Below are 110,444 nucleotides of genomic sequence, written 5' to 3'. Positions count from 1 at the left end.
TCGCGGCTTTGGGGCATTTGCCGAGGATGATCATGCCGAGGACTTCGTCCTTGGTGACGTCTGCAGTGCGCGCCTGCCCCACGAGCTGGCCGTTCTTCATCACGAAGACGCGGTCGGCGAGGTCGAACACGTCGTGGATGTCGTGGCTGATCAGGAAGATGCCGATGCCCTCGGCCTTGAGCTGCTTGACCAGTTCGCCCACCTGCGCGGTCTCGGCCGGGCCGAGCGCGGCGGTCGGCTCGTCCATGATCAGGATCTTGGCGTCGAAATAGATCGCGCGCGCGATCGCGACCGACTGGCGCTGCCCGCCCGACAGCGCCTTCACCGGCGCCGTGAACTTCGCGAAATTGGGGTTGAGGCGCTTCATGATCTTCCGCGTCTCGGCCTCCATGGCGTCGTCGTCGAGGAAACCCGCGCCGCCGACCAGTTCGCGCCCGAGAAAGAGGTTGGCCTTGGCGTCGAGATTGTCGGCCAGCGCGAGCGTCTGGTAGATCGTCTCGATGTTGCAGCGGCGCGCGTCGCGGGGATTGTCGATCTGCACTTCGGCGCCGTCGATGAAGATCTGCCCCGCGTCGCGCTTGTAGGCGCCCGACAGGGCCTTGATCAGCGTAGACTTGCCGGCGCCGTTATGGCCGAGCAGCCCGACCACTTCGCCACGGTGGAGGTCCACCGTCACCCCGTCCACCGCCTTGACGCCGCCGAAGGCGATGGAGATGTCGCGCATTTCCACAAGCGGCGCGGCCATGGCTCAGTCTCCCACGCGGCGGCGATAGACGATGTCGGCCAGCACCGCGACCACAAGCACCACGCCGACGACGATGGATTGCAGCGGCGCGTCCACCCCCACCATCGCCATGCCCGATTGCAGCGACTGCATGACCAGCGCGCCCAGAATGGCCCCGTAGATCGTCCCGATCCCGCCCGACAGCGCCGTGCCGCCGATGACTGCGGCGGCGATCACCCGCAACTCGTCCAGCGTGCCGAGGTCGTTGGCCGCCGATTGCAGGCGCGCCGAGGCGATCACGGCGGCGATGGCGGTGAGGAACCCCATCAGCGCGAAGACCTTCACCGTCAGCTTGCGCGTGTCGACGCCCGCCAGATCGGCGGCGTCGGGGTTGCCGCCGGCGGCGAAGACGTAGCGCCCGAAGCGGGTGCGCCGGGCGATCACGGTCATCGCCACCGCCACGATCAGCACGATGATGACCGGAACGGCGATGCCGTGCGAGAGGATCATGCCTTCGGGCAGCGTCAGCCCGCGCGACTGGTAGAGCCGCTCGGCGGCGCGCTGCGGCACGTCGTAGGCATTCATGATCGCGGTGAAGCTCACGATCAGCCCGAGCAGGATCGCGCCGACGGTCAGCTCCGCCCAGAGCGGCTTGACCGGGAAGGCGCGCGCGATCTTGCGCCGGCGCGAGGCGGCGATCAACGCCACGGTCGCGGCGCAGGCGAGGGCCGCGAGCATCCAGCTCCACTCCGCGCCGAGCGTGCCGCGCAATCCGCCGCCGAGCACCACGAAATTCGCGTCGAGCGGCGCGACGGTCTGCCCGCTCGTCACCCACCAGGCGGCGCCGCGCCAGATGAGGAGTCCGCCCAACGTCACGATGAAAGCGGGCACGCCGAGATAGCCGACGACATAACCCTGCCCGGCGCCGATCAGCGCGCCCACCGTCGCGCCGAAGAGCACCGTGATCGGCGCGATCGCCCAGGACCCGAAGCCCAGCAGGTCGGGCAGCACCTGCGCCTGCATCCAGCCCATCAGCATGCCGATGACGCCGAGCATCGCGCCGACCGACAGGTCGATGTGGCGCATCACGATGATGAACACCATGCCGGTCGCCATCACCGCGACCGAAGCGGTCTGGACCGAGAGGTTGAACAGGTTGCGCGGGGTCAGGAACAGCCCGCCGGTCAGAACGTCGAAGCCGATCCAGATGATCAGCAGCGCCCCGATCATGCCCAGCAGGCGCGGGTCGATCTGCAGCGCGCGAAAGGCGCCCATCGCCGAGGGCGCCTGCGCGGCGGAGCGTGAGATGTCGGCTTGCGCCATGAGGAGCCTCCGGCGTCAGCGCGGGCGGCGGCGATCCGCCGCCCGGAAATCCGGCGTCAGTCGCAGACCGCGACCGACCCCGCCGGCACGCCCTGGCAGAGGGCGTCCTTGCCGATCCAGCCGGCCTCGACGACCGAGGCGAGGTTGTCGCGGGTGACCGGCACCGGCGCGAGGAACTTCGCGGTCAGCTCCTTGCCCGAGGGGCTGGTCCAGCTCTGCGCGCCCTCGATGTCGGCCATCGCCGTCCCGCCGGCCAGCGCCACGGCGATCTCCGCCGCCGCCCGCCCCAGGTCGCGCGCGTCCTTCCAGACCGAGACGGTCTGCGTGCCGAGGGCCACGCGGTTGAGCGCCGCGTGGTCGCCGTCCTGCCCCGAGACCGGGATGCCCTGCATTCCCTGCGCCGTCAGCGCCGCGACCGCGCCGCCCGCCGTGCCGTCGTTCGAGGCGACGACCGCGTCCACCGCGTTGTTGGTGGCGGTGAGGATCTGCTCCATGTTGCGCTGCGCGTTGGCGGGGAGCCACTGGTCGGTGTAGGCCTCGCCGACAATCGTCACGTCGCCCGCGTCGATCGCCGCCTGCAGCACTTCCTGCTGGCCGCCGCGCAGGAAATCGGCGTTGGGATCGGTCGGCGAGCCCTTAATCATCACGTAATTGCCCTTGGGCGCCTGCGCGAGCACGGCGCGGGCCTGCATGCGCCCGACTTCGACATTGTCGAAGGTCAGGTAGAAGGCGCGCGGGTCGTCGATCAGCCGGTCGTAGCCGACGACGGGGATGCCCTCGTTCGCCGCCGCCTCGACCGCCGGGCCGATGGCGCTGCTGTCCTGCGCGAGGACGATCAGCGCGTCGACGCCGCGCGCGATCAGGCTCTCGACGTCGGAAAGCTGCTTGGCGGTGGAGGATTGCGCGTCCGCTGAGACGTAAGCGGCGCCGGCGGCGTTCAGGGCTGCGACGATGGCGGCCTCGTCGGTCTTCCAGCGCTCTTCCTGGAAGTTCGACCAGGAGACGCCGACGGTCATTGTCTGTGCGAAGGCTGGCGCAACGGACAGGCAAAGCGCGACCGCGGCGGTCGCGCGCAGGAAATTCCGCATCTCATCCTCCCTGTGCCGGCTGTTCGCGCTGGGGCGCGCCGGCCGATCTGCTGCGCTGAACCGCGCCCGTCTAGCGAGTGACACGGCCCCCGCGCCCTGTCAACAATGGCGCGACCGGCGGGTTTCCCGCCCACAAGGTGTTGCTGCATATGCGAAAAGACCTTGCCGCCCTGATCGTCGCCCTCGGCGCGGCCGCGGCCCCGCCGACGCTGGGTCAACCCACCGCGCAGCCCTGGGACGAGCGCGCGCTGGCCGCGCCGCTCGACCATGACGCGCTCGCCGCCGAGATCGCCCGCGACGGCCCGTCGCGGGTTCTGGCGGAAGGCGAACGCCTGTTCCGCGCCCGCTTCACGACGCCCGACGGCGCGGGCCGCCCGCTCGCCACCCAGGCCATCGTGCCGACCAAGCGCCGCCGACCGGCGGAACGTGCGATGCAGCGCCTCAGCGGGCCCGACGCCTCCTCCTGCGTCGCCTGCCACATCGAGCCGCTCCCCGGCGGCGCGGGCGATTTCGCGGCCAACGCCTTCGTCTCCGAAGGCTTCTCCAGCGCCGATTTCGACACGCTCGACCCGCAATTCTCCAACGAGCGCGGGACCAACCATCTGTTCGGCGCGGGCCTCGTCGAACTGCTCGCCCGCGAGATGACCGCCGAGCTTCAGGCGCAGCGGCGCGACGCGCTGCGCCGCGCGCGCGAGACGGGCGCGCCGGCCACGATCCGCCTCACCGCCAAGGGCGTGGAGTTCGGCGCGCTGACGGCGGGGCCGGACGGGCTGCTCGACATCTCGGCGCTCGACGGGGTCGACAGCGACCTCGTGATCCGCCCGTTCAGCCAGAAGGGCGTGATCGTCTCGCTGCGCCAGTTCACCGTGAACGCGCTCAACGCGCATCACGGGATTCAGGCCGAGGAGCGCTTCGGGCCGCGCTGGACCGGAGAGGCGGATTTCGACGGCGACGGGATCGGCGCCGAGATCGGCGCGGGCGACGTGACCGCCCTCACCCTCTGGCAGGCGAGCCTGCCCCCGCCGCTGCGCGCGACGCCCGAGGATCCGCTGTGGCGCGATGCGGCGGCTGCTGGCGAGGCGGCTTTCGCGGCGTTCGGCTGCGCCGCCTGCCACATCCCTGCTTTGCCGCTGGACGGGCTGGTGTTTCACGAGCCGGCCCCCGGCGCGCCCGCCGGCGTGCTGCGGCAGGGCGAGGCCGCGACCGTGGCGCTCGACCTCGGCGCGCTGGACTGGGCGGCGCGCCTGCCGCGCGACGCGCAGGGGCGCGCGCTCGTCCCCCTCTACGGCGATCTCAAGCGGCATGTGATCGCCGACCCGGTGCGTCCGGTCTTTGGCGACGAACTGCTCGGCCAGCGCTTCGTCGCGCGCGACGTGTTCCTGACCGCCGAGCTCTGGGGCGTCGCCGACACCGGCCCCTACGGCCATCGCGGCGACCTCTCGACGCTCGACGAGGCGATCCGCGCCCATGGCGGCGCGGCGGCGGCTGCGGCGAAGGCCTACGAGGCCGCGCCGGAAGATGCGCGCCAGAGCGTGATCGCCTTTCTGCGCACTCTGCGGATCGCGCCATGAGAGCGGCGGCGCTGGCGCTGCTGCTGGCCGGCGCGGCGCAGGCCGGGGAAGCGCCGCGCCCGTTCCACGGCCCCCATTTCGTCGAAGAAGCGCGCGAAGCGGGACTCGAGCACGTCTATGGCGGCGGCTGGGAGTTCTTCGTCGGCGGCGGCGCGGCGGCCTTCGACTGCGACGGCGACCGACGCCCCGACCTGCTGCTCGCCGGCGGCGCGAACCCCGCGCGGCTCTTCGTCAACCGCAGCGCAACCGGCGGCCCCTTGCGCTTCGAGGCGCGCCCGCTCGACGCGCTGGGGGATGAGCTGACCGGCGTTCTCGGCGCCTATCCGCTCGACGTCGACGGCGACGGGCTGATGGACCTCGCAATCCTGCGGCTGGGGCGCAACGCCCTGCTGCGGGGCCTCGGCGACTGCCGCTTCGAGCGCGCCGACCGGGCGTGGCGCTTCGACGGCGGGCGGGAGTGGACCGCCGCCTTCGCCGCGACCTGGGAGGCCGGCGCGCGCTTCCCGACGCTCGCCTTCGGCAACTATGTCGACCGCTCCGCGCCCGGCGCGCCCTGGGGAACCTGCGCGCCGCACGCCCTCCACCGGCCCGGCCCCGGCGAGGCGCCGGACTACTCCACCGCGACCGAACTCGCCCCCGGCCAGTGCGCGCTCTCGCTGCTGTTCACCGACTGGGGGCGGCTGGGCCGCGCCGATCTGCGCGCGGCCAACGACCGCCAATACCATCTCGACGGCGAGGAGCAGCTCTGGCGCGTCGAACCGGAGCGGGCGCCGCGGCTGTTTCGCCGCGCCGAGGGCTGGCGGCGGCTGAAAATCTGGGGGATGGGGATCGCCGAGGCGGATCTGGATGCGGACGGCTATCCCGAATACGCGCTGACCTCGATGGGCGACACGCTGCTGCAACAGCTCGACCCCGAGGCGGAGCCCGGCGCGCCGACCTATCGCGACATCGCCTTCGCCCGCGGCGCGACCGCCCACCGTCCGCATGTCGGCGGCGATCTGCGGCCCTCGACCGGCTGGCACGCCGAATTCGCCGATTTCGACAATGACGGGTTGCTCGATCTGTTCATCGCGAAGGGCAATGTCGAGCAGATGCCCGATTTCGCCGCCTTCGACCCTGACAGTCTGCTGATGGGCCAGTGGGACGGGCGCTTCGCCGAAGCCGGTTCGCAGGCGGGCGTCGCGCTCGACCGGCGGGGGCGGGGGGCCGCCGTCGCCGACTTCAACCTCGACGGCATGCTCGATTTGCTGGTCGTCAACCGCGAAGGCGCGACGAGCCTGTTCCGCAGCCTCGGAGCGGCGCCCGCCGAGCCGCCTTTGCCGATGGGCGGCTGGGCGATGGTCGCGCTTGAGCAACCGGCGCCAAATCGCACCGCCGTCGGGGCGGAGCTGTCGGTGCGGATCGGGGCGCGGACGCTTCGGCGGGTGGTCCAGGTCGGCGGCGGCCACGCCTCGGGCCATGCCGGATGGATCCATCTCGGGCTCGGCGTCAGCGAACGGGCCGAAGTCCGGGTGCGCTGGCCGGACGGGGTGTGGAGCCATCCCTACCGATTGTTCGCCGGCCAGTTCGCGGTGATCCGGCGCGGCGCGGCGGCGCCTGCGATCTGGTCGCCGGAGTGAGCGTTTCGCGGAGGGCGCGGAGGCCGGGCGCATTGGATCGACGGTGGCGAGGGGACGCGCCGTCATGGCCGTCGCCGCCTTGCGGCGAAGGGCCGCGCGCCCTCGGCGACAGTTTCGCGACCGGGCGCGCGGAATTACCCATGGCCCGCTCCGGCGCCCGGCTCGACCTCGACGCCGCGCCGGGGCGCGGGAACGGCTCCGGCCCGCGCTCCGCCTCGACGCGGCGGATTGCGGCGGAGCCTGGCGATATGCGGGGGAGACGGTCATGGGTCGGTACGCGGAACTCTACGACAGCTGGAAACGCGACCCCGAGGGGTTCTGGATGAAGGCCGCAGAGGCGATCGACTGGTTCGACAAGCCCTCGCGCGCGCTCGACGACGGCCGCAAGCCGATCTACCACTGGTTCGCCGACGGCGTCGCCAACACCTGCTGGAACGCCGTCGACCGACATGTTTCCGCCGGCCACGGCGCCCGCGCGGCGATCATCCATGACAGCCCGATCACCGGGACCAAGCGGACGATCACTTACGCCGAACTGCAGGAGGAGGTCGCGCGCCTCGGCGGCGCGCTCGAAGCGCGGGGCGTCGGCAAGGGCGACCGGGTGCTGATCTACATGCCGATGATCCCGGAGGCCGCGATCGCGATGCTGGCCTGCGCGCGGATCGGCGCGATCCATTCGGTTGTGTTCGGCGGCTTCGCGGCGCACGAGCTCGCCGTGCGCATCGACGACGCCAAGCCCAAGGCCGTGCTTACCGCCTCCTGCGGGATCGAGCCGGGCCGGGTGATCGCCTACAAGCCGCTGGTGGACGGCGCGATCGCGCAGGCCGCGCACAAGCCCGATTTCGTGGTGATCCGCCAGCGCCCGCAGGCGCAGGCGCCGCTGATCGAGGGCCGCGACGTCGACTGGGCCGAGTTCGTCGCCGACGCGCCCTTCGCGGAATGCGCGCCGGTTGGCGGGGCCGAGCCGCTCTACATCCTCTACACTTCCGGCACGACCGGGCAGCCCAAGGGGGTGGTGCGCCATTCCGGCGGCCACATGGTCGCGCTCGCCTGGACGATGAAGGCGATCTACGACATCGGCGCGGGCGAGGTGTTCTGGGCGGCCTCCGACGTCGGCTGGGTGGTGGGCCACAGTTACATCGTCTACGCCCCGCTGATCGTCGGCGCGACCACGGTGATCTTCGAGGGCAAGCCGGTCGGCACGCCCGACGCGGGCGTGTTCTGGCGGGTGATCGAGGAGCACAAGGTCAAGGCGCTCTTCACGGCCCCGACCGCGTTGCGCGCCATCAAGCGCGACGATCCCGAGGCGAAGCTGATGGCCGGCTACGATCTTTCGGGCCTGAAGACGCTGTTCCTCGCCGGCGAGCGCGCCGACCCGGACACCATCGTCTGGGCGCAGAAGGCGCTGGGCGTGCCCGTCATCGACCATTGGTGGCAGACCGAGACGGGGTGGGCGATCGCCGCCAATCCGGTCGGGGTCGAGCTGTTGCCGGTCAAGCTGGGCTCGCCGACTGTGGCGATGCCGGGCTACGACGTGGTCATCCTCGACGAGGCGGGCGAGCTGGCGGCGCCGAAGACGCTGGGGGCCATCGCAGTGCGCCTGCCGTTGCCGCCGGGAGCGCTGCCGACGCTGTGGAACGCGGAGGAGCGCTTCAAATCGAGCTATCTCGCGCATTATCCGGGCTTCTACGAGACCGGCGACGCGGGCATGATCGACGAGGACGGGTATCTCTACATCATGGCCCGCACCGACGACGTCATCAACGTCGCCGGCCACCGCCTTTCGACCGGCGCGATGGAGGAGGTGCTCGCCAGCCACCCCGACGTCGCCGAATGCGCCGTGATCGGCGCCGCCGATTCGCTGAAGGGCCAGCAGCCGGTCGGCCTGTTGTGCCTCAACACCGGCTGCGATCGCCCGCATGACGAGATTGTGCGCGAATGCGTGAAGCTCGTGCGCGACCAGATCGGGCCGGTCGCGGCGTTCAAGACGGCGATCGTGGTCGACCGGCTGCCCAAGACGCGCTCGGGCAAGATCCTGCGCGGCGCGATGGTCAAGATGGCGGACGGGCAGGAGGTTAAGGTCCCCGCGACCATCGACGACCCGGCGATCCTCGAGGAGATCCGCGCGGCGATGCAGGGCGTCGGGCTCGCGCGCGCGGTCTCCTGAGCCGCGCGCATCGGGAGCGGGCGGCGGTTTCCTCGCCCGTCCTCCCGCTCCCCGCGCAGCGGTGCTTTCCGCTTCGTTTACAGCTTGGGGTCTAGGATTCGCCGTCGTCGCGATGATGCGGCGCGCCGTTTTCCTTGCTGGAGTTCCGTCGGGATGGCTCGGCTGCTCAGCCCGTCCCCCGCGCAGGCCGCGCAGGCCGGCGCCGCTTGGCGTCGCCCGTCGCGGTCGCGCGAGATGCGCGCGCCATGGGGGCGGCGGCGATGACGCGCCCCTCGAACCGCACTCCGCGCAGCACGGCCGCCTATTCCTGGCTGCTCGGCGCCGCCGCGCTGCTCTCCGCCGCCGGCTTCGTCGCCGCGACGGCGGTCGCGCTGCTCGCGCCCCCGCCCGATCCCGGCCCCGCCGCGGCCGCGCGCGCCGTCGGCCCGGCGCTGCTCGAACTCGACGCGCGGCGTCTGGCCGATTCGCTGGAGCATTTTTCCGAAGGCCGCTTCGGACCTGACCCGGAGGCGATCTCGCAGGCGGCGGCGCAGCTGCGCGCGCAGGCGCTTGCGTTGCTCGGGCGCGAGGCGCTGGAGGGTCTGGTCAGTCCGACAGCGCTCGAGGCGCTCGCGCGGCTGGCCAGCGACCTCGGAGCGGGCGGCCTCGACCTCGACGCGCTCGCGCGCGGCGCTCCCGGCGAGATCGCGCGCCTGTCGGCCGGTCTGCGCGCGAGCCTGCCCGAGCTCGAAGCGCTTGGGCGGGCGGCGGACGAGACGGCGCAGATGCGCGCGATCGAGGCGGCGCGCGCCGCCAGCCCGGCCGCTTCGGTGTTCTCCGCAGTCGGCCTCGCCGGCGCGATCTGCTGCCTGGTGATGCTGGCGGCGGCGACGCGCGCGATCGTGCTGTCGCGGCGCGCCCGCGACGCCAGCCGCTTCCGCCCCGCCGCGCCGGTCGCCGAGACGCCCGAAATCGGACGCGAACGCGCGCATATGCTGTCGATGCTCAGCCACGAGTTGCGCACCCCGCTCAACGGCGTGATGGGCCTCGTGGCGCTGGTGCGCGACATGGGGGTCAGCGACGAGCAGACGCAGCTCATCGAGCAGGCCGAGCGGGCGGGGCGCCAGATATCGGACATGCTCGACGACGTGTTCGACGCCGATCCCGAGGCGGACGCCGAGCCCGGCGCCGGCCAGACCTTCGAGATCGACGCGCTCGCCCAGTCGATGCGCGACCTGTTCGCGCCGGCGGCGGCGCGGTCGGGCGTGGGCTTCACGGTCGCGGCGTCGGGCGACGCGCCGGCGCTGATGACCGGCGACGGTCGGCGCTTCCAGCGCGCGCTGACCCATCTGTGCGGTTTCGTGCTCGAGCGCGCCGGGGCGCGCGACGTGCGGCTCGAACTCGGCCATCAGGACGGCGAATGCCGCGCGGCGCTCTCCTTCGACCTGCCGGACGCAGCGGCCGGCGCCGAGGAACTGCGCCGCCTCGTCGCCGCGGAGCCGGCGGTCGGGCGCGACGCCGGCGAAGTCGGTCTCGGCCCGCTGCTCGCCAAGGGATTGCTCGAGCGCATCGGCGGGCGGCTCGAAGTCTCGACGACGGAATCGGGGCGTGTGCTCGTGCTCGCGGCGACCCCGTCGGCGGCTGCGCATCCGCAGGGGCCGCGGGTGCGCGTGATGGCGCAGACCCGCTCGCTCGGCGCGCTCGGCGCGGCGGCGAGCGCCGCGGCCGGCGTCGAGGTGCTCGACGCCGACGACGCGCCGGCGCCGGAGATCGTGCTGGTCGAGGCCGGCGGCGACGAAGAAGCGACGACGGTCGCGGAAGCGCGCGCGCGCTGGCCCGAGGCCCTGCTGGTCGCTCTCGGCGCGCCCGGCGAGCCCGCCGGCTTCGACGGCGTCGTCGCCGCGCCGCTCGAGCCCGATCGCGTCGCCGACGCCGTTCGGACGGTCTGGGAGGCGCGCGCGAAAGGCGCCGCTTTCCCGGCGCGCCCGACATCGCTAGAGTTGACCCCGCATTAAGCAGTGCGCGCCCAGATTGCGCGACGCCGCGTAAGGAAGTCAGGAACGACCGGACAGATGGACAGCTCCAACGCTTCAGGTCTCGCCTGGCTTCGCGGAAAGCGCGTGCTTCTCGCGGAGGACAACATCACCAACCAGATGGTCGCGACCCAGTTGCTCGACGCTCTGGGCTCGCGGGTCGACGTCGCCAATGACGGCGCCGAGGCGCTGGAGATGATCGAGGCGCATCGCTACGACATCTATCTGATCGACATCGAGATGCCGCGCGTCTCCGGACTCGACGTCATCAAGTCGATCCGCCAGTCGGCGCCGCCGCTGTGCGACGCGCCGGTGATCGCGGTCACGGCCTATGCGCTGCGCGAGCATCGCGAGAAGATCGCCGAGGCCGGCGCCGACGGGCTGATCCCCAAGCCGCTGATCAGCATCGAGCAGTTCGGGCGCGACATCCTCAACCTCACCGAACGCGTGCGTCGGGCCGCTGGAGGCGCGCCCGCCGCAGCCCACGCCCAGAGCGCAGCGCCTGATGTCCCCGCCGCCGCGACGGCGGCGCCGACGGCGCGGCCTGCCACTGGGCGGCCCGTCGAGATGGAGGTGTTCACCGGCCTCGCCGAGGCGATCGGGCCGGAGGCGATGCGCGATCTTCTCGGCAAGATCGACAGCGATCTCGACGCCGCCGTCCAGCAGGTGCGCGAGGGGGTCGCCGCGTCGGACATGAGCGTGCTGAGCAATGCGACGCATGTGATGATCTCGGTCTGCGGGGCCATCGGCGCCGAGCCGCTCAAGACGCTGGCGCAGCGGCTGAACGCGGTGGCCAACGGCAAGGCGTCCGACGACCCCGCGGCGATCGGCTCGGACATTTCGATGCAGTCCACCGTGCTGCGCGCCTTCCTGAGGTCGAAGGCCCAGTAGACTCACGTCCTCCCGCCGATCCAAGGGAGGGGCGCGCCGCCGCCGGCGGCGCGCGAACCGCAAGGGAGGTCGCCGACGCCGTGGCGCAGGCGCGAAAACCGATCCTCCTCGTCGAGGACACCCCGTCGCTGTCCGACCTCTATGCGACGCTGCTGCGCCGCGCGGGGCGCGAGGTGGAGTGCGCCTTCACCCTCGCCGAGGCGCGCGCGCGGTTCGCCGCCGGTGGGCACCGGCTCGTCCTGCTCGATCTGGTGCTGCCCGATGGCGACGGCATCGACGCGCTGCGCGAGATGCGCGCGCGCGACCCCAACGTGCGCGCGATCGTGGCGACGTCGAACGGCTCGATCAACCGCGCCGTCGAGGCGATGCGGGCCGGAGCGTTCGATTTCCTCGTGAAGCCTTTCGACGAGGCGCGGCTGCTGCGCGCGGTCGAGCAGGCCGACGCGGCGCCGGCTTCCCCCCATCTCGTCGCGCCGCCCGAGCCCGATGCGCAGGGCTTCCAGGGCTTCGTCGGGCTGTCGCCGGCGATGCGCGCCGTCTACGAGACGATCCGCGACGTCGGGCGGTCGACCGCGACGGTGTTCATCACGGGCGAGAGCGGCACGGGCAAGGAACTCGCCGCGCAGGCGATCCACGACCTGTCGCCGCGCCGCGACCGGCCCTTCGTGCCGCTCAATTGCGGGGCGATCCCGCGCGATCTGCTCGAATCGGAAGTGTTCGGCCATCTCAAGGGCTCGTTCACCGGCGCGATCTCCGACAAGCCGGGCGCCGCCGCCACCGCGGATGGCGGCACGCTGTTTCTCGACGAAATCTGCGAGATGGACATCGACCTGCAGACCAAGCTGCTGCGATTCCTGCAGACGTCGACGATCCAGCCGGTCGGCGCCGCGTCGGCGCGCAAGGTGGACGTGCGCATCGTCTGCGCCACCAATCGCGACCCGCAGACGGAAGTGGACGCCGGTCGGTTCCGCTCGGACCTGTTCTACCGCCTCTATGTCGTGCCGATCCATCTGCCGCCGCTGCGCGAGCGCGGCGACGACGTGCTGCGGCTGGCCGACAAGCTGCTCGCCGATTACGCCCGCGTCGAGGGCAAGCGCTTCGCGGGGCTGTCGGACACGGTGCGCGCGGCGTTCCGCGCCTATCCGTGGCCGGGCAATGTGCGCGAGGTGCAGAACGTGCTGCGCAATGTCGCCGTGCTGCGCGACGGGCCGCTGGTGACGCCCGAGATGCTGCCGGCGAAGCTCGCCGCCTGCGCAGGCGCGATCCCGCCCGGACCCGCATCCCGCCCGGCGCCCGCAGGGGCTCCCAACTTGCGCGAAGCGCTCGCCCCGCTCGTCGGCGCGACGCTGTCCGAAGTCGAGCGCGAGTTCATCGAGCAGACCATCGACGCCTGCGGCGGCTCGATCCCGCGGGCCGCGCGCATCCTCGACGTCAGCCCCTCGACGCTCTACCGCAAGCGCGAAAGCTGGGAGCGCGCCGACGCGCAGGGCCTGCGGCGGATCGCCGGCTGAGACCCGAGCGCGGGAGGGCGGCTCAGTTCTCGTAGCGCGCGATCACGCGCGGGTCGGCGGCGGCGTCGGCCTCCCAGCGCCGACAGGACGGGTGGGCGAGCAGCGCGTCGAGATAGGCCGCCGACCCCGCATCCACCTCGAGCCCGTAGCCGCGCACGCGCCACGCCACCGGCGCGAAGAACGCGTCGGCCGCGGTGAAGCGCGCGCCGAACAGATACGGCCCGCCCGCGCCCCAGCCCGCCCGCGCCCAGCGCCAAAGCTCGGACAAGCGGTCGAGATCGGCGCGGACCGCCTCGGACGCGGCCAGCGGCGGCCCCTTGCGGCGGGTGTTCATCGGCGCGGCCTGACGGAGCGCGGCGAAGCCGGAATGCATCTGGGCCGCCAGGGACCGCGCCGCAGCCCGCGCCGTCGCCCCTTCCGGCCAGAGCCCGGCCTCGGGTCGCGCCTCGGCGAGCGTCTCGGCGATGGCGAGGCTGTCCCACAGGATCGCCCGCTCCGCGCCGTCGGTCCATTCCAGCGCCGGAACCGAGCGCGCCGGCGCCATCTGCGCGCGGAAGGCGTCGAATTCGGGATCGTAAAGGCGATGCAGCCGCTCCTCGAAGTCGAAGCCGAAGGCGTGCAGCAGCAGCCAGCCCCGCATCGACCAGCTGGAATACGGCTTGTCGGCGATGTGGAGGATGTAGCGCATCCGGCGCCTCGCGAAGGACGGGCGCGCCCCGCATGGGGGCGCGCCGCCGCCTCAGTCCATCCGGTCGGCGATGTTGCCGCCCACCATCGTGCCGAGCACCGCGCCGGCGCCCGTGGCGACGACGCGCCCCGTGCCGCCGCCGATCGTCGAGCCGAGCACAGCGCCGGTCGCGCCGCCGAGGATCTGGCCCTGGGTGCGCTGGTCGATGGGAACGCCCTCGCAGGCCGAGAGCGCAAGAAGGGCCGCGAGCGCGAGGCCTGCGCCGCGCGTTAGCCGTGTGGTCATGGTCATCGCATCCTCCTCAGCGCGCCGCTTCATAGGCGAGCAGTTCGTCGAGCCGGATCACGCCGTCGTCGGAGGCGAGATCGAAGAACACCAGCATCCGCTCCGCCACCGCCTCGCCGAGCGAGATGCGTCCGTCGCCGTCGCGGTCGGCCTCGCCGAAGCGCGCCATGTCCGGGTTCGGGAAATCGGCGGGAACGAGGAACCCGTCGCCGTCCGCGTCGCGCCGGCGGAACGCATCCGCGAAATAGGCGACGTATTCGTCGACGTCCACCACGCCGTCGGCGTTGACGTCCGCCGCCGCGAAGGCCGCGCGCAGCTGCTCCTCGGTCGCGGCGAGAACGGGCGCGGCGAGCGCCGTCCACAGCGCGCCCGCAAGGCAAGCGGCGAGCGCCGCCTTGCCCCCGGCGCGGAAAATCCTCAGTCCGGTCATGCCTCCACCCCTTTGTTCGCATGTCCTGCGGCGATCGCGCGCCGCTGCGGGCAGAGTAGCCGCGCCCCGCTGCGAGCGCCAGCGCCGCCGCAGGCCGCGACGACCGCCGCGCGTTCGGGCGGCGCGCGTCAGACCGGCCCGCCTTCGGGGCGAAGCTCCGAGATCACCTCGCGCACGATGGGCATCGCCTCATGACGCCGCATCCCGCTGCGCAGGCGATCATCATAGAGCACGCGCAGCAGATACTCGTCATGCTCGGTCAGCAGCGCGAATTCGCCGTCGTCGTTGAAGATCGAGGGCCGCGCGCCGAAGAAGTCGTTGCCCGGGCCGAGCGCCTGCGCGAATTCCTCATGCGCGCAGCTCTCGCGCAGCAGGCCGGTGGTCTCGGCCTTGATGAGGATCACGCCCTGCAGGATCACCGGATCGGTCGGGTTCACGCCGACGGTCGCGGCGCAGGGGATCTCCCAGTCGTCGCCCTTCAGACGGTAGATCAGCCCTTCGCTCGCCTCGCCGTCGAGCATCTCCAGAAACTCGGCCGCGCTGCGCCGGGCCGGGCGCGACAGGATCAGGATCAGCAGATTGTCCTGCTCGCCGGGCGCCGCGGCGGCGATGTCGAGCCCGGTCACCCGCGACAGACGCTCGGCGAGGGCGGCGTATGTCGCGACGTCGCGCGCGGTCACCGCGTCGCCGGCCAGCGCGTACCGGATCGGTCCGCGCCATTTCACCAGCGGCGTCTCGCGCTCGCGCGCGACCAGCGCGCCGTCCACCAGCGTGAACTCCGAGAAGAACACGATCCGCTCGAAATTGCGGGCGAGGTCGGCATTGCTGAAGGGCGCGTCCGCGGGCGCGTAATCGGTGCGCATGCCCCCCATCGCCTGCGCGTACTGGGTCAGCTCGGCATAGGCGCGGGTGGCGCGGTCGGGGGCCGCGGCGGCGCAGCCCGCAAGGGCGAGCGCCGCCGCGCAGAGCGGGGCGCGGCCTCTCAGTTGACCGCCCCCCCGAGGTTCTCGCCGACCCCGTCGGCGCGCGCCTTGGCGGAGGCCAGCGTCGCCTTCAGCTCGGCTTCCATCTTCCGGAGCTCCGCTTCGGCGGCGGCGCGCCGGGCCTTGCCCTCGTCGGCGATCTGGAGGCTTTCGTTGATCGTCGCGATCAGCCGGTCGTTGGCCTCCTTGACCGCCTCGATGTCGAACACGCCGCGCTCCATCTGCTCGCGCACTTCGCGGTTGGCGCTCTGGAGGTTTTCGGCGTTCTTGCGCAGAAGCTCGTTGGTCAGGTCGGTCGCGCCTTTCACCGCGCCGGCGGCGTCGCGCGAGCGGGCGATGGTGACGGCCTGCGCCAGCTGCGTCTCCCACAGCGGCACGGTGTTGACGAGCGTGGACTTGATCTTGCCGATCAGGCTCTTGTCGTTCTCCTGCACCAGCCGGATCGAGGGCAACGACTGCATGGTGACCTGGCGGGTCAGCTTCATGTCGTGCACCCGGCGCTCGAGGTCGTCGCGCGCGGCGCGCAGGTCGCGCAGCTCCTGCGCGCGCAGGATCGCCTCGCCTTCGGAGGCGTTCTCGACCTGGCGTTCCTTGGCGGGGATGGTGGTCGCGTCGAGTTCGGCGAGCTTGGCTTCGCCGGCGGCGATGTAGAGCGCGATCTCGTCGTAGAATTGCAGCGTCTTCTCGTAGAGCTTGTCGAGGAACTTCACGTCCTTGAGCAGCACCGTCTCATGCGTCAGCAACTCGTCTGTGATGCGGTCGATGGTTCCGCGCACGCCCTCGTACTGCGCGATGAACTCGGCCACCGGCGTCACCCGCCCCATCAGCCGCTCCCACCAGCTCTGCTTGCGGTTGGGGTCGAGTTCGGCCACGTCGAAGCCGCGGATCGAGGCGACCATGCGCCCCAGCGCGTCTCCGGCGGGACCCGTGTCCTTGTTGCGCACGCCCTCCAGCATCTCGTTGGAGATGGCTGTGAGCCCCGCCTGCGCCTTCGAGCCGAAGGTGATGATCGACTGGGTGTTGGCCATGTCGAGCTCGGCCATGCGCGCCTCGATGGCGGCGCGGTCCTCGGGCGCGGCCTGATCGATGACGATCAGCTCGCCTTTCGGCTCGGGCAGCAGCGCCATCGTCACGGCGTCGGCCTCGGCGAGCGCCGCCTGCGCCTTGTCGCGAAGTCCGTCGGTCATGGGAAATCCTCCTGTCGGGGCTCGGGTCCGGCGCGGGCGCTCAGACGCCTTCCATCTTCAGCCGGTCGCGCAGCACTTCGATCTCGACGTCGAGCGCGGTGCGGTCGTCGAGCAGCAGCTCTTCGCGGTGGCGGGCGAAATGGCCCTCCAGATCGTCGAGCAGCGCGACATAGTCGGCGCGCATCAGGGGGTCCGGGCTCTCCTCCCACGCGCGGGCGAATTTCACCGCGGCGTCGCGCGCGCCGACGAGATAGACCGAGAGGAACCGCCGCGCCCGGCGCAGATCGCGCGGATCGCGCTCGATGCGCGCGAGCACCTCCTGCGCGCTGGCGGCGAGCGCGGCGACGCGGTCTTGAAGCGCGCGGTCGGCGGTGCGCGCGATCGCGCCTGTCATCTCGCCGAGCAGCGCGCGGGCCGTCTCGATCTTGGTGATCGCCTCGTCGAGCGCGGCGCCTTCGAGCCCGTCGACGCCCTTGGCCTTCATCGGATCGATCCCGAACGCCGCCACATGCAGACCGCCCGCGACCGCCGCGAACACGACGGTCCGCACCATGTCGAGCCCGCCGAACCAGGTCGCGACGCCGACGCCGAGCGCGGTGAAGGCGGCGCCGAACAGCTTGCGCGGGAAGGCCGGCGGCTTGGCGACGGCGCGCGCCTCATAGGCCGCCGCCGCCTCGATCCCGGTGCGCGTCAGGCCGGCGGCGAGGATCAGCGCGACCCAGGCGCCGCCCATCCACACCAGCCCCAGCGCGTCGCCCTCGAGCATCGCGGCGAAGGCGCCGAACAGCAGGAAGGTCGGCCAGAGAAACAGCAGCGTCGCGCGCAGCGAGCGCGAGCGCACGGCGCGCCCTGACCATTGCGACGGCGCGGGCTTGCGCGAAGCGGGCTTCGGGCGCGGCAGTTGGGGAGAGGGAGGCGGAGCGCCGGCGACGCGCGCGGCCCGGGCCGCGCGGGCGGCGGGGCCCTCCTCGCCGCGGCCGTCTCCGGGCGAATGGGCGCCGCCCCAGCGGCGGCCCGCGCTCATCGCGGCTGCTCCGCTATGGTCGCCGCCCGACGGTCGTCGTAATCGACCACGCCCTGGCATGAGGCCAGAGCGATCATCGCCGACAGCGCCGCATAGGCCGCGCCTCTGAGGAATTTTCCGCCCATCGCCCTGCGCCCGTCGGGACAACCCGCAATTCAGGCTCATATAGCAAGGCGCGCGCCGCGTCGCTACGGTCGGGCGCCCGCCGCATCAGGGAGGTCTCCGCCATGATCCGTCTCGCTTTCGCAGCGCTCGCCCCGCTGCTCGCCCTCGCCGCGGCGGTCGCCGCGCAGGACGGGCCAGCGATGCCGGCCACTGCAGCCCATCCCCACCCGCTCGCCGGACGGATCGTCGCAACGGCGGATGGCGCGGCGGTGGCGGGGCCGGAGGCGCTGGCCGAGGCGTTGGCCGGGGCGGACGTCGTCGTGCTCGGCGAGACCCATGACAACGCCGACCATCACGCCGCGCAGGCCTGGCTGACGGCGCGCCTCGCCCCCGGCGGCCTCGCCTTCGAAATGATCCCGCGCGACCGCGAAGACGCGGTGGCGCGGTTGCGCGCCGAAGGGGCCGACGCCGCGGCCCTCGCCGCCGCGCTCGACTGGGAGCGCCGGGGCTGGCCGGATTTCGCGATGTACGCGCCGATCTTCGCCGCGGCGCCCGACGCCGAGGTCACCGGCGGCGCCATCGACCGCGAGGCGGCGGGGGCCGCGATGCGCGAGGGCGCGGACGTTGCGGCGCGGCGGTCGATCGGCGCGTCCGGCGGGCGCTACGGGCTTCAGAGCCCCCTGCCGGAGTCCGTCCTCGCCGCAGCCGCCGCCGAGCAGGTCGCCGCCCATTGCGACGCGATCCCCGAGAGCGTCGGGCGCCAGATGGTCGAGGCGCAGCGGTTGCGCGACGCGGCCTTCGCCGACGCGGCCCTGCGCGCCCGCGCGCTCGGTGGAGAGCGCCCCGTCGCGCTGATCGCCGGCGCGGGCCACGCGCGCAAGGATCGGGGCGCGCCCGCGGCGCTCGCCGCCGCGCGGCCCGATCTGCGCGTGCTCAGCGTCGCGATGCTGGAGACCTTCGACGGCGCGGAGGACTGGCGCGCCTACGCCGCAGGGCCGGAAGGCGCGGCGCTCTACGATTTCGTCTGGTTCACGGCGCCCGCCGAGCGCGCGGACCCTTGCGAAGCCTTCCGCAGCCGCGCCGCTCCCTGAAGCCTCAACCGCCCTTGCGGATCAGCCAGACCCGGCCGGCCCCCTCGCCCGACGTCTCGCCGAGCAGCGCGTGCCCGGCCTCGGCGCAGAAATGCGGCACGTCGATCACCGCCGCCGGGTCGTCGGACAGCATCCGCAGCACCGCGCCTGGCGCGAGCGCCTGAAGGCGCTTGCGCGCCTTCAGCACGGGGAGCGGACAAAGCAGCCCGCGCGCGTCAAGTTCGGCGTCGATCTGGGTCATGCGCGCAAGGGTAGGCGGGCCGCGTCTCGCCGGCAAGATGCGGCCTCAGTCGCCGCGCCGGCTCATCCCGGGCAGCGGACCCGCCACATTGTCCACCCAGAAAACGAAGAGCACGGCGGCGAAGGCCGCGACGCTCGACAGCGCCATCACCCACAGCAGCGGGAACGGCCCTGTCTCAGGCCCCAGCAGCGCGCCGGCCAGCGTGGCCAGCGCCGCGCCGCCGCCGATCATCAGCGCGCCGCCGAGCCCCGAGGCGCTGCCCGCAAGTTGCGGACGCACCGACATCGTGCCGACCGTCGCGCCCGGCATGGTCAGCCCGTTGCCGAAGCCCATCAGGGCGATCGGCCCGAACAGCGCCAGCGGGTGCGACGCGCCGCCCGCGAACAGCGCCAGCGACCCCGAAAGCGCCGCCGTCGCGATCACCGTGCCGAGCAGCATCAGCCGGTTGATCCCGAGCCTCGCCCCGTACCGGCCTGAAACGTAGTTCCCGCTGGCGTAGCCGAGCGCGATCGAGCCGAACCAGAACCCCGTCTCAGCGGGCGACAGCCCCAGAACGACCGACGCGACATAGGGCGCGCCGCCGAGAAACGCGAAGAACGCGCCCGAGGCGAAAGCCGCCGTCAGCGCGTAGCCCCAGAAGCGGCGCGAGCGCAGCAGCGCGGGATAGTCGCGGAACTGCGCGCCGAAACTGTCCGAGGGCGCCGCGTTGGTCTCGCCGAGATCGCGCCAGACGACCCAGAACGCGCCGAGCCCCACGACGAGCATCAGCGCGATGGGCGCCCGCCAGCCGAAGACCTCGTCGAGCGCGCCGCCGATCATCGGCCCCACCATTGGCGCCACCGCCATGCCCATCGTGACGTAACCGATCAGGCTCGCCGCCTCGCCGGCCCCGCGCATGTCGCGCGCGATGGTGCGCGAAAGCGCGAAGCCCGCGGCAACCGCGGCTTGCAGCATCCGCCACAGCAGGAACAGCTCGATCGTCGGCGCGGTCAGGCAGCCGACCGTGGCCACGAGGAAGATCAGGAGCGCGCCGAGCTGAACGGGCCGGCGCCCATAGCGGTCCGACAGCGGTCCGATCAGGAGCTGCAGCACCGCCGTGGTCGCCAGATAGCCCGACACGGCCAGCTGCGCGAGCGCGTACTCCGCCCCGAAATCGGCGGCGAGCCCCGGCAGCGAGGGCAGGAAGATGTTCATGTTGAGCGCCGCCAGCGCCGTGATCAGCACGAGCGTCGCGATGGTGGGGGGCGTGTCGGGGTCGAGAAAGACCGGAGCGGTGGAGGACTGAGGGCGCGGCATGTCGCTCAGTTCAGCGAAGGCCGACGGCGCCTCACAGCGCGCCCAGACACCAGCGCAGGATGCCCTTCTGCGCATGCAGGCGGTTCTCCGCCTCGTCGAAGATCGCCGAGTTCGGGCCGTCCAACACCTCCGCCGTCGCCTCCTCGCCGCGATGCGCCGGCAGGCAGTGCAAAAACAGCGCGTCCGGCTTCGCCCGCGCCATCAGGGCGGCGTCCACCTGATAGGGGCGCAGCAGGTTGTGGCGACGCTCGCGCGCCTCGCCGGTGTCGTGCATCGACAGCCATGTGTCGGTGATCACGGCGTCGGCCCCCTCGACCGCCGCGACCGGGTCGCGCTCGACCGCGACGCGCGCGCCCTGCCCGCGCGCCCAGTCGAGATAGCGGGGCTCGACGTCGAGCGCCTCGGGCGTGGCCAGCGTCAGGGCGAAGCCGAAGCGCGCCGCCGCCTCGAGGAAAGTCTGCGCCACGTTGTTGCCGTCGCCGAGCCAGACCAGCTTCTTGCCCGCGATCGGCCCGCGCAGCTCCTCCACCGTCATCACGTCGGCCATGATCTGGCAGGGGTGGCTGTCGTCGGTCAGCGCGTTGACGACCGGAACGCTCGCATGTTCGGCGAGCTCCAGGAGCTTCGCATGCGCGGTGGTGCGGATCATGATCGCGTCCACGTAGCGCGACAGGACGCGGGCGGTGTCGGCGAGGCTTTCGCCGCGCCCGAGCTGCATCTCGGCGCCGTTCAGCACCACGCTCTCGCCGCCGAGCTGGCGGATCGCCATGTCGAAGCTGACGCGCGTCCGGGTCGAGGGCTTCTCGAAGATCATCGCCAGCGCCCGCCCCGCGAGGGGGCGGTCGGCGTCGGGCGCGCCTTTCGGCATGCCCGCGCGCGCGGCCTTCATCGCCCGCGCGCCGTCGATCATCGCCCGCAGATCAGCCGCCTCTGTCGCCGAGATGTCGAGGAAGTGCCGCATGCGCCCGCCTGTCACGCCGCCTGCGCGGCGCGCAGCGCGCCGCAGGCGGCCTCCAGCCGGCGCACGCCCTCGTCGAGCTCGGCGTCGGTCGCGATCAGCGGCGGCAGGATGCGCACCACATTGTCGCCCGCCGGCACCACCAGCAGCTCGGCGTCGCGCGCCCTCGCCACCAGCTCGGCGTTGGAGGCGCGACATTTCAGCCCCATCAGCAGCCCTTCGCCGCGCACCTCCTCCAGCAGGTCGGGAAAGGCCGCGACCAGCCCCTCCAGCCGCTGGCGCAGCCGCCCCGACGCCTCGGAGACGCGCGGCAGGAAGCCCGGCGCGCACATCAGCTCCAGCACCTTTTCGCCCACCGCCATCGCCAGCGGATTGCCGCCATAGGTCGAGCCGTGCGTGCCCGCCGTCATCCCCGCCGCCGCGCGCTCGGTCGCCAGGCACGCCCCCAGCGGGAAGCCTCCGCCGATGCCCTTGGCTGCGGCCATGATGTCGGGCGTCACGCCGGCCCATTCATGCGCGAAAAGCTTGCCGGTGCGTCCGTAGCCCGACTGCACCTCGTCGAAGATCAGCAGGATCCCATGTTCGCCGCACAGCTCCCGCAACCCCTTGAGGCACTGCGGCGGCACAGCGCGGACGCCGCCTTCGCCCTGCACCGGCTCGATCGCGACCGCCGCCGTCTCCGGCCCGATCGCGGCCCGGAGCGCCTCGTGATCGCCGAAGGGGACTTGCTGGAAGCCGTCGGGCATCGGCCCGAAGCCCTTCACGAGCTTCTCCTGCCCCGCGAGCGCGATGGTCGCGAGCGTGCGCCCGTGAAACGCCCCCTCGAAAGCCACGATCCGGAACCGCTCGGGGTTTCCGTGATGGCTGTGGAACTTGCGCGCCATCTTGATCGCGCATTCCATCGCCTCGGCGCCGGAATTGGTGAAGAACACCGTGTCGGCGAAGGTCTCCTCCACCAGCCGCGCCGCCAGCCGCTCCTGCCCCGGAACCCGGTAGAGGTTCGAGGTGTGCCACAGCCTGCCGGCCTGCTCGGTCAGCGCGGCGACCAGCTCGGGATGGGCGTGGCCGAAGGCGTTGACGGCGATCCCGGCGCCGAAATCGAGGAAGCGTCGGCCCTGCGCGTCGATCAGCCAGCAGCCCTCGCCGCGGGCGACCTCGATGGGCGCGCGGGCGTATGTGGGAAGGACGGGATCGATCATCGCGGGCCTCCTCTGGGGTCCCCTCTCGGGATGGGCCGTATGCGCGCCGCGCTCAAAGCGAAACCCCGCCGGGCGGCGCGCGGCGGGGCGTGTTTCGCTGTTAGCGCCGCGCGGCCCTTGCGTCAATTCGGCCTCAGGACTTCAACCCCCGCCCCGACGCGATCAGCCGCAGCGCCGCCCACCACAGCGCCGCCGTCGCCGCCCCCGCCACCGCCAACGCGAGCCAGGGCGAGCCGTCCGACACGCCGAGCACGCCGAAGCGGAAGCCGTCGATCACATGGAACACCGGGTTGGCGTGGCTCACCGCCCACAGCCAGTCTGGCAGGTCGGCGACCGAATAGAAGGTGCCCGACAGGAAGGCCAGCGGCGTGACCGCGAAATTGGTGATCGCCGCCATCTGGTCGAATTTCGTGCAGAGGACGCCCGTCACGATGCCCGCCAGCGCCATCATCTTCGCCGCCAGCGCGATGAAGACCAGCGCCCAGAGCGGATGCGCCGGCGCGATCCCGAGCGCGAGGAATGTCGGAACGCCCACCGCCAGCGAAACCACCACCCCGCGCGCGACGCCCCCCGCCAGATAGCCCGTCAGCAACTCCACCGGCGAGAGCGGCGGCATCAGCGTGTCGACGATGTTGCCCTGCACTTTCGAGATCAGCAGCGACGAGGATGTGTTGGCGAAGGCGTTCTGCAGCACCGTCATCATCAGCACGCCCGGCGCGAGGAACGCGATGAAGGGGACGCCCATCACATCGCCGCGCCGGTCGGCGAGCGCGAAGTGGAAAACCGCCATGAACAGCCCAGCCGTCACCACCGGAGCGAGCAGCGTCTGCCCCCAGACCTTGGCGAAGCGCCAGATCTCGCGCGCGGTCAGCGTCCAGAGGCCGAGCCAGTTGACCCGCCCGAAGCGCCGCTGGCCCGGCGGCGCCCAGTCGGCGCTGTCGCTCGCCCGCTTCCCGGCGGCGGCCGGCCCTCGCGGATCGGTCATTTCCATGCCCGCCCTCTGCTTGTATAGAAACGCCCGACGCCTAACATGTCGGGCGCGCCGCGCCCAGAAGCAGCGGCGCAATCCCCAACCGCCCCCGCGCCCGAGGGGATGCGCATTCGAGGAGCCGCAGGATGTCCTGGACCGACGAACGGGTCGCCCGCCTGCAGGAGATGTGGAACGAAGGGCTGTCCGCCGCCCAGATCGCCAAGGAGCTCGGCGGCGTCACGCGCAATGCGGTGATCGGCAAGGTCCACCGGCTCGGCCTGTCCAACCGCGCGACCGGCTCCGCCCGCCCCGGCGGCGACGGCCATGGCGAGCACGACGCCCTCGCCGCGCCGGACGCGATCGAGGCCGCGGCGCCGTCCGTCGACGCCGCCGAGCCCGCGCCCGAGGCGACTGTCGCGCCCGCCCCCGAGGCGGCGGAGGCGCAGGTCCAGCCGCGGCCCGAGCCCGCGCCGGCCCCGGCGCGGGCGCTGTCGCCGACCCAGCGCCGCGAGCCGCAGCCGATGTCGGAAGACCGCCTCGAAGTGCTGGCCAATCTCGCGGAAATCGAGAAATCGGCCCGGCGCGTCTCGCTGCTCGACCTGACCGAGCGGGTCTGCAAATGGCCGATCGGCGACCCGACCGACGCCGATTTCCATTTCTGCGGTCTGCCGGCGGTTCCAGGCAAACCCTACTGCGCAGCGCATGTGGCGGTCGCCTTCCAGCCGATGTCGAGCCGCCGCGACCGCGACCGCGCGCGCATCCGCAGCTGAGCGCGGCCTTTGCGGGGCGCTCCGCATGCGCTAGCGATGCGCGATGACCGATGACGATCCCAAGGCACCGGACGCGCCCGAGCGCATCGCCAAGCGCCTCGCCCGCGCCGGCGTCGCCTCGCGCCGCGACGCCGAGAAGATGATCGCCGAGGGGCGGGTGCGTCTGAACGGCCGCCGCCTCGACAGCCCCGCCGTCACCGTCGGCCCGGCGGACCGCATCGAGGTGGACGGAAAGCCGGTCGCCGCGCCCGAGCCCGCGCGCCTTTGGCGCTACCACAAGCCCGCGGGCCTCGTGACCTCGGCGCGCGACGAGAAGGGCAGGCCCACCGTCTTCGACAGGCTGCCTCCCGAGCTGCCGCGCGTGATGAGCGTCGGGCGGCTCGACCTGACCTCCGAAGGGCTGCTGCTGCTGACCAATGACGGCGAGCTCAAGCGCCGGCTTGAGCTGCCCTCGACCGGCTGGCTGCGCAAATATCGCGTGCGCGCGCATGGCGCCCCCTCGGAGGCCGCGCTCGACCGGCTGCGCGCCGGCGTCGTCATCGACGGCGAGCGATTCCAGCCGATGATCGTGACGTTCGAGCGGGTGCAGGGCGCGAATTCCTGGATGACGGTCGGCCTGCGCGAGGGCCGCAACCGCGAAGTGCGGCGCGCGCTCGAGCTGGTGGGGCTTCAGGTCAACCGGCTGATCCGCGTCTCCTACGGGCCGTTCCAGCTCGGCGATCTGCCCGAGGGCGCCGTGGAGGAGGTGAAGCCGCGCGTGCTCGCCGATCAGCTCGGCCTCGCGCGCGTCTCGGCCAAGGCGGGGGGCGCGGCGAAGCCCGTCCCGACGAAGCCGAAGCCCGTGCGACCTCGCGCCCCCGGCAAGGCGCGCCCGCCGAAACGCCCGTGATCGAAGCGCCCTCGCCGAACCACGGGCCGCGGCGGGGCGGCGCTGCGCCCGATCTGGTTGTGCTGCACCACACCGCGATGGACAGCGCCGAGGCGGCGCTGGCGCGGCTGCGCGACCCGGCGGCGGAGGTCTCGGCGCATTGGCTGATCGCCGAGGACGGGCGGTCGTGGCGGCTCGTCGACGAGACGCGCCGGGCCTGGCATGCGGGGGCCGGGGCCTGGGGCGATTGCGCCGACGTGAACTCGCGCTCTATCGGCGTGGAGCTCGCCAATCCCGGCGACGCGCCCTTTCCCGAGCCGCAGATGGCGGCGCTGGAGGCGTTGCTGCGCCCCATTCTGGCGCGTTGGCCGATCCCGCCGGAGCGGGTGATCGGGCACGCCTGCATGGCGCCGGGCCGCAAGGCCGATCCGTCGCGGCGCTTCGACTGGCGCCGGCTCGCGCGCGCGGGGCTCGCGATCTGGGCCGAGCCGGTCCGCGACCCCGCGCCCGCCGATCCCGCGCCCTTCCGCGCCGCCGCGCGCCGCTTCGGCTATCCGCTCGGCCCTGGCGAGGGATGGGACGCCGAGGCGCGCGCCGTCGCCGCCGCCTTCCGGCTGCGCTTCCGTCCGTCGGACGACGCCGACGGCCCCCTCGATGCGGGCGGGCTCGCCCAGCTTCAGGCCCTCGCGGCGCGCTGGCCGGCGCGCTGAGCGCGCGCGCCTTTGCGCCGACGCCTCCCACGCGCTACCTAGGTCGCGCGTTTCCCGTTCCCCCGCAGCAGGAGCCCGCGCCATGACCCAGGCGACCGAGCCCGCAGAAGATCGCGCCGAGCTTCGCGCCCTCGACGACGAGGAGATGCTGGAGCAGGCCGCGCGCGACGTCGTCGCCGCGCTCGACGCCGATGACGGGGCGGGCGACGCGGCCGAACTCGCGCGCCTGCTCGCGCCGCTGCACGAAGCCGACATCGCCGACCTGATCGAGCAGCTCGACAGCCCGCGCCGCCACGCCCTCGTCGAGGCGCTCGACCCCGAGACGCTCTCCGAAGTGCTCGCCGAGCTGGAGGAGGGCGCGCGCGACGCGGTGCTGGCGCGGCTCGACCCAGCGCGCCTCGCTGCGGCGGTGCGCGAACTCGACAGCGACGACATCGTTTATCTCGTCGAGGACCTCGACGAGGAGGACCAGAAGCGCGTCCTCGAAGGGCTCGACGCCTCGGACCGGATCGTGGTCGAGCAGGCGCTGTCCTATCCCGACTACTCCGCGGGCCGCCTGATGCAGCGCGAAGTGGTCACCGCGCCGCCTTTCTGGACCGTGGGCCAGATGATCGACACGATGCGCGCCCGCGAGGACCTGCCCGAAACCTTCTACGACGTGGTCGTGGTCGATCCGGCGATGAAGCCGGTCGGGCGCGTGTCGCTCGCGCGGATGCTCGGCGCGCGCCGACCGGTCACGCTCGGCGGGATCATGGAGGAGGATTTCCGCACCGTCGGCGTCGCCGACCCGCAGGAGGACGTCGCGCGCCTGTTCGAGAAATACCACCTCGTCTCGATCCCGGTTGTGGACGAGGCGGGGCGGCTCGCCGGCGTCATCACCATCGACGACGCGATGAGCGTCCTCGACGACGAGGCGGAGGAGGACCTTCTGCGCCTCGGCGGCGTCGGCGACGAGGAGATCAACGACCGGGTCTGGGAGACGGTGCGCCGGCGCGCGCCTTGGCTGGCGGTCAATCTGCTGACGGCGATCCTCGCCTCGCTGGTCATCGCGATCTTCGACGAGGTGATCGCGCAGGTCGTGGCTTTGGCGGTGCTGATGCCCATCGTCGCCTCGATGGGCGGCAACGCCGGCACGCAGACCCTCACCGTCACGGTTCGCGCGCTGGCCACCCGCGACCTGACCGCGACCAACGCGCTGCGCGTGGTCGGGCGCGAGGCGCTGGCGGGGGGGCTCAACGGGCTGATCTTCGCGCTGGTGATCGGCGGGGTCGGGCTCGCCTGGTATGGCGACCCGATGCTCGGCGTGGTTCTGGGCCTCGCAATGGTCGTCAACATGCTTGCGGCTGGGCTCGCCGGCATCCTGATCCCGATGGCGCTCGACCGGGTCGGCGCCGACCCCGCGCTCGCCTCGGGCACCTTCGTCACCACGGTGACCGACGTGGTGGGCTTCTTCGCCTTTCTCGGCCTCGGGGCGCTTCTGTTGCTGTGAGGGGCGCGGCCGGTCAGGACAGCGCCCGCTCCATCGCCGCGCCGAGGCGGAGAAGGCGCGCCTCGTCGAAGGGCCGCCCGGTCAGCAGCAGGCCGCATCCGGGCGCGCCGGCGGGCAGGCTGAGGCCGCAGCACCCCATCAGATTGCCGAGCCGCGTGTTGCGCAGCGCCATCAGGTTGCGCGCGGCGTAGAACTCGGCGTCGGCCATCAGGCGGGCGACCGAGGGCGGCAGGATCGGCGCCGTCGGCCAGAGCGCCGCGTCATGCGCGGCGATGCGGGCGAGGAAGGCGCGGGCGAGGCGGCGGAACGCCATCCGGGCGCCGTCGGACTGATCGGCGGTGAAGGCGCGGCCCGAGCGGAAGCGGTCGGCGATGCGGTCCCAGATGAGTTCGGGGTTCGCCTCGATCCGCGCGCCCCAGATCGCATAGCCTTCCGTGTTGACGATCGCGCCGCGCTCTGCGGCGACGCGCAGGATCTCGGCGAGTTCCGGCGCCGGCCCCCGCTCGATCCGCGCGCCGGCCTGCGCCAGCCGCTCCACGGCGGCCTCGAAGGCGGCGACCGGCTCGGGGTCGGCCCTGTCGAACACGGTCGTCTCGGGGATGAAGAAGGCGCAGCCCTCGATCCGCGCGCCCTCCAGATCGGGCGGCGGCGCGCCGGTCAGGGCGGAGAGGATCAGGGCCGCGTCCTCGACCGTGCGGGTCAGCGGGCCGATCGTGTCGAGGCTCGGGGCCAGCGGCACGACGCCGTCATTGGGGATCAGCCCGGCGGTGGTCTTGAGCCCGACCAGCCCCTGCCATGCGGCGGGGATGCGCACCGAGCCGCCGGTGTCGCTGCCGAGCGCGCAGGGCGCCAGCCCCAGCGCCACCGCCGAGGCCGAGCCGGAGGACGAGCCGCCGGGCGCCCAGTCCGGATCGAACGGGTTCGGCGAGGTGGCGGTCATCGGATTGAGCCCGAGGCCGGAGAAGGCCAGCTCGCTCATCTGCGTCTTGCCGTGAAATACCATCCCCGCCGCGTCGAGGCGGCGCAGGCAGGCCGCGTCGCGGTCCGGCGTGCGATGGGCGAGCAGACGCGAGCCGGCCTCGGTTTCGATCCCCGCCGTGTCGAACAGGTCCTTCAGCGCGATGGGAACGCCGTCGAGCGGTCCGCGCAGCAGCCCCGCCTCGGCGCGCTCGGCGCTCGCGGCGGCCTGCGCGCGGGCGCGGGCGGGGGTGAGGCGCGCGAAGACGCGCTCGGCGTCGGGGTGGTTGGCGGCGGCGTCGAGGCAGGCCTCGAGCACGGCGCGCGGATCGGCCTTGCGCGCGGCGATGGCCCGCCCCAGCTCCGCCGCGCCCATCTGCGCCCAGCCGTTCATCGCCCGCCCTCCCGGCTCATTCCGACGCGCCGCGCACGCGCTGGCGCTGTTCGCCGAGGCCCGCGACCGACAGCGCCATTTCGTCGCCCGCGCGCAGGAAACGCGTCGGCGTGCGGGCCATGCCCACCCCTTCGGGCGTGCCGGTCGCGATCAGATCGCCCGGACGCAGCGCCATGAAGCGCGACATATAGGAGACGATCTCCGCCACCGAAAAGATCATGTCGGCGGTGGTCGAGCTCTGCATCGTCTCGCCGTTCAGCCGCAGCTCCAGCGCCAGCGCCTGCGGGTCGGCGATCTCGTCGGCGGTGACGAGCCAAGGGCCGACCGGGCCGAAGCCCGGGGCCGACTTGCCCTTGACCCATTGCCCCTTGCGCTCGATCTGCCATGCGCGCTCGGAGACGTCGTTCACCACGCAATAGCCCGCGACATGGGCCAGCGCGTCGGCCTCGGCGACATGGTCGCACCAGCGCCCGATCACCACGCCCAGCTCGACCTCCCAGTCGGATTTCTCGCTGTCGGGCGGCAGGATCAGATCGTCGTTCGGACCGGCGAGGCAGGTCGTCGCCTTGGAGAACAGGATCGGCTCGGGCGGGCGCTTGGCGCCGACTTCCTCGGCGTGGCGGCCGTAGTTCAGCCCGATGGCGTGGAAATTGGGAACCCAGCCGAGGCAGGGGCCGATCCGCGGCGCGCCCTCGACGCGCGGCAGGGCGGACAGGTCGAGCCCGCGCAGCGCGTCGAGCGCCTCGCAGGAGACGGCGTCGCCCGCCAGATCGGCCGTGACGGCGGAGAGGTCGCGGATCGCGCCCTCGGCGTCGAGCGCCCCCGGCTTCTCGCGGCCCGTCTCGCCCCAGCGCAGCAGTTTCATGGCGCGTCTCCCCTCGATGCCCGCGCGCCAGCATCGCGGCGGCGGCGGCGGGGTCAAGAGGCGCCGCGCCGATGGGTCGCGCCGACGCAGGCGGCGGGCCGCGCCATGATCGCGCGCCGGATGAGGAGACCGCCCATGATCGACGCCGACCTCCGCCCCGGCGAACAGACCGTCGCCCCGCCCGAGGGCTTCGACGCGCAGCTCTGGTTCATCGGACGGCTGCGCACGCCGTTCGCCGACCGCGCCGACTGTCCGCGTCAGGGCGACGTCGCGACGGGCCCCGTCTGCCGCGTCGAGATCGACCCGCGCTGGCGGCTCGCGCTGACCGGCGTCGAGGAATGCGAGGAGGTCGTGCTGCTCTACTGGATGCACGAATCGCGGCGCGATCTGGTGCTTCAGCGCCCGCGCGGCCGCGACGAGCTGGTGGGGACCTTCGCGCTGCGCTCGCCGGTGCGGCCCAATCCCATCGCCGTCTCGCAGGTGCCGCTTCTGGGGCGCGAAGGCGACGCGCTGCTGGTGCGCGGGCTCGACTGCGTCGACGGCACGCCGCTGCTCGACGTGAAGCTGGGGCTCAGACCGCGGTGACGCCCGCGCGGCGCCGTTTCGGCCCCCACAGGCAGGCGGCGAGCAGGATCAGCCCCGAGACGGTCGCCATCGTCCCCGCCGCGCTGACCGAGGCCGCGAAGCCCAGCCAGACCGGCCCATACCCCGCCAGCACATAGCCGAGGATCGCCGCCGCGAGCGCGAAGCCGAGCGACCACGCGACCTGCCGGTCCAGCCGGTCGGTCATCAGCCGCGCGGCGGCGGGCGGGCAGACGAACATCGCGATCACGATGATCGAGCCGACCGCCTCGAACGCCGTCACCGCCGCCAGCGCCGTCGCCGCCGCCAGTCCAGCGCCGACGAGGCCGGGCCGCGCCCCGACCGAGGCCGCGAAGCCCGGATCGAAAGTCGAAAGCGCCAGCTCCTTCCAGAACAGCCGCGTGAGGATCGCGAGGATCGCGACGGCGACGGCCAGCCGGGGGAGCGCGGGCGGCGCGCCCGCCAGCGCCCGCGGATCGAGCAGCGAGGTCCAGCCGGTCGCGTCCAGCCAGATCAGGCTTTCGAGATTGCCGTAGAGCGCGTGCTCGACGTCGAGATGCACGTCGCCGCCGACCGACTGCTCGAGCAGCAGCACCCCGCCCGCGAACATCGCGGTGAAGACCACCCCCATCGCGGCGCCGGGCTCGACCCGGCCCAGCCGGCGCACCAGCTCGATGGCGCCGGCGGCGACCAGAGCGGCGGCGGTCGCGCCGAGCAGCATCGCGAGCGTCGAGGTTCCGCCGCTCAGCAGGAACCCCGCCACCACGCCCGGCAGCACGACATGGCTCATCGCGTCGCCGATCAGCGCCTGCCGGCGCAGCAGCAGGAAATTGCCCGGCAGCGCGCAGACCGTCGCCGCGAGCGCGCCGATCAGCAGCGGCGCGAGGCTGAGCTGGACGAATTCCGCGCCCATCATGCCGCCGCGCTCATGTCGCTTCTCGGGGCGGGCCCAGCCGCCGGTCGAGCTCGGCGATCTGGTCGGCGGTCAGGGCGGTCTCGATGGGCGAGAGGCCGTCGAACCCCGCCGCCATGCCGCCCGGATCGCGGCGCGCCTCGGCCCAGCGGGCCTCGTCCCGCAGGGCGCGCGCGGCGCCCGCGCAGCCGGCTTCGGTGGGCGCGCCGTCGCGTCGGATCAGCCGGGCGCGGCGCAGCGCGCGCAGCGTGTCGGCGTCGAGAATCGGCTCGCCGCGCCCAAGCGCGAGCAGCCCTTGCCGCAGATGCGCCCGGCGCTGAAACCGCCGCCGCCGCAGCGCCGCAGCGAGCGCGCCCCGCCGCGGCGCGACCGCCATCGAGGCGGCGAACAGCGCGAAGGCCGTCAGCACGATCAGCGGCCCGGTCGGCAGCGCGGGCCCCGCCGCCGACAGCGCCGCGCCCACCCAGCCCGCGACCGCGCCGAACGCCGCCGACAGCGCCAGCATCGCGTCGATCCGGTCGGTCCAGAAACGCGCCGTGACCGGCGGGACGATCAGCAGCGCCACCACCAGCACGAGCCCCACGATCTTGAGGCCGATCACCGTCACGCCCAGCGCCAGCGCCATGATCGCGCCATCCACCGCGCGCACCGGCACGCCGAGCGTCGCGGCGTGCCCCTCGTCGAAGGCGACCAGCGTCATCGGGCGGCGCAGCGCCAGCACCGCCGCCCCGGCGACCGCCGCCGCCATCGCCGCAAGCTCGGCTTCCGCGCGTAGCATCGCCGAGGCCGCTCCGAGCAGGAAGCCCTCCAGCCCCGCCTGCCGCCCCAGCGGGACCGACTGCACGACGGTGAGCAACACCACGCCGAGGCCGAAAAAGCCTGAGAGCACCGCGCCGATGGCCGCGTCCTCGCTCAATCGCGTGCGCCGCACGATCCAGCCGATCGCGGCCAGCCCGAGCGCGGCCGACAGCGCCGCGCCCAGCATAAGCCCGGCGAGATCGCGCCCGTCGCCGCCCAGCGCGGCCATCGCCAGAAAGGCGAGCGCGACGCCCGGCAGCGTCGCATGGCCGAGCGCGTCCGAGATCAGCGCGCGCCGGCGCAGCAGCGCGAACACGCCCGCCCCGCCCGCCGCAGCCCCCAGCAGCGCCGCGCCCAGCGTCACGACGGCGGTGTTGTAGCCGGCGGAGAAGGTCAGCGCGGCGAGGAGCGCGGAGAGGTCCATCAGGCGGCCTGCGCGGCCCCGCCATAGGTCAGGCGAAGGTTCTCCGGCGTCGCCGTCTCGGCCACCGTGCCTTCGGCGATCTTGCGCAGGTTGATCATCAGCACCCGGTCGAAATAGGCCTGCAACGTCGACAGGTCGTGATGCACGCAGACCACCATGCGCCCCTCCGCCGCGAGCCCCTTCAGCACTTCGACCAGCGCCTTTTCGGTCGCGGCGTCCACCCCCGCGAAAGGCTCGTCGAGCAGGTAGAGGTCGGCGCCCTGCGCCAGCGCCCGCGCGATGAAGACCCGCTGCTGCTGCCCGCCCGACAGCTCGCCGATCTGGCGCTCCGCCAGCCGCTCCATGCCGACGCGGGATAGCGCCGCGCGCGCGATGTCGAGATCGCCCCGCCCCGCCAGCCGGAACGGCCCGAGCCGCGCATAGAGCCCCATCGCGGCGACGTCGATGGCGCGGGCGGGGAACTCCCAGTCCACGCTGGCGCGCTGCGGCACATAGGCGATGCGCCGGCGCGCGCGCGACAGCGGCCCGCCGAAGGCCCGCACCTCGCCCGAGAGCGGCTTCACCACCCCCAGCGCGCCCTTGAGGAAGCTCGACTTGCCGGCGCCGTTCGGCCCGACGATGGCGGTCATCGTCCCCGCCGGGAAATCCGCGTCGACCGAGAACACCGCCGGCGCGTCGCCATAGGCCACCGTCAGCCCCCGCACGCTGAGCGGGTGGACCGTCTCGGGCGCCGGGGCGCCGCCCGAAGCGAGGCGCAACTCCGCGCTCATCCCTGCGCCCTCAGCAACCCGTTGAGCCCCGCCGCCGGCGCCTGACCGCCGAGCGCGCGGGCGATGGTCGTGACATTGTGGTCGATCATGCCGACATAGGTCCCCTCATAGGTCCCCTCCGGCCCCATCGCGTCGGAGAACAGCTCGCCGCCGATGCGCACTTCGTGGCCCTGCGCAGCCGCCCCCTCCACCAGCGCCTGCAGATTGCGCGGCGAGACGGAGGTCTCGACGAACACCGCGCCGATGCGGCGGGAGACGAGCGTCTTCACAAGGTCCTCGATGCGGGCGAGCCCGGCCTCGGCCTCGGTCGAGATGCCCTGCACGCCGAGCACCTCGAACCCCCAGGCCGCGCCCAGATAGCCGAAGGCGTCGTGCGAGGTGACGAGCACCCGCGCCTCCTGCGGCACCGAGCCGAGGGCCGCGTCGGCGTAATCGGCGAGCGCCGCGATCTCCTCGTGATGGCGCATCGCGTTGCGCCCATAGGTCTCGGCGCCGTCGGGATCGACCTCGGTCAGCGCACGGCGCGCGCCGTCGACGGCGAACGCCCAGAGGCGCGGGTCCATCCAGATGTGCGGATCGAAACGCCCGGGCGCCTCCGGGTCCTCCAGCAGGCGCGACCGCGGAACCGCCTCGCCGAGCGCGGCCACCGGCTTGCGCGCGGCGAGGTCGAGCAGGAAGCCCTCGAGCTGCGCCTCCAGATAGAGCCCGTGCCACAGCACGAGGTCGGCGCGCGTCATCGCGGCGATGTCGCTGCGGGTCTGGCGGAAGGAGTGGGGGTCGACGCCGGGCCCCATCAGCGCCTGAACGGCGACGCGGTCGCCGCCGACGACGCGCGCGGCGTCCGCGACCATGCCGGTCGTCGCCGCAACGGTCAGGACGGGACTTGCGGCGGCTCCGGTCGACCGCAGCGCCGCGCTCGCGACGACGGTCCCAAGGAAACGGCGGCGGGAGAGGGACATGCGGCGCTGCTCCTGGAAGGAAACTGATACGCATTCTCAGGTAGCACGAGCCGGCGGCCGATGCAATGGTTTTGCGAACGTTTCGCAAGAATGCGGCGCGCGCATCGCCTCCGCGCGCGCCGCCCCTCGCTCAGAACGACGCGCGCAGACCGACCAGCGCAGTCAGCGGCTCGGCGCGATAGCCGAACACCTCCTCGTAGTCGGCGTCGAACAGGTTGCGCACGGCCCCGTAAAGCTCGACCTGCTCGGTCACCCGATAGCCCGCGTCGAGATTGATCACGACGTAATCGTCGAGGTCGACCGTGCTCGCGGGGAAGGTCGAGAAATCGCTGTCCGTGGTCTCCGCCGCGAACACCGCCTCGCCCCCGACATGGGCGCGGCCCTCGAGGAAGCGGTAGCGGGCCGAGACGGCGCCGCTGTGCTCGGGGCGGCGGATTTCCTGAGCCCCCGCGTCGTCCTCGGCGTCGAGCCAGGTGTAGCTCGCGCCGAGCGTCAGCCCGTCGATCGGCGCCACGCTGCCGGAAAGCTCCACGCCGCGCCGCGTGCTGTCGTCGTCGAGATTGCCCACCGACTGCACGCCGCCGCCGAGGCCGACCGAGACGATCTCGTCCTCGAGGCTCTCGTCGAAATAGGTGGCCGAGATCAGCGCCCGCCCGCCCCAGAACGTCTGGTCGACGCCGACGTCCCAGCCGAAATTGCGCTCCGGCTTGAGGTCGGGGTTGCCCTCGAAAGTTCCGAAGATGAAGCCGAACTGCTGGAAGAAGTCCGGATTGGTCTGCGCCCGGCCCACCGAGGCGCGCAGCCGCGTGCCCGTGTCGAAGATCTGATAGGAGGCCGACAGCGACCAGCTGAGGAAATCGTCGAACTCCTCGTTGTCGTCGTAGCGTGCGCCGGCCTGCACGAAGAGCGCCTCGGTGATCTGGGCGCGATAGTCGAGCACATAGCCGATCTCGTCGCGCGACCGCTCGCCCCCGGCGACGAACCCGTTCTCGAAGCCCTCGCGCTTGTATTGCAGAGCGCCGATCACCGTATGCGCGCGGGCGGGGCCGAAGCTGTAGGCGAGCTGGTAGCCCGCCTTCAGCGTGTCCTCGTCGTTGAAGGACGGGTCGAAGGAGAACGTCCGGGTGTCGGTGTCGCTGAAGGCGTAGGAGACGCTCGGCGTGTGCACCAGCGCGCCGTCCAGCATCGCCCAGTCGGCGGCGAGCCCGGCGAACAGGTCGCGCCCGTCATTCTCGCCGCGCTGGTCGGCGCGGGAATTGTCGAACTCGCCCTCGCGGTCGACATAGCGGAACGACCCGCGCAGGCCGATCTCGTCGGTCAGCGAGACGCCGCCGCGGGCGTTGAACACGAGCGCCTGCGCGCCGTCGTCGTCGCCCGAGCCGCCGCCCCGCGCGTCCCAGCCCGCATCGTCGCGGAAGGTCAGCGACAGCGCGCCGGCGCCGCGCGGGCCGCCATATTCGAGCCCCGCGCCGACGCCGCCCGACGGGTTGGTCCCGGCCTCGGCGAAGCCGAAGGTCCGCAGACCGTCCGCCCCGGCGCCGCCGCGGGTTATGATGTTGATAACGCCGGCCGTGGCGCCGGCGCCGTAGACGGCCGCCTGCGGCCCGCGCAGCACTTCGACGCGCTCGACCTCGTCGGCGGAAAGGCGCGAGAAGTCGAACGCCGTGGCCGCGCCGGCGGCTTCGACGCCGTCGATCAGCACCAGCACATGGTTGCTTTCGGACCCCCGGATGCGCACCGAGGTCTCGCCGCCCGGACCGCCGACGCGGCTGACCGAAACGCCGGGGGTTCCGCGCAAAGCGTCGACGAGGCGGGAGATGCCGCGCGCGCGCAGCTCCTCGCCGGTGACGATGGTGGCGGCGCGGGCGTAGCTCTGCGCCGCCACAGGGGCGAGACCGCCGCCGACCACGATCTCGTCGAGCAGAACGGGCGTCTGGCCGAGGGCGGGATATGACAGGGTGAAGCTCGCGGCGACGGCCGCGATCAGGGAAGATGCGCGCATCTGCGCCTCCTCTGCGCGCCGGAGGCTGCTCCGGCGACGGTTGCACGCAGCCGGAGGGCGCGACGACGCCGCGTCCGGAAACCGGCCATCGGAATCACCGCTGCGGAGGATCCGCCCCGGGGCGCGCCCCGCGCCCAAGGTGGGTGACGATGTTCCGGCAGGTCTCCTGGCTCGCGGGTCGTCGCCTTCGCTCCACCTTCCCGGCCCTGAGGGCCAGTGGCGTGCGGGAGCAGGCTCGCCGCTCACAGTTGCGGGGGCAGCCGCGGATTCCGCCCCGATGCGGGGCCTCACCGCGTTCCCTTTTCATCCGGCCGCCCTGCGACGACGCGGAACCAGAACGGGAGGACTTTCGCGCCGGACCGTTGCGGCGTCAATCGCCGCGCCCCATTACGCAGCCTTGTGTCGCAGATGCCTGCCGTCTTCATGAATACGACAGTCATCGGACAGCATTGTGAATTATTTTATACAGGCGTGACTTGAGGAATAAAATCTTTACATATCGGACGGCACGCTGTATCCAAACAGTGCAAGAATAGGCGGTCGGGTGCGATCGCGGTTCGGACTCAAGGGCTCATGCAGCTGATCGCCCATCGCCTTTACGACGACGCCGCCGAACTCAGGCAGGTCGACCGCAGGCGTCTGCACGGGGTCCAAGGGGCGGAACTCGACATTCGCTGCGACGAGACCGGCGAGGCGGTGATCCATCATTCCCCGGTGTTCCGCGCCCGCTCGGGCGCGCCGCGCGATCCGCGCAAGCCGCTGCGCGACGCGGTCGGCCTTCTGGGCGAGATCGCGCCGCATCTGCAGACGCTGCTGCTCGACGTCAAGACCGTCGACGCGGCGGGCCGCGCCGCCGAGGCCGTCGCCCGCGAACGTCCGCGTTTCGACGTCGCCTTCGCCTGCTGGCGCGCCGACGAAGTCGCGACGATCCGGGCGGCGTTGCCCGGCGCGCTGATCCTGTTCTGCGTCGCGCCGATCTTTCTGCGGCGCACGCCGCGGGGGCGGTTGCGCGACCTTTACATCTGCAATTCCTTCCCCTTCATCACCTCGGCGCGCGGCTTCGTTCCCAAGCTCGACAAACCCAACCGCCACAACATCAACGTCAAACTGATCTGCAAGGACCGGCTGGCGGCGCGGTTGCCGCGCGGGGTGGACGGGATGTGCGTGCACCGGCTGTTCCACCGCGAGGAGCTGATCGACTTCGCCGCCGCGCGCGGCCTGCGCACCGCGGTCTACGGCTTGCCGGCCTGCGACCATCCGCGCACCGACGCGCTGCGCGGCGTCGCCGATTTCGCAATCGTCAAGCGGCCGCGCTCCGGCGAGCGCAGCGCGCCCGCCTACGCCCCGGTCGCCTCCGCCGCCTGAACCGGCGGCGCCCCGAACCCCGCATTGACGTCTGTCAACTCCGACCTGCGTCGGAGGGTCACGCCCTGCGGCGCGCGCGAAACAGGCGCGGACGGTGGACCGGGCCGACGCTTCGGCGTTAAATCGGTTGCGAATTGCACATTTCGGGAGCGGGCAATGGCCGACGCTGCGGCGCATCACGGCGAGCATCACCAGAGCGGGTTCTTCACCCGGTGGTTCTGCTCGGTGAACCACAAGGACATCGGCATCCTCTACCTCGTGACGGCGGGCCTGCTCGGCGCGATCTCGGTGGCGATGACCGGCTACATGCGGCTCGAGCTCATGGAGCCGGGCGTGCAGTACATGCTGACCGAGGACGGGACGCCCGACGGCGCGCTCTGGAACGTGCTGATCACCGGCCACGGCATCCTGATGATGTTCTTCGTGGTCATCCCGGCGCTGTTCGGCGGCTTCGGCAACTACTTCATGCCGCTGATGATCGGCGCGCCGGACATGGCGTTCCCGCGGCTGAACAATCTCAGCTACTGGCTGTTCGTCGCCGGCGCCTCGCTCGCCGTGCTCGCCGTCTTCATGGATGGCGGGGTGCAGGCCGGCTGGGTGCTCTACGCGCCGCTCTCGACCTATGGCTCGCCGGGCATGGCGATGGATCTGGCGATCTTCGCGGTGCACCTTTCGGGCGCGTCGTCGATCCTCGGCGCGATCAACATCATCACGACCTTCCTGAACATGCGCGCGCCGGGGATGACGCTGTTCAAGGTGCCGCTCTTCGCCTGGTCGATCTTCGTCACCGCCTTCCTGATCCTGCTGTCGCTCCCCGTTCTGGCGGGCGCGATCACCATGCTGCTGACCGACCGCAATTTCGGCACGACCTTTTTCGACCCGGCGGGCGGCGGCGACCCGGTGCTGTACCAGCACATCCTGTGGTTCTTCGGGCACCCGGAAGTCTATATTCTCATCGTGCCGGGCTTCGGGATCATCAGCCACATCGTCTCGACCTTCTCGAACAAGCCGATCTTCGGCTATCTGGGGATGGTATGGGCGATGATCGCCATCGGCGTGCTCGGCTTCGTCGTCTGGGCGCACCACATGTACACGGTGGGCATGAGCGCCGACGCGCAGGCCTATTTCATGCTCGCCACCATGGTCATCGCGGTGCCGACGGGCGTGAAGGTGTTCACGTGGATCGCCACGATGTGGGGCGGGTCCATCGAGTTCAAGACGCCGATGCTCTGGGCGCTGGGCTTCATCTTCCTGTTCACCATCGGCGGCGTGACCGGGATCGTGCTGAGCCAGGCGGGCGTGGACCGCGCCTATCACGACACCTATTACGTCGTGGCGCATTTCCACTACGTGATGAGCCTCGGCGCGGTGTTCTGCATCTTCGCCGGCATCTACTACTGGATCGGCAAGATGTCGGGGCGGCAGTATCCGGAATGGGCCGGCCGCGTCCACTTCTGGACGATGTTCATCGGCGCCAACATCACCTTCTTCCCGCAGCACTTCCTTGGGCGGGCGGGGATGCCGCGGCGCTACATCGACTATCCGGAGGCGTTCGCGCTGTGGAACTATGTGTCGTCCATCGGCGCGTTCATCTCGATCGGCTCTTTCGTGTTCTTCCTGTGGATCGTGTGGCACACGCTGACGAGGGGGGAGCGCATCGTCGAGCCGAACTATTGGGGCGGCGGCGCGGACACGCTGGAATGGACCCTCTCCAACCCCCCGCCCGAGCACACTTTCGAGACGCTGCCCACTCAGGCGCAGTGGGACAAGGGCCATCACTGAGCGCCATGATCCGCGCATGAGCCAGGACCGCGACTCGGCCGGAGGGGGCGCCCCTCCGGCCGCACACGTCTCAGACCCCTTCGAGCGGCGCGACCCGCCGCTCTATGCGGCGACGCTCTGGCCGCACCGCTCGCTCAGCCGGCGGGGCTTCGGCTGGGTGATGCTCTGCCTCGGGGTCGGTCTCGCGATCCCGCTGCTGTCGGTGTGGGGCACGCCGGTCGCCTGGGCGCTCTCGCCCTTCCTGATCGGGGCGCTGGGGCTGGTCTATGCGATGATCGAGATGAATTACCGGGCGGGCCGGCTGCGCGAGGATGTGCGCATCTGGCCGGACCTGATGGCGGTGGAGCGGCGCGAGCCGAAGGGGCGCGTGCGGCGCTGGGCGGCCAATCCCTACTGGGTGACGCTGGAGCTGACCGACACGCGGGCGATGGAGCGGTATCTGACGCTGAAGGGCGGCGGGCGCACCATCGAACTCGGCGCGTTCCTGACGCCCGAGGAGCGGACCGCGCTGGCGGAGGAGTTGCGCGGGGCGCTGGCGCGGGCGCGCGCGGCGGCGCCGGCGTGAGGGGCTCGGCGTGAGGGGCCCGGCGTGAGCGATCCGGCGCCTGTTCCGAGGCGGATCGAGCGGCTCGGGCGCGGCTTCACGGTCGATGCGGCGCGCGAGGGCGCGTTCTGGGAGCGATTCGCCTCCGGGGCGTGGGAGCCGGAGACGCTGGCGCTGCTGGCGGAGCGGACGGGCCCTGGGGTCCAGTTCATCGACATCGGCGCGTGGATCGGGCCGACGAGCCTGTTCGCCGCGGCTTGCGGCGTCGAGGTGGTGGCGGTGGAGGCAGACCCGGTGGCGCTGGTGTGGCTGCGGCGCAATCTGGCGCTGAACCCCGCGCTTGCGGCGCGCGTGCGGGTGTTCGACCGGGTGCTGACGGCGGAGGGCGGCGCGGCGCGGTTCGGGACGAATCGAGGGCGGGGGGGCAATTCGATGTCCTCGACGCTGCACGCCGAGATGGCGACGGAATGGACCTTGCCCGCGGCGACGCCGGCGGAGCTGGCGGCGTTCGCAGGGCCCGCGGCGCGGCGCTTCGTGAAGCTCGACATCGAGGGCGGGGAATACGCGGTGGCGCCGGCGCTGGGGCCGGTGCTCGCGGGCGCGGAGGCCGTTCTGGTGTCGTGGCATCCGAAAGTCGCGCGCGCGGCGGGGCGGTCGGAGGCGCGGATCGCGGCGGACAGCGCGGCCTGTCTGGGCGCGCTCGGGGCGTTCCGGGCGCTGGTTCCGCAGGGGGAGGGCTGGGCGCCGGCGCCGCCCGATCCGGTCCCGACGGGCGACTGGCTGTTCCTGCGCGAGGGCCCCTGAAGCAGTGTTCGGGGCGCAACGATTTCACAGTTGACGCGGCGGCGATTCTGGGTGTTTGTCGCGGCGGGCGCGCAGCCGGACAAGGGCGAGCGGCGGCGGGCTCAGCGAAATCGCCCTGACGACGGAGTGCGTCCATGACGCTCCCCCCCATGCCGCAGGCGAAGCCTGCGCGCCCGGAATTTTCCTCAGGTCCCTGCGCGAAACGCCCCGGCTGGTCAGCCGAGGGGGTCGCCGCGCGCGCCTTCCTCGGGCGGTCGCACCGCGCGTCGAAGCCGAAGGCGCAGCTCGCCGAGGCCATCGAGAAGACCCGCGCGCTGTTGGAGATCCCCGCCGACTACCGCATCGGGATCGTGCCGGCGTCGGACACCGGCGCTTACGAGATGGCGATGTGGACCATGCTCGGCGCGCGGCCCGTCGACGCGCTCGCCTGGGAGAGCTTCGGCGCCGGCTGGGTGACCGATGCGACCAAGCAGCTCAAGCTGGCCGACTGCCGCGTGATCGAAGCGCCTTACGGGGCGCTGCCGGACCTCGCGCAGGTGCGGCGCGAGGCGGATGTGCTGTTCACCTGGAACGGCACGACGTCGGGCGCGCGCGTTCCGAACGCCGACTGGATCGCGGCGGACCGCGAGGGGCTGACGCTGTGCGACGCCACTTCGGCGGCCTTCGCGCAGGCGCTCGACTGGCCGAAGCTCGATGTCGTGACCTTCTCCTGGCAGAAGGTGATGGGCGGCGAGGGCGCGCATGGCGTGCTGATCCTGTCCCCCCGCGCGGTGGAGCGGCTCGAGTCCTACAAGCCCGCATGGCCGCTGCCCAAGATCTTCCGCCTGATGTCGGGCGGCAAGCTGATCGAGGGCGTGTTCAAGGGCGAGACGATCAACACGCCGTCGATGCTGGCGGTGGCCGATTACGTCGATGCGCTCGACTGGGGGCTCGAGATCGGCGGGCTGGCGGCGCTGCGGGCGCGGGCGGACGCGAATTTCAGGGCGCTTCAAGGCTGGGTGGACGCGACCGGCTGGGTGGAGAACCTCGTCGCCGAGCCTGAGCATCGCTCGAACACCTCCGTGTGCCTCAAGATCGTCGATCCCGAGATCGCGGGGCTTTCGGAGGCCGATCAGCGCGCCTTCGCGGCGCGGATGGTCAAGCTGCTCGAAGGCGAGCGCGCGGCCTTCGACATCGGCGGCTATCGCGACGCGCCTCCGGGCCTGCGCATCTGGTGCGGCGCCACGGTCGAGACGGCGGATGTCGCAGCGCTGACGCCCTGGCTCGACTGGGCCTTCGCGACGGCGAAGGCCGAACGGGCCGCCGCGGCGGCCTGACCGGGCCTCCTTCTTTCCTCCCGAAATCCTCTCCCCTGCGGGGGAGAGGCGCCTCCCCTTCCCGCGTCGCGCCCGTCCGGCTGCGGCGCGCGCATCCCAAGAGGATTTCCCATGCCCAAGGTTCTCATCTCCGACGCGCTGTCGGACGCCGCCGTGCAGATCTTCCGCGACCGCGGCGTGGAGGTCGATTTCCAGCCCGATCTGGGCAAGGACCACGAAAAGCTCGCCGCCATCATCGGCGACTATGACGGTCTCGCCATCCGCTCCGCCACCAAGGCGACGGCGGCGATCATCGCGAGGGCCGACCGGCTCAAGGTGATCGGCCGCGCCGGGATCGGCGTGGACAATGTGGACATTCCCGCCGCCTCGGCCCGCGGCATCGTGGTGATGAACACGCCCTTCGGCAACTCGATCACCACCGCCGAGCACGCCATCGCGATGATGTTCGCCATCGCCCGCGAAATCCCCGCCGCCGACGCCTCGACCCGCGCCGGCAAGTGGGAGAAGAACCGCTTCATGGGCGCCGAGATCACCGGCAAGACGCTGGGGCTGATCGGCTGCGGCAACATCGGCTCGGTGGTGGCGAGCCGCGCCATCGGGCTGAAGATGAAGGTGATCGCCTACGATCCCTATCTCAGCCCCGACCGCGCCGTGCAGCTCGGCGTCGAGAAGGTCGCCGAGGTGGACGACCTGCTCAAGCGCGCGGACTTCGTGACGCTGCATGTGCCGAAAACCGAAAAGACCGCCAACATGCTCGACGCGCGGCGGCTCGCGCTGATGAAGCCGACGGCGCGGCTGATCAACTGCGCGCGCGGGGGGCTGGTGGACGAGGCGGCGCTCGCGGAGGCGCTGAAGGCCGGCAGGCTCGCGGGCGCGGCCTTCGACGTGTTCTCGGTCGAGCCGGCCAAGGAGAGCCCGCTGTTCGACTGCCCCAACATCGTGTGCACGCCGCATCTGGGCGCATCCACCGAGGAAGCGCAGGAGAACGTCGCGCTCCAGGTGGCCGAGCAGATGTCGGACTATCTGCTGACCGGCGCGATCCAGAACGCGCTGAACGCGCCCTCGATCACCGCCGAGGAAGCGCCGCTCCTGAAGCCCTGGGTCGCGGTGTGCGAGGTGCTGGGCGGCTTCGCCGGGCAGGTGACCGAGACGGCGATCAAGGAGATCGAGATCGAATATGTCGGCGATGTCGGCGATCTGAACCTCAAGCCGCTGACCGCCGCGCTGACGGCCTCGCTGCTCAAGCCCCTGATGGGCGAGGGCGCCGTCAACATGGTCTCGGCGCCGATCATGGCGAAGGAGCGCGGCATCGCGATCTCGGAGACGCGGCGCGACGCGCAGGGGGCCTTCGGCTCCTATGTGCGGCTGATCGTGGTGACAGAGCGGCAGACGCGCGCGGTGGCGGCGACGATCTTCTCGGACGGGCGGCCGCATTTCATCCAGATCAAGGGCGTGGACATCGAGGCGGCGCCGATGCCCTTCATGCTCTACACCACCAACGAGGACACGCCGGGCTATATCGGCGCGCTCGGCACCAAGCTCGGCGATCTGGGCGTGAACATCGCGACGATGGCGCTGGGGCGGGCGGAGCGGGGCGGCGAGGCGATCGCGCTGCTCGGGGTCGACCAGACGCTGACTCCGGCGATGCTGGCCGAGATCAAGACGTTGCGGCAAGTGCGCGACGCCAAGGCGCTGGCGTTCTGAAACCTCCGGGCGGCGGGTTTTCCGCCGCCGCCCGAACTCCGTCAGACGAAAACGGAATCGGCGTAGGCCGAGGCGTGGTCGAGAAACCAGTCCACAGCCGCGTCGGCGTCGGCGACGACAGCGCCGCCCCAGCTCTTCGACGCGCCGACGACCCGGTCGCCGGAGGCGCGCAGAATGCCGAGCACCGCCTCGTCCTGAAGCTGCGCGCCGCGCCCGAAGACGTGTTCGGCGGCTTCCTGGATGCGCGCGACGGCCCCGGAGACGTAGGGCGCCGCGAAACTCGTGCCGCTGACGAGGAAGGCGGCTCCCACCGTCGATTCCACATAGACGCGGTCGCCCAGGGCGGCGATGTCGGTCATCGCGGCGTGCTTCTGGCTCCAGCTCGCGAAGCGGTCGGCGGAGGTGGTCGCCGAGACGCCGACGACGCTGGGGTCGGCGGCGAGCACGTTAACGCCGTTCTTGTAGCGTTGGCCGTCATTGCCTGCGGCGACCGAGACGAACACCCCCATGCGGTCGAGCGCGGCGAATTCGTCGCTCAGATGGGTTCGGGTGGCGCTGGTCGCATTGCCGAAGCCGAGGCTGAGATTGACCGCCACGACATCGAAGCCGTCGACGTTGCGGATCGTCCAGCGCAGCGCCTCCTCGATGTCGCGCGTGGAGGCCCCGCGCCCTGCATCGTCGAACACCTTCAGATGGATGATGTCGGCGTCCTCGGCGACGCCGGTCGCGACCTCGGCGACCCATGAGCCATGGCTGTAGAGCGTGCGCACCGACGCGTCCGCGTCGTTGCGGCCGGAGAAGTCGTAGGAGAATACGGTGTTCGATCGGTCGTAGAACGGCGACCAGCCGGTGTCGATCACCACGATCGCCTTGCCGTCGCCAGTGAAGTCGTCCGCGTCGGCGCGCTGGGCGCGTGCGGCCACGGCGCTGGTGAACCGGACCCTCAGCGCGTCGACGTCCGGCGACTGGCCGTCCGGTAAGGCGGCGTCGGACGTCGCGTCGAGCCGGTCTTCGCGCGAGTGAGCGGTTATCCACGCGCCGTCATCCTCGGAAGGCGGCGCTGCGATCGCGATTGGCGCGGCGTCCGCAGGCTGGTCGGGGCCTGCCGACGCTTCGAGGGAGCCGAGCGTCCCGAATGCGGTCGTCGCAGGCCAAGCGTCGGCGCGGATCGGCGGAGGTGGGGTCGGGGTCAGGCCGAACGCCTCGGCCTCGGCGTCGAAAAAGATGAAACCGTCGAGGTCGACGGAGAGAAGCTTGGCGTACATGGAAAACGCTCCCAGAGCACAGCGCCCATCTTGGGCACATATGCACGGTAAGGAGGCGTGCTTGAGATCACATTAAGATCACATCAATACTCATTGCAAAAAGGGTTAAGATGGCGAGACCCGCGCCGAGGCGGCTCTCCGCCGAGACTCGCTGCGCCCCTCCGGCGGAGGGGCGCAGCAGGCGGTCATTCGGCTTTGCGCTCGATGTCGAGGAACTTCTCGGCGCGCCTCGAGGCGTCTTCCTCGCGCGGCTTTTTCGTCAGCGCCATCTCCTTGGCGCCGATCTTCTCGCCCGAGCGGCGTTCGATCTCGGCGTAGCGGTCGGCGCTGCGTTCGGCCGGCGGCTCTGCGCGGTTGTCGAGGGGGGCCTTGCCTTCGGTCATCTCGCTGTCTCCCGTGTTGTTGACAGACGCGATGTAAATGGGCGCGAACCGGTCTCGTGGGAACCCCCGCGCCCCGCGACCCATCCGCGCGCGCCGGATTGAGGCGCGTCGTCCCCGCGTCTATGGTGCGCGCCGCTTGCAAGCCAGGGAGAGCCGCGGATCATGGACGCCAGAACCTTCGACAAGTCGAAACTCGTCAGCCGGCACGTGACCGAAGGCCCGTCCCGCGCGCCCCATCGCTCCTATTTCTACGCGATGGGGCTGACCGAGGAGGAGATCCACCGCCCCTTCGTCGGCGTCGCGACCTGCTGGAACGAGGCCGCGCCCTGCAACATCGCGCTCAACCGGCAGGCGCAGGCGGTGAAGCTCGGCGTCAAGGAGGCGCTCGGCACGCCGCGCGAGTTCACCACCATCACCGTCACCGACGGCATCGCGATGGGCCATGAGGGCATGCGCTCCTCGCTCGCCTCGCGCGAGGCCATCGCCGACACGGTCGAGCTGACCATGCGCGGCCACGCCTACGACGCCATCGTGGGGCTCGCGGGCTGCGACAAGTCGCTGCCGGGGATGATGATGGCGATGATCCGGCTCAACACGCCGTCGGTGTTCATCTATGGCGGCTCGATCCTGCCCGGCCGCTTCGAGGGCCGCGACGTGACCGTGCAGGACGTGTTCGAGGCGGTGGGCCGCGAGCAGGCGGGCGCGATGTCGGCCTGCGAGCTCGAGAAGCTGGAGAAGGTCGCCTGTCCTTCGGCGGGCGCCTGCGGCGGGCAGTTCACCGCCAACACGATGGCCTGCGTCTCCGAGGCCATCGGGCTCGCGCTGCCCAACTCCTCCGGCGCGCCGGCGCCCTATGAGAGCCGCGACCAGTATTGCGAGGCGTCGGGCCGCGCCGTGATGAACCTGATCGCGCAGAACATCCGCGCGCGCGACATCGTCACGCTGAAATCGCTGGAGAACGCGGCGCGCATCGTCGCCTGCACCGGCGGCAGCACCAACGCCGGCCTGCACCTGCCCGCAATGGCGCATGAGGCGGGCATCCGCTTCGACCTGTTCGACGTCTGCGAGGTGTTCCGCTCGACGCCCTATTTCGTCGACCTGAAGCCGGGCGGCAAATACGTCGCCAAGGACCTCTACGAGGCGGGCGGCGTGCCGCGGGTGATGCGCGCGCTGCTCGATGCGGGGCTGCTGCATGGCGACTGCATGACCGTCACCGGCAAGACCGTCGCCGAGAACCTCGAAGGCGTCGAGGGTACGCCCGACGGCAAGGTGATCCACTCGGTCGCCAAGCCGCTGAGCAAGACGGGCGGCGTGGTGGGCCTGAAGGGCAACCTCGCCCCCGAAGGCGCCATCGTGAAAGTCGCCGGCATGAAGACGCTCAAGTTCGAGGGCCCCGCGCGGGTGTTCGAGAGCGAGGAGGACGCCTTCGCCGCCGTGCAGCGCCGCGACTACAAGGAGGGCGAAGTCATCGTGATCCGCAACGAGGGCCCGCGCGGCGGCCCCGGCATGCGCGAGATGCTGGCGACCACGGCGGCGATCTCGGGGCAGGGCATGGGCTCGAAAGTCGCGCTGATCACCGACGGGCGCTTCTCGGGCGCCACGCGCGGCTTCTGCGTCGGCCATGTCGGGCCGGAGGCGGCGGTCGGCGGGCCGATCGCCCTGCTGCGCGACGGCGACGTCATCCAGATCGACGCCAAGAAGGGCACGCTGAAGGTCAAGCTCTCGGCCAAGGAGCTGAAGGACCGGCGAAAGGCCTGGAAAGGCCCGCGCGAGACGATCTACGGCTCGGGCGCGCTGTGGAAATTCGCCCAGCTCGTCGGCCCGACCGTCAAGGGCGCGGTGACCCATCCCGGCAAGGACGGCGAGCGGCACGTCTACGCCGATCTCTGAGCGGCGCGCCTTTGCGTCATCTCGCATCCGGCGCGCGCATGGATTATGACGGGTTTCACAGTCCCGTCATGGAGTATCCGCCATGCGCGCCCGCCTTCTCGCCGCCGTCGCGCCGGTCGCCGCGTCGCTCGCGCTGATCCTCGGCGCCGGCCCGCTCGCCGCCGCCGACCATGTCCTGCGCGCCGAGACCGTCGCCGACATGAAGGCGGTCTACGGTCAGGTCCTCAGCCGCGACGTGGTGGCCGCGCGCGCGCGCATCTCCGGCGAAGTCGTGGCGCTCGACGTCGAGGAGGGCGACGACCTCGCCGCCGGCGCCCGCGTCGGGCTGGTGGTGGACGACAAATTGGCGTTGCGCATCGAGGCGGTGCAGGCGCAGCTCGCCGCGCTTGCGGCCGAGGCCGAGAACGCGCGCGACGAACTTGCGCGCGCCGAATCGCTGCTCGAACGCGGCGTGACCACCCGCCAGCGCGTGGACGCGCTGCGCACCGCGCTCGACGTGGTGCAGGGCCGCATCGCCTCCGCCGAGGCCGAGCGCGCGGTGATCGCCCAGCAGGGCGCCGAGGGCGAGGTGCTCGCCCCGGCTTCGGGCCGGGTGATCGACGCGCCGCTGCCCGCCGGCGCCGTGGTCATGGCCGGCGAGCCGCTGGCGCGGATCGCGAGCGGCGGCTTTTTCCTGCGCCTCGCTCTGCCGGAGCGGCATGCGGCGCTGCTGAGCCCCGGCATGGAAGTCTTGGTCGAGGGCCGCCCCGCCGATCCCGCAGGCTCGCGTGCGGCCACGGGACGCGTCGCCCGCGTCCTGCCCGCGCTCGAGGCGGGCCGCGTGCTGGTCGACGTCGAGGCGGACGGGCTCGACGGCTATCTCGTCGGCGAGCGCACGCTGGTGCGCCTGCCGGTCGCGACGCGCACGGCGCTGCGCGCGCCGGAGGCGGCGGTGGTCACGCGCGGCGGGGTCGATTTCGTCGCGCTCCGCGGGCCGGACGGCGTGCGGGAGGTCGCCGTTCTGACCGGCGCGCGCGAGGGCGGGATGGTCGAAATCCTCGCCGGGCTGCGCGACGGCGACGTGGCGGTCGCGCCATGAAGCTCGGGATCGCGGGGGGCCTGACGCGTGCCTTCATCGCCTCGCCTCTGGTGCCGCTGATGCTGCTCGGCGCGGCTCTGCTCGGGCTGATCGCGCTGGGCGCCCTGCCGCGCGAGGAGGAGCCGCAGATCTCGGTGCCGATGGTGGACATCCACCTCTCGGTCCCCGGCCTGCGCGCCGAAGACGCGGTGAAGCTCGTCACCGAGCCGCTCGAGACCATCGTCAAGGCGGTGAACGGCGTCGAGCACGTCTATTCGCAGACCGTCGACGACGCGGCGATGGTCACCGCGCGCTTTCATGTCGGCGAGAGCGCGGATGCGGCGATCCTGCGCGTGCACGAGAAAGTCCGCGCCAACATCGACCGGCTGCCGCTCGGCGTGCCCGAGCCGGTGATCGTCGGGCGCGGCATCGACGACGTCGCCATCGTCGTCGTCACGCTGGCCCCCCGCCCCGAAGCCGCCGACCGCTGGAGCGCCGCCGCCCTCACCCGCATCGCGCGCGAGTTGCATGTCGAACTCGCGCGGATCGAGGATGTGGGGCTGAGCTACCTCGTCGGCGCCCAGAACGAGGAAATCCGCATCCGCCCCGACCCCGAGCGCCTCGCGCTCCATGGCGTCACCTTGCAGGGGCTGGCCGAGAAGATCGCCGGCGCCAACCATGTCTTTCGCGCCGGCCTCGTGCGCGACGGCGGATCGCAGGTCGGGCTCGCAGTCGGGCGCACCCTGCGCGAACCCGCCGAGATCGGCGGCCTGCTGCTGACCACGCGCGACGGGCGGGCCGTCTATGTGCGCGACGTCGCCGACATCGAGATCGCGTCGCGCCCCGAGGAGCGGCTCGTCAGCCATTACGCGCCGGACGGGGCGGGCGGGCTGAGCCGCGCCCCCGCCGTGTCCATCGCGCTGGCCAAGCGCGCCGGCGCCAACGCCGTCGAGATCGCCGAGCGCATCCATGAAGGGCTCGCCCGCGCCGAAGGCCGCATCATCCCCGCGGACGTGGTCGCCCATGTCACCCGCGACTATGGCGAGACGGCGAAGGAGAAGGCCGACGAGCTTCTGTTCCATCTCGGCCTCGCCACCGTCTCCATCGTGATCCTCGTCGCCTTCGCCATCGGTCTGCGGGCGGCGGCGGTGGTGGCGGTGGTGATCCCGGTGACGATCCTGCTCACCCTCGCGGCCTCGTGGCTGATGGGCTACACGCTCAACCGCGTCAGCCTGTTCGCGCTGATCTTCTCCATCGGCATCCTCGTCGACGACGCCATCGTGGTGATCGAGAACATCGCCCGCCACTGGGCGATGCGCGACGGGCGGTCGGCGGCGCAGGCGGCGGTGGACGCAGTGGCCGAAGTCGGCAACCCGACCATCATCGCGACGCTGACGGTGGTCGCGGCGCTGCTGCCGATGCTGGCGGTGTCTGGGATGATGGGCCCCTACATGTCGCCGATCCCGGCCAATGCGTCCGCGGCGATGATCCTGTCCTTTTTCGTCGCCGTCATCGTCACGCCATGGCTGATGGTGAAAGTCGGCGTCGCCAAGGGGGGCGATCATGCCGAGCGCGAGGGCCTGCTCGGGCGCGGCTATCGGGCGGTCGCCGGGCCGATCCTCGCGAGTCGTGCGCGCTCATGGGCGTTCCTGCTGGCGGTGGGGGTCGCGACGCTCGGCTCGATGGCGCTGTTCGCGACCCGCGACGTGACCGTGAAGCTGCTGCCCTTCGACGACAAGCCGGAGCTGTCGGTGGTGCTCGACCTGCCCGAAGGCGCCTCGGTCGAGGCGACCGACCGCGCGCTCGGCGCTGTGGCGGCCCGGCTGGCGGGCTTTCCCGACATCGTCTCGATGCAGGCCCATGCGGGGACGGCGGCGCCCTTCGACTTCAACGGCCTCGTGCGCCACTACTATCTGCGCGAGAGCCCGGAGATGGGCCAGCTCCAGATCAACCTGACCGACCGCCACGACCGCGACGCGACCAGCCACGACCTCGCCCTCGCCTTCCGCGACGCGCTGCGCGGGCTCGACCTGCCCGAGGGCACGGCGCTGAAGGTGGTCGAGCCGCCCCCCGGCCCCCCGGTCTTGGCGACCCTGCTCGCCGAGATCTACGGCCCCGACCCCGAGACGCGGCGCGAGACGGCGCGCAAGGTGCGCGAAGCCTTCGAGGCGCAGGACTTCGTGGTGGATGTCGACGACACCATCGGCGCCCCGCCCCAGCGCCTGCGCATCGCCGCGCGCGAGGACGATCTGGAGTTCCATCAGGTCGCGCATGGCGACGTCTATGGCGCGGTGGAGGCGCTCTATCTCGGGCGGCTCGTGGGCTATTCGCATCGCGGCGAGGGCCGCCAGCCGCTGCCGATCCGCCTCGCGCTGCCGCCGGGGGGGCGGCGCGTCGATCAGGCGGCGCTTTCGACGCCTGTGCCCGCCAACCTGCTGCCCGGCGCGCGCGGCGTGGTCGAACTCGGCGACGTGGCCGAGGTGAGTCGCGAGACCGCCTCGCACATGATCTTCCGCCGCAACGGCCTGCCGCTGGAGATGGTCACCGCCGAGCTTGCGGGGGCCTACGAGGCCCCGCTCTACGGCATGCTCGCCGTGGCCGAGACGATGGACGCGATCGACTGGGGCGCGGCGGGGCGGCCCGAAATCCTGCTGCACGGCCAGCCCCTCGACATCTCGCGCCCCGCGCTGCTCTGGGACGGCGAATGGGAGGTGACCTATGTCACCTTCCGCGACATGGGGGCGGCCTTCGGCGTGGCGCTCGCCGGCATCTTCGTGCTGGTGGTGATCCAGTTCGGCTCGTTCCGGCTGCCGCTGGCAGTCCTGACTCCGATCCCGCTGACGTTCATCGGCATCCTGCTGGGGCATTGGGCGATGGGGGCGCCGTTCTCGGCGACCTCGATGATCGGCTTCATCGCGCTCGCAGGCATCATCGTGCGCAACTCGATCCTGCTGGTCGACTTCATCCGCCATGCGCCCGACCCGTCGATGTCGCTGCGCGCCGCGTTGCTGGAGGCGGGGGCGATCCGCTTCAAGCCGATCCTGCTGACGGCGCTGGCGGCGATGCTCGGCGCGGCGGTGATCCTGTTCGACCCGATCTTCCAGGGGCTCGCGATCTCGCTGCTGTTCGGGCTGGCGTCGAGCACGCTGCTGACGGTGCTCGTGATCCCGGCGATCTACGTCGTGCTGCGCGACGCCGACGCGCCGGTGAGCGGGGCTCAGGGCTGATCTCAGCCGCGCGCCCGGACCTCGCGGCGCTTGCGCCATGCGGCCTTGAGCGCGCGGATGCGGGGCGGCACGGCGTGCGGCTCGCCGCGATGCGAAGCCGGCCCGACCCGCCCCTCCACGATCCGCGCGGCGACCTCCGCCGCCGCGAGGCGGCGGCCCTCCGGGTGGTAGACCGAGCCCTTGACCTGAATCTCCGCCGCGAGCGTCGCCGTGAAGCGACGCAGAAGGTCGGGCTCGGGCGGCGGCGGGGCGCGCCAGAACCCGTCGAGCGGCCCCTGATGCGTCAGCCCCGCCATGTCGTAGACGGCGGCGCCCAGCGCCTTGACCGGCGCGCCCGCCCGCAGCGCGTGCAGACCGACCGTCGAGTTCGCCACGATGACCCCCTGCGCGCCCCCGATCAGCGCGCCGAGATCGCCGCCGTCCAGCACCAGAACGCGGTCGGCCACCCCCAGCGCGGCGGCGCTCCGCGCGGCGCGCGCGGGCCAGTTCTCCCACCCGTTGTCGAGCGGATGCAGCTTGAAGACCAGCCGATGATCGGACGCCGCATGGGCGGCGAAGGAGCGCAGGATCTCGTCGATCATCTCGCCCTGATCGTGGAAGGGCGCGGAGTGGCGCAGCTGGTAGTCGCTCTGCATCTGCAGCGCGACCAGCGTGTAGGGCCAGCGCCCCTCGGCGCAGGCGGCCTGCACCCGCGCCGCCCGCGCGCGCCGCCGCCGCTCCGTCGCCAGTTTCGGGAGCCAGCACAGATAGTCGAAGATCGGCGCGTAGAACTTGTCGGAGGCGTAGAACGGAAAGAGCGGGCGGCCCGCCGTCATGATCAGGTTGTAGGCGACTTCGGCGACAGCTTCGGTCCGGAAATCGTGCGGGTAGCGGATGGCGAAGTCGGGCGCGGGCGCGTCGGCGCGCATCAGAGCGGGGTCCTGCGGGAAATGCGACCAGGCGCCGCCGCCCTCGCGCTCGAGCGTCAGCCAGTCGGGGCGCAGATAGCCGAATTCGAGCGCATGCGCGGCGATCCCCTCTGCGCGCGCGACCTTCGCGGCGATGCGGTGATATGGCAGGCGGTCGGCGTAATAGAGGATGTCCGTCACCCCCTCGCGCCGCGTGAAGGCGGTCAGCCAGCGCCGCCAGTGGCGCAGCCGCCCGCGATAGGCCACCGCCCCGCCGCGCCGCCACCACAGCTGATCGGCGAGGCACAGATCGACGCGCAGGGCGCGCGCGCCGCGGGCCTCCAGAGCGTCGGCGATCTCCACCCAGAGGCGCGAGGGCGGCCCCTGCAGAAACAGCACGGTGCGGGCCGGAGGGTGGGGTGCCAAGATCGAAGCGCCTGCGCTTTTGCGGGGGCTTGGTCCCTAGCGATGCGACCGTTCCGTGTCAACGCGGCCCCGCTTGGCCTGCGCCCCGCGCCGGAGTAGCACCGTGGGATGCGCGACGCCGCCCTCTTCCCGCCTCGCTCGGTCCTGCTGCTGCAAGGGCCGCGCTCGCCGTTCTTCGCCCGCCTCGCCGACGCGCTGGCCGCGCGCGGGGCGGAGGTCTCGCGCGTGCTGCTCTGCCCCGGCGACGCGCTCTACTGGCGCGGGCGCCCCGCTGTGCGCTTTCGCGGCCCCCCGGAGGACTGGTCCGCCTTCGCCGGCGAGGCCCTTGCGCGGACCGGCGCAACCGACCTCGTCGCCCTCGGCGACGGGCGCAAGCCCCATGCCGAGGCGATCGCCGAGGCGCGGGCGCGCGGCGTCGCCGTCCACATCGTCGAGCAGGGCTTCCTGCGGCCCGGCTGGCTGACCGTCGAGCCGGACGCGCTCGGCGGATGGCGCCCCGACCCTGCGGCGCTGGAGGCGGAGGCGCGCAAGGGCGGCGCCGCGCCCCGGTCCGCACAGCGCGGGGCGGGATTCGCGGGCTTCGCGGCGATGGACGTCGCCTACGACCTCGCCAATCTCGCGCTCGGACCGCTCTTCTATCCGCGCTACCGCACCCACGCGTTGCATGGGCCTCTGGCGGAATGGGCCGGCTGGGTCGGCAAGGCCGCGCGCTGGCCTGTGCGGGCGACGCGGCTGCGGGCCGCGCTCGCGCGGATCGCCGAGGCGCGAGGCCCGGTCTTTCTCGTCGCGCTGCAACTGGAATCGGACTTCCAGATCCGCCGCAACGGCCCCGAGGGCGGGCTGCGGGCGATGCTGGCGCGCATCTGCGACAGCTTCGCGCGCTGCGCCCCCGCCTCCGCCCGCCTCGTCGTCAAGCCGCACCCGCTCGACCCCCAGCGCGCGCCCTGGAGGGCGCTGGTCGCGCGCAGCCCCGCCGCCGACCGGGCGATCTGGCTCGACGGCGGCGATCTCGACGCGCTCGCGCCGCGCCTCGCCGGCATGGTCACGGCGAATTCGACCGCGGGGCTGTCGGCGCTGCTTTCAGGTGCGCCGGTGATCGCGCTGGGGCGCGCGCTCTACGACCTGCCGGGGCTGACGCATCGGAGCGGGCTCGACGCGTTCTGGACGGCGCCCGAACCGCCCGAGCCTGCGCGCGCCGCCGCCCTCGCCCGGCTGCTCGCCGCCGATATTCAGGTCGAGGGCGCGTTCGACGGCCCCGGCATGGGCCCCGGCGCGCAAGCCGTCGCCGCGCGCATCCTGTCGCGCGCGCCGCACGGGGCGACGCCATGACGCCGCATCGCCGCATCGCGCTCACCGGCGCGTCGGGCGGGATCGGGCTGGCGCTGAGCGCGCGCCTCGCAGGCCCCGGCGTGTCGATGCTGCTGATCGCGCGCGACCCCGCACGCCTCGCCGCCGCCGCCGCCGCCGCCGCCGGCGCCGGCGCGCAAGTCGAGACGGCGCGCGCCGACGTGACCGACCGCGCCGCGCTGGCCGATGCGCTCCTGCGCTTCGACGCAGCCGCGCCCATCGACCTGCTGATCGCCAATGCGGGCGTCTCCGCCGGCCTCGGCCCCGACCGCGCGCCCGAGCGCCCTGAGGACTCCGAGCGCCTGTGGCGGGTCAACTACGGCGGCATGCTCAACACCGTCGAGCCGCTGCTGCCCGCGCTGCGCGACCGGCCCGGCGCGCAGATCGCGCTGATGAGCTCCATCGCAGCGCTCCGCCCGCTGCCCGACATGCCCTCCTACAGCGCCAGCAAGGCCGCCGTGCGCGCCTACGGGATCAGCTTGCGCGGCTGGCTGCGGCCTCGGGGCGTGGCCGTGTCGGTGATCTGCCCGGGCTTCGTGACCTCGCCGATGTCGCAGCGCCATCGCGGCTTCAAGCCGTTCGAGATCAGCGCGGAGCGGGCGGCGGAGATCGTGGCGCGCGGGCTGGAGCGACGACGCGCCTTCATCACATTCCCCTGGCCGCTGGCGGCGCTCGCCTGGCTCGACCAGCGTCTGCCGCCGGCGCTTTCGGACTGGTTCGGCAAAGGCTTCGCCGCGCGGATCGAGCCGGAGGATCGCTGACCGGCGTCAGGCGGCGCCGCGCCAGCCCTCCCGCGTCATCGCGTCGGCCAGATCGTCGAGCGACTTGCGGGCGCGGACGACCAGTTCTTCGGCTTCCTCATAGCTCAGGATCAGCGGCGGCGAGACGATCATCGTGTCGCCGACGGCGCGCATCACCAGCCCGTTCCTGACGCACAGATCGCGGCACCGCGCGCCGGCGCCGCCCGGGAACCGGGCCATCGTGCGCTTGTCGGCGACGATCTCGAGCGCGCCGAGAAGCCCCAGCATCCGCGCCTGGCCGACCAGCGGGTGGTCGGCGAGCGTCATCCAGCGGGATTTCAGATACGGCCCGATGTCGTCGCGCACCCGCTCGACGAGCTTCTCCTCGCGCAGGATGCGCAGATTGGCGATGCCCGCCGCGCAGGCCGCCGGATGCCCGCTATAGGTGTAGCCGTGATAGAACTCGCCCGCCTTCTCCATCACCGGGCCTGCGACCCGGTCGGAGATCAGCACGCCCCCCATCGGGATGTAGCCCGAGGTCATCCCCTTCGCGATGGGCGACAGGTCCGCCTGCACGCCGAAATGCTCGGCGCCGAACCACGAGCCGGTGCGCCCGAAGCCGCAGATCACCTCGTCTGTGATCAGCAGGATGTCGCGCTCGCGGCAGACGCGGGCGATCTCGGGCCAGTAGGTGGCGGGCGGGATGATCACGCCGCCGGCGCCCTGGATCGGCTCGGCGATGAAGGCGGCGATCCGGTCGGCGCCGATCTCGTCGATGGCGGCTTCGAGTTCGCGGGCGCGGATCAGGCCGAATTCGGCCTCGTCCATGTCGCGCCCTTCGCCGAACCAGTAGGGCTGGCCGATATGGCGGATCCCCTCGATCGGCAGACCGGATTGCGCATGCATCGCGCCCATGCCGCCCAGCGACGCCCCGACCACGGTCGAGCCGTGATAGGCGTTGCGCCGCGCGACGAACATCTTCTTGGAGGCTTGTCCCATGCAGTCCCAGTAGACGCGGGCCAGACGAAACACCGTGTCATTGCTCTCGCTGCCCGAATTGGTGAAGAACACCCGGTTCATGTGGGGCGGCGCGACTTCGGTCAGCGCCTCGGCGAACTCTGTCGCGGAAGGGTGGGTGCACTGGAAGAATGTGTTGTAGTAGGGAAGCTCGCGCATCTGGCGGGCGACCGCCTCGACGATCTCCTCGCGCCCGTAGCCGACATTGACGCACCACAGCCCCGCCATGCCGTCGAGGAGCCGCTCCCCGTCGTTCCCGGTCAGCCAGCAGCCCTGCGCCGAGCGGATCACCCGCGTCCCGGTCGCCGCGAGATCGGCGCTGTCGGTGAAGGGGTGCCAGTGATGCGCGGCGTCGGAGGCCTGGATGTCGGCGGTGCTGCGCGCGTTGAGGGCGGGCATGGGACGCTCCATGGTCGAATTTTGTGATCACAAATACGCTGCCGGAAACTTGCGGCCGCGTCAAGGCGGCGGCGCGTCAGGCGGGGGCAAGCTGCGCGATGAGGGCCTGCGCTTGCAGCGCGTCGTCGCGGATCGCGGCGCGCAGGGCGTCGGCGTCATGCGCCTCCAGCGCCCGCAAGGCGGCTTCATGCTGATCGACGAGTCCCGCCGTGCCGGCGCGCCCGGTGATCACCCGCATCGAGGGGTTGAGCTGGAGCCAGACGCTCTCGACCAGCGCGCTGAGCGCCGGCGCGTCCGCCGCCGCGTAGAGGGCGCCGTGGAAATCGACGTTGGCGCGGACGTAGCCGCCGGCGTCGCCGCGGGCGATGGCGGCGTTCACCTCGGCGTCGGCGGCGCGCAGCCGGGCGATCAACGCTGCGTCGGCATGGGGAAGGGCGCGCGCGGCGAGTTCGGGTTCGAGCAGCGCCCGCGCCTCGGTCAGCTCCGCCAGCGCCGCCGGCGCCAACACGGGCGCGAGCACGCGGCCCGTCGGCGTCGTCTCCAGCGCGCGCTCGGCGGTCAGCCGCCGCACCGCCTCGCGCGCGGGCGTCATCGACACGCCGAGCGCTTCGGCGACCCCGCGCAGCGTCAGCGCTTGCCCCGGCGCAAGCTCTCCGTGCAGGATGCGCTGGCGCAGCGCGCGGTAGACGCGCTCATGCGCCGGCCCTTCGGATGCGTGCTCGCTTGCCATGCGCGGCAGAATGTGATCACAAATCGGGCTGTGTCAATGGAGTTCAGAATGCCCGCCCGCCGCGACTACGCCATCACCGCCGACAGCCCCCGCGCCGTCACCCATGACGAGTACATGTATTCCGGCGCGCTCAGCTTCTGCCGACGCCTCTACGCGCGCGACCTGGCCGGCGCCGACGTCGCGGTGCTGGGCGTGCCCTTCGACACCGCCGTCACCAACCGCCCCGGCTGCCGCTTCGGCCCGCGCGCGATCCGCGCCGCCTCGACCAACCTCGCCTGGAGCCGCGCCTGGCCCTCGCCCTTCGATCCGTTCGAGCGTCTCGCCGTGGTCGATTACGGCGACGTCTGGTTCGACCACGGACGGCCCGAGGCGGTCCCCGACGCCATCGAGGCGGCCATCGCCGAGGTTCTTTCGGCGGGTCCGAAACTGCTGCTTCTCGGCGGCGACCATTTCACCACCTATCCCAGCCTCAGGGCGCACGCGGCCCGCTTCGGCGCGCCGATCTCGCTGATCCAGTTCGACGCCCACACCGACACATGGCCCGACGACGGCCGCATCGACCATGGCACTATGTTCCATCACGCGGCGAAGGAGGGGATCGTCGACCCCGCGACCTCCATCCAGATCGGCATCCGCACCACCAATGACGACCCGATGGGCTTCGAGACCTTCGACGCGATCCGCCTCCACGAAGAAGGCTGGCGCGCCGCCGCCCATGCCATCCGCGCCCGCGTCGGCGACCGGCCCTGCTACGTCACCTTCGACATCGACGCGCTCGACCCCTCCCAGGCGCCGGGCACCGGCACGCCGGTCTGCGGGGGGATGTTCATGCATCAGGCGCTCGCCATCCTGCGCGAGATGCAGGGCATGACCGTGATCGGCGCCGACGTGGTCGAGGTCTCGCCCGCCTACGACGTGTCGGAGATCACGGCGCTCGCCGGGGCGACCGTCGCGCTGCACATGCTGTGCCTTTATGCGAGCGCGGGAAAATGACGCCCTTCGCCGCCCGCGCCGCCGCCTTCATGGCCGACAATCCCGACATCGAGATCGTCGAGTGCGTCTTTCCCGACATGAACGCTGTGATGCGCGGCAAATGGCTGCCCGCCAGCCAGATCGACAAGCTCGCCAAGGGCTCGGTGCGGATGCCGATGTCGAGCTACAATCTCGACATCGCCTCCGAAGACGTCGCAGAGGCCGGCATCGCCGTCGAGATCGGCGACCCTGACGGCATCGGCTGGCCGATCCCGCACGCCTTCGGCCGCGCCCACTGGACCGAGCGGCCGACCGCCGTCGCGCTGATGACGATGACGGAGACGGACGGCGTCACCCCCTGCGTCTACGATCCGCGGCAAGTGCTGGCGGGGGTGGCGAAGCGGTTCGCCGAGAAGGGGCTGACGCCGGTCGTCGCGCCGGAGCTGGAATTCTACTTCGTGGATGCGGAGACCGACGAGGCCGGGCGCGCCGTGCCGCCGCGCGGCGTCGGCGGCGACCGGCTGGAGGCGGCGCAGGTCTATCTGCTCGACGTGAAATCGGCCTTTGCGGGCGTGCTCGCCGACATCGACGCCGCCGCCAAGGCGCTCGGCGCGCCGGCGGACGCCGCCACCGCCGAATTCGGCCCCGGCCAGTTCGAGATCAATCTGGGCCACACCGCCGACCCGCTCGCCGCCGCCGATCACGCGATCATGTTGCGCCGCGCGATCCGCGGCGTGGCGCGCCAGCACGGCATGGACGCCTGCTTCATGGCCAAGCCCTATGGCGACCAGTCGGGCTCGGGGCTGCATTTCCATATCTCTCTGATGGACGAGGACGGTCGCAACATCTTCGACGCGGGCGAGGAGGACGGGCCGGCGCCGACGATGCGCCACGCCGTGGGCGGCCTGCTGGAGACGATGGCGGACTCGACGCTGCTGTTCGCGCCGCATCTGAACTCCTATCGCAGGCTGCGCCCGGGGAGCTATGCGCCCTGCATCGCCGCCTGGGGCCTCGACAATCGCGGCGTGGCGGTGCGCTGCCCCGCGCTGCGCGGCCCCGCCGCGCGCATCGAGCACCGTGTCGCGGGCTCCGACGCCAACCCCTATCTGGCGCTCGCAGCGATCCTCGCCGGCGTCCTGCGGGGGCTGGAGCGCAAGTCCGATCCTGCCGAGCCCGTCGACGGCGAGCCGCGCAAGGGGCAGGGCACGGCGCTGCCCGCGCACTGGCCGGCCGCGATCTCCGCCTTCGAGGCGTCGCGCTTCATGCGCGAGACGCTGGGGGCGGAGTTCCGTCGGGTCTACGCGCTGATGAAATGGCAGGAGATGAACCGCCTGCTCGACCGCGTGACCGACGCCGAATACGACGCCTATCTGCGCACGCTGTAGCGGGGTCGCGCCCTCCCCCGAGGGGGAAGGCGCGGGCGCTGAGGCGTCAGCCGAAGAACTGGGCGCCGTTGGCCGAGATCGTCGAGCCGTTGATGAAGCCCGCATCGTCGGAGACGAGGAAGGTCACGCAGCGCGCGATCTCGTCCGGCTCGCCGAGCCGGCCCGCCGGGATCTGGGCGATGATCGATTCGCGCACTTTCTCGGGCACCGCCATCACCATCTCGGTGGCGATGTAGCCGGGGCAGACCGCGTTGACGGTGATCCCGGCGCGCGCGCCCTCCTGCGCGAGGCTGCGCACGATGCCGATGTCGCCCGCCTTGGTCGCGGCGTAGTTGACCTGCGCGAACTGCCCCTTCTGGCCGTTCACCGAGCTGATCACGACGATGCGTCCGAACTTGCGGTCGCGCATGCCGGTCCAGACCGGGTGGATGGTGTTGAAGACGCCGTGCAGGTTGGTGTCGATCACCTGGTTCCACTGGTCGGGCGTCATCTTGTGGAACGGCGCGTCGCGGGTGATGCCGGCGTTGGCGACGACGATGTCGAGCGGCCCGAGATCGGCCTCGACCTGCGCGATCCCCGCCTTGCTGGCGTCGTAATCGGCGACGTTCCACTTGTAGACGGGGATCCCCGTCTCGGCCTTGAAGGCCGCTGCGGCCTCGTCATTGCCGGCGTAATTCGCGGCGACCGAATAGCCGGCCTCCTTCAGCGCCTTCGATATCGCCGCGCCGATGCCGCGCGATCCTCCGGTGACAAGTGCGACTCGCGCCATCTCGGTCTCCTCCTTTTATGCGTTGTTTCAAGCTGGAAGTCCGAAGCCGGCGGAAGGCCGGCCCCGGTCGGGAGTCTCAGGGTCGTTCGAGGCACATGGCGACGCCCATGCCGCCGCCGATGCACAGGGTCGCGAGGCCCTTCTTCGCGTCCCTGCGCTGCATCTCGAACAGCAGCGTGTTGAGCACCCGGGCGCCGCTCGCGCCGATCGGGTGGCCGATGGCGATGGCGCCGCCATTCACATTCACGATCTCGGGGTCCCAGCCCATGTCCTTGTTGACCGCGCAGGCCTGCGCCGCGAAGGCCTCGTTGGCCTCGACGAGGTCGAGGTCCTTGACCGTCCAGCCCGCCTTCTCAAGCGCCTTGCGGCTGGCGGGGATAGGTCCCGTGCCCATGATGGCGGGGTCGACGCCGGCGGTCGCGTAGGAGGCGATGCGCGCGAGCGGCGTTATCCCGCGCCGCTCGGCTTCGGCGGCGGACATCAGCACGGCCACGGCCGCGCCGTCGTTCAGCCCCGAGGCGTTGCCGGCGGTCACCGTGCCGTCCTTGCTGAAGGCCGGGCGCAGCTTGGCCATCGCCTCGAGGCTGGCCCCGTGGCGGATGTACTCGTCATGCTCCACCACGACCTCGCCCTTGCGGGTCTTCACCGTGACCGGGGCGATCTCGTCCGCGAAGCGGCCCGCCTTCTGCGCGGCTTCCGCCTTGTTCTGCGAGGCGACGGCGAAGGCGTCCTGCTCGTCGCGGGTCAGCTGCCACTGGCGGGCGACGTTCTCGGCGGTGGTTCCCATGTGATAGCCGTTGAACGCGTCCCACAGCCCGTCGCGGATCATCGTGTCGATGAAGTCCATGTTCCCCATCTTGGTCCCGGCGCGCAGATGGGCCGCATGGGTGGACAGCGACATGCTCTCCTGCCCGCCGGCGACCACGATTTCGGCGTCGCCGAGCATGATGTGCTGCGCGCCGAGGGCCACCGCCCGCAGCCCCGAACCGCAGACCTGATTGATGGTCCAGGCCGCGCTCTCGATCGGCAGGCCGGCCTTCACGTGAGTCTGGCGGGCGGTGTTCTGGCCCTGCCCGGCGGTCAGCACCTGGCCGAGGATCGTTTCCGAGACGTCCTGGGGCGCGACGCCGGCGCGGGCGAGCGCCGCCTGAACCGCGACGACCCCGAGCTCGATCGCGGAAGTCGCGGCGAAAGCGCCGTTGAACGATCCGACCGGCGTGCGGGCGGCCGAAGCGATGACGATGTCGGTCACGTAGAGACTCTCCTGATTGCACCCTTCCGGCCGATGCTGGCCGCGCAACAAAGTTGCGCGGGCGCGCGCGCCGGCTCAAGGGGCTTGTAGCAAAGCCCGGCGAAAACGGCGCAGCGACGGATCGCGGCGCCCCGGCGCATTTCGGCGCGCGCCGGCGGGCGCTCAAACCCGCGTTTGGAAATCACGGTTGCGGCGCGGCGCCGCAAGGCGATATTGTCCCGCAACGGGGCGCAGATGCGCCGAAGGCGCTGCGCGATCGGGGAGCACGGGCGATGGACGGAAGCGACGCCGGCGGCAAGAAGCCGATCACGATCAAGAAATACGCCAACCGCCGACTCTACAACACGGCCAAGAGCAGCTATGTGACGCTCGACCATCTCGCGGAGATGGTGCGCGCGGGCGACGATTTCGTCGTCTACGACGCCAAGACGGGCGAAGACATCACCCGCGCCGTCCTCACCCAGATCATCTTCGAGGAAGAGGCCAAGGGCGCGAGCATGCTGCCGGCCAACTTCCTTCGCCAGATCATCCGCCTCTATGGCGACACGCTGCAGGGCTTCGTGCCGGGCTATCTCGAAGCCTCGATGGAGACCTTCAACAAGAACCAGGAGAAGATGCGCGAGCAGGTGCGCGCCGCCTTCGGCGCCAACCCCGCCTTCGCGACCTTCGAGACCATGACCCGGGCGAACATGGAGTGGTTCCAGAACGCCATGCGGATGTTCAACCCCTATGTCGTCGCCCAGCGCAGCCTGTCGGCGAGCGCCGAGAGCAAGGCCGAGCAGGAGCCGCCTGTGCGCCCGGTGGCCGACGACGATCTCGACACGCTGAAGAAGAAGCTGATCGACATGCAGTCCCAGCTCGACAAGCTGTCGCGCAGCAGCTGACCCTGTCGCCGCGCCGCCTTGCTTCCGCCCGGTTCCGCCGGATAAGGATGCGCATGAACCGACGCATCTTCCTTCTGAGCGCCGCAATGGCCGCGCTCGCCGTCGCCCCGGCCTGGGCGCAGGATGCGCGCGATCTCGCGCGCATCTCCAACTATCTCAACGCCACCGAGACCCTGCAGGGCGCGTTCGTGCAGGTCGACGCCGACTCGGTGGTGACCGAAGGCAAGTTCTTCATCCGTCGCCCCGGCCGCATCCGTTTCGAATACGCGCCGCCCAACCCTGCGCTCGTCATCGCGGACGGCTTCTGGGTCGGCGTGCTCGACAAGCGCGACGGCGGGGTGGACCGCTATCCGCTGTCGGAGACCCCGCTCAACCTGCTGCTCAAGGAGAATGTCGATCTGCGCCGCGAGAATGCGGTGACGCGGATCGACCGCTCCAACGGGCAGCTCGCCGTCACCGCGCGCGACCCCGCCAATCCCGGCGTCGGCGAGATCACGATGATCTTCGCCAACAACCCGCTCGAGCTGCGGCAATGGGTCGTGACCGATTCGCAAGGCCGGCGCACCACGGTGGCGCTGAGCGAGATGCGCACCAACGTCCCGATCCCCGCCGAGCGCTTCTCCATCGAGGCCGCCGAAGAGGCCGCCCGCCGGCGCGGCGGCTGAGATGGGCGACCCCACGTTGACGGCGGACGGCCTCGCCGGCTGGCTGCGCGCGCGCCGCGTCACCGAGGTCGAATGCCTCGTCGCCGACATGTCGGGCGTTGCGCGCGGCAAGATCCTGCCGACCGAAAAGTTCCTCTCCTCCTCCGCCGATGGCGGGCTGCGGCTGCCGGAATCGATCTTCCTCCAGACGGTGACGGGCGATTTCGTCGACAGCGAGATCATGGACGACACCGAGCCCGACCTGATCCTGCGCCCCGACCCGACCACCCTCCAGCTCGTGCCGTGGTATGACGAGCCGACCGCGCAGGTGATTTGCGACGCCTTCCACCGCGACGGCTCGGAAAGCGCCATCGCGCCGCGCTCGGTGCTGCGCAAGGTGCTGCGGCTCTACGCCGACCGCGGCTGGAAGCCGGTGGTGGCGCCCGAGCTCGAATTCTACCTGTGCAAGAAGAACATCGACCCCGACTATCCGCTGGAGCCGCCGATCGGCAAGTCGGGCCGGCCCGAGACCGGGCGCCAGAGCTACGGCATCGACGCGGTCAACGAGTTCGACCCGATCTTCGAGGACATGTACGACTGGTGCGAGGCGCAGGGCCTCGACGTCGACACGCTGATCCACGAGGGCGGCGCGGCGCAGGTCGAGATCAACTTCGACCATGGCGATCCGATGGCGCTCGCCGACCAGACCTTCAGCTTCAAGCGCACCGTGCGGCAGGCGGCGCTGAAGCACGGGGTCTATGCGACCTTCATGGCCAAGCCGCACCAGTTCGAGCCGGGTTCGGCCATGCACATCCATCAGAGCGTGGTGTCGCTGGAGACCGGCGAGACGCTCTTCGCCACGCCCGAAGGCGAGGACACGGCCCTGTTCCGCGCCCACATCGCGGGCCTGCAGAAGTATCTGCACGACGCGATGCCGCTGCTAGGGCCGAACGTCAACAGCTATCGACGGCTGGTCAAGGACTTCGCCGCCCCCATCAACACCCATTGGGGCCACGAGAACCGCACCGTGGGTCTGCGCGTGCCGGCCTCGCGCCCGCACGCCCGCCGCATCGAGAATCGCATTCCGGGCGCCGACGCCAACCCCTATCTGGCGCTCGCGGCTTCGCTCGTCTGCGGCTGGCTCGGCATGGTGGACGAGCTGGAGCCGACGCCGCCGCTCCAGAAGAACGCCTACACGGTGAAAAGCCAGCGCCTGCCCCGTCACCTGCTCGACGCGCTCTACGCGATGCGCGGTTCCAAGGCGCTGCGCGAGGCGCTGGGCGACGACTTCGTGACGATCTTTCTCGAAGTGAAGCAGGCCGAGCACGCCGCCTATCAGCAGGTCATCTCCGCGTGGGAGCGCGAGCATCTTCTGCTGAACGTCTGAGCGAGGGGCGTCTCTGGCGCGCGGGCGCTGCGCGCGGTAGGACACGCCCGCCGCCGCTTCAGGAGCCCGCCCATGATCGCCGCCAGCTTCGCCCCGCAACCCGAGATCGCCCGGCTGACCGCGCGGATGCTGCTCGAAGTGGACGCGGTGCATTTCCGCGCCGACCAGCCCTACACCTTCACCTCCGGTCTCGCGAGCCCGGTCTACATCGACTGCCGCAAGCTGATCTCGTACCCGCGCGTGCGCTCGACGCTGATGGATTTCGCGGTCTCCACGCTGCTGCGCGATGCGGGCTTCGAATGTTTCGACGCGGTGGCGGGCGGCGAGACGGCGGGCATCCCCTTCGCCGCCTGGATCGCCGACCGGATGGCCATGCCGATGCAGTATGTGCGCAAGAAGCCGAAGGGCTTCGGGCGCGACGCCCAGATCGAGGGCGACATCTTCGAAGGCCAGCGCGTCCTGCTGGTCGAGGACCTCACCACCGACGGCGGCTCGAAGCTGCGCTTCGCGGAAGCGCTGCGCCGCGCCGGCGCCGAGGTCGCGCATACGCTGGTGATCTTCTATTACGACATCTTCCCCGAGACCCGCCCGAAACTCGCCGAGGCGGGACTGACGCTGCACCATCTGGCGACGTGGTGGGACGTGCTGGAGGCGGCGCGGGCGCAGAAGCGCTTCGACGCGGCGACGCTCGCGCAGGTCGAGAGCTTCCTCAACGCCCCGCTGCGCTGGTCCGCCGAGCATGGCGGCGCGTATCCGTCCACCGCCTGATCGAGCGCGCTCGGCCCGGTTCGGATGTCGCGCAACGGCGCGCCGCTCCGGAGACCGCCCCCAGGGATCGAGCGGCGGCGCCGAAATCGCCTTGTCGCACCCACGTCATCTTTCCGTCGTCGCTCCGTCGCGCAGGGCGTGTAGGGACATCGGAAGGTTCATGACAAGGGAGGCGCGGATGATCCGCAACCTGATCGCCGCCGTCGCGCTGTCGCTTTCGGGCGGCGCCGCGTGGGCGCAGACGGAAATCACCTGGTGGCACGCCATGGGCGGCGCTCTGGGCGAGGCCGTTAACGACCTTGCGACGCAGTTCAACGCGTCGCAGTCGGACTATCAGATCACGCCGGTCTTCAAGGGCGGCTACGAGGAAACCCTCACGGCGACCATCGCCGCGTTCCGCGCCGGCGAACAGCCGAACGTGGTGCAGGTGTTCGACGCGGGCTCAGCTACGATCATCGGCGCCGCCGGCGCAACGATCCCGGTCGAGGATCTGATGAAGGCGCATGGCGTGCCCTTCGAAATCTCCGACTATATCCCCGGCGTGCGCTATTTCTACGCCGACGCGTCGGGCAAGATGGTCGGCATGCCGTTCAACTCGTCCTCGCCGATCATGTATTACAATGTCGCAGCTCTCGAAAAGGCGGGCGTCACGCCGCCGAAGACCTGGGAGGAATTCGGCGACGTAACCGCGCCGGCGCTGAAGGCGGCGGGCTACATTCCGCTGGCGCAGTCGCACCTGCCGTGGATCTTCGTCGAGAACTTCATGTCGCGGCACAATCTTCAGTTCGCGACCAACGCCAACGGCTATGACGGCGCCGCCGGCACGCAGCTTCTGGTCAACGTCGAACCGATCAAGAACCACTTCAAGGCCGTGAAGGAGTGGTACGACGCGGGGCTCTTCGGCTATTACGGTCCGGGCTGGAACGACAATCAGACGCCGTTCGAGAACCAGCAGGTCGCGATGTGGATGGGCTCGTCGGGCTCGTTCGGCGGGCTGAAGAAGTCGGCGAATTTCGAGTTCCAGGCGACCTTCCTGCCCTACTGGAAGACCGTGATCGACGAGGGCGCCAACACCTTCATCGGCGGCGCCGCGCTGTTCGCGATGGCCGGCCACCCCGAGGAGGAGCAGAAGGCGACCGCCGAGTTCTTCCGCTTCCTGACCTCGCCGGAAGTCCAGGCGCAGTGGCACAAGGCGACCGGCTACGTTCCGATCACCAACGCGGCTTACGAGCTCACCAAGTCGCAGGGCTACTATGAGGAGAGCCCGCAGGCCGAGATCGGCATCCAGCAGCTGTCGCTGCCGGGCGGCGAGTGGACCAAGGGCTACCAGATGGGCTTCTACGTCCAGATCCGCGACGTGATGAACCGCGAATTCGCGCGCATCTTCGCCGGCGAGACCACCGTGGACGAGGCGTTCAAGGTGATCGAGGACGAGGGCAACGCGCTCCTCGCCCGCTTCGCCCAGACGCAGGGCTGACTTGCGCGGCGGCGGGGCTTGGGCCCCGCCGCCTGCTGCGCGCGCATGACCGCCCGCACATGAAGACCCGCCGCGCATGAAGAAGGTCTGCTTCGACGGCTTCGCCGTCCCCATCCTGCTGCTCCTGCCGCAGATGGCGATCGTGCTCGTCTTCTTCCTCTGGCCATCGGCGCAGGCGGTCTGGTCCTCCTTCCACCTCGAGGATCCGTTCTTCGGTCGCGCGATCTTCGTGGGCTTCGACAACTACCTCAACGCCGTCACGCGCTCCGACTATGTCCGCTCGGCATGGTTCACGCTGGGGTTCTCGGCGGCGGTCGCCTTCTTTTCGCTCGCCATCGCGCTGACGCTCGCCGTCTCGGCCGACGCGGTGCTGCGCGGGCAGGGCCCCTACAAGACGCTTCTGATGTGGGGCTACGCCATCGCCCCGCCCGTGGCCGGGCTGATCGGCGTGATGATGTTCGACCAGCATGTCGGCCCAATCGTCGACTTTTTCGCCCTGTTCGGCTGGGAGATGCGGATCGGCGTGAACTACTGGGACACCGCCGTCTCCATGACCATCGTCGCGACGTGGAAGCAGATCCCGGTCAACTTCATCTTCTTCCTGTCGGGCCTGCAGGGCATCCCGAACGCGCTGCGCGAGGCGGCGTCGATCGACTGCCGCTCGCCCGCGCGCCGTTTCTGGACCATCGTCTTTCCGCTGCTGGCGCCGACGACCTTCTTCCTGCTGGTGATCAACATCACCTACGCTTTCTTCGAGACCTTCGGCGTGATCGACGTGATGCTGAAGGGCAACCCCGGCAACAGCCCGGTGACGCTCGTCTACAAGGTGTTCCTCGACGGGTTCCGCGGGCAGGACATCGGCGGCTCCTCGGCGCAATCCGTGATCCTGATGCTCGCGGTCTTCGCGTTGACCGTGATCCAGTTCCGTTTCATCGACCGGCGGGTGCACTATGCCTAAACTCCGCTGGAGCGCGATCTACAACCATTCGGTGCTGCTGATCGGCGTCGCGCTGATGATGGGCCCCGTGCTGCTCGCCTTCGCCACCTCGACGCATGACCGCATCGTGATCCACCGCGAAGGACTGCAATGGAGCATCGGGCCGAACGGCGTCGAAACCTACGCCCGCGCGATGTTCGAGGGCTCGGGCTTCACCAAGACCGTGAACGGCGTGCTGATGATGACGAATTCGCTGGTCATGGGGCTGGGCTTCGCCGTCGGCAAGATCGTCGTGTCGATCCTCGCCGCCTACGCCATCGTGTATTTCCGCTTCCGTCTGGGCGTCGCGTGCTTCTGGCTGATCTTCCTCACGCTGCTGCTGCCGCTCGAAGTGCGCATCCTGCCCTCCTACGAAGTCGTGCAGGGGCTGGGGCTGCTCAACACGTATACCGGCCTGATCGTGCCGCTGATCGCCTCGGCGACAGGCACGTTCTTCTTCCGCCAGTTCTTCAAATCCGTGCCGGACGAGCTGCTCGAGGCGGCGCGGATCGACGGGGCCAACTGGTGGCGCTTCCTGATCGACATCCTGATCCCGCTGTCGCGCACGATGATCGCGGCGATCTTCATCATCATGTTCGTGGTGGGCTGGAACCAGTATCTCTGGCCGACGCTGATGACGACGCAGGAGGGCTATTTCACCATCGTCCGCGGCATCCGCCAGATCATGCAGGTCTGGGTCGAGTCCAACATCCCCGCCTATGAGGACGCGATGGCGCTCGCGATCCTCGCCATGCTGCCGCCGGTGCTCGTGGTGGTGCTGTTCCAGCGCATGTTCGTGAAGGGCCTCGTGGAGACCGAGAAATGACGTCCACGCTCGAGATCGTCCGCGCGGTGAAGCGCTACCCCAACGGCCATCTCGCGGTGAAGGGCGTCGACATCGCGGTGGGCGAAGGCGAATTCGCAGTCTTCGTCGGGCCCTCCGGCTGCGGGAAGTCGACGCTCCTGCGCATGGTGGCGGGGCTCGAGAAGGCCACCGAAGGCGAAATCCGGCTGTCGGGACGCGTCGTCAACGACGTCGAGCCCGCCGACCGCGACATCGCCATGGTGTTCCAGAACTACGCCCTCTACCCGCATATGAGCGTCTACGACAATCTCGCCTACGGCCTGCGCAACCGCCGCACGCCCAGGGCCGAGATCGACGCGCGGGTGCGCGAGGCGGCGGCGCTTCTGCAGATCGGCGAGTATCTGCCGCGCAAGCCCGCGCAGCTTTCGGGCGGCCAGCGCCAGCGCGTCGCGATGGGGCGCGCCATCGTGCGCCACCCTGCGATCTTCCTGTTCGACGAACCGCTCTCCAATCTCGACGCGAAGCTGCGCACCCAGATGCGGCTCGAAATCCGGCGGCTCCAGCGGCGGATCGGCGTGGCGGCGGTCTATGTCACGCACGACCAGGTTGAGGCGATGACGCTCGCCGACCGGATCGTGGTGCTGAACGAGGGCCGGGTCGAGCAGATCGGCGCGCCGAAGGAGGTCTACGACCGCCCCGCCTCGACTTTCGTGGCGAGCTTCATCGGCGCGCCGGCGATGAACCTGTTTCCGGCGACGGTCGAGGGCGGCGCGGCGCATGTGGAGGGCGGCGCGGCGCCGTTGACGCGCAACGGCGTCGCGGGGCCGGCGACCGTGGGCCTGCGGCCCGAGAAGGCGCGGCTCGGGAGGGCGGGCGAGGGCCTCCCGTTCCGCATCGACACGGTGGAGGAGCTCGGCGCGACGCGGCTCGCCCATGGCCGGCTCGGCGCGGCGGATTTCGTGGTGAGCCTCGACGCCGCCTATGAGATTCCAGCCGACGCGGCCAGCGTGACCGCCGATCCCGAAGACCTGCACCTGTTCCACCCCGAGACCGGCGCGCGGCTGTGAAAGCCCCTCCGCCCTATCTGGGCGTTCGCTTCGACGCCGAGGGGCGCGCGCTGCGCTGCTCCGGGTGCACGGTGATCGGCCATATCCGCCCCGGCCCGGTCTTCGACGCGCTGGTCGCGGCGCGCGACGCGCTGGCGGCGGCGCCCGGCGGGGCGTGCTTCGCCTGGCTGCCGCCGTCCTCCTGGCACATGACGCTGTTCGACGGCCTGCTGCACAGCCGCCGAAGCCCCGGCGTCTGGCCCGAAGCGCTGCCGGAAGACGCCGCCGAGGCCGACGCCGACGCGTGGTTTCTCGAAGCCGTGCGCACGGCGCCCATCGCCCCGCCCCCGCCCTTCGCGCTGCGCCCGACCGGGATCGCGGCGTCGGGCGGCGGAATCGGCGTGACGCTCGAAGGCGCGACGGCGGAGGAGGAGTCGCGGCTGCGCGCCTTCCGCGACGCGCTCGCCGCCGCGACCGGTCTGGCCGACCGCCCCGGCCACGCGAGCTATCGGTTTCACGTCACGCTCGCCTACGCGCTGTCGCACCCTGCGGACCACGAGGCGTTCGACACGGCGCTCGCCGCGACCGGCGCTCGGCTGATCGCGGCTGCGCCGCGCGTCGCAGTCGGCCCGCCCGAGATCTGCGTCTTCGACGACATGACGGCGTTCCGGACGCTGGCGCTGCTGGCGTGAGGCCTTCAAGTCGTCGGGCGCAAATCTCCCGCCGCGAAACGGAACGGGCCCCGAAAGGAGCCCGCTTCACGTCCGGCAGTCATCGCGTTTGGCAAATCACCTGGAGCGGGCGATGAGATTCGAACTCACGACCCCAACCTTGGCAAGGTTGTGCTCTACCCCTGAGCTACGCCCGCATCCAGTGCGGCGCTTTATAGAGATTCGGGACGCGCGCGCAAGCCCCTCGCGAGGGGCCGGCGCGGGCGGTCAGGCGCTGCGCACCAGCCGCAGGACGGGGGGCGCGGCGCGGCGCGGCCTCGGGGCGGGTCGGGCGAGGCGACCGTCCACATAGGCGACGATCTGGGCGCGCTCAATGCCCAGATCCGACAGGGCGCGCGCATCCATGGCGCGCAGCGCGGCGATGTCCCTCCGGCGCGCCTGCGCGGCGGACGCCGCAGCCCAGGCGCCGCGGAGGGCGGCGACAATCACATCGAGCATGGCTTTCTCCATGAGGCAGTCGAGACAGAGACAGGCGTGTCTAGACACATCATGGGATGCGCGCGGGTTTTCCGCAAGACGCGCGACGGTATTGTGACAGTCCGCGCGCGCAGACCCGCCCCGCCGCCGCCGCATGGCGCAGCGTCGTTCGGCCTTCAGGCTTCGGCGCGCTCCGCCAGCGCGGCTTCGACGGCGCGCAGCGCGTCCTCGGCGCGGTCAGGGTCGGCGCCGCCGGCTTGCGCCATGTCGGGCCGCCCGCCGCCGCCCTTGCCGCCCATCGCCTCCGCCGCGGCCCGAACGAGGTCCACCGCCGAGACCCGCGAGGTCAGGTCCTGCGTGACGCCCGCCGCGATCGCCGCCTTGCCGTCGGCGCGCGCGATCAGCACCACCGCGCCCGAGCCGAGCTGCGCCTTGTGCGCGTCGATCAGCCCGCGCAGCTCCTTCGCGGACACGTCGTCGAGAATGCGGGCGACCAGCGCCACGCCGCCGATCTCGCGCGCCGCCGCAGGGGCCTCGCCGCCGCCCCCGCCCATGGCGAGCTTGCGGCGCAGATCGGCGAGCTCGTTCTGCAGCGCGCGGCGCTCCTCCAGCAGCGCGCGCACGCGGTCCGACACGTCCTCTGGCCGCACCTTGAGCGACGCCGCCGCTTCTCCGAGGCGGCGATCCTGCGCGCGCAGATGCTCAAGGGCCGCCGCCCCGGTCAGCGCCTCGATGCGGCGGACCCCGGCGGACGACGCGCTCTCGCCGGTCACCGCCATCAGCCCGATCTCGCCGGTGCGCGCGACATGCGTGCCGCCGCACAGCTCCAGCGAATAGACGCGCCCGGCGGGTCCGGTCTCGCCCGCGGGCCGGGCGCCCATGGCCACGACGCGGACCTCGTCGCCGTATTTCTCGCCGAACAGCGCGCGGGCGCCCATCGCCTGCGCCTCGTCGGGCGTCATCAGGCGGGTCGTCACCGCGTCGTTCTGTCGGATATAGGCGTTCACCTCGGCCTCGACGGCTGCGATCTGCTCGGGGCGCATCGCCTCGGAATGGGCGAAGTCGAAGCGCAGCCGGTCGGGCGCGACCAGCGAGCCGCGCTGCGCGACGTGATCGCCGAGCGCCCCGCGCAGCGCCTCGTGCAGCAGATGCGTCGCCGAGTGGTTCGCGCGGATCGCGGCGCGGCGGGCGGGATCGACGACCAGCCGCGCGCTTTCGCCCTGCACGATCTCGCCGTCGACCACTTCGGCCTCATGCGCGAACAGATCGCCCGCGCGCTTGCGCGTGACCGCGACGCGGGCGCGGCCCGTCTGGGTGACGATCTCGCCCGCGTCGCCGACCTGGCCGCCGGATTCGGCGTAGAAGGGCGTCTGGTTGAGCACGATCTGCACGGTCGCCCCGACAGAAGCGGACCCGACGCGCGCGCCCTCCGCCACCAGCGCGCGCACGACGCCTTCGGCGGTCTCAGTCTCGTAGCCGAGGAACTCGGTCGGCCCGACCTCCTCGCGCAGGTCGAACCAGATCGCGCCGTCGGCGGCCTCGCCCGAGCCCGACCACGCCGCGCGCGCCTTGGCCTTCTGCGCCGCCATCGCCGCGTCGAAGCCCGCGAGATCGACGCCGCGGCCCTTCTCGCGCAGCGCGTCCTGCGTCAGATCGAGCGGGAAGCCGTAAGTGTCGTAGAGGCGGAAGGCGGTCTCTCCGGGCAACTCGGCGCCGTCGGGCAGGCCGTCGAGCGCGTCGTCGAGCAGGCGCAGACCGCGGTCGAGCGTGGTCTGGAAGCGGGTTTCCTCGAGCCGCAGCGTCTCCTCGATCATCGCCTGCGCACGGGCGAGTTCGGGGAAGGCCTGCCCCATCTGACGCACCAGCGACGGGACCAGCCTGTACATCACCGGGTCCTGCGCGCCGAGGAGATGCGCGTGGCGCATGGCGCGGCGCATGATGCGGCGCAAAACATAGCCTCGGCCCTCGTTGGAGGGCGTCACGCCATCGGCGAGCAGGAAAGAACAGGAGCGCAGATGGTCGGCGATCACGCGATGATGGATGCGGCCCGGACCGTCCGGCTCGACGCTCGTCGCATGGGCCGAGGCCTCGATCAGGGCGCGCATCAGATCGGTGTCGTAATTGTCGTGCTTGCCCTGCAGCACAGCGCCGATGCGCTCGAGCCCCATTCCGGTGTCGATCGAGGGGCGCGGCAGGGACTCGCGCCGCATCTCGTCGATCTGCTCGAACTGCATGAAGACGAGATTCCAGATCTCGATGAAGCGGTCGCCGTCCTCGTCCGGGCTGCCGGGCGGGCCGCCGGCGATGTGCGGGCCGTGATCGTAGAAGATCTCCGAGCAGGGGCCGCAGGGGCCGGTCGGGCCCATCGCCCAGAAATTGTCCGACGTCGCGATGCGGATGATGCGGTCGTCCGAAAGGCCGGCGTATCTCCGCCAGATGTCGGCGGCCTCGTCGTCGTCGTGATAGACGGTCACGAGCAGCTTCTCGGCGGGCAGGCCGAATTCCTTGGTGATCAGGTCCCAGGCGAGCGGGATCGCCATCTCCTTGAAATAGTCGCCGAAGGAGAAATTGCCCAGCATTTCGAAGAAGGTGTGGTGGCGCGCGGTGTAGCCGACATTGTCGAGGTCGTTGTGCTTGCCGCCGGCGCGGACGCATTTCTGCGAGGTGACGGCGCGGACGAAGTCGCGTTTCTCGACCCCGGTGAACAGATTCTTGAACTGAACCATCCCCGCATTGGTGAAGAGCAGCGTGGGGTCGTTGCGTGGGACCAGCGGCGAGGACGGCACGACCTCGTGGCCATGCCGGGCGAAGTAGCTCAGAAAGCCCGAGCGGATGTCGTTGAGAGACGTCATGAACTGCTCCGCGATCCTGCGCCGCGCGCGCCCGCCCGCAGCGACCTCCGCATGTAGCCGGGGGCGCGCCGGCTGTCCATGCGTCGGCGCCGCGCCCTGACGGCGTCCCGGGCCGGCGCGTCTGGCGCAGAGGGCCGCGCCGCGCTAGACCCTCCCCCCGTCAGAGGAGTGCGCGATGCGCTATGTGAGCACGCGGGGCGCGGCCCCGGAGTTGTCCTTCGAGGCGGCGATGCTGGCCGGCCTCGCCCGCGACGGCGGGCTCTACCTGCCCGAAAGCTGGCCGCAACTGGATGCGGCGACCATCGGGGGCTTCTCCGGCCTGAGCTATGAGGAAGTCGCCGTCGCGGTGATGCGGTCTTTCGTGGGCGAGGCCTTCTCGGAGGTGGAATTCCGCGAGATCGTCGGGCGCGCCTACGCCGCCTTCGACCACCCGGCGCGCTGTCCGCTGGTTCAGATCGGCCCGTCCGACTGGATTCTGGAGTTGCATCACGGCCCCACCCTCGCCTTCAAGGATGTGGCGATGCAGCTGATCGGGCGGATGTTCGACGCGGTGCTCGCCCGGCGCGGCGAGCGGGTGGCGATCGTCGGCGCGACCTCGGGCGACACCGGCTCGGCCGCGATCGAGGCGTTCCGGGGGCTCGACGCCGCGGATGTGTTCATCCTCTACCCGCATGGGCGGGTGTCGGAGGTGCAGCGCCGCCAGATGACCACGCCGAGCGAGCCGAACGTGCATGCCGTCGCGGTGGAGGGCGACTTCGACGCCTGTCAGGCGCTTGTGAAGGCGATGTTCTCCGATCTGCCCTTCCGCGACGAGATGCGGCTCGGCGCGGTCAACTCGATCAACTGGGCGCGGGTGATGGCGCAGGTCGTCTATTACTTCACCGCCGCCGTGGCGCTGGGCGCGCCCGCGCGCGAGATCGCCTTTTCGGTTCCCACGGGGAATTTCGGCGACGTGTTCGCCGGCCATGTGGCGCGCGCGATAGGGCTGCCGGTGGCGGGTCTCGTGATCGCGACCAACGAGAACGACATCCTGCACCGCACGCTGGTCACCGGGCGACACGAGAAGGCCGGCGTGGTGCCGACCATCACGCCCTCGATGGACATCGAGGTCTCCTCCAATTTCGAGCGGCTGCTCTGGGAGCTATACGACCGCGACGGCGCGGCGGTGCGCCAGCTGATGGAGGAGCTGCGGGCCGGGGGCTTCGCGCTGCGGCAGGGGGCGGCGACGACCCTGCGGTCGCAGTTCGCCTCGGGACGAGCCGATCAGGCGCAGACTTCGGCCATGATCGCCCGCGTCGCGCGCGAGACGGGCCTTGTGATCGACCCGCACACCGCCGTCGGGCTGGTCGCAGCCGAACAGGCGCGCGGCGACCGGGCGATCCCGATGGTGACGCTCGGCACCGCCCACGCCGCCAAGTTCCCCGACGCGGTGGAGGCCGCCTGCGGCCTGCGCCCCGCCCTGCCCGCGCGCATGGCCGACCTCTTCGACCGCCCCGAGCGCATCGACGTGCTCCCGAACGATCTGGCCGCACTCCAAAGCTACATCCGCGAAAGGGCCCGGCCATGACCGTGCGCATCGACAGCCTGCCCAACGGCATGCGGATCGCGACCGAGCGCATGGAGGGCATGGGCTCGGCCAGCATCGGCGTGTGGATCTCGGCTGGCTGCCGGCACGAGGGGCCGGAGCAGAACGGGATCGCGCATTTCCTCGAACACATGGCGTTCAAGGGCACGGCGAGCCGCAGCGCGGCCGACATCGCCATCCAGATCGAGAATGTCGGCGGCTATCTCAACGCCTATACCGGCCGCGAGGCGACCGCCTATTACGCGCGCGTGCTGGCCGAGGACGCGCCGCTGGCGATGGAGCTTCTGGCCGACATCCTGCGCGCGCCGCGCTTCGACGAGGCGGATGTGGCGCTCGAGCGCGGCGTGATCCTGCAGGAGATCGGCCAGGCGCTCGACACGCCCGACGACGTGATCTTCGACTGGCTGCAGGAAGTCTCCTATCCCGACCAGCCGATCGGCCGCCCGATCCTCGGGCCCCCCGAGCGGGTGAGCGCCTTCACCGCCGACGATCTGCGCGCCTTCACCGCCGCGCATTACGCGCCGCAGCGCATGGTGCTCGCGGCGGCGGGGGCGGTGGATCATGACGAGATCGTGGCGCAGGCGCGCGCGCTCTACGGCGACATGGCGCCGGGTCCCGCCCATGCGGCGGCGCCGGCGCGGTTCGCCGGCGGCGAACGGCGCAAGGTGAAGCGGCTCGAACAGGCGCACATCGCGCTCGCCTTCGAGGCGCCGGCCTATGGCGATCCGGCCTTCTACGCGGCGCAGATTTTCGCGACGGCGCTGGGCGGGGGGATGTCGTCGCGGCTCTTTCAGGAGGCGCGGGAGAAGCGGGGGCTGTGCTACTCGATCTTCGCGCAGGCGAGCGGCTATCAGGACACCGGCGCCTATACGATCTACGCCGGGGCGGGGGCTGCGGATATGGGGCCGCTGGCGCGCCTCGTCGTCGACGAGATCCGCGCCAGCGCCGAAGCCTTGAGCGCCGAGGAAGTCGCGCGGGCGCGGGCGCAGATCAAGGCGGGGATGGTGATGGGGCTCGAGAGCCCGTCCAACCGCGCCGAGCGGCTGGCGCGCAGCGTGGCGCTGTTCGGCCGGGCTCAGACGCTCGAGGAAATCGTCGAACGCGTCGAGGCGGTGGACGTCGCCGCCGCGCGCGCCGCCGCCGAGCGGCTCTGCGGGGCGGCGCCGATGGCGCTGGCGCTCTACGGCCCGGTCGCCCGCGCGCCGGGCGCCGAGGCGATCGCGGCGCGGCTGGCCGCATGATCCCGGCGCTGCTGGGCCGCCGACGTCCCGCTTTCGCGCTGCGATCCGAGCGGCTTCTGCTGCGACCGCCCCAGATCGAGGATTTCGAGCCCTGGGCGCTCTTGCGCCGCGAGAGCGAGGCGTTTCTGGCGCCGTGGGAGCCCGCCCGCACGCCCGACCACCTCTCGCTCAAGGCGTTCCGCGAGCGCGTGCGCTGGGCGGCGCGCTGCATCGCCGACGGACGCGCGACGCCCCTGTTCCTGCTGCGCCAGTCCGACGGCGCGCTGCTCGGCGCCGCCACCCTCGACAACATCCGCCGCGGGCCGGCGATGTGCGCGTCGCTCGGCTACTGGATCGGCGCGCCGCACGCCCGGCAAGGCTACATGACCGAGGCGGTGGGCGCGCTGCGCGACCACGCCTTCGGCCCGCTCGGCCTCAGCCGCATCGAGGCCGCCTGCCTGCCGGAGAACGCCGCCTCGCGCGCCGTGCTGGAGCGCTGCGGGTTCAAATACGAGGGCGTCGCCCAGAGCTATCTCCAGATCGCCGGGCGCTGGCGCACCCATGTCCTCTACGCCGCCCTGCGCGCCGACCGGCGCGGACGGGTCGGCGAGGCGGGGGAAGGCGCGGCGTTCGGCTGAGCGCGGGGCCGCCCCTTGCGCCCGGCGCCCCGCAGGGCGACAAGGCCGCCATGGAGTTGACCGTCGAGAACCTGTCCTGTCGCCGCGCCGGGCGTCGCGTCTTCGCGGGGCTGTCCTTCCGGCTGAGATCGGGCGAGGCGGCGCTGCTCAAGGGCCCCAACGGCTCGGGCAAGTCGAGCCTTCTGCGCGTGCTCGCGGGCCTTGTCGGCGTCGAGGGCGGGTCGGTGCGGCTCGGCGACGTCTCGCTGACCGGGGACCGCGAGAGCTTTCAGGAGCGCGTCGCCTATGCCGGCCATCTCGACGCGGTGAAGCCGCAATTCAGCGTGCGCGACAATCTGGCGGCCTGGGCGGCGCTCTACGGGGCCGACGAAGTCCGGGTCGGCCCGGCGCTCGAGCGCTTCGGGCTCGGGCGCATCGCCGATTTCCCGGCGGCCTTCTGCTCGGCGGGGCAGAAACGGCGGCTGGGGCTGGCGCGGCTGATGGTTCTGGACCGCCCGCTCTGGCTGCTCGACGAGCCGACCGTGTCGCTCGACGTCGCCTCCACGGCGATCTTCGCCGATCTGGTGCGCGCCCATGTCGCCGCCGGCGGGCTGGCGATCGCGGCGACCCATGTCGCGCTCGGGCTCGAAGGCGGGCCCGAGATCGGTCTGGGCGGCCCGCCGGCGCCCGACGCGCCCGCGCCGCCCCCCGACCATGACGAATTCCTCGCCGGAGACTGGCGATGAGCGGTTTCCTGGCGCTGATCCGGCGCGACGTCGCCCTGTCCCTGCGCATCGGCGGCGGCGGGCTGATGGGGGTGGGGTTCTTCCTGCTCGTGGTCACGCTGATCCCGCTTGGGCTCGGGCGCGACGCCGAGACGCTGGCCAAGATCGCCGGCGGGCTGATCTGGGCCTCGGCGCTGCTCGCCTGCCTGTTGTCGCTCGACCGGATGTTCCAGGCCGATTACGAGGACGGCGCGCTCGACTTGATCCTGCTCGCGCCGCAGCCGGTGGAGGCGTCGGTCGCGGCCAAGGCGGTCGCGCACTGGATCACCACCGGCCTGCCGCTGACGCTCGCCGCGCCCGTTCTCGCGATAACGCTGAACCTGCCGGCGCAGGCCTTTTGGGCGCTGATCGCCTCGCTGCTGATCGGCGCGCCGGGTCTAAGCATGATCGGCGCGGTGGGCGCCGCGCTGACGGTGGGGGTGCGGCGCGGCGGGCTCCTGCTGTCGCTGCTGGTGCTGCCGCTGTGGATCCCGACGCTCGTCTTCGGCGCGCAGGCGGTGAACCGGGCTGCGGTCGGGCTCGACGCGTCGGGGGCGCTGATGCTGATGGGCGCGGTGACGCTGCTGTCGGCGGCGATGGGGCCGTTCGCCGCCGCCGCCGCGCTGCGGGTGAACCTGCGCTGACGCGCATGGCCTCGCGTCTTGACCGTGAAGGGTGCGGCGCCTAGCTTCGCACCTCTCGCGGTTGCATAGCCGCAACCTGATAGGGGGACTGCCATGGCCACCGTCGCTGTCACGGACGCCAGTTTCGAAACGGATGTGCTGAATTCGAGCACGCCTGTCGTGGTCGATTTCTGGGCCGAATGGTGCGGCCCCTGCAAGCAGATCGGCCCTGCGCTCGAGGAGATCGCGCGCGAGTTCGACGGCAAGGTGAAGATCGCCAAGATCAACATCGACGACAACCCGAACGCGCCGTCGAAATACGGGGTGCGCGGGATCCCGACGCTGATGCTGTTCAAGGACGGCAAGCTGGCCGCGCAGAAAGTCGGCGCGGCGCCGAAGAGCGCGATCGCGAGCTGGATCACCTCCGCGCTCTGAGGCGGGGTTGAGGATCGCGGACGGGCCGGCTCCGAGGGGGCTGGCCCGTTTGCGTTTAGGGTGTGGGTTCGCGCGGGTGGCGGACATTGGCGGAGGCTCCCCGCTCGCCTCTCGGTCCGTGCGACCAGCACGGACCGCGCCCTCCCTCCCCCAAGGGAGGGCGCATTGCCACGGCGCAAGCAGCTGAATCGTTCGAGTATCTGGCGCCATAAACCGCCTAGCGCAATCGGAGCGCAGCGCCCTCCCGAGGTCGGGCGCGGTCCTCAGCGCCCATGCCGAACGGCGGAAACCCGCCCGCGTCACCCGTTCTCGCGCAGGATCGCCCCGGCCAGATAGAGCGAGCCGCAGATCAGGGCGCGCCCGCCGGGCCCGACATCGGCGCAGGCGGCGCGAACGGCCTCGGCGATCCCCGGCGCGGCCTGCGCCTGAAGTCCGCCGCGGCGCCCGGCCTCGGCGAGCGCCGCGGCGGGAAGGCCCGCCTGCGCGCCCGGAATATCCACTGTCCAGACGCGCGGCCCCAGCGGCGCGAAGCAGCGCAGGTAGCCCTCGGCGTCCTTCGTCTCCAGCATGCCCACGACCAGCGAAAGCGGCGCGGGGGCGCGGGCGGCGAGCGTCTCGAAATGGCGCGAGATCACCTGACCGGCGGCGAGGTTGTGGCCGCCGTCGAGGATCAGCGCCGCGCCCGCCGAGCGCGCGATCTCGGGCAGGGGGCCCGTCCGCAGGGTCTGGAGCCGCGCGGGCCATTCGGCGCGCGTGACCGCGGCGGCGCAGGCGGCCTCCTCGAAGCCCAGCGCGCGCAACGCGGCGATGGCGGCGCCGGCGTTCTCGATCTGATGCGCGCCCTGCAGGTTGGGAAGGGGCAGGTCGAGCAGGCCCGCCTCGTCGCGGAAGACCAGCCGCCCGCCCTCCGCCCGCGCCTCCCAGTCGCGGCCCGAAACGATCAGCGGCGCGCCGACGCGCGCGGCCTGCGCCTCGATCACCGCCAGCGCCTCGTCCGTCTGGGGCCCCACCACGCAAGGGACGCCCGGCTTGAGGATGCCCGCCTTCTCGAAGGCGATCTCGGCCAGCGTCGCGCCGAGAAATTGCTGGTGGTCGTAGGAGACCGGCGTGATCACGCACAGCGCGGGGCGGTCGATCACATTGGTCGCGTCGAGCCGGCCGCCGAGGCCCACTTCCAGCACCAGCCAGTCGGCCGGGATGCGGGCGAAGGCGAGGAAGGCCGCAGCGGTGGTGATTTCGAAGAAGGTGATCTGGGCCCCGGCGTTGACCGCCTCGCATTCCTCCAGCAGCGCCGACAGCGCCGCGTCGTCGATCAGCCGCCCCGCCAGCCGGATGCGCTCGTGAAAGCGGGCCAGATGCGGCGAGGTGTAGGCGTGGACGCGCGCGCCGGCGCCTTCGAGGCCCGCGCGCAGCATCGCATGCGTCGAGCCCTTGCCGTTGGTGCCGGCGATGTGGATCGCGGGCGGGCAGGCGCGCTCGGGGTTCCCGAGTTTGCCCAGCAGCGCGGTCATGCGCCCGAGCGTCAGATCGATGACCTTGGGGTGAAGCGTCAGAAGGCGGGCGAGGATCGCGTCGGGATCGCCGTTCCGGCGCTCGGGCGCAGCGCTCACGCGCCGTCCGCTCCGCCGAGGTCGGGCGGCGGCGCGACCGCTTCGCGCGGGGCGGGCAGGTCGCCATGCACCCGGGGGGCGGCGCGCATCAGCAGGCGCAGGATCTGGGCGAGCTCGTCGCGCATCTGCTTGCGGTGCGTCACCCGGTCGAGCATGCCGTGCTCGAGCAGGTATTCGGCGCGCTGGAAGCCTTCGGGCAGCTTCTCGCGGATGGTCTGTTCGATCACGCGGGGGCCTGCGAAGCAGATCAGCGCGCCGGGTTCGGCGATCTGCACGTCGCCGAGCATCGCATAGGACGCGGTGACGCCGCCGGTGGTCGGGTTGGTGAGCACCGTCACGAAGGGCAGGCGCGCCTCGCGCATCAGCTGCACCGCGATGGTGGTGCGCGGCATCTGCATCAGCGAGAGGATCCCCTCCTGCATCCGCGCGCCGCCCGCAGCGGAAAACACGACGAGGGGCGCGTTGACGGAAGTCGCGGTCTCGGCGGCGGTCAGCAGCGCGTCGCCCACGGCCTGCCCCATCGAGCCGGCCATGAAGGCGAAGTTCTGGCAGGCGACGACCGTCTGCAGCCCGCCGATCTCGCCGCGCGCCACCAGCATCGCCTCATGCTCGCCGCTCGCGGTGCGGGCCTCCCTGATCCGGTCGGGATAGCGCTTCTGGTCGCGGAACTTGAGCGGGTCGGGGACGGGATCGCTGAGGGGAACTTCGATCCAGACGGCGCCGTCGAACAGCGCGTCGAGGCGGGCGCGCGGCGCAATCTGCATGTGGTGGTCGCAATTGGGGCAGACGCAGAGCGCCTCGGCGAGCTCGCGGTGGAAGATCATGTGCCCGCACTCGTCGCATTTGCGCCAGAGATTCTCGGGCATCTCGCGGCGCGAGAACAGCGAGTTGATCTTGGGGCGGACATAATCGGTCAGCCAGTTCATGCCGTAACCGGAGCTCGAGCCGGCGTCCTTGTCAGCGGCCATGCGCGCCCTCCGCCAGTTCGGACACGAAGCGCAGCACCTCGGCGGGCGCGGCGCCCGCGCCGATCATCGAGACGATCGCCGAGCCGACCACCACGCCGTCCGCGACTTTCGCCATCTCCGCCGCGGCGTCGGCGGTGCGCACGCCGAAGCCGACGCAGACGGGCAGGTCGGTCTGCGCCTTGATGCGCGCGACCTGCGGGCCGACTTGCGCCGCATTCGCGGCGGCGGCGCCGGTGATGCCCGCGATGGAGACGTAATAGACGAAGCCCGACGCGTTGCGCAGCACCTGCGGCAGGCGGGCGTCGTCGGTGGTGGGGGTGGCGAGGCGAATGAAATGCAGCCCGGCCGCGGCGGCGGGCAGGCAGAGCTCCTCGTCCTCCTCCGGAGGGAGATCGACGACGATCAGGCCGTCCACGCCCGCCTCGACGGCCTCCTTCAGGAAGCGGTCCACGCCGCGGGCGTAGATTGGGTTGTAATAGCCCATCAGCACGATGGGGGTGTCGGGGTGCGCGTCGCGGACCGCGCGCGCCGTGGCGAGTGTGGAGAGGAGCGTCGCGCCTGCGGCGAGCGCGCGCTGTCCCGCCGCCTGGATCGCCGGACCGTCCGCCATCGGGTCGGTGAAAGGCAGGCCGAGCTCGATCACGTCCACGCCCGCGCCGGGCAGGCCCTTCGCGATCTCGATTGCCGTCTCGTGGTCGGGGTCGCCCGCCATCACATAGGCGACGAAGGCGACGCGGTTCTCGGCGCGGAGCCGGTCGAAACAGGCGGTCAGGCGGGACATCGGCACCTCGCGCGACGGACGGCAGAGCCGTCAGTCGTCCTTGCGGTAGAAGGTCTTCTGCTTGGGCTTGCCGTCCATGCCGGTGCGCGGCGGGCGTTCCCCGGCGGGCTTGCGGTCGGCGTAGGAGGGCTTGTCGCCATAGGGCTTCTTGTCCCCGTAGGGCTTCTTGTCGCCATAGGGCTTGCGGGCGGGGCGCTCGCCCTCGTCGTCGTCGCGGCGGGGCCGGGGGCGCGGGGCCGGGCGGTCCTCGCGGGGGCCGCGATCCTCCCATTTGTTGAGCGCGAAGGCGGGCAGCGTGTCGCGCCCGATGCCGCCGTCATTGGCCCAGACGACCGAGACGGCGTCGCCCTCGACGCTCTCGACGAGCATGCGCATCGAACCGGATTTCAGGACGACCACGTCGCCCGGGGTGAAGTCGGCCACGGCGGGCCCTCCGAATGAAAGGGCGGCCCGCGCGGCCGCCTGCGTCACAGCCCGCCGCCGAGATGCTCGGCCACGGTGAAGATGTCCTTGTCGCCGCGCCCGCACATGTTGAGGATCATCAAATGATCCGCCGGCAGCGTCGGCGCGAGCTTCGTCACATGCGCCAGCGCGTGGCTGGGTTCAAGAGCGGGAATGATCCCCTCGGTGCGGCAGCAGAGCTGGAAGGCCTCCAGCGCCTCCGCATCGGTGGCGGACACATACTCGACGCGCCCGATGTCGTGCAGCCAGGCGTGCTCCGGCCCGATGCCCGGATAGTCGAGCCCCGCCGAGATCGAATGGCCCTCCAGAATCTGGCCGTCCTCGTCCTGCAGCAGATAGGTGCGGTTGCCGTGCAGCACGCCGGGCCGCCCGCCGGTTAGGCTCGCCGCATGCTCCATCCGCTCGTCCACGCCATGCCCGCCGGCCTCGACGCCGATGATGCGCACCTCCTTGTCGTCGAGGAAGGGGTGGAACAGCCCCATCGCGTTCGAGCCGCCCCCGATGCAGGCCACGAGGCTGTCGGGCAGCCGCCCCTCGCGCTCGAGCATCTGGGCGCGCGCCTCGCGCCCGATGATCGACTGGAAGTCGCGCACCATCGCGGGGTAGGGGTGGGGGCCGGCGACCGTGCCGATGCAGTAGAAAGTGTCGGCGACGTTGGTCACCCAGTCGCGCAGCGCCTCGTTCATCGCGTCCTTCAGCGTCGCGCGGCCCGAGGTGACGGGGACCACCTCGGCGCCCAGCAGCTTCATGCGGAACACGTTGGGCTTCTGGCGCTCGACGTCCGTGGCGCCCATGAACACGACGCATTGCAGGCCGAAGCGGGCGCAGACCGTGGCGGTGGCGACGCCGTGCTGGCCCGCGCCGGTCTCGGCGATGATCCGCTTCTTGCCCATGCGGCGGGCGAGCAGGATCTGGCCGAGCACGTTGTTGATCTTGTGCGCGCCGGTGTGGTTCAGTTCGTCGCGCTTGAGATAGATCTTCGCACCGCCGAGATGGTCGGTGAGGCGCTCGGCGAAGTAGAGCGGCGAGGGGCGGCCGACGTAATGCGCCCAAAGGTCGTCCATTTCGGCGTGAAAGGCGGGATCGACTTTCGCGCGGGCGTATTCGGCTTCGAGTTCGAGGATCAGCGGCATCAGGGTTTCGGCGACGAAGCGGCCGCCGAACAGGCCGAAGCGGCCCTTCTCGTCGGGGCCGGTGCGATAGGAATTCAGCAGATCGTCGGGCATGGCGCGTCCCCTGTCGGATTCGCGCCTTCTAGAACATTTGCGGCGCGCGCGCGAGACGGCGGCGGCCCGCAGGCCGCCGCGCCTTGACGCGCTTCGGGCGCCGGATCGGCGCCTCAGGCGGCTTCGGTCTCGCCGAACACCTCCGCGGCGCGGGCGCGCGGGAGCATGTCGAAGATCATGTGGATGCGATCCTCCTCGCCGTCGTTCATCGCCTCGTGCATGGCGTGGTTGTCGAACCACCACAGCTCGCCTTCGCGCATCCGCATCTCCTCGTCGCCGGCGCGCATCCACGAGCCCTGCGTCGAGCGCAGCACGAAATGATAGCGGTCGCGCACTTCGTAATAGGCGCCGCGGTCGATATGGGGATAGACGCGGCGGCCCGCCGGCAGGCAGACGATCTTGCCGCGCCCGAGGATCGCGTCCTCGGCGGCGGCGACGCTCTCCAGAAAGGCGCGGGCGCGCGGGAACCCGGCCGACGCGCTGGTCCATCGGCTCTCGTGCACATCGCGGCGGGCGCGGTCGCCGATCGCGGATTTGCGCAGGCCGCGCAGCGGGATGGCGAGGGCTTCGCGCTGCACGGCGATCTTCTCCTGCCGGCCCTGCGACAGACCCCACGCATTTGGCACAGACGCGATTTCGTCGAGGAAGGGCTTGGGGTCGACGCCCGAGCGCAGTTTGCGGAAGTGCTTCATCGGATCGGATCCTCCTGTCATCCGGCGGCCTCAGGCGCCGCCCGCGGAAAGAACGCGCGAGCGGGCGGCGCATTCCCGGGAGGGGAGGGAAAATTCAGAGCATCATCTTCATGCCGACATGGCTCGCCTCGAAGCCGAGGCGGGCGTAGAAGCGCTGGGCGTCCGCGCGGCTGCGGTCGGTGGCGAGCTGGACCATGCCGCAGCCCGCCGCGCGCGACCGGCGCAGCGCCTCCTCGACGAGCGCGGCCCCGACCCCCCCGTTGCGCGCAACCCGCGCCACGCGCACGCCCTCGATCTGGGCGCGGATCTGGCCCTTGCGCGACAGGCCCGGCAGGAAGGTGAGCTGGAGGCAGCCGATCACGACGCCGTCGCGCTCGGCGACGATCAGCGCATTGCCCTGCTGGGCGGCGATGGCGTCGAAGGCCGCGCGATAGGCGGGGTCGCCCGGCGCTTCGCGGTCGCGCCCGAGCGGGTCGTCGGCGAGCATCGCGACGATGGCGTCGATGTCGTCCGGGGTCGCGTCGCGCAGCATCATCGGGGCGTCGCCTGTCCTCGCGTCGAATGTCCGGCTTTTAGGACTTTCGACGGGCGGGAGCGAGAGGGCTGCGCGCGCCCCGGGAGGCGCGCCGCCGACGCTCGGCGACCGGCGGCCCTTGCGCTCTAGTGGACGGCCGTCGCTCGCCCATTGGTCCGTGCGACCAGCACGGACCGCGCCCTCCCTCCCCCAGGGCGGGCGCATCGCAACGCCTCAAATGGCTGAACCGTCGAAGTATTTGAACGCCATAAACCGCTTGGCCAAGTCGTTCCTAAGCGCCCGCCCGAGGGAGGGCGCAGTCCTCATCGCCCATGCCGGCCGGCGCCGCCGCCTCGCCGCCCTCCCGCTCAGAGCGGCGCCCCGGCCGCGCGCGCCCAGTCGGTCAGCCGTCCGCGCGCCGACGCGTCCTCGGCGGCGATGGCGGCGCGGACCACGGCGCGCGCCTCGCGCATGTCGACGCTGCGCAGAAGCCGCTTCACCGGCCCGATGGCCGAGGCCCGCACCGAGAGCGTCCGGAAGCCGACGGCGGCGAGCGCCAGCGCCTCGAGCGGCCGCCCCGCCGCCTCGCCGCAGAAGGACAAGGGCGCGCCCAGCGCCTCGCAGCGCGCCACCACGTCGCCGAGGAACCGCAGCCAGGACGTCGAGAGCGGGTCGTAGCGCCGCCGCACCCGCTCGTTGCCGCGGTCGGCGGCGAAGAAGAACTGCTTGAGGTCGTTGCCGCCCACCGACAGGAAATCGACGTCGCGAAAGAAGCTGTCCGGCGCATAGGCGAGCGACGGCGTCTCCAGCATCGCGCCGATCTCCAGATGCTCGGGCGCGGGCTTGCCCGCGGCGGCGAGCCGGTCGCGCTCGCGCAGCAGCAGCTCGCGCGCGGCGCGGAACTCCGCCGGCTCGGAGACGAAGGGGAACATCACCGTCAGCTTGCGGTGGCCGGCCCCGCGCAGCAGCGCCTGAAGCTGCATCTTCATCAGCCATGGCCGGTCGAGCCCGAAGCGCAGGGCGCGCCAGCCCATCGCCGGGTTCTCCTCCTCGTGGCGCTTGAGATAGGGCAGGATCTTGTCCGAACCGATGTCGAGCGTGCGGAACGCGACGCGCTTGCCGTCGGCGGCGTCGAGGATGCGGCGGTAGATGTCGGCCTGCGCGTCGCGCCCCGGCATGGTGGCGCGGATCATGAACATCAGCTCGGTGCGGTAAAGGCCCACCCCGTCGGCCCCGCTCTCCTCCAGCCGGCCCATGTCGGAGACGAGGCCCGCATTCATGTGAAGCGAGATCTCGACGCCGTCTCGCGTGCGGGCGGGCTGGCGGCGCAGGGCGCGGTAGAGCTTTCGGGCTTCGGCCTCCTGCGCGAGCTTCTCCTCGAAGGCGTCGAGCACGCTCGGCTCGGGGCGCAGGAACACCGCGCCCTCCTCGCCGTCGAGGATCACCCGGTCGCCGCTTTCGGCCTCGGCGACGATCCCGTGCGCCTGCACCACCAGCGGAATGCCGAGCGCGCGCGCCACGATGGCGGCGTGCCCGCCCGCCGAGCCCTCCTCGAGCGCGACGCCCTTTATCCGCCCGCCGAACTCCAGCAGCTCGCCCGGCCCCACCGAGCGCCCGATCAGGATCGAGCCTTCCGGGGGCGGGGTGTTGTCGGCCCCGGTCAGCAGCCGCAGCAGCCGGTTGGCGAGATCGTCGAGATCGTGGAGCCGCTCGCGCAGATAGGGGTCGGCGACCCGGTCCATGCGCGCCCGAGCCGCCGATTGCACCCGCTCCACCGCGACTTCGGCGATCACGCCCGAGGACACAGCCTCGTCGAGCCGGCGCAGCCAGCCCTTGTCATGGGCGAACATGCGGTAGGTCTCAAGCACGTCGCGATGCTCGCCGCCGGCCTTCAGCACGTCGGTCTCGAGCAGCCGGTCGACCTCCTCGCGCAGCTGGTCCATGGCGCCGCGCAGACGGGTCCGCTCGGCCTCGACGTCGTCGACGATGGGGTTGAGGATGACGACTTTCGGCTCGTGCAGATGCGCAGGCCCGATCGCCGCGCCCTCCGCCGCGCCGACCGCGCGCGTCACATGCGGGCCGCGATGGGCGAGGTCGATCCCGCGCCCCGCCGTCAGCGCGCCCGATTCGGCCATCTCGGCGATGACCATTGCGACGACTTCCAGCGCGTCGATCTCGTCCTCGGCGTAGGCGCGCCGCGCGGTGTTCTGCACCACCAGCACGCCGAGGATCTTGCCCAGCCGCTGGATCGGCACGCCGCAGAAGGAGCGGTAGATGTCCTCGCCCGTCTCCGGCAGATACTGGAAGCCCGGCGCGTTCGGCGCGTCGTCGGTCGAGAGCGGCTCGGCGCGCGCGGCGATCTGGCCGACCAGCCCTTCGCCGATGCGCAGCTTGGCCTTGTGGACGGCGTCCTTGCGCAGCCCTTCGGTCGCGCACAGCTCCAGCGTTCGCGCGTCGCGGCGCAGATAGATCGAGCAGACTTCCGCGACCATGTTGGTCGCGATGATCGCGGTGATCTTGTCGAGCCGCTGCTGGCCGTCGCCGGGCTCCGCCATCACCTGACGCAGTCGGCGCAGCAAGGCGCGCGACCCGACGCCGGCGGTGGGCGTCATGGTCCAGTTTCCTCGGGCCGCTCCCGCGTCGGGCGAAATTCAGGCGGCGTGCAACTCGAAGGCGTCGTGCAACGCCCGCACGGCGAGTTCAAGATATTTCCGGTCGATCAGCACGCTCACCTTGATCTCGGAGGTGGTGATCACCTTGATGTTGACGCCCTCCGCCGCCAGCGCGGCGAACATCTTCTGCGCGACGCCGGCATGGCTGCGCATCCCGATGCCCACGACCGACACCTTGGCGACGCCCGCATCGGCCACGATCTCGCGGAAGCCGATCGCGTCGCGGGCGGCCTCCAGCACCGCCTTGGCGCGCGCCAGATCGTCTGCGGCGGTCGAGAAGGTCATGTCGGTCAGACCTTCCTCGGAGATGTTCTGGACGATCATGTCCACATTCACCCCCGCCTCGGCCAGCGGGCCGAAGATCGAGGCGGCGACGCCGGGGCGGTCGGCGACGCCGAGCAGCGTCACCTTCGCCTCGTCGCGCTGGAAGGCCACGCCGCTCACAACTTTGGATTCCATGATCTCCTCCTCGTCGCAGACCAGCGTTCCGGGGCCGTCCTCGAAGGAGGACAGCACCCGCAGCCGCACCTTGTAGCGCATCGCGAGCTCGACCGAGCGGGTCTGGAGCACTTTCGCCCCGAGCGAGGCCAGCTCCAGCATCTCCTCGTAGCTGATGCGGTCGAGCTTGCGCGCGCGCGGCTCCAGCCGGGGGTCGGTGGTGTAGACCCCGTCGACATCGGTGTAGATGTCGCAGCGCTCCGCCCCCAGCGCCGCCGCGAAGGCCACCGCCGAGGTGTCCGAGCCGCCGCGCCCCAGCGTCGCGATCCGCCCGTCGGGCGCCACGCCCTGGAACCCCGCGATCACCGCGTGCAGCCCTTCCTCGAATTTCCGGTCGAGCGCCTCGGTCTCGATCGCCTCGATCCGCGCCGCGCCATGCGCGTCCGACGTCCGAAGCGGCACCTGCCAGCCCTGCCAGGAGCGCGCGGGCACCCCCATCTGCTGCAGCGTCAGCGCCATCAGCCCCGAAGTCACCTGCTCGCCCGAGGCCACCACCGCGTCGTATTCGCGCGCGTCGTAGAAGGCGGCCCGCTCGCCCGGCTCCGCCGATGCGCCGCGCACCCAGTCCACCAGCTTGTTCGTCTCGCCCGCCATCGCCGAGACGACCACCGCCACGTCGTAACCGCGCGCGACTTCGGCGCGGACCTTTTCGGCGGCGTTGCGGATTCGGTCGAGATCGCGGACGGAGGTTCCGCCGAACTTCATCACGAGGCGCGGGTTGGGCCGGGGCATGGGGGCTCCTCAGGACGGTCCGGGGCCCGCGGAAATCCGCCCCGAGCGCGACGCGCGCCTCTTACAGGCGCGCCCCCGCCAGAGCAAGCCGAGCCCTCAGGGCCGGCAGTACACGTCGCCCGAATTCGCCGCGTCGGGCAGACCCGCGACGAGGTCGCGCATCGCCGCCGCGTCGAGCCAGTCGGTCTCCCAGGCGTGGCTCTCGCCGAGCGACAGCCGGAAGCCGCCATAGCCCAACGCCTGCGCGCGCTCCAGCGCCGCGACGCCCGCTGCGCGCGCCGCGGCGACGACTTCGAAGGACAGGAGCGGCGGCGGCGCGCTCAACCCGGCGAGCACCTCCGCCTCATGCCCCTCGACGTCGATCTTGACGAAGGCGGGCGGGCCGAAGCGCGCGGCCAGCGCGTCGAGCGTGGTCATCGGCGCCGTCTCCTCGGCGTCCCAGCTTTGCCCTTCCCAGCCGGGCGCGCCCGCGGCGCCGGCGACGAAGCCCTCCGACAGCGTCGAGACCGTGGGATTTGCGCGGTTCACCCGCAGCACCGCCGCGCCTTCCGCCGCGCCCAGCGCCGCGCGCACGATCTCCACGCCCGCGTCGCGTCCATGCAGCAGCCGCAGCACCCGCGCGAGCCGCGCCTGCGGCTCCACCGCCACCACCCGCGCCCCGAGCGCGCGCAGCGCCGCCACGCGGTCGCCGACATGGGCGCCCACGTCGAACGCCAGATCGCCGGGCCGCACCATCGGGCTCAGGAAGCGGCGCAGGCTCGCGGCATGGGCGCGGTCGAGGCGGTAGATGCGCAGCGACCGCGCGACGCCGGCCCAGGCGCGGAACTCACCGGACAGATCGCGCGACATCACTCAGTCGTCGCGGCGGGAGAAGGGCAGCGGGGCGACCGGGACGCCGTCCTCCTTCAGCGAGCGGACCTCCTGCGGCGTCGCCTCGCCCCAGATCGCGCGCTCGGGCGCATCGCCGAGATGGATGCGCCGCGCCTCCGCGGCGAAGCGCGGCCCGACATGCTCGACATTGGCCTCTACATGGGCGCGCAGCGCCGCCAGCGATTGCGCGACAGGGCTCGCGGGCGGGGCGGAGAGCGCGGGGGCAGCGGCGGCCTTCGATGCGTCCGGCGCCGCCTTGCGCCCGCGCACCGCAGGGGCCATCACGGCTTTCTCGACCTCCCCGCCGCCGCAGACGGCGCAGGTCACCGCGCCTTGCGCCCGCTGGGCGTCATAGGCCGCGCTGTCGCGGAACCACGCCTCGAAGACGCAGCCGTTGGAACAGCGGAGGTCGTAGCGGATCATTGCGCGCGACTCGTTCAAGGGACGTCCCGATCCACGCATAGATATGCGACTGCCGCGTGAACGCCATCGCGCTTATCGCCGGAGCCCTCTCCGTGCTAGAGCGGGCGACCTGCTTTTCCGAGAGTCGACCGCCGTGACCGTGCCGCGCGCAGCGCTTGTCCCGATTACCGTCCTCGCGGCGCTCGCCGTCAGCCTTGGCGCTGCGGCGTTCGGGGCTGCGGCGTGGCTGGCGGCCTGCGCCGGCGCGCTGGCGGGGCTGGCTGCGGCGCTGCCGCTCGCGCGCCGCCGGAACGGCCCCGCCGGGACCATGCAGGCTCCCCCGCCGACGATGGCGCTGGCCCTGCCGCTCGGGCGCGGCCGCGCCGTGCTGGAGCAGCTTCCCATCGGGCTGGCGCTGCTCGGCGGCGACGGGCGGGTGCTGTTCCAGAACGACGCCGCGCGCGACCTGCTCGAGCGCGACGTGGTCGGCCTCCACTGCTCGGCGGCGTTCCGGGCGCCGGCGCTGCTCGAGGCGATGACCGCCGCGCTCGCCGAGCGGCGCGCCTCGGAGATCGACCTGACGCTCCTGCGCGCCACCGAGCGCGCCGTGCACGCCCATATCCGCCCGTTGCCCGACGCGGCGTCCGAGGCCGACGCGCCGGCCGTGGTGGTGCTGCTCGAAGACCGGACCCGCATGGCCAAGGCCGAGGAACTGCGGCGCGATTTCGTCGCCAACGCCAGCCACGAGCTAAAGACCCCGCTCGCGTCGATCACCGGGTTCATCGAGACGCTGCAGGGCCACGCCAGGGACGATCCGGAAGCGGCGCAGCGCTTTCTGGGCATCATGGCGCAGCAGGCGGCCCGGATGAAGCGGCTGGTGGAGGACCTGCTCTCGCTCAACCGGATCGAGATCAACGAACATGTCCAGCCGCGCGAACCGCTCGACCTCGCCGAAGTGATCTGGGAAGTCGCCGGCGCGCTGAGGCCGCTCGCCGAGTTGCACCGCACCCGCATCGAAGTCGCCTTGCCTCTGTCGGGGATGGTGGTGCGGGGCGACCGGCACGAGATCGCGCAGGTGTTCATGAACCTGATCGACAACGCGATCAAATACGCCGGCGCGGACGGGCCGATCCGCGTGCGCCCCGCCTCGGGCCCGGGGCCGCGCAAGGCGATGCTCGGCGTCGAAGTCGCCGATGCCGGCCCCGGCATCGCGCGCGAGCATCTGCCGCGGCTGACCGAGCGCTTCTACCGCGTCAACGCCGCGCGCTCGCGCGAGCGCGGCGGCACCGGGCTGGGGCTCGCCATCGCGAAGCATGTCCTGAATCGCCATCGCGGCGATCTCGCCGTCGCCAGCGTGGTCGGCGAGGGGGCGGTGTTCACCGTCTGGCTTCCGGCGTTCTCCGACGCCTCGCAGCCCCCCGCGCCGGCGCCTGTCGTCTGAACGCGTCGGGCGCGCCGCCCCCGCCCCCGCCCCCGCCTCCGCTGTCGTGAAAATGTCGCCGAACTGTCGGAATTCCGTGTCCGCACCTGCGTAGAAGCTGCGCAATGGCGACAACCGCCCGCACCGTCGCGCAACCGCGCGGGCGATTGCAAAAGCGGCGGCGCGGAATAGGTATAGACAAGAATGCGGACGCCGATCCTCGACGCACCGCACGGTTTTCCTAGGGTCAGGACGCGTTCGATGCCGCATATCGTCTCAGCCTTCGACAGCGATCTCCAGCAGCTCTCGACGAAGATCTCGGAAATGGGCGGCCTGGCGGAGGAGCTGCTTTCTCAGGCCCTCGAAGCGGTGCAGCGCCGCGACGCCGCGCTCGCCGCCGAGGTGGTCGCCCGCGACAAGGTGCTCGACCGGATGGAGGCCGAGCTCGAACTGCTCTCCATCCGCACCCTCGCGCTGCGTCAGCCGATGGCGAACGACCTGCGCGAGACCATCGCCGCTCTAAAGATCGCTTCGACGCTCGAGCGCATCGGCGATCTCTCCAAGAACATCGCCCGCCGCAGCCAGGCGCTGACCCGCGGCCAGCCGATCCACCTCGCGGCGCCCGTGGTGCGGATGGGCCGCCAGACCCTGATCCAGCTCACCGAAGTGCTCGACGCCTACACCGCCCGCGACACCGCGCTCGCGCTGTCGGTCTGGCGGCGCGACGTCGAGGTGGACGAGATGTACAATTCGCTGTTTCGCGAACTCATCACCTACATGATGGAGGATTCGCGCACGATCGGGCTGTGCAGCCAGCTTCTGTTCGTCGCCAAGAACCTCGAACGGATCGGCGACCACACGACCTTCATCGCGGAGATGGCCTATTACGTCGTCGAGGGCGAACCGCTCGGCGACGACCGACCCAAGGGCGAACCGCTCGACGCGATGCTCGATTTCGACGTCTGAGGCAGCGACTGAGACAGCGACGGGGGACCGCATGACGGCGCGCATTCTGGTGGTGGAGGACGAGGAGGCGCTCTGCGCGCTGCTCGACTACAATCTCCGCAAGGAGGGCTTCGCAGTTCAGATCTGTCAGGACGGCGAGGAAGCGCTGATCGCCGTGTCGGAGGACAAGCCCGACCTCGTGCTGCTCGACTGGATGCTGCCGCGGGTCTCGGGCATCGAGATCTGCCGGCAGGTGCGGGTGCGCGGCGAGTGCCGCGACCTGCCGATCATCATGCTGACCGCCCGCGGCGAGGAGGACGACCGCATCCGCGGCCTCGACACCGGCGCCGACGACTACCTCACCAAGCCTTTCTCGATGACCGAACTGCTGGCGCGGGTCCGCGCCGTGCTCCGCCGCACCCGCCCCACCCTGTCGGGCGACGTGGCGACCTTCGGCGACATCATCCTCGACCGCGAGACCCGCCGCGTGCGCCGCTCCGACCGCGAGGTGCATCTGGGGCCGACCGAATTCCGCCTGCTCGACTGCCTGTTGCAGCGCCCGGGGCGGGTGTTCAGCCGAGAGCAGCTGCTCGATCTGGTCTGGGGCCGCGACGTCTATGTCGAGGCGCGCACTGTCGACGTGCATGTCGGGCGGCTGCGCAAGGCGCTCAACAACCGCGGCGAGCGCGACCCGATCCGCACCGTCCGCGCCGCCGGCTATGCGCTCGACGAGACTTACGCCAACTGACGCGCCCGGCCGGGAACGACCGTGCGCCGGCTGCGCCCGCTCGGGCGCAAGCCGGTCCGAAGGGATCAGTTAACCCAATTTTCCCTTCAAAAACAAAGGTCCCCAGTTAGGACCTGCGTCTTTCAGGTCGATCTCCGCTCTAGCCGCGGGCGGACGCGCTCGCGTAGATTTCGGCGATCCGGTCGGCCTCCTTGCCGTAGATCTCCTCGTAGTGGTCGAATTCGGCCTCGAATCGGCCAACGCCCTGCGTCGCGCCCCGCAGCGCGCCGGCCAGTTCGTCGAGCGCCGCACCCGGCGCCAGACAGCGGAACACGTCCCAGCCGCGCGCGTCGGGATCGCGGTCGAAACCGAGGATCTGGCCCTTCATCCCCGAGACGAGCGGCGAGAGCGCGCCGACGAAGACCGAGGGCGCGTGGATCGTCACCTTGTGGATCGGCTGAAGCAGCACCGGCGCGGCCTGCGCCAGCGCCTCGGCCACCGCCGCGCGCGCCGCGATCCGGAACGCCATGTCGGAGCTGTCCACCGCGTGATGCTGGCCGTCGAGCAGGGTGACGGCGACGTCCACCGCGCCGAAGCCCAAGGGGCCGCGCTTCATCGCCTCGCGCGCGCCCTCCTCGACGGCGGGGATGTAGTTGCGCGGCACCGCGCCGCCCTTGACCTGCTCGTCGAACAGGAAGCCCTCGCCGCGCTCGGCGGGCGCGACCCGCAGCTTGACGTCGGCGAACTGGCCGGCGCCGCCGGTCTGCTTGCGGTGGCGGTGATGGGTCTCGGCGCTGCGGGTGATCGTCTCGCGATAGACAGGCGGCACCGGGGCCTCCTCGGCGGCGACGCCGAACGCCTCGGCCAGCCGCTCGCGCAGCGCGCGCATGTGCAGCGGACCCTGCGCGCGCACGACCTGCGCGCCCGTCTCGGGGTCCTGCGCGACATGGGCCGAAGGGTCGTCCTGCCCGAGAGCGGCGAGCGCCGTCGAGAGCTTCACATCGTCGCGCGCGTTGGCGGGCGTCAGAGCGCGGGCGATCATCGGCGCGGGCGGGCGGCTCCAGGCCGGCGCGTCGAGCGCGCCTTGCGCGTCGTAGAGCTTGCAGGGGGCGAGGTGGTCGGCCTTGACGGCGGCGGTCACTGCGCCCGGCTCGGCGGCGTCCATCGCGGCGGCCTTGTCCGAAGTCGGATCGAGCAGCGCGCCGACCGCGCCGCCGCCGAGGCTCGCGCCGGGGCGCAAGCCCTCCGTCAGCGCGCGGACCAGCGTCACCTTGCCGACATGCTTGCGATGGCTGGCGTGGAAGGCCGCCGCGCTCGGCGCAGCGCCGCCCCCGGCCAGCCGCGCGCGGAGCGCCTCGACGCCGGGGGCTTCATGGCGCAACGCCTTCATCAGCCGCACCAGCCCGTTGCGATGCAGGCCGGAGCCGATCAGCGCCGGGAAGGCCGTGTTCTCGCGCAGCATCCTGGCGCAGACCTGATAGACGGCCGAGCCCTCCGGCGCGCGCTCCTCGACGATCTCCTCGAGCAGCCAGTCGTCGAACTCCGACAGCGTCTCGAGCAGCGCCTCATGCGCCTCGTGTTCGCGCGCCTCCACCTCCGCCGGCATCGGCACCAGCGCCGAGGGCGCGCCCTCGCGGTAGCGCCAGGCGCGCTCGGAGACGAGGTCGACCGCGCCGACCACCTCGCCGTCCTTGCGGATCGGGATCTGGCGCAGGATCAGCACATGGCGCGCGTAGTCCTGCAGGGCGGCGATGGTCTCGCTGGCCTGCGCCGCCGCCTCGTCCATGCGGTTGACGAACAGGATCGCGGGCGTCTCGGACTCCTCGACCGCCCGCAGCCAGGGCGCGGCGAGCACCGCGTGCTCGGGATGCGGCGAAACGACGACGACTGCGGCGTCGGCGGCCAGCAGCGCCGACTGCGCCTCGCCGATGAACTCGATGGCGCCGGGGCAGTCGATCGCGGTCCAGGCCTCGTCGTGATCGGTGAAGCGGGCCACGCGCAACTCGCCGTCGCGCTTCGCGCCGCCCCCGCCCGCCAGCGCGTCCACCAGCGTCGATTTCCCCGATCCCGAAGGCCCGAGCACTGCGAAACACCGCGCCATGAAAGTCCCCTTTCGTCCGGTCCGCCCGGCTCGCGCGCGCCTTCGTGCGCCGCCGGTTCTCGTTGCCGCGCCATTAGACCCCTGCGGCGCGGCGGCGCCAACGCGCGCAGGGGCCGCAGGGAATGAGGGTCAGCGCGCGAGGAGCGGCTCCAGCAGGCTCTCGGCCAGAAACCGAACGACCGGCGCGGCCACCCCGTCGCCGGCGACCCTGTAGGCGTCGGTGTACCGCGCGGGCAGACGGAAATCGTCCGGCAACCCCATCAGCCGCGCCGCCTCGCGCGCGGAAAGCAGCCGCGTGCGCGCGCGCCCGTCCTCCACCAGCGCGAGGGTCTGACGCGAGCTGCCGCCCGCCGGCGTGCGCAGGCACCCCGCCGTCCCGTCGAAGCGGATCTCGACCCGCTGCCGGCCCACCCCGTCCGGCCCGGGCCGGGTGCGCCGGTAGATCGTTCCGACGACGCGCCCCCCCGACGCGCGCGACGCCGCCCGCGCCGCGTCGAGCTTGGCGCGGTGCAGCGGCGCCATCAGGCCGATCAGCCTCGCCGTTTCCTCGGGGCTGTGCCAGCGCACGCCCTCGGTGTCGGCGTCGATGAGCGCGTCGAGCGGCGGCGGCGCGCAATCCGGCGCGGGCAGCCGCCACCAGACCCAAGCCCCCGCCGTCGCCGGGTCGAGCGCCGCGCGCGCCCGCAGAACCGGGCCGGTGTGCCAGCGCGGATCGGGGTCGTCGCGCCGCAGCGCCTCGGGGACCGCGACGTCCGGCGCCGTCGCGACGGCGAACATGCGCGGCCGCGACTGCGGCAGGAACGCGCGCGCATCTGCGACGAACGCCCCGAACCGGTAGCCTTCCGCCGCGAGCGCCGCCGCGAGCGCCGCGAAGTCGCGCCCGCCATGCGAAGTCAGCGCGCCGACGACGTTCTCGAGTGCGATCACCTTCGGCGCGCGGCCCTCCGCGCCGAGCGCGCGCATCAGCCGCCAGAAGCCCCAGAAGGCCCCGCTGCGCGTCGGCGCCGCGTCCGCCTCGCGCCCCAAACCGCGCCCGAACCCCGCGAGGCTCAGATCCTGGCAGGGAAACGACGCCCATGCGAGGTCGAGCCGCCCCGGCGCCTCGGAAGGGTCCACGCCCCAGATGTCGCCCTCGCGCAGATGCGCGTCGCCCCAGTTGGCGCGGTAGGTCGCGAGCTTCGTCGGGTCGAGATCATTGGCGAAGGCGCAGGTCCAGCCCGGCCCGAGCCCCGCCCGCACCATCCCGGCCCCGGCGAAGAACTCGCCGAAGCGCGGGCGATCCGTAGCGCCGTCCGCCACCAGATGCTGAGGAGCATTCATGGGGCGACACCATATCAAGGGGCGCGCAGGCGTCCAGCAGCCGCGTCAGATCGCGCCGAGCGCGAAATCGGGCACGATCCCGCTCTGCGCGACGAAGGGCGCGGGATCGACGCCCGCGAACAGTCCGTGATCGCGCGCGAGGACGGTCCGCATCCCCGCCGCGCGTCCCCCGAGAATGTCGGTGTGCAGCGTGTCGCCGACGGCTGCGATGCGCATGGGCGGAATCGGCGCCAGCCGGCGCAGGACTTCGGCGTAAGCGCCCGGGAACGGCTTGCCGTGAAACTCGGGCGCGACCCCGGTCGCGTCCGCTGCGAGATGGGCGAAATGCCCCGGCTCGAGCGTGAAGCCGCGCTCGCGCGGCGCGACGATGTCGGGATTCGCGACGACGAGCGGGCGCGGGCGGGCGCGCAGGGCGGCCACGAGGCGCGCCTGACGCGCGTCGCTCCAGCCCGAGGCGCTGAACAGGACGAAGCCGTCGGCGCGGTCGAACAACGCCGGGTCGGCCAGCAGGTCGGCCATGGGAAGCGGGATGTCGGAGAAATCCGGCGCGGGGCCGGAGGCGGCGGCCCAGAGCATCCCGGCGGCCCCGGGCCGCGCGGCGAGGGCCGCGGCGGCGACGTCGCGGCTCGCGACGACCTCCTCGGGGGCGAAGTCGAAGCCCATGGCGCGATATTTCGCATGCGCCGCCGCGCGCGCCTGCGTCGCCCCGTTCGTCAGCACCAGCAACCGCTTGCCCATGGCGCGCAGCCGCGCGAGCCGCTCGGCTGCGCCGGGGATCGGGGCGTCGCCCACATTGAGCACGCCGAAGGCGTCGAGCGCGAAGGCGTCCACGTCGCCGGCGAGGTCTTCAAGCGTCGCGATCGCTCGCGTCGCGGCGGGAAAGGCGGCGGTCGGCAGGCGCGCGCGGGCGGCCTCGTAGCGGGCGCAGCTCCAGGCGGCGTCGAGGCGGGCCTGCGAAGTCATCTCGGTCCTCAGCCGCCATGGCCTTTCAGGAGGCGCGTCTTCGGGCCCCCCGGCGCCGGATGCGCCCTGCGTCGCCAGCACTGCCACGGGCCGAAGATCGCGTCGAGCGCGGTCTCACGGGGCCTCACCGCCCGTGACGGCGCGGGAACAAGCGAGTGAACGCCGCGCGATATTGCGTTGCGGCACTTTCCGCGCCGCCGTCGCTGGCATAAGTTGAAGATTGATTGAGAGTGGGCGCGCATGCGCCCGCCCACGGGGAGGCGTCCGACGTGACCCATCCGCCTGCCAGGGCGACTCCGAAGCGACCGCGCGACCCGCGTCTCGACTTTTTCCGCGGCGTCGCGATGTTCATCATCCTGCTTTCGCATGTTCCCGGCAATGTGTGGGCGCTGTGGATTCCGGCGCGGTTCGGTTTTTCGGATGCGACCGAGATTTTCGTGTTCTGCTCGGGTATGGCCTCGGCGATGGCCTTTGGCGCCGTGTTCGCAGCGCGCGGCTGGCTGATGGGCGCGGCGCGCGTCGCTTTCCGGGTCTGGCAGGTCTATTGGGCGCATGTCGGCGTGTTCCTGCTGACGGTTGCGCTGCTGGTCGCAATCGACCTGAACGGCTGGGGGATCGAGGGTCGCGTCTACATCCGCGAACCCTATGTCGTGCCATTCTTCGAGGAGACCGGGCCGACGCTCGTCGGTCTGCTGACGCTGACCTACGTGCCCGGGCTTTTCGACATCCTGCCGATGTATCTTGCGATCCTGGCGATGATCCCGGTGGCGATGGCGCTGCATCGCGCAGGCGGCATGCCGGCGGTGGGGGCGGGCATGGCGCTCAGCTGGGGCCTCGCGACGCTGGCGGGCGTCGGCTTCGTCGAGGGCGGGCCGCCGGCGCAGGGCTGGTCGGCGCTCGTGCAATGGATGAACCTGCCCGCCGATCCGCAGGGCGTGCGGACATGGTTCTTCAATCCCTTCGCCTGGCAGCTCGTCTTTTTCACCGGCTTCGCCTTTGGCATGGGCTGGCTGAAGCCGCCGCCGCGCAGCCGCGCTTTGGCATGGGCCGCGGCGGCGGTCCTCCTGCTCTCGACCCCTTTCGCGTGGTTCAAGATCCATGAGGGGTTCTTCATCCCCCACGGTTCGGAGGCGCATCTCGCGATCGCCGGGCTGCGGGCGGAAATCGAGCCGCTGTGGGTCAAGACGTGGTTCGGCGCGCTGCGCTATCTGCATTTCCTTGCGCTCGCCTATCTGGCGTGGATGGCGGTCGGACCGCGCGGGCGGCTGCTCGACGAGGGGCTGACCGTGCGCGAGCCCCCGCAGGCGACGCGGCGGTTGCGCGCGGCGCTGGCGGCGCCCGTCGCGCTGCTGACCGCGCCCTACGCCTATATCGATGCGATCCGCGCTCTGGCCCCTGCGCTGGACGCGTTCGTTTTGGCTCATTTTCCCTTGTTCGGCGACGGCGCCGGCCTGATCGCGCTGATCCATCTCGCCGCGCTCATCACGCTGGTCTGGAACGCGGCGCCGGCGCGCGCTCGGGATTTCGTCGCGCGCGATCTGGTGGTCGCGGCGGCGCCGGTGATCCGAAAGGTGGGGACGCAGTCGCTGGCGGTGTTCATGACGTCGATCCCGCTGTCGCAGATGATGGGGCTGGCGCTCGACCATCTGGGGCGCGGCGTCTGGACAGTCGCCGCGGTCAATCTGACCGGCTTTGCGCTGCTGATCGCGACGGCCTACGGCGCGGCGTGGTTCAAGCGCCATCCGTGGCGCGCCCCGGCGCCGGCCCCGCGCGACGTGCAGCGCGACGGGACCGCGCAGCGTCTTCAGGCGGCGGAGTGATCATGCGGTACGATCCCGCCATCGCGCTGGCCCCGCTGACCCGCCGACGCGCGGCGTCGCCCATCGTCGTGGCGCAGCTCGGCCAGACGCTGGACGGGCGCATCGCGACCATCACCGGCGCGTCGAAATACATCTCGGGGTGCGAGGCGCTGGCGCATCTGCACCGGCTTCGGGCGAGCGTGGACGCCGTCGTCGTCGGCGTCGGAACGGTGGCGGCGGACGATCCGCAGCTGACCGTGCGGCTGGCCCCGGGGCGCAATCCCGCGCGAGTCGTGATCGACCCGAGCGGACGCGCCGCCGCCGCTGCGCGGCTTTTCGTCGACGGAGCGGCCCCGACGCTGTCGGTCGCCGGCCCGGACGCGCCGCCGCCGCCGCCCGGCGTCGAGCGGCTGACGATCGCCCCCGGACCTGACGGGACGTTCGCGCCGGACGCCATCGTCGCCGCGCTCGCGGCGCGCGGGCTGCTCCGCATTCTCGTGGAGGGAGGCGCGCAGACCATCGGGCGGTTCCTCGACGCGGGCCGCATCGACCTCTTGCATCTTCTGGTCGCGCCGATGATCCTCGGCTCGGGCAAGCCGGGGATCACCTTGCGCCCGATCGAAGAGCTGAGCGACGCGCTGCGCCCGGCCACCAGCGTGCACGCCTTCGAGGACGGCGACGTGCTGTTCACCTGCGACCTGCGCGCGCGGCTCGAAGCGGCGGAATGAGGACCGGGAGATGGCCAGAGATATTGCGAGGCTGAACTTTCTTCGCCGCGCCCTGCACTGGGCCGGCGCGATCGTCGTGATCGGCATGGTCCCCGCCGGGCTGGTCTTCACCGATTTCGACAATCGCGACAGCATCGAGGGGGCGTTCGGCGCGGGCTCGTTCGACGCGCTCTACAACTTCCACAAATCGGTCGGCGCCGTCGCGCTGGCGCTGGTCGCGGCCCGTCTCGCGGCGGCGCTGATCTGGCCGGCGCCGAGCCACGCGGGCGCGATCCCCGCCGTCCAGAGCGCGGCGGCGCGGGCGATGCATGTCGGGCTTTATGCGCTGCTCGTGGCGACGCCGATCCTCGGATGGGCCGGGACGTCGGCTTATCCCGCGCCATTGCCGGTGTTCGGGCTGTTCGATCTGCCCGGCATCGTCGCGCCCAACCGGCCGGTGGCGGAGTTCCTGCTCGCTCTGCACGGCACCTGCGCGATCCTGCTCATCGCCCTCGTCGTCCTGCATGTCGCAGCCGCCCTCTATCACCGCAACGTCCGCAAGGACGGGGTGTTCGCGCGCATCGCCCTGTGGTGAGCCCTGTGGCGAGCGCGCCTCAGCCGGGCGTCGCCAGCAGATCGACATGGCCGATGCGCGCGCGGGTCGCGGCCGTCCGCGCGGCGCGCCAGCCTTCGGAGGCGCGGACGGCGTCGGCCTTTCCCTCGGCCAGCGCCGCGATCAGCGCTGCGTCGCGCGGGGCGGTCAGGTCCCAGTCCGAACGGGCCTCCGCCACGCTGTAGCCGCGCGCGCGCAGCGCCTGCGCCAGATGCGCCGCGGCCCCGGCGCCGAGCGCCGGCCCCAGCCCCTTGTCGCGCCGCATGTCGGCCAGAAACGCGGCGTGGACGGCGGCGTCGTCGGGATGCGGCGGGGTCCATGCCTCGCGCCCGTCATAGCTGAGCGCCGCATGGACCGCCGCGCCGGCCTGCGCGGCCGCCTCCGCGAAAGCGTCGATCCAGTCGGCGGAGGCGAGGTCGAAGAAGGCCGACGCCGTCGCCAGATCGGGCGCGGGGTCGAAGGCCGCCGCCAGATCGCGCGACAGGTCCGCCGCCAGGGTCTCGACCTGCGCGCCGAGTTCCGCGCCGCGCGCGGCGGCGAGGCGCAGCAGGGCGGGGTCGTGATCGACCAGGCGCCACCGGACCCCCGGCAGGATGTCGGCGAGCGCCGCGAGCGTCGCGCCGGTTCCCGCGCCGAGATCGACGACGCGGATCGGCCCGCGCGCCTCGGCCCGCGCTTTCGCCCACGCCGCGAGCGCGCGCGCCAGCCCCGCGTCGCGCGCCCGGGCGTCCGCCGGGGCGCGCAGCGCCAGCCAATCCGCCGAGAAGCCGCTCACGGCGCGGGCCGCAACGCGGAGAGGACGGCGGCGATGCGGCGCGCCGTTTCGTCCCAGCCGTGCAGGCCGCGCGCATGCGCCCGCGCCGCCATACCCATCCGCCCGCGTCGCGCGGGGTCGGCCAGCAGGGCGCGCAGCGCCTCGGCGAGCGCCGCCGGGTCGTCCACCGGCGTGCGCAGGCCGGCGGCGGGAGGGATCACTTCGCGCGCGGCGGCGATGTCGGCGGCGACGACCGGCAGGCCATGCGCCATCGCCTCGGCGAAGACCATCCCGTAGCCCTCATGCCGCGACGGCAGGCAGAAGAGCGCCGCGCGCCGATAGAGCGCGTCGATGCCGCCGCGGTCCAGCGCGCCGCGCAGCGCGACGCGGTCGCGCAGATCGGGCGCGTCGATGCGGGCGCGCAGCGCTGCGGCGCAGTCGACGTCGCGTTCGGAACCGGCGAGGACGGCCCGCCAGCCGAGATCGCCGATCCGCGCCAGAGCCTCCAATAGAACGTCGAAGCCCTTGCGCGGGATCAGCGAGCCGACGCTCAGGATCAGCGGCGGATCCTCGGCGACCGGCGGCGAAAAGGCGACCGGGTCGAGACCCGGCTCGGCGACCGTCGCGCGCGCGGGATCGAGGCCGAGCAGCGACGCGGCGTCGTCCCGCGTCGCGCGGCTCGTCACGATCACGGCGCGGGCGTGGCGCAGCGCGGCGCTTTCGCGGACGCGCAGCGCTTCGGCCTCGGGCGCCCCCGCCGCTTCAAGGCAGAGCGGGTGGTGCAGCAGGCAAGCCATCGGCGCGCGGACAGCGGCCAGCGCCGCCTCCGGCAGCGCGCCGAAGGCGAGACCGTCGACGAGGATCGGCGTCTGCGGCGCGACCTCCGCCAAGGCCTGCGCCGTCGCATCGACCGACGTCGCCGAAGGATGCGGGAAGTCGCCCGGCAGCGTCAGGACGCGCAGGCGCAGCCCGACGCCGGGCGCTTCGGCGAGCACCCGGCGCGCATAGGCGTATCCGCCGGTCGGCGCGTCGAGATCGCCGGGGATCGCGAAGACCGCCCCAGCGGCAGCGGCGATCACGGCGCCGCTTCGAACCACGCCCGCGCGACATGGCTTTCGTTGAGCGTCACGCGGATGCGCTCGACCCCCTCCGAGCCCGGCCCGAGCGCCCCTTCGCGCGCCGCCGCCGCGAGCCGGTCGAAAATGAAGCGGCAGAGCCATTCGGTGGTGGTCAGCTCGCCTCGTGTGGCCGGCGCCTCGTCGAGATCGGCGTAGGCGAGCGGCGCGAGCGCCGCCTTGAGCGCGTCGAGCGCGCGGCCGATGTCGACCACGATGCGCTCGGGGCCGAGTTCGCTGCGGAAGAAGGCGACGTCCACCACATAGGTCGCGCCGTGCTTGCCCTGCGCCGGGCCGAACACCTCGCCGGGCAGGGAATGGGCGATCATGACATGGTCGCGGACTTCGACGGCGTACATCGGGAACCTCCGGTTGCGGCGATCTCCGAATCCCACCGGAGCGCCCGCGCGACAAGAGCCGGTTTCGCGCCTCTTGTCAGGCCCCCGCGTCAGGCTCCCGCCTTGCGCGCTGTCACTCGGCGCGCCGCTTCGCGACGGCGTGGCCGAGCGGGGTCGGCGCGACGGCCTTCTCGAACTCCGCCACCCCGTCTCGGACCCGCCACCACAGGGTGAAGGCCGAGTCGGGCAGGCGCATGTGCTTGTCCTTGAAGCCCGCGACGCGGACATAGGCGCCCTCGCAGCGCAGCATCCCGCCCTCGCGGACCCCCGGCCCGAGCGCGAGGTCGAAGCGGCGGCGGCTGTCGAAGACCTCCACGCGCTGCCCGCAGGCCTGCGCCGCCGGGCGCGGCGACAGCGCGGCCACCGCCGCCGTCAGCGGGTCGAGCGCGCCGCGCAGCGTCTGCGGCGGCGCGTCGTAGGCCCGCTGGCGCAGGGCGGGCTCGGCGCGGATTTCGGGTGCGGCGCCGGCGGCGTGGCGCATCTCCACGGTCTGAAGCAGCCCGTCGAAATCGCCGCGGGCGCGGAACCAGCCGGGCGCCGCCTCCGCCGCCCCCTGCGCCGGGATGAAGAAGGCGGCGAGCCCCTTGGTCGTCACCTCGGCGCGCGCGCGCCAGCCTTCAGGCGCCGGGGCCATCTCCACCCGCAGCGCGGCGAGCCGGAAGCCGCCGAGCCAGACGTCGTAATCGGCGGCCCAGGGGTCGCGAAGCTCCGTGGCGGCTGCCTGCTGCGCGGGCGCGGCGCAAAGGAGGGCGAGGGCGAGGGCGAACGGGACGGCACGCATGTCAGGCGCCTTCGGGCGATTGCGGATCGCCGCGATACAAGCGAAACAGCACGGCGGAAACATGGCCGCCGCGCTCTGGCGGCCCGGAAGGAGGCGCGCCGATGACCGCCCCGAAGGACGCGCCGCCCGCCGACGCCGCCGCCGCAGACCTCGCCGCCGGTCTCGCAGCCCGGCTGCGCGCGGGAGAGCGGCGCGCGCTCGCGCGCGCGATCACGCTGGCCGAATCCACCCGGCCCGATCATCGCGCAACCGCGACCGCCCTGCTCGAGCGGCTCGGCGGAACCGGCGACGCGCTGCGCGTGGGCCTCAGCGGCGCGCCGGGGGTCGGCAAGTCGACCTTCATCGAGGGCCTCGGCATGGGGCTGATCGCGCGTGGCCTGCGGGTCGCGGTGCTGGCGGTTGACCCGTCCTCGGCGCGCACCGGCGGCTCGATCCTCGGCGACAAGACGCGGATGGACCGGCTGTCGCGCGAGCCCCGCGCCTTCATCCGCCCCTCGCCCTCGGGCGGCTCGCTGGGCGGGGTCGCCCGCCGCACCCGCGAGGCGGTCGCGCTGTGCGAGGCGGCGGGCTTCGACGTGGTGCTGGTCGAGACGGTCGGCGTCGGCCAGTCGGAGTTCATGGTCGCCGAGATGACCGACGTGTTCGCGCTGCTGCTGAGCCCCGGCGGCGGCGACGAGCTGCAGGGCGTCAAGCGCGGCGTCATGGAGATCGCGGACCTGATTCTCGTCAACAAGGCCGACGGCGACATGGCGGATGTGGCGCGCCGCACCTGCGCCGATTACGCCGGCGCGCTGCGCCTCCTGCGACGCCGCCCGCACGACCCCGAGGGCTGGCCGCGGGCCGCGACCGTCTCGGCGCTGACCGAGGCCGGGGTGATGGCCGCCTGGGACGAGATCGCGGCGCTGGACGCGGCGCGCCGGGCGCGGGGCTGGCGCGCCAAACGGCGCGCGAGTCAGGCCGCGCAGGCGTTCCGGCGGGAGCTCGAGGAAGGGCTGAAATCCGCCTTCCGCGCCGATCCGCAGGTGGCGGCCCTGCTGCCCGACATCGAGCGCGCCGTGCTGTCGGGCGCGCTCGCCCCCGAGATCGCCGCCGCCCGCGCGCTCGACGCCTTCCTGCGGCGCTGAGGCGGCGCGCGCTCAGCTCTCGTAGCGCGTCGCCCCGCGCCGGCGCTCGTCGACAGGCGCCGAGAGGAAGGCCGCCTGATGGGCGCGCTGGTCGCAATTGGCGCGGGGGCAGACCCGGCAATTGATCCCGATCTGCGTCATCCGCGCGCCGCCGACCGCGAAGCTCTCCGCATAGCCGATCTCGGGCGCATGGGCGACGGCGCAGCCCATCGCCACGGCCAGCCGGAAATCCTGCGCGTGGCGAGCGAAGGCGGGGCGGTCCACCGTGCGCGAGAACACGAAATACTGGCTGCCGTCCGGCATCTCGACGAATTGCGGGACGATCCGCCCCGGCGTGCGGAAGCAGTTGTGCACTTCGAGCCGCGGGCAGGCCCCGCCATGCTCGGCGAGGTGGAAGCCGGTGGAGTTGAAGCGCTTGGTCACGTTTCCCGCATTGTCGATGCGCAGGAAGAAGAAGGGCGCCCCTTGCGCCCCTTCGCGCTGCAAGGTGGTGGCGCGGTGGCAGGCCTGCTCGAAGCTGACGCCGAAGCGGGTGGCGAGGTGGTCGAAATCGTATTTCGACGCGCGCGCCTCGGCGAGAAACGGACCGTAGGGCATCAGCACCGCGGCGGAGAAGTAGTTGGCGAGCTCGACCCGGCAGCGCCCCCGTCCGCGCGGATCGGAGATCCCCGAGCGCGCCAGCAGCGCGTCGAGCAGCGGGCGCTGCTCAAGCAGGCCTGCGACATGGACGAGCTGGAACACCCGGTTGGGGTGGTCGAGCGCCTCGCTCAGCAGCACTTCGCGGCGGGCCTCGTCGTGGCGGCGCAGCGTGTTGGGCAGATCGGCGACCGCGAGCACGCGCACGGCGAGGCCCAGCCGCTCGCGCAGTCGGCGCTTGAGCAGCGAATAGACCTCGTCGGGCTCGATCGCCTCGTCGTCCCAGAACCGTTCGGCGGCCTCCTCCAGTTCGCGGAAATGGTTGCGGTTGCGGCGGAAGAAGTCGTGCACCGCCGATTCGGGCGAGGCGGCGAGAAGCGGCTCGGCCGAGGGGGCGCCGCCGCCGGCCAGCGTCAGCAACTGGTCGGTCGCCGCCTGATAGGCCCGGTGCAGCCGAAGGAAGCACGACGCCAGCGCCGGGCTGTGGACGAGGGCGGCGCGCAGCTGCGCCAGATCCGGGCGGTCTTCCTCGAACATCGGATCCTGCGCCACGGCGCGCAGATCGGCGAGCAGCGTGCGGTCCTCGTCCTCGGCGATGTCGCGCCAATCGACGCCGTAGGTCTCGAACAGCCGCAGCATCACCGGCACCGAGACGCTGCGCTCGTTGTTCTCGAGCAGGTTGACATAGGAGGCGCTGATCCCCAGCGCCCGCGCCATCTGCGCCTGCGTCTCGCTGCGCTCCAGCCGCAGCCTTCGCAGATGCGGTCCGATGAAGGTCTTCTGCATTGCGCCGCACAAAAGTTTCGCTTTGTGGACTTTACAAAATTACAGAATTTAGGATTTGTCAATTCTCGCATTTACAGCAGGACGCCGTTTGATTTCGGGATCGCCGCAACCTTGGGCAAGGTGCGCGCAACGGTCGCAACAAGGCGGCCATGTCGCCTTCAGGGGGAGCACAGGATGCGCACCGGAATCACTCATCTCCACATTCCCGGCCCGACAAACGTGCCGGAGGTCGTCCGGCAGGCGATGAACGTCCCGATGCAGGACATGCGCGCCCCAGATTTCGGCGACCTGACGCTGGGCCTGTTCGAGGACCTCAAGCCGGTCTTCGGAACGCGCGACGCGACGGTGATGATGTTCCCCGGCTCCGGCACGGCGGCGTGGGAGGCGGCGATCGCCAACACGCTCAGCCCCGGCGACAAGGTGCTGATGGCGCGCCACGGGCTGTTCTCGGAGCGCTGGGTCGAGATGGCGCAGCGGATGGGGCTGAACGTCGAGGTGATCGACGTGGCTTGGGGGGCGGGCGCGCCGGTCTCCGAGATCGCCCGACGCCTCGGCGCCGACCGCTTCGGCGAGATCAGGGCGGTGTTCGTCGTCCATAACGAGACCTCGACCGGCGTCGTCTCCGACATCGCGGGCGTCCGCCGCGCCCTCGACACCGCCTTCCACGACGCGCTGCTGTTCGTCGACGGCGTGTCCTCCATCGGCTCGATGGAGTTCCGCATGGACGAATGGGCGGTGGACCTCGCGATCACCGGCTCGCAGAAGGGGCTGATGCTGCCGCCGGGCCTCGGCATCCTCGCCGCGAGCCCCAAGGCGCTGGAGGCGTCGAAATCGGCCACGTCGCGGCGCGTCTATTTCGATTTCGCCGACATGATGGCGATGAACGCCGACGGTCAGTTCCCCTACACCCCGCCGACGCCGCTGCTGCACGGCCTGCGCCGCGCGCTCGACCGCATCGCCCAGGAGGGCCTGCCCAACGTGATCGCCCGTCACCGCCGCCTCGCCGAGGGCGTGCGCCGGGGCGTGGCCGCGATGGGGCTCCAGATCGTCGCGCAGCACCCCTCGCTGTGCTCCGACACCGTCACCGCCATCCGCACGCCCGAGGGCGTGGACGGACGCGAAGTGCTGCGGCTCGCCTATGAGCGCTACAACGCCTCGTTCGGGGCGGCGGCGGGGCCGCTTGTCGGAAAGGCCTTCCGCATCGGCCATCTCGGCGATCTCAACGAGGGGATGTGCCTGAGCGCGCTGGCGCTGGCCGAACTGTCGCTCGCCGCCGCCGGGGCGCGCGTCGCCTTCGGCGCGGGCGTGGGCGCCGCGCAGGAATGGTATGCGGGCGCCGCACCCCGCGAGGCGGCGCTGCGCTTCGCCGCCGAATAAGTCTTCGTACTCACCATCCAAGAACCAGAAACTCCCGAGGGGAAACGACCAGATGAGCCATACGCTCCACCCGTTGCGCCGCCAGCGGCTGCAACGCTCCGAACTCGCCGTGCCCGCCTCCAACCCGACGATGATCGACAAGGCGGCGGACGGCCCGGCGGACTACGTGTTCCTCGATCTCGAGGACGCCGTCGCGCCGCCAGAGAAAGAGCAGGCGCGAAAGAACGCCGTGCAGGCGCTCAACGACATCGACTGGGCCGGCAAGGGCAAGACCGTCTCGGTCCGCATCAATGGCCTCGACACCCACTACATGTATCGCGACGTGGTGGACGTGATGGAGCAGGCGGGCGACCGCGTGCACACGCTGCTCGTGCCGAAAGTGGGCGTGCCGGCCGACCTCTACATGGTCGAGGCGATGGTCAACCAGATCGAGCAGGGCAAGGGCTACGCCACACGCGTCGGCCTCGAGGCGCTGATCGAGACGGCGCTCGGCATGGCGAATGTCGAGGCGATCGCGCAGTTCGGCGGTCGGCTGGAAGCGCTGCATTTCGGCGTCGCCGACTACGCCGCCAGCTTGCGCGCCCGCACCACGAACATCGGCGGCCTCAACCCCAACTATCCCGGCGACCAGTGGCACGCCGCGATCAGCCGCATGGTGATCGCCTGCCGCGCCTACGGCCTGCGCGCCATCGACGGCCCGTTCGGCGATTTCTCCGACCCCGAGGGCTACAAGGACGGCGCCCGCCGCGCCGCCGCTCTCGGCTGCGAGGGCAAATGGGCGATCCATCCGACCCAGGTCGCGCTCGCCAACGAAGTGTTCTCGCCGCCCGAGGCGGAGGTGACCAAGGCGCGCCGCATCATCGAGGAGTTGCGCAAGGCCGAGGCGCAGGGCAAGGGCGCCGCGGCGCTGGACGGCAAGATGATCGACGCCGCATCCGAGAAGATGGCCAACAACGTGCTGGCGGTGGCCGAAGCCATCGCCGCGAAGGGCTGACAACAGCCGTCAGGGAGGGAAACACATGGACATCCATGAATATCAGGCCAAGGAGATCCTCGCCCGCTTCGGCGTGCCGGTGCCGCGCGGAGGGCTCGCCTACAGCCCCGAGCAGGCGGGCTACCGCGCGCGCGAGTTGGGCGGCGAGAAATGGGTGGTCAAGGCCCAGATCCATTCGGGCGGGCGCGGCGAAGCCGGTGGCGTGAGGCTTTGCCGTTCCGAAGAGGAGGTGCGCGACTTCGCCGCCGGGCTGTTCGGCAAACAGCTCGTCACCAAGCAGACCGACGCGAACGGGAAGGGCGTCTATCGCCTCTGGGTCGAGACCGCCTCCGACATCGCGCAGGAGCTGTATCTCGGCTTCGTGCTCGACCGCAAATCCGAGCGCATCATGATCGTCGCCTCGGCGCATGGCGGCATGGAGATCGAGGACCTCGCGGAGAAGGACCCCGACAGCCTCCGCCGGATGATCGTCGACCCCGCCATCGGGCTCACCGAATATCAGGCCCGCGAACTCGCCTTCGGGCTGGGGCTCAAGGGCGGACAGATCGCGCAGATGGTGACCATCCTGCGCGCCTGCTACCGCGCCTATCGCGACCTCGACGCGATGATGGTCGAGATCAACCCGCTGGTGATCACGGGCGCGGGCGACCTCGTCGCGCTCGACGCCAAGATGAGCTTCGACACCAACGCGCTGTTCCGCCGCCCGCAGATCGCTGAGCTGCGCGACCATTCGCAGGAGGACCCCCGCGAGAGCGCCGCGGCCGATCACGGCCTCGCCTATGTCGGGCTCGACGGCGACATCGGCTGCATCATCAACGGCGCGGGTCTGGCCATGGCGACCATGGACATGATCAAGCTCGCCGGCGGCGAGCCCGCCAACTTCCTCGACATCGGCGGCGGCGCCAGCCCCGAGCGCGTCGTGCGCGCCTTCCGCACGGTGCTGACCGACAAGAACGTGCAGGTGATCCTCGTGAACATCTTCGCCGGCATCAACCGCTGCGACTGGGTCGCGGAAGGCGTGGTCAAGGCCTACAAGGAAGTCGGCATGACCATTCCCGTCGTCGTCCGTCTGGCGGGCACCAATGTCGAGGAGGGCAAGCGCATCCTCGAAGCCTCCGGCCTGCCGCTGATCACCGCCGACACGCTCGCCGAGGCCGCCGAGAAGGCCGTCGCCGCCCGCGCCAAAGCCGCCGCCTGAGGGGAGGGGAAACAATGGCCATTCTCATCGACCAGAACACCCGGATCATCGTGCAGGGCATGTCGGGGCGCATCGGCAATTTCCACGCCGCCGACATGATCAAATACGGCTCCAACGTCGTCGGCGGGGTCACGCCCGGCAAGGGCGGCGAGCGCACGCTCGACCGGCCGCTGTTCGACACGGTGCGCGCGGCGGTGCAGGCGACCGGCGCCGAAGCCAGCCTCGTCTTCGTGCCGCCCCCCTTCGCGGCGGACGCGATCATGGAGGCCGCCGACGCCGGGATCAAAACGGCGGTCTGCGTCACCGACGGCATCCCCTCGCAGGACATGATGCGCGTGAAGCGCTTCCTGCGCCGCTTCCCGCGCGAGTCGAAGATGCGGCTGGTCGGGCCGAACTGCGCCGGGGTGATCTCGCCCGGCAAGAGCTTCATGGGGATCATGCCGCCGCACATCTACATGGAGGGCCGCGTCGGCATCGTTGGGCGCTCCGGCACGCTCGGCTATGAGGCGGCGAGCCAGATGAAGGCGCTCGGCATCGGCGTCTCGACGTCGGTCGGCATCGGCGGCGACCCGATCAACGGCTCGTCCTTCAAGGACATCCTCGAGCTGTTCGAGGCCGATCCCGAGACCGATGCGGTGATGATGATCGGCGAGATCGGCGGCCCGCAGGAAGCCGAGGCGGCGGCCTATGTGCGCGATCACATGAGCAAGCCCGTCGTCGCCTACATCGCCGGTCTGTCGGCGCCGAAGGGCCGCAAGATGGGCCATGCCGGCGCGATCATCTCGGCCTTCGGCGAGAGCGCGCAAGAGAAGGTCGAGATCCTGTCCGCAGCCGGGATCGCCGTCGCCCCGAACCCCTCGGCGATGGGCGAGACCATGGCGAAAGTGCTCGGCGCACGCGCCG

At 71.7% G+C, this 110,444-nt stretch carries 101 protein-coding genes, 1 tRNA gene and 1 riboswitch (1 of these 103 running past the window's edge); of the genes, 51 read left to right on the top strand and 51 right to left on the bottom strand.

Features of this window, described 5'->3' with window-relative positions; genetic code table 11:
• The 3 genes in view from V7Q31_RS01265 to xylF are tightly spaced (at most 56 nt apart) and all read right to left on the bottom strand, a layout consistent with a single transcriptional unit that may run on beyond the window.
• Positions 1 to 745: the 5' portion of an ATP-binding cassette domain-containing protein gene (locus tag V7Q31_RS01265; RefSeq protein ID WP_333831847.1), read on the bottom strand. The gene continues 29 nt to the left of window position 1, outside the view; only the first 745 of its 774 coding nucleotides appear in the window; the start codon lies at positions 743 to 745; its stop codon lies beyond the left edge, outside the window.
• A gap of 3 nt (positions 746 to 748) precedes the next feature.
• Positions 749 to 2,047: a sugar ABC transporter permease gene (locus tag V7Q31_RS01260; RefSeq protein ID WP_442976275.1), complete on the bottom strand. Its 1,299-nt coding sequence runs from the start codon at positions 2,045 to 2,047 to the stop codon at positions 749 to 751.
• Positions 2,048 to 2,103: 56 nt separating this feature from the next.
• Positions 2,104 to 3,135: a D-xylose ABC transporter substrate-binding protein gene (gene xylF / locus V7Q31_RS01255; RefSeq protein WP_442976274.1), complete on the bottom strand. Its 1,032-nt coding sequence runs from the start codon at positions 3,133 to 3,135 to the stop codon at positions 2,104 to 2,106.
• Positions 3,136 to 3,284: 149 nt separating this feature from the next.
• Between xylF and V7Q31_RS01250 the strand changes: the two genes are divergently transcribed.
• The 6 genes from V7Q31_RS01250 (at position 3,285) to V7Q31_RS01225 (ending at position 12,906) form a co-directional block, all read left to right on the top strand.
• Entirely contained in the window at positions 3,285 to 4,706 is a 1,422-nt protein-coding gene (locus tag V7Q31_RS01250; RefSeq protein ID WP_333831846.1) for a hypothetical protein, read from the top strand.
• Positions 4,703 to 6,325, top strand: a complete 1,623-nt coding sequence (locus tag V7Q31_RS01245; RefSeq protein WP_333831845.1) for an FG-GAP repeat domain-containing protein — start codon at positions 4,703 to 4,705, stop codon at positions 6,323 to 6,325. Before V7Q31_RS01250 ends, V7Q31_RS01245 begins: the two co-directional genes overlap by 4 nt.
• A 265-nt stretch (positions 6,326 to 6,590) precedes the next feature.
• Positions 6,591 to 8,492: a propionyl-CoA synthetase gene (locus V7Q31_RS01240; protein ID WP_333831844.1), complete on the top strand. Its 1,902-nt coding sequence runs from the start codon at positions 6,591 to 6,593 to the stop codon at positions 8,490 to 8,492.
• A 260-nt stretch (positions 8,493 to 8,752) separates the two neighbouring features.
• Positions 8,753 to 10,486, top strand: a complete 1,734-nt coding sequence (locus V7Q31_RS01235; protein ID WP_333831843.1) for a sensor histidine kinase — start codon at positions 8,753 to 8,755, stop codon at positions 10,484 to 10,486.
• Positions 10,487 to 10,543: 57 nt separating this feature from the next.
• A complete protein-coding gene (locus V7Q31_RS01230) occupies positions 10,544 to 11,395 on the top strand; it encodes a response regulator (protein ID WP_333831842.1) in 852 nt (283 codons plus the stop codon).
• Between the two features lie 80 nt (positions 11,396 to 11,475).
• On the top strand, positions 11,476 to 12,906 hold the full coding sequence (locus tag V7Q31_RS01225; protein ID WP_333831841.1) for a sigma-54-dependent transcriptional regulator: 1,431 nt from the start codon (positions 11,476 to 11,478) through the stop codon (positions 12,904 to 12,906).
• 22 nt (positions 12,907 to 12,928) lie between these two features.
• On the opposite strand, the gene V7Q31_RS01220 is transcribed toward V7Q31_RS01225, so the two are convergent.
• The 7 genes from V7Q31_RS01220 to V7Q31_RS01190 form a co-directional block, all read right to left on the bottom strand.
• Positions 12,929 to 13,594: a glutathione S-transferase gene (locus tag V7Q31_RS01220; RefSeq protein WP_333831840.1), complete on the bottom strand. Its 666-nt coding sequence runs from the start codon at positions 13,592 to 13,594 to the stop codon at positions 12,929 to 12,931.
• Between the two features lie 51 nt (positions 13,595 to 13,645).
• Positions 13,646 to 13,885, bottom strand: a complete 240-nt coding sequence (locus V7Q31_RS01215) for a glycine zipper 2TM domain-containing protein (protein ID WP_333831839.1) — start codon at positions 13,883 to 13,885, stop codon at positions 13,646 to 13,648.
• Between the two features lie 10 nt (positions 13,886 to 13,895).
• Complete coding sequence (locus V7Q31_RS01210; protein WP_333831838.1) at positions 13,896 to 14,309, bottom strand: hypothetical protein; 414 nt, start codon at positions 14,307 to 14,309, stop codon at positions 13,896 to 13,898.
• A 128-nt stretch (positions 14,310 to 14,437) separates the two neighbouring features.
• A complete protein-coding gene (locus tag V7Q31_RS01205) occupies positions 14,438 to 15,172 on the bottom strand; it encodes a DUF2927 domain-containing protein (RefSeq protein WP_333831837.1) in 735 nt (244 codons plus the stop codon).
• A 119-nt stretch (positions 15,173 to 15,291) separates the two neighbouring features.
• Positions 15,292 to 16,479: a toxic anion resistance protein gene (locus V7Q31_RS01200; RefSeq protein ID WP_333831836.1), complete on the bottom strand. Its 1,188-nt coding sequence runs from the start codon at positions 16,477 to 16,479 to the stop codon at positions 15,292 to 15,294.
• 40 nt (positions 16,480 to 16,519) lie between these two features.
• Positions 16,520 to 17,503 carry a 5-bromo-4-chloroindolyl phosphate hydrolysis family protein gene (locus V7Q31_RS01195; protein WP_333831835.1) on the bottom strand — a complete coding sequence of 328 codons (984 nt, stop codon included), beginning with the start codon at positions 17,501 to 17,503 and terminating at the stop codon, positions 16,520 to 16,522.
• Positions 17,500 to 17,628 (bottom strand): hypothetical protein, encoded by a 129-nt coding sequence (locus tag V7Q31_RS01190; protein WP_333831834.1) that lies wholly within the window; start codon positions 17,626 to 17,628, stop codon positions 17,500 to 17,502. Before V7Q31_RS01190 ends, V7Q31_RS01195 begins: the two co-directional genes overlap by 4 nt.
• Positions 17,629 to 17,730: 102 nt before the next feature.
• Between V7Q31_RS01190 and V7Q31_RS01185 the strand changes: the two genes are divergently transcribed.
• Positions 17,731 to 18,699, top strand: coding sequence for a ChaN family lipoprotein (locus V7Q31_RS01185; protein ID WP_333831833.1), 969 nt, complete (start codon positions 17,731 to 17,733; stop codon positions 18,697 to 18,699).
• 4 nt (positions 18,700 to 18,703) lie between these two features.
• On the opposite strand, the gene V7Q31_RS01180 is transcribed toward V7Q31_RS01185, so the two are convergent.
• From V7Q31_RS01180 to V7Q31_RS01160, 5 genes are all read right to left on the bottom strand, one after another.
• Positions 18,704 to 18,940, bottom strand: a complete 237-nt coding sequence (locus V7Q31_RS01180) for a sulfurtransferase TusA family protein (protein ID WP_333831832.1) — start codon at positions 18,938 to 18,940, stop codon at positions 18,704 to 18,706.
• Between the two features lie 45 nt (positions 18,941 to 18,985).
• Positions 18,986 to 20,236: a multidrug effflux MFS transporter gene (locus V7Q31_RS01175; RefSeq protein WP_333831831.1), complete on the bottom strand. Its 1,251-nt coding sequence runs from the start codon at positions 20,234 to 20,236 to the stop codon at positions 18,986 to 18,988.
• A gap of 31 nt (positions 20,237 to 20,267) precedes the next feature.
• Positions 20,268 to 21,197, bottom strand: coding sequence for an ornithine carbamoyltransferase (gene argF, locus V7Q31_RS01170; RefSeq protein ID WP_333831830.1), 930 nt, complete (start codon positions 21,195 to 21,197; stop codon positions 20,268 to 20,270).
• 11 nt (positions 21,198 to 21,208) lie between these two features.
• Positions 21,209 to 22,393: an aspartate aminotransferase family protein gene (locus tag V7Q31_RS01165; protein WP_333831829.1), complete on the bottom strand. Its 1,185-nt coding sequence runs from the start codon at positions 22,391 to 22,393 to the stop codon at positions 21,209 to 21,211.
• A 133-nt stretch (positions 22,394 to 22,526) separates the two neighbouring features.
• Positions 22,527 to 23,378, bottom strand: a complete 852-nt coding sequence (locus V7Q31_RS01160; protein ID WP_333831828.1) for an ABC transporter permease — start codon at positions 23,376 to 23,378, stop codon at positions 22,527 to 22,529.
• A 131-nt stretch (positions 23,379 to 23,509) separates the two neighbouring features.
• On the opposite strand from V7Q31_RS01160, the gene V7Q31_RS01155 reads away from it, so the two are divergent.
• The 4 genes from V7Q31_RS01155 (at position 23,510) to mgtE (ending at position 27,200) form a co-directional block, all read left to right on the top strand.
• On the top strand, positions 23,510 to 24,133 hold the full coding sequence (locus V7Q31_RS01155) for a GcrA family cell cycle regulator (protein WP_333831827.1): 624 nt from the start codon (positions 23,510 to 23,512) through the stop codon (positions 24,131 to 24,133).
• A gap of 43 nt (positions 24,134 to 24,176) precedes the next feature.
• Positions 24,177 to 25,022 carry a pseudouridine synthase gene (locus tag V7Q31_RS01150; RefSeq protein ID WP_333831826.1) on the top strand — a complete coding sequence of 282 codons (846 nt, stop codon included), beginning with the start codon at positions 24,177 to 24,179 and terminating at the stop codon, positions 25,020 to 25,022.
• Positions 25,019 to 25,711: an N-acetylmuramoyl-L-alanine amidase gene (locus tag V7Q31_RS01145; RefSeq protein WP_333831825.1), complete on the top strand. Its 693-nt coding sequence runs from the start codon at positions 25,019 to 25,021 to the stop codon at positions 25,709 to 25,711. The genes V7Q31_RS01150 and V7Q31_RS01145 overlap by 4 nt, the downstream gene beginning before the upstream one ends.
• 82 nt (positions 25,712 to 25,793) lie before the next feature.
• On the top strand, positions 25,794 to 27,200 hold the full coding sequence (gene mgtE / locus V7Q31_RS01140; protein ID WP_333831824.1) for a magnesium transporter: 1,407 nt from the start codon (positions 25,794 to 25,796) through the stop codon (positions 27,198 to 27,200).
• Between the two features lie 13 nt (positions 27,201 to 27,213).
• Here the strand turns inward: mgtE and V7Q31_RS01135 are convergent, their stop codons facing one another.
• Positions 27,214 to 28,551, bottom strand: a complete 1,338-nt coding sequence (locus tag V7Q31_RS01135; protein ID WP_333831823.1) for an amidase — start codon at positions 28,549 to 28,551, stop codon at positions 27,214 to 27,216.
• Between the two features lie 16 nt (positions 28,552 to 28,567).
• On the bottom strand, positions 28,568 to 29,416 hold the full coding sequence (locus V7Q31_RS01130) for a fumarylacetoacetate hydrolase family protein (protein ID WP_333831822.1): 849 nt from the start codon (positions 29,414 to 29,416) through the stop codon (positions 28,568 to 28,570).
• 135 nt (positions 29,417 to 29,551) lie between these two features.
• Between V7Q31_RS01130 and V7Q31_RS01125 the strand changes: the two genes are divergently transcribed.
• Positions 29,552 to 30,001: an SAM-dependent methyltransferase gene (locus tag V7Q31_RS01125; protein ID WP_333831821.1), complete on the top strand. Its 450-nt coding sequence runs from the start codon at positions 29,552 to 29,554 to the stop codon at positions 29,999 to 30,001.
• On the opposite strand, the gene V7Q31_RS01120 is transcribed toward V7Q31_RS01125, so the two are convergent.
• The 5 genes from V7Q31_RS01120 to V7Q31_RS01100 form a co-directional block, all read right to left on the bottom strand.
• Complete coding sequence (locus V7Q31_RS01120) at positions 29,988 to 30,914, bottom strand: metal ABC transporter permease (RefSeq protein ID WP_333831820.1); 927 nt, start codon at positions 30,912 to 30,914, stop codon at positions 29,988 to 29,990. The two genes, V7Q31_RS01125 and V7Q31_RS01120, sit on opposite strands and share 14 nt — an antisense overlap.
• Positions 30,915 to 30,924: 10 nt before the next feature.
• Complete coding sequence (locus tag V7Q31_RS01115) at positions 30,925 to 32,133, bottom strand: metal ABC transporter permease (RefSeq protein WP_333831819.1); 1,209 nt, start codon at positions 32,131 to 32,133, stop codon at positions 30,925 to 30,927.
• A complete protein-coding gene (locus tag V7Q31_RS01110) occupies positions 32,133 to 32,903 on the bottom strand; it encodes a metal ABC transporter ATP-binding protein (protein WP_333831818.1) in 771 nt (256 codons plus the stop codon). The genes V7Q31_RS01115 and V7Q31_RS01110 overlap by 1 nt, the downstream gene beginning before the upstream one ends.
• The gene (locus tag V7Q31_RS01105; RefSeq protein WP_333831817.1) at positions 32,900 to 33,862 is read right to left on the bottom strand and encodes a metal ABC transporter solute-binding protein, Zn/Mn family; all 963 of its coding nucleotides are present in this window, start codon (positions 33,860 to 33,862) and stop codon (positions 32,900 to 32,902) included. The genes V7Q31_RS01110 and V7Q31_RS01105 overlap by 4 nt, the downstream gene beginning before the upstream one ends.
• A gap of 130 nt (positions 33,863 to 33,992) precedes the next feature.
• Positions 33,993 to 35,864, bottom strand: a complete 1,872-nt coding sequence (locus V7Q31_RS01100) for a TonB-dependent receptor plug domain-containing protein (RefSeq protein WP_333831816.1) — start codon at positions 35,862 to 35,864, stop codon at positions 33,993 to 33,995.
• A 139-nt stretch (positions 35,865 to 36,003) separates the two neighbouring features.
• Positions 36,004 to 36,216: riboswitch (cobalamin riboswitch) on the bottom strand.
• Between the two features lie 221 nt (positions 36,217 to 36,437).
• Between V7Q31_RS01100 and V7Q31_RS01095 the strand changes: the two genes are divergently transcribed.
• The 6 genes from V7Q31_RS01095 (at position 36,438) to serA (ending at position 43,379) form a co-directional block, all read left to right on the top strand.
• Positions 36,438 to 37,229, top strand: a complete 792-nt coding sequence (locus tag V7Q31_RS01095) for a hypothetical protein (RefSeq protein WP_333831815.1) — start codon at positions 36,438 to 36,440, stop codon at positions 37,227 to 37,229.
• A gap of 156 nt (positions 37,230 to 37,385) precedes the next feature.
• Complete coding sequence (ctaD, locus tag V7Q31_RS01090) at positions 37,386 to 39,011, top strand: cytochrome c oxidase subunit I (RefSeq protein WP_333831814.1); 1,626 nt, start codon at positions 37,386 to 37,388, stop codon at positions 39,009 to 39,011.
• Positions 39,012 to 39,027: 16 nt separating this feature from the next.
• Entirely contained in the window at positions 39,028 to 39,576 is a 549-nt protein-coding gene (locus V7Q31_RS01085) for a DUF2244 domain-containing protein (protein WP_333831813.1), read from the top strand.
• 24 nt (positions 39,577 to 39,600) lie between these two features.
• The gene (locus tag V7Q31_RS01080) at positions 39,601 to 40,359 is read left to right on the top strand and encodes an FkbM family methyltransferase (protein ID WP_333831812.1); all 759 of its coding nucleotides are present in this window, start codon (positions 39,601 to 39,603) and stop codon (positions 40,357 to 40,359) included.
• Positions 40,360 to 40,493: 134 nt separating this feature from the next.
• Positions 40,494 to 41,675, top strand: coding sequence for a phosphoserine transaminase (locus V7Q31_RS01075; RefSeq protein WP_333831811.1), 1,182 nt, complete (start codon positions 40,494 to 40,496; stop codon positions 41,673 to 41,675).
• 111 nt (positions 41,676 to 41,786) lie between these two features.
• Complete coding sequence (gene serA / locus V7Q31_RS01070; RefSeq protein WP_333831810.1) at positions 41,787 to 43,379, top strand: phosphoglycerate dehydrogenase; 1,593 nt, start codon at positions 41,787 to 41,789, stop codon at positions 43,377 to 43,379.
• 41 nt (positions 43,380 to 43,420) lie between these two features.
• On the opposite strand, the gene V7Q31_RS01065 is transcribed toward serA, so the two are convergent.
• Complete coding sequence (locus V7Q31_RS01065; protein ID WP_333831809.1) at positions 43,421 to 44,644, bottom strand: S8 family peptidase; 1,224 nt, start codon at positions 44,642 to 44,644, stop codon at positions 43,421 to 43,423.
• Between the two features lie 185 nt (positions 44,645 to 44,829).
• Positions 44,830 to 45,027 (bottom strand): hypothetical protein, encoded by a 198-nt coding sequence (locus V7Q31_RS01060; RefSeq protein WP_333831808.1) that lies wholly within the window; start codon positions 45,025 to 45,027, stop codon positions 44,830 to 44,832.
• A gap of 162 nt (positions 45,028 to 45,189) precedes the next feature.
• Here V7Q31_RS01060 and ilvD point away from each other — a divergent pair, with 162 nt between their 5' ends.
• The 3 genes from ilvD (at position 45,190) to V7Q31_RS01045 (ending at position 51,201) form a co-directional block, all read left to right on the top strand.
• Positions 45,190 to 46,917 carry a dihydroxy-acid dehydratase gene (gene ilvD, locus V7Q31_RS01055; RefSeq protein ID WP_333831807.1) on the top strand — a complete coding sequence of 576 codons (1,728 nt, stop codon included), beginning with the start codon at positions 45,190 to 45,192 and terminating at the stop codon, positions 46,915 to 46,917.
• Between the two features lie 82 nt (positions 46,918 to 46,999).
• A complete protein-coding gene (locus tag V7Q31_RS01050; protein WP_333831806.1) occupies positions 47,000 to 47,995 on the top strand; it encodes an efflux RND transporter periplasmic adaptor subunit in 996 nt (331 codons plus the stop codon).
• Positions 47,992 to 51,201, top strand: a complete 3,210-nt coding sequence (locus tag V7Q31_RS01045; protein ID WP_333831805.1) for an efflux RND transporter permease subunit — start codon at positions 47,992 to 47,994, stop codon at positions 51,199 to 51,201. The genes V7Q31_RS01050 and V7Q31_RS01045 overlap by 4 nt, the downstream gene beginning before the upstream one ends.
• Before the next feature lie 2 nt (positions 51,202 to 51,203).
• Here the strand turns inward: V7Q31_RS01045 and V7Q31_RS01040 are convergent, their stop codons facing one another.
• Positions 51,204 to 52,514 carry a capsule biosynthesis protein gene (locus tag V7Q31_RS01040; protein WP_333831804.1) on the bottom strand — a complete coding sequence of 437 codons (1,311 nt, stop codon included), beginning with the start codon at positions 52,512 to 52,514 and terminating at the stop codon, positions 51,204 to 51,206.
• Positions 52,515 to 52,622: 108 nt separating this feature from the next.
• Here V7Q31_RS01040 and V7Q31_RS01035 point away from each other — a divergent pair, with 108 nt between their 5' ends.
• Together V7Q31_RS01035 and V7Q31_RS01030 are read left to right on the top strand one after the other, a co-directional pair.
• Entirely contained in the window at positions 52,623 to 53,843 is a 1,221-nt protein-coding gene (locus V7Q31_RS01035; protein ID WP_333831803.1) for a capsular polysaccharide export protein, LipB/KpsS family, read from the top strand.
• Complete coding sequence (locus V7Q31_RS01030; RefSeq protein WP_333831802.1) at positions 53,840 to 54,622, top strand: SDR family NAD(P)-dependent oxidoreductase; 783 nt, start codon at positions 53,840 to 53,842, stop codon at positions 54,620 to 54,622. The genes V7Q31_RS01035 and V7Q31_RS01030 overlap by 4 nt, the downstream gene beginning before the upstream one ends.
• A 6-nt stretch (positions 54,623 to 54,628) precedes the next feature.
• Here the strand turns inward: V7Q31_RS01030 and V7Q31_RS01025 are convergent, their stop codons facing one another.
• Together V7Q31_RS01025 and V7Q31_RS01020 are read right to left on the bottom strand one after the other, a co-directional pair.
• On the bottom strand, positions 54,629 to 56,017 hold the full coding sequence (locus V7Q31_RS01025) for an aspartate aminotransferase family protein (RefSeq protein WP_333831801.1): 1,389 nt from the start codon (positions 56,015 to 56,017) through the stop codon (positions 54,629 to 54,631).
• Between the two features lie 76 nt (positions 56,018 to 56,093).
• The gene (locus tag V7Q31_RS01020) at positions 56,094 to 56,747 is read right to left on the bottom strand and encodes a GntR family transcriptional regulator (RefSeq protein ID WP_333831800.1); all 654 of its coding nucleotides are present in this window, start codon (positions 56,745 to 56,747) and stop codon (positions 56,094 to 56,096) included.
• Positions 56,748 to 56,795: 48 nt separating this feature from the next.
• Between V7Q31_RS01020 and speB the strand changes: the two genes are divergently transcribed.
• On the top strand, positions 56,796 to 57,740 hold the full coding sequence (speB, locus tag V7Q31_RS01015) for an agmatinase (protein ID WP_333831799.1): 945 nt from the start codon (positions 56,796 to 56,798) through the stop codon (positions 57,738 to 57,740).
• Positions 57,737 to 59,104 carry a glutamine synthetase family protein gene (locus V7Q31_RS01010; protein ID WP_333831798.1) on the top strand — a complete coding sequence of 456 codons (1,368 nt, stop codon included), beginning with the start codon at positions 57,737 to 57,739 and terminating at the stop codon, positions 59,102 to 59,104. Before speB ends, V7Q31_RS01010 begins: the two co-directional genes overlap by 4 nt.
• A gap of 46 nt (positions 59,105 to 59,150) precedes the next feature.
• Here V7Q31_RS01010 and phbB read toward each other — a convergent pair whose 3' ends face one another.
• Entirely contained in the window at positions 59,151 to 59,873 is a 723-nt protein-coding gene (gene phbB / locus V7Q31_RS01005; protein ID WP_333831797.1) for an acetoacetyl-CoA reductase, read from the bottom strand.
• A gap of 76 nt (positions 59,874 to 59,949) precedes the next feature.
• Positions 59,950 to 61,125, bottom strand: a complete 1,176-nt coding sequence (locus V7Q31_RS01000) for an acetyl-CoA C-acetyltransferase (RefSeq protein WP_333831796.1) — start codon at positions 61,123 to 61,125, stop codon at positions 59,950 to 59,952.
• A 272-nt stretch (positions 61,126 to 61,397) separates the two neighbouring features.
• On the opposite strand from V7Q31_RS01000, the gene phaR reads away from it, so the two are divergent.
• From phaR to V7Q31_RS00955, 9 genes are all read left to right on the top strand, one after another.
• Positions 61,398 to 62,009 carry a polyhydroxyalkanoate synthesis repressor PhaR gene (gene phaR, locus V7Q31_RS00995; protein ID WP_333831795.1) on the top strand — a complete coding sequence of 204 codons (612 nt, stop codon included), beginning with the start codon at positions 61,398 to 61,400 and terminating at the stop codon, positions 62,007 to 62,009.
• 53 nt (positions 62,010 to 62,062) lie between these two features.
• Positions 62,063 to 62,674 (top strand): LolA family protein, encoded by a 612-nt coding sequence (locus V7Q31_RS00990; protein WP_333831794.1) that lies wholly within the window; start codon positions 62,063 to 62,065, stop codon positions 62,672 to 62,674.
• Between the two features lies 1 nt (position 62,675).
• Positions 62,676 to 64,040, top strand: coding sequence for a glutamine synthetase family protein (locus V7Q31_RS00985; RefSeq protein ID WP_333831793.1), 1,365 nt, complete (start codon positions 62,676 to 62,678; stop codon positions 64,038 to 64,040).
• A 72-nt stretch (positions 64,041 to 64,112) separates the two neighbouring features.
• Entirely contained in the window at positions 64,113 to 64,808 is a 696-nt protein-coding gene (locus V7Q31_RS00980; protein WP_333831792.1) for an orotate phosphoribosyltransferase, read from the top strand.
• 178 nt (positions 64,809 to 64,986) lie between these two features.
• The gene (locus V7Q31_RS00975; RefSeq protein ID WP_333831791.1) at positions 64,987 to 66,285 is read left to right on the top strand and encodes an extracellular solute-binding protein; all 1,299 of its coding nucleotides are present in this window, start codon (positions 64,987 to 64,989) and stop codon (positions 66,283 to 66,285) included.
• A gap of 76 nt (positions 66,286 to 66,361) precedes the next feature.
• Positions 66,362 to 67,243 carry an ABC transporter permease subunit gene (locus tag V7Q31_RS00970; RefSeq protein ID WP_333831790.1) on the top strand — a complete coding sequence of 294 codons (882 nt, stop codon included), beginning with the start codon at positions 66,362 to 66,364 and terminating at the stop codon, positions 67,241 to 67,243.
• Positions 67,236 to 68,087, top strand: coding sequence for an ABC transporter permease subunit (locus tag V7Q31_RS00965; protein WP_333831789.1), 852 nt, complete (start codon positions 67,236 to 67,238; stop codon positions 68,085 to 68,087). The genes V7Q31_RS00970 and V7Q31_RS00965 overlap by 8 nt, the downstream gene beginning before the upstream one ends.
• Entirely contained in the window at positions 68,084 to 69,133 is a 1,050-nt protein-coding gene (gene ugpC / locus V7Q31_RS00960; protein WP_333831788.1) for a sn-glycerol-3-phosphate ABC transporter ATP-binding protein UgpC, read from the top strand. Before V7Q31_RS00965 ends, ugpC begins: the two co-directional genes overlap by 4 nt.
• Positions 69,130 to 69,804, top strand: a complete 675-nt coding sequence (locus V7Q31_RS00955; RefSeq protein ID WP_333831787.1) for a DUF1868 domain-containing protein — start codon at positions 69,130 to 69,132, stop codon at positions 69,802 to 69,804. Before ugpC ends, V7Q31_RS00955 begins: the two co-directional genes overlap by 4 nt.
• Before the next feature lie 101 nt (positions 69,805 to 69,905).
• Here the strand turns inward: V7Q31_RS00955 and V7Q31_RS00950 are convergent.
• From V7Q31_RS00950 to alaS, 3 genes are all read right to left on the bottom strand, one after another.
• A tRNA-Gly gene (locus V7Q31_RS00950) sits at positions 69,906 to 69,980 on the bottom strand.
• A 70-nt stretch (positions 69,981 to 70,050) separates the two neighbouring features.
• Complete coding sequence (locus V7Q31_RS00945; protein ID WP_333831786.1) at positions 70,051 to 70,281, bottom strand: DUF1127 domain-containing protein; 231 nt, start codon at positions 70,279 to 70,281, stop codon at positions 70,051 to 70,053.
• A 155-nt stretch (positions 70,282 to 70,436) separates the two neighbouring features.
• Positions 70,437 to 73,112: an alanine--tRNA ligase gene (gene alaS / locus V7Q31_RS00940; protein WP_333831785.1), complete on the bottom strand. Its 2,676-nt coding sequence runs from the start codon at positions 73,110 to 73,112 to the stop codon at positions 70,437 to 70,439.
• A 175-nt stretch (positions 73,113 to 73,287) separates the two neighbouring features.
• Here alaS and thrC point away from each other — a divergent pair, with 175 nt between their 5' ends.
• From thrC to trxA, 6 genes are all read left to right on the top strand, one after another.
• On the top strand, positions 73,288 to 74,679 hold the full coding sequence (gene thrC, locus V7Q31_RS00935) for a threonine synthase (protein WP_333831784.1): 1,392 nt from the start codon (positions 73,288 to 73,290) through the stop codon (positions 74,677 to 74,679).
• Positions 74,676 to 75,938 (top strand): M16 family metallopeptidase, encoded by a 1,263-nt coding sequence (locus V7Q31_RS00930; RefSeq protein WP_333831783.1) that lies wholly within the window; start codon positions 74,676 to 74,678, stop codon positions 75,936 to 75,938. Before thrC ends, V7Q31_RS00930 begins: the two co-directional genes overlap by 4 nt.
• On the top strand, positions 75,935 to 76,555 hold the full coding sequence (locus V7Q31_RS00925) for a GNAT family N-acetyltransferase (protein ID WP_333831782.1): 621 nt from the start codon (positions 75,935 to 75,937) through the stop codon (positions 76,553 to 76,555). Before V7Q31_RS00930 ends, V7Q31_RS00925 begins: the two co-directional genes overlap by 4 nt.
• A 50-nt stretch (positions 76,556 to 76,605) precedes the next feature.
• Positions 76,606 to 77,280, top strand: coding sequence for a heme ABC exporter ATP-binding protein CcmA (gene ccmA, locus V7Q31_RS00920; protein ID WP_333831781.1), 675 nt, complete (start codon positions 76,606 to 76,608; stop codon positions 77,278 to 77,280).
• Complete coding sequence (gene ccmB / locus V7Q31_RS00915) at positions 77,277 to 77,942, top strand: heme exporter protein CcmB (protein ID WP_333831780.1); 666 nt, start codon at positions 77,277 to 77,279, stop codon at positions 77,940 to 77,942. Before ccmA ends, ccmB begins: the two co-directional genes overlap by 4 nt.
• A 93-nt stretch (positions 77,943 to 78,035) precedes the next feature.
• The gene (gene trxA / locus V7Q31_RS00910; RefSeq protein WP_333831779.1) at positions 78,036 to 78,356 is read left to right on the top strand and encodes a thioredoxin; all 321 of its coding nucleotides are present in this window, start codon (positions 78,036 to 78,038) and stop codon (positions 78,354 to 78,356) included.
• A 299-nt stretch (positions 78,357 to 78,655) separates the two neighbouring features.
• Here the strand turns inward: trxA and V7Q31_RS00905 are convergent, their stop codons facing one another.
• From V7Q31_RS00905 to V7Q31_RS00855, 11 genes are all read right to left on the bottom strand, one after another.
• A complete protein-coding gene (locus tag V7Q31_RS00905) occupies positions 78,656 to 79,966 on the bottom strand; it encodes a bifunctional folylpolyglutamate synthase/dihydrofolate synthase (RefSeq protein ID WP_333831778.1) in 1,311 nt (436 codons plus the stop codon).
• On the bottom strand, positions 79,963 to 80,892 hold the full coding sequence (gene accD, locus V7Q31_RS00900; RefSeq protein ID WP_333831851.1) for an acetyl-CoA carboxylase, carboxyltransferase subunit beta: 930 nt from the start codon (positions 80,890 to 80,892) through the stop codon (positions 79,963 to 79,965). Before accD ends, V7Q31_RS00905 begins: the two co-directional genes overlap by 4 nt.
• Before the next feature lie 31 nt (positions 80,893 to 80,923).
• On the bottom strand, positions 80,924 to 81,715 hold the full coding sequence (gene trpA, locus V7Q31_RS00895; RefSeq protein ID WP_333831777.1) for a tryptophan synthase subunit alpha: 792 nt from the start codon (positions 81,713 to 81,715) through the stop codon (positions 80,924 to 80,926).
• Positions 81,716 to 81,745: 30 nt separating this feature from the next.
• Complete coding sequence (locus V7Q31_RS00890; protein ID WP_333831776.1) at positions 81,746 to 82,138, bottom strand: hypothetical protein; 393 nt, start codon at positions 82,136 to 82,138, stop codon at positions 81,746 to 81,748.
• Between the two features lie 44 nt (positions 82,139 to 82,182).
• A complete protein-coding gene (gene trpB / locus V7Q31_RS00885) occupies positions 82,183 to 83,403 on the bottom strand; it encodes a tryptophan synthase subunit beta (RefSeq protein ID WP_333831775.1) in 1,221 nt (406 codons plus the stop codon).
• Between the two features lie 113 nt (positions 83,404 to 83,516).
• Positions 83,517 to 84,095: an aspartyl/asparaginyl beta-hydroxylase domain-containing protein gene (locus V7Q31_RS00880; RefSeq protein ID WP_333831774.1), complete on the bottom strand. Its 579-nt coding sequence runs from the start codon at positions 84,093 to 84,095 to the stop codon at positions 83,517 to 83,519.
• 94 nt (positions 84,096 to 84,189) lie between these two features.
• Entirely contained in the window at positions 84,190 to 84,630 is a 441-nt protein-coding gene (locus V7Q31_RS00875; protein ID WP_333831773.1) for a GNAT family N-acetyltransferase, read from the bottom strand.
• Positions 84,631 to 84,977: 347 nt separating this feature from the next.
• Positions 84,978 to 87,221 carry a phosphoenolpyruvate--protein phosphotransferase gene (gene ptsP / locus V7Q31_RS00870; protein ID WP_333831772.1) on the bottom strand — a complete coding sequence of 748 codons (2,244 nt, stop codon included), beginning with the start codon at positions 87,219 to 87,221 and terminating at the stop codon, positions 84,978 to 84,980.
• Positions 87,222 to 87,260: 39 nt separating this feature from the next.
• A complete protein-coding gene (locus V7Q31_RS00865; protein ID WP_333831771.1) occupies positions 87,261 to 88,511 on the bottom strand; it encodes an aspartate kinase in 1,251 nt (416 codons plus the stop codon).
• Positions 88,512 to 88,607: 96 nt separating this feature from the next.
• On the bottom strand, positions 88,608 to 89,360 hold the full coding sequence (locus V7Q31_RS00860) for an FkbM family methyltransferase (RefSeq protein WP_333831770.1): 753 nt from the start codon (positions 89,358 to 89,360) through the stop codon (positions 88,608 to 88,610).
• Between the two features lie 3 nt (positions 89,361 to 89,363).
• On the bottom strand, positions 89,364 to 89,804 hold the full coding sequence (locus V7Q31_RS00855; protein ID WP_333831769.1) for a DUF1178 family protein: 441 nt from the start codon (positions 89,802 to 89,804) through the stop codon (positions 89,364 to 89,366).
• 133 nt (positions 89,805 to 89,937) lie between these two features.
• Here V7Q31_RS00855 and V7Q31_RS00850 point away from each other — a divergent pair, with 133 nt between their 5' ends.
• The 3 genes from V7Q31_RS00850 (at position 89,938) to phoB (ending at position 92,896) form a co-directional block, all read left to right on the top strand.
• A complete protein-coding gene (locus tag V7Q31_RS00850; RefSeq protein ID WP_333831768.1) occupies positions 89,938 to 91,224 on the top strand; it encodes an ATP-binding protein in 1,287 nt (428 codons plus the stop codon).
• Between the two features lie 240 nt (positions 91,225 to 91,464).
• A complete protein-coding gene (gene phoU / locus V7Q31_RS00845) occupies positions 91,465 to 92,169 on the top strand; it encodes a phosphate signaling complex protein PhoU (RefSeq protein ID WP_333831767.1) in 705 nt (234 codons plus the stop codon).
• A gap of 31 nt (positions 92,170 to 92,200) precedes the next feature.
• Positions 92,201 to 92,896, top strand: coding sequence for a phosphate regulon transcriptional regulator PhoB (phoB, locus tag V7Q31_RS00840; protein WP_333831766.1), 696 nt, complete (start codon positions 92,201 to 92,203; stop codon positions 92,894 to 92,896).
• 139 nt (positions 92,897 to 93,035) lie between these two features.
• Here the strand turns inward: phoB and V7Q31_RS00835 are convergent, their stop codons facing one another.
• The 3 genes from V7Q31_RS00835 to V7Q31_RS00825 all read right to left on the bottom strand — a co-directional run bounded on the left by V7Q31_RS00835 (position 93,036) and on the right by V7Q31_RS00825 (position 97,259).
• Complete coding sequence (locus tag V7Q31_RS00835; RefSeq protein WP_333831765.1) at positions 93,036 to 94,976, bottom strand: elongation factor G; 1,941 nt, start codon at positions 94,974 to 94,976, stop codon at positions 93,036 to 93,038.
• 129 nt (positions 94,977 to 95,105) lie between these two features.
• Positions 95,106 to 96,296 carry a DNA cytosine methyltransferase gene (locus V7Q31_RS00830; RefSeq protein ID WP_333831764.1) on the bottom strand — a complete coding sequence of 397 codons (1,191 nt, stop codon included), beginning with the start codon at positions 96,294 to 96,296 and terminating at the stop codon, positions 95,106 to 95,108.
• A gap of 45 nt (positions 96,297 to 96,341) precedes the next feature.
• Positions 96,342 to 97,259, bottom strand: coding sequence for an HAD-IIA family hydrolase (locus V7Q31_RS00825; RefSeq protein ID WP_333831763.1), 918 nt, complete (start codon positions 97,257 to 97,259; stop codon positions 96,342 to 96,344).
• A gap of 269 nt (positions 97,260 to 97,528) precedes the next feature.
• On the opposite strand from V7Q31_RS00825, the gene V7Q31_RS00820 reads away from it, so the two are divergent.
• The 3 genes from V7Q31_RS00820 to V7Q31_RS00810 are packed head-to-tail and all read left to right on the top strand — an operon-like array spanning position 97,529 to position 100,360.
• A complete protein-coding gene (locus tag V7Q31_RS00820; RefSeq protein WP_333831762.1) occupies positions 97,529 to 99,079 on the top strand; it encodes an OpgC family protein in 1,551 nt (516 codons plus the stop codon).
• A 2-nt stretch (positions 99,080 to 99,081) separates the two neighbouring features.
• A complete protein-coding gene (locus V7Q31_RS00815; protein ID WP_333831761.1) occupies positions 99,082 to 99,786 on the top strand; it encodes a RibD family protein in 705 nt (234 codons plus the stop codon).
• 10 nt (positions 99,787 to 99,796) lie between these two features.
• Complete coding sequence (locus tag V7Q31_RS00810) at positions 99,797 to 100,360, top strand: cytochrome b (RefSeq protein WP_333831760.1); 564 nt, start codon at positions 99,797 to 99,799, stop codon at positions 100,358 to 100,360.
• Positions 100,361 to 100,379: 19 nt separating this feature from the next.
• On the opposite strand, the gene V7Q31_RS00805 is transcribed toward V7Q31_RS00810, so the two are convergent.
• The 4 genes from V7Q31_RS00805 to V7Q31_RS00790 form a co-directional block, all read right to left on the bottom strand.
• On the bottom strand, positions 100,380 to 101,153 hold the full coding sequence (locus tag V7Q31_RS00805; RefSeq protein ID WP_333831759.1) for a class I SAM-dependent methyltransferase: 774 nt from the start codon (positions 101,151 to 101,153) through the stop codon (positions 100,380 to 100,382).
• Positions 101,150 to 102,211, bottom strand: a complete 1,062-nt coding sequence (locus V7Q31_RS00800) for a glycosyltransferase family 4 protein (RefSeq protein WP_333831758.1) — start codon at positions 102,209 to 102,211, stop codon at positions 101,150 to 101,152. The genes V7Q31_RS00805 and V7Q31_RS00800 overlap by 4 nt, the downstream gene beginning before the upstream one ends.
• Positions 102,208 to 102,606 carry a 6-pyruvoyl trahydropterin synthase family protein gene (locus V7Q31_RS00795; protein WP_333831757.1) on the bottom strand — a complete coding sequence of 133 codons (399 nt, stop codon included), beginning with the start codon at positions 102,604 to 102,606 and terminating at the stop codon, positions 102,208 to 102,210. Before V7Q31_RS00795 ends, V7Q31_RS00800 begins: the two co-directional genes overlap by 4 nt.
• Positions 102,607 to 102,718: 112 nt before the next feature.
• Entirely contained in the window at positions 102,719 to 103,426 is a 708-nt protein-coding gene (locus tag V7Q31_RS00790; RefSeq protein WP_333831756.1) for a DUF3108 domain-containing protein, read from the bottom strand.
• A gap of 101 nt (positions 103,427 to 103,527) precedes the next feature.
• Between V7Q31_RS00790 and meaB the strand changes: the two genes are divergently transcribed.
• Positions 103,528 to 104,550 carry a methylmalonyl Co-A mutase-associated GTPase MeaB gene (meaB, locus tag V7Q31_RS00785; protein WP_333831755.1) on the top strand — a complete coding sequence of 341 codons (1,023 nt, stop codon included), beginning with the start codon at positions 103,528 to 103,530 and terminating at the stop codon, positions 104,548 to 104,550.
• Between the two features lie 12 nt (positions 104,551 to 104,562).
• Here meaB and V7Q31_RS00780 read toward each other — a convergent pair whose 3' ends face one another.
• Positions 104,563 to 105,972, bottom strand: coding sequence for a helix-turn-helix domain-containing protein (locus V7Q31_RS00780; RefSeq protein WP_333831754.1), 1,410 nt, complete (start codon positions 105,970 to 105,972; stop codon positions 104,563 to 104,565).
• Positions 105,973 to 106,146: 174 nt separating this feature from the next.
• Here V7Q31_RS00780 and V7Q31_RS00775 point away from each other — a divergent pair, with 174 nt between their 5' ends.
• From V7Q31_RS00775 to sucD, 4 genes are all read left to right on the top strand, one after another.
• On the top strand, positions 106,147 to 107,349 hold the full coding sequence (locus V7Q31_RS00775; protein ID WP_333831753.1) for a pyridoxal-phosphate-dependent aminotransferase family protein: 1,203 nt from the start codon (positions 106,147 to 106,149) through the stop codon (positions 107,347 to 107,349).
• Positions 107,350 to 107,401: 52 nt separating this feature from the next.
• Positions 107,402 to 108,343: an HpcH/HpaI aldolase/citrate lyase family protein gene (locus V7Q31_RS00770; protein ID WP_333831752.1), complete on the top strand. Its 942-nt coding sequence runs from the start codon at positions 107,402 to 107,404 to the stop codon at positions 108,341 to 108,343.
• Positions 108,344 to 108,368: 25 nt separating this feature from the next.
• On the top strand, positions 108,369 to 109,541 hold the full coding sequence (locus V7Q31_RS00765; RefSeq protein WP_333831751.1) for a malate--CoA ligase subunit beta: 1,173 nt from the start codon (positions 108,369 to 108,371) through the stop codon (positions 109,539 to 109,541).
• Between the two features lie 14 nt (positions 109,542 to 109,555).
• The coding region (sucD, locus tag V7Q31_RS00760) for a succinate--CoA ligase subunit alpha (protein WP_333831750.1) at positions 109,556 to 110,444 on the top strand (889 nt) is incomplete at its 3' end.

It is taken from the genome of Rubrimonas sp. (assembly GCF_036788415.1).
GTDB lineage: Bacteria > Pseudomonadota > Alphaproteobacteria > Rhodobacterales > Rhodobacteraceae > Rubrimonas.
This window is presented reverse-complemented; position numbering and strand designations above follow the sequence as displayed.

What these genes read in the sequence shown, in the direction of transcription:
- mgtE (WP_333831824.1), top strand. Translation starts at nt 25,794, where the DNA reads ATGACCCAGGCGACCGAGCCCGCAGAAGATCGCGCCGAGCTTCGCGCC.
- V7Q31_RS01230 (WP_333831842.1), top strand. Translation starts at nt 10,544, where the DNA reads ATGGACAGCTCCAACGCTTCAGGTCTCGCCTGGCTTCGCGGAAAGCGC.
- V7Q31_RS00795 (WP_333831757.1), bottom strand. Translation starts at nt 102,606, where the DNA reads ATGTACGCCGTCGAAGTCCGCGACCATGTCATGATCGCCCATTCCCTG.
- trpB (WP_333831775.1), bottom strand. Translation starts at nt 83,403, where the DNA reads ATGCCCGACGATCTGCTGAATTCCTATCGCACCGGCCCCGACGAGAAG.
- V7Q31_RS00830 (WP_333831764.1), bottom strand. Translation starts at nt 96,296, where the DNA reads ATGAATGCTCCTCAGCATCTGGTGGCGGACGGCGCTACGGATCGCCCG.
- V7Q31_RS01180 (WP_333831832.1), bottom strand. Translation starts at nt 18,940, where the DNA reads ATGACCCAGATCGACGCCGAACTTGACGCGCGCGGGCTGCTTTGTCCG.
- V7Q31_RS01075 (WP_333831811.1), top strand. Translation starts at nt 40,494, where the DNA reads ATGACGCTCCCCCCCATGCCGCAGGCGAAGCCTGCGCGCCCGGAATTT.
- V7Q31_RS00810 (WP_333831760.1), top strand. Translation starts at nt 99,797, where the DNA reads ATGGCCAGAGATATTGCGAGGCTGAACTTTCTTCGCCGCGCCCTGCAC.
- V7Q31_RS01245 (WP_333831845.1), top strand. Translation starts at nt 4,703, where the DNA reads ATGAGAGCGGCGGCGCTGGCGCTGCTGCTGGCCGGCGCGGCGCAGGCC.
- V7Q31_RS00835 (WP_333831765.1), bottom strand. Translation starts at nt 94,976, where the DNA reads ATGGCGCGGTGTTTCGCAGTGCTCGGGCCTTCGGGATCGGGGAAATCG.
- xylF (WP_442976274.1), bottom strand. Translation starts at nt 3,135, where the DNA reads ATGCGGAATTTCCTGCGCGCGACCGCCGCGGTCGCGCTTTGCCTGTCC.
- V7Q31_RS01065 (WP_333831809.1), bottom strand. Translation starts at nt 44,644, where the DNA reads ATGTACGCCAAGCTTCTCTCCGTCGACCTCGACGGTTTCATCTTTTTC.
- V7Q31_RS01190 (WP_333831834.1), bottom strand. Translation starts at nt 17,628, where the DNA reads ATGGGCGGAAAATTCCTCAGAGGCGCGGCCTATGCGGCGCTGTCGGCG.
- V7Q31_RS00875 (WP_333831773.1), bottom strand. Translation starts at nt 84,630, where the DNA reads ATGATGCTGCGCGACGCGACCCCGGACGACATCGACGCCATCGTCGCG.
- phoU (WP_333831767.1), top strand. Translation starts at nt 91,465, where the DNA reads ATGCCGCATATCGTCTCAGCCTTCGACAGCGATCTCCAGCAGCTCTCG.
- V7Q31_RS01060 (WP_333831808.1), bottom strand. Translation starts at nt 45,027, where the DNA reads ATGACCGAAGGCAAGGCCCCCCTCGACAACCGCGCAGAGCCGCCGGCC.
- V7Q31_RS01120 (WP_333831820.1), bottom strand. Translation starts at nt 30,914, where the DNA reads ATGATGGGCGCGGAATTCGTCCAGCTCAGCCTCGCGCCGCTGCTGATC.
- V7Q31_RS01045 (WP_333831805.1), top strand. Translation starts at nt 47,992, where the DNA reads ATGAAGCTCGGGATCGCGGGGGGCCTGACGCGTGCCTTCATCGCCTCG.
- V7Q31_RS00765 (WP_333831751.1), top strand. Translation starts at nt 108,369, where the DNA reads ATGGACATCCATGAATATCAGGCCAAGGAGATCCTCGCCCGCTTCGGC.
- V7Q31_RS01200 (WP_333831836.1), bottom strand. Translation starts at nt 16,479, where the DNA reads ATGACCGACGGACTTCGCGACAAGGCGCAGGCGGCGCTCGCCGAGGCC.
- V7Q31_RS01240 (WP_333831844.1), top strand. Translation starts at nt 6,591, where the DNA reads ATGGGTCGGTACGCGGAACTCTACGACAGCTGGAAACGCGACCCCGAG.
- V7Q31_RS01150 (WP_333831826.1), top strand. Translation starts at nt 24,177, where the DNA reads ATGACCGATGACGATCCCAAGGCACCGGACGCGCCCGAGCGCATCGCC.
- V7Q31_RS01185 (WP_333831833.1), top strand. Translation starts at nt 17,731, where the DNA reads ATGATCCGTCTCGCTTTCGCAGCGCTCGCCCCGCTGCTCGCCCTCGCC.
- V7Q31_RS01135 (WP_333831823.1), bottom strand. Translation starts at nt 28,551, where the DNA reads ATGAACGGCTGGGCGCAGATGGGCGCGGCGGAGCTGGGGCGGGCCATC.
- V7Q31_RS01160 (WP_333831828.1), bottom strand. Translation starts at nt 23,378, where the DNA reads ATGACCGATCCGCGAGGGCCGGCCGCCGCCGGGAAGCGGGCGAGCGAC.
- phaR (WP_333831795.1), top strand. Translation starts at nt 61,398, where the DNA reads ATGGACGGAAGCGACGCCGGCGGCAAGAAGCCGATCACGATCAAGAAA.
- V7Q31_RS00945 (WP_333831786.1), bottom strand. Translation starts at nt 70,281, where the DNA reads ATGCTCGATGTGATTGTCGCCGCCCTCCGCGGCGCCTGGGCTGCGGCG.
- V7Q31_RS01100 (WP_333831816.1), bottom strand. Translation starts at nt 35,864, where the DNA reads ATGCGCGCATCTTCCCTGATCGCGGCCGTCGCCGCGAGCTTCACCCTG.
- V7Q31_RS00770 (WP_333831752.1), top strand. Translation starts at nt 107,402, where the DNA reads ATGAGCCATACGCTCCACCCGTTGCGCCGCCAGCGGCTGCAACGCTCC.
- V7Q31_RS01155 (WP_333831827.1), top strand. Translation starts at nt 23,510, where the DNA reads ATGTCCTGGACCGACGAACGGGTCGCCCGCCTGCAGGAGATGTGGAAC.
- V7Q31_RS01035 (WP_333831803.1), top strand. Translation starts at nt 52,623, where the DNA reads ATGCGCGACGCCGCCCTCTTCCCGCCTCGCTCGGTCCTGCTGCTGCAA.
- V7Q31_RS01175 (WP_333831831.1), bottom strand. Translation starts at nt 20,236, where the DNA reads ATGCCGCGCCCTCAGTCCTCCACCGCTCCGGTCTTTCTCGACCCCGAC.
- V7Q31_RS01250 (WP_333831846.1), top strand. Translation starts at nt 3,285, where the DNA reads ATGCGAAAAGACCTTGCCGCCCTGATCGTCGCCCTCGGCGCGGCCGCG.
- V7Q31_RS00930 (WP_333831783.1), top strand. Translation starts at nt 74,676, where the DNA reads ATGACCGTGCGCATCGACAGCCTGCCCAACGGCATGCGGATCGCGACC.
- speB (WP_333831799.1), top strand. Translation starts at nt 56,796, where the DNA reads ATGCCCGCCCGCCGCGACTACGCCATCACCGCCGACAGCCCCCGCGCC.
- V7Q31_RS00880 (WP_333831774.1), bottom strand. Translation starts at nt 84,095, where the DNA reads ATGAAGCACTTCCGCAAACTGCGCTCGGGCGTCGACCCCAAGCCCTTC.
- V7Q31_RS01030 (WP_333831802.1), top strand. Translation starts at nt 53,840, where the DNA reads ATGACGCCGCATCGCCGCATCGCGCTCACCGGCGCGTCGGGCGGGATC.
- V7Q31_RS01215 (WP_333831839.1), bottom strand. Translation starts at nt 13,885, where the DNA reads ATGACCATGACCACACGGCTAACGCGCGGCGCAGGCCTCGCGCTCGCG.
- V7Q31_RS01050 (WP_333831806.1), top strand. Translation starts at nt 47,000, where the DNA reads ATGCGCGCCCGCCTTCTCGCCGCCGTCGCGCCGGTCGCCGCGTCGCTC.
- V7Q31_RS01195 (WP_333831835.1), bottom strand. Translation starts at nt 17,503, where the DNA reads ATGAGCGCGGGCCGCCGCTGGGGCGGCGCCCATTCGCCCGGAGACGGC.
- serA (WP_333831810.1), top strand. Translation starts at nt 41,787, where the DNA reads ATGCCCAAGGTTCTCATCTCCGACGCGCTGTCGGACGCCGCCGTGCAG.
- accD (WP_333831851.1), bottom strand. Translation starts at nt 80,892, where the DNA reads ATGAACTGGCTGACCGATTATGTCCGCCCCAAGATCAACTCGCTGTTC.
- V7Q31_RS01205 (WP_333831837.1), bottom strand. Translation starts at nt 15,172, where the DNA reads ATGCGCACCGATTACGCGCCCGCGGACGCGCCCTTCAGCAATGCCGAC.
- V7Q31_RS00855 (WP_333831769.1), bottom strand. Translation starts at nt 89,804, where the DNA reads ATGATCCGCTACGACCTCCGCTGTTCCAACGGCTGCGTCTTCGAGGCG.
- meaB (WP_333831755.1), top strand. Translation starts at nt 103,528, where the DNA reads ATGACCGCCCCGAAGGACGCGCCGCCCGCCGACGCCGCCGCCGCAGAC.
- V7Q31_RS00970 (WP_333831790.1), top strand. Translation starts at nt 66,362, where the DNA reads ATGAAGAAGGTCTGCTTCGACGGCTTCGCCGTCCCCATCCTGCTGCTC.
- phbB (WP_333831797.1), bottom strand. Translation starts at nt 59,873, where the DNA reads ATGGCGCGAGTCGCACTTGTCACCGGAGGATCGCGCGGCATCGGCGCG.
- V7Q31_RS01115 (WP_333831819.1), bottom strand. Translation starts at nt 32,133, where the DNA reads ATGGACCTCTCCGCGCTCCTCGCCGCGCTGACCTTCTCCGCCGGCTAC.
- V7Q31_RS00780 (WP_333831754.1), bottom strand. Translation starts at nt 105,972, where the DNA reads ATGCAGAAGACCTTCATCGGACCGCATCTGCGAAGGCTGCGGCTGGAG.
- argF (WP_333831830.1), bottom strand. Translation starts at nt 21,197, where the DNA reads ATGCGGCACTTCCTCGACATCTCGGCGACAGAGGCGGCTGATCTGCGG.
- V7Q31_RS00975 (WP_333831791.1), top strand. Translation starts at nt 64,987, where the DNA reads ATGATCCGCAACCTGATCGCCGCCGTCGCGCTGTCGCTTTCGGGCGGC.
- V7Q31_RS01125 (WP_333831821.1), top strand. Translation starts at nt 29,552, where the DNA reads ATGATCGACGCCGACCTCCGCCCCGGCGAACAGACCGTCGCCCCGCCC.
- V7Q31_RS01220 (WP_333831840.1), bottom strand. Translation starts at nt 13,594, where the DNA reads ATGCGCTACATCCTCCACATCGCCGACAAGCCGTATTCCAGCTGGTCG.
- V7Q31_RS00775 (WP_333831753.1), top strand. Translation starts at nt 106,147, where the DNA reads ATGCGCACCGGAATCACTCATCTCCACATTCCCGGCCCGACAAACGTG.
- V7Q31_RS01260 (WP_442976275.1), bottom strand. Translation starts at nt 2,047, where the DNA reads ATGGCGCAAGCCGACATCTCACGCTCCGCCGCGCAGGCGCCCTCGGCG.
- V7Q31_RS01105 (WP_333831817.1), bottom strand. Translation starts at nt 33,862, where the DNA reads ATGTCCCTCTCCCGCCGCCGTTTCCTTGGGACCGTCGTCGCGAGCGCG.
- alaS (WP_333831785.1), bottom strand. Translation starts at nt 73,112, where the DNA reads ATGACGTCTCTCAACGACATCCGCTCGGGCTTTCTGAGCTACTTCGCC.
- V7Q31_RS00925 (WP_333831782.1), top strand. Translation starts at nt 75,935, where the DNA reads ATGATCCCGGCGCTGCTGGGCCGCCGACGTCCCGCTTTCGCGCTGCGA.
- V7Q31_RS00980 (WP_333831792.1), top strand. Translation starts at nt 64,113, where the DNA reads ATGATCGCCGCCAGCTTCGCCCCGCAACCCGAGATCGCCCGGCTGACC.
- V7Q31_RS00790 (WP_333831756.1), bottom strand. Translation starts at nt 103,426, where the DNA reads ATGCGTGCCGTCCCGTTCGCCCTCGCCCTCGCCCTCCTTTGCGCCGCG.
- V7Q31_RS01025 (WP_333831801.1), bottom strand. Translation starts at nt 56,017, where the DNA reads ATGCCCGCCCTCAACGCGCGCAGCACCGCCGACATCCAGGCCTCCGAC.
- ptsP (WP_333831772.1), bottom strand. Translation starts at nt 87,221, where the DNA reads ATGACGCCCACCGCCGGCGTCGGGTCGCGCGCCTTGCTGCGCCGACTG.
- V7Q31_RS01020 (WP_333831800.1), bottom strand. Translation starts at nt 56,747, where the DNA reads ATGGCAAGCGAGCACGCATCCGAAGGGCCGGCGCATGAGCGCGTCTAC.
- V7Q31_RS01085 (WP_333831813.1), top strand. Translation starts at nt 39,028, where the DNA reads ATGAGCCAGGACCGCGACTCGGCCGGAGGGGGCGCCCCTCCGGCCGCA.
- ccmA (WP_333831781.1), top strand. Translation starts at nt 76,606, where the DNA reads ATGGAGTTGACCGTCGAGAACCTGTCCTGTCGCCGCGCCGGGCGTCGC.
- V7Q31_RS00985 (WP_333831793.1), top strand. Translation starts at nt 62,676, where the DNA reads ATGGGCGACCCCACGTTGACGGCGGACGGCCTCGCCGGCTGGCTGCGC.
- V7Q31_RS01235 (WP_333831843.1), top strand. Translation starts at nt 8,753, where the DNA reads ATGACGCGCCCCTCGAACCGCACTCCGCGCAGCACGGCCGCCTATTCC.
- ctaD (WP_333831814.1), top strand. Translation starts at nt 37,386, where the DNA reads ATGGCCGACGCTGCGGCGCATCACGGCGAGCATCACCAGAGCGGGTTC.
- V7Q31_RS01130 (WP_333831822.1), bottom strand. Translation starts at nt 29,416, where the DNA reads ATGAAACTGCTGCGCTGGGGCGAGACGGGCCGCGAGAAGCCGGGGGCG.
- V7Q31_RS00990 (WP_333831794.1), top strand. Translation starts at nt 62,063, where the DNA reads ATGAACCGACGCATCTTCCTTCTGAGCGCCGCAATGGCCGCGCTCGCC.
- ugpC (WP_333831788.1), top strand. Translation starts at nt 68,084, where the DNA reads ATGACGTCCACGCTCGAGATCGTCCGCGCGGTGAAGCGCTACCCCAAC.
- V7Q31_RS01095 (WP_333831815.1), top strand. Translation starts at nt 36,438, where the DNA reads ATGCAGCTGATCGCCCATCGCCTTTACGACGACGCCGCCGAACTCAGG.
- V7Q31_RS01210 (WP_333831838.1), bottom strand. Translation starts at nt 14,309, where the DNA reads ATGACCGGACTGAGGATTTTCCGCGCCGGGGGCAAGGCGGCGCTCGCC.
- thrC (WP_333831784.1), top strand. Translation starts at nt 73,288, where the DNA reads ATGCGCTATGTGAGCACGCGGGGCGCGGCCCCGGAGTTGTCCTTCGAG.
- V7Q31_RS00865 (WP_333831771.1), bottom strand. Translation starts at nt 88,511, where the DNA reads ATGCCCCGGCCCAACCCGCGCCTCGTGATGAAGTTCGGCGGAACCTCC.
- trxA (WP_333831779.1), top strand. Translation starts at nt 78,036, where the DNA reads ATGGCCACCGTCGCTGTCACGGACGCCAGTTTCGAAACGGATGTGCTG.
- ilvD (WP_333831807.1), top strand. Translation starts at nt 45,190, where the DNA reads ATGGACGCCAGAACCTTCGACAAGTCGAAACTCGTCAGCCGGCACGTG.
- ccmB (WP_333831780.1), top strand. Translation starts at nt 77,277, where the DNA reads ATGAGCGGTTTCCTGGCGCTGATCCGGCGCGACGTCGCCCTGTCCCTG.
- V7Q31_RS01110 (WP_333831818.1), bottom strand. Translation starts at nt 32,903, where the DNA reads ATGAGCGCGGAGTTGCGCCTCGCTTCGGGCGGCGCCCCGGCGCCCGAG.
- V7Q31_RS00965 (WP_333831789.1), top strand. Translation starts at nt 67,236, where the DNA reads ATGCCTAAACTCCGCTGGAGCGCGATCTACAACCATTCGGTGCTGCTG.
- V7Q31_RS00815 (WP_333831761.1), top strand. Translation starts at nt 99,082, where the DNA reads ATGCGGTACGATCCCGCCATCGCGCTGGCCCCGCTGACCCGCCGACGC.
- V7Q31_RS00860 (WP_333831770.1), bottom strand. Translation starts at nt 89,360, where the DNA reads ATGTCGCGCGATCTGTCCGGTGAGTTCCGCGCCTGGGCCGGCGTCGCG.
- trpA (WP_333831777.1), bottom strand. Translation starts at nt 81,715, where the DNA reads ATGTCCCGCCTGACCGCCTGTTTCGACCGGCTCCGCGCCGAGAACCGC.
- V7Q31_RS01010 (WP_333831798.1), top strand. Translation starts at nt 57,737, where the DNA reads ATGACGCCCTTCGCCGCCCGCGCCGCCGCCTTCATGGCCGACAATCCC.
- V7Q31_RS01165 (WP_333831829.1), bottom strand. Translation starts at nt 22,393, where the DNA reads ATGATCGATCCCGTCCTTCCCACATACGCCCGCGCGCCCATCGAGGTC.
- V7Q31_RS00825 (WP_333831763.1), bottom strand. Translation starts at nt 97,259, where the DNA reads ATGACTTCGCAGGCCCGCCTCGACGCCGCCTGGAGCTGCGCCCGCTAC.
- phoB (WP_333831766.1), top strand. Translation starts at nt 92,201, where the DNA reads ATGACGGCGCGCATTCTGGTGGTGGAGGACGAGGAGGCGCTCTGCGCG.